This window comes from Cryptosporangium phraense, from assembly GCF_006912135.1.
In the GTDB taxonomy this organism is placed as follows: domain Bacteria; phylum Actinomycetota; class Actinomycetes; order Mycobacteriales; family Cryptosporangiaceae; genus Cryptosporangium; species Cryptosporangium phraense.
On record NZ_VIRS01000007.1, the window covers coordinates 57,050 to 168,980 of the forward strand.

Genomic DNA, 111,931 nt, shown 5'->3' on the forward strand with positions numbered 1-111,931 from the left:
GGTCGACGCCGACCACGCGGTCGTGCGCGAAGCAGACCCGGTAGACGTCGCGGACCGGCGGGAACAGCTCGGCGCTGGTGCCGTAGTAGCGGCACTCGGCGCCGGGCGGGCGGGGCGGCTCGGCGACGGCCGGGCGTTCGGTCGCCTGCAGCCACGGGAGGAGCGCCTCGGCGTCGGCCCGGGACTGGCCGGGGTGCAGGCGGGCGGCGTCGGCCGGGCGCAGGACCGAGCCGGTGACCTCGATCGCGTACCCGCCGACGACCACGCCGACCAGGACGGCCCCGGCCAGCACCGGGACGACGACCGTGAGTACGAGGTCGCGCCGGGTCCGGCGCCGGGCCGCGGCCCGCCGGCCGGCCGAGTCCGACCGCGGCCGCTCGGGCCCGGCCGCGACCGCGCCCCCGGCCGCCCGCGGCACGGTCGCGGTCACCGTGAACGTTCCGCCGCCGACGCCGGCCGTCAGCGTCCCCCCGACCAGCCGGACCCGCTCGGCGAGCCCCACCAGCCCCGACCCCTCCCCACCCGGACCACCCGTCCGGCCGGGCGCCGGATCCGGCCGCTCCGCGCCCGACCGGCCCGCCGGCGGCGCCTCCGGGGTCAGCGGGTTCGTGACGGTCACGGTCACCGCGTCCGGCGTCGCGGTCAGCCGGACCGTCACCGGCGCACCCGGCGCGTGCCGGGCCGCATTCGTCAGGGCCTCCTGCACCACCCGGTACAGCGCCCGGTCGGCCAGCGGCGGCAGGCCCGGCTCGCCGGCGGCGCCCCCGTCCGAGAACGCGATCGTCAGGCCGGCCCCCCGTACCCGGTCGATCAGCGTCGCGAGCGTCTCGTCGACCGGGGCCAGCGGCGCCGGGTCCGACGCCCGGAGCACGCCGATCACCGCCCGCAACCGCTCGGTCGCGGCGGCCGCGCCGAGGCGCAGCCCGGCCGCGGCCTCGCGCTGCGCGGGCCCGAGCGAGGGGTCGAGCTCGAGCGCGCCCGCGCGCAGCGCGAGCAGGCTGAGCTCGTGGCCGAGCGCGTCGTGCATGTCCTCGGCGATCCGGGCCCGCTCCCGCAGCCGGGCCCGGTCGGCGACGAGCGCGTGCCCACGCTCGAGCTCCTCGGCCAGCGCCCACCCGCCCTCGACGAGTTCCCGCCGCTGGCGCAGGTACCGCCCGGCCAGCCAGGGCACCACCCCGCACAGCACGATCTCGGTCAGCACGTAGTACGCGGTCCAGCGGTCGGTGCCGCGCAGCACGGCCAGCCCGAACGCGAGCCCGGCGCCCCCGCCGGCCAGCCCGGCGTACGTCCAGAGGGCCGGGCGGGGACGCAGCGCCGAGCGTCCGGCCAGGAACGACAGGACCGCGAACGGCGCGGCCAGCCAGGGATCGACGGCCACCAGGCCGGCCGCCAGGACCAGCGACGCGAGCGGAGCCACCCGGCGCACGCCGGTCGCGACCGCGAGCACCAGCGCCGCGACCAGCAGACCGCGGACGTACGGGCCCTCGTCGATCCGCGCGCCGTTCAGCGGCAGCAGCGCCGAGAGCAGCAGCCAGAGCAGCACGTCGCCGCCCCACCGCCGCACGCTCGCCACCCGCGCGACGGTACCGGCGCCCGGCGGCCCGGCGGTACTGCCGAAAGTCAGGTCCCCCCGCCACCGCGAGCGGGACGCCTGATCCAATACCGGACATGCGGTATGCGGCGATCGGCGACAGTTTCACCGAGGGAGTCGGCGACGTCCGGCCCGACGGCACGCTCCGGGGCTGGGCCGACCGGGTCGCCGAGGGCCTGGCCGCGGCCGCGCCCCCGGTCGAGTACGCGAACCTGGCGATCCGCGGGCGCCTGCTGCGCCCGATCGTGACCGGGCAGCTCGACGCGGCCCTGGCGCTCGACCCGCTCCCCGACCTGATGACGCTCAACGGCGGCGGCAACGACATGCTCCGCCCGGGCATCCACCTCGACGACCTGATGACACTGACCGAGGGCGCGGTGCGCCGCTGCCGGGACGCCGGGGTCCGGCTGGTGCTGCTGTCCGGCGCCGACCCGACCGCGCGGCTGCCGCTGGGCCGGCTCGTGCGCCGCCGGGGCGCGGTCCTGACCGCGCGCACCCGGGCGCTGGCCGCGAAATACGACCTGACGTTCGTGAGCGCGTTCGAGGACGAGGAGATCCGGCACGAGCGGTACTGGTCGCCGGACCGGCTGCACCTGGCCCCGGCCGGGCACGCCCGGGTGGCCGGCCTGGTGCTGCACGCGCTCGGCTACGGCGACGTCCCGGAGCCCGCGCCCCCGGCGCCGCCGGCCGCGCGCCACACCGTGCGGTACTACCGGGAGCACGTCCTGCCCTGGGTGAACCGGCGCCTGCACGGCCGCTCGTCCGGCGACGACCGGGACCCGAAGCACCCGGTCTGGTATCCGGTCACGGGTTGAGGACGCAGTGGCTGCGGTCGGAGTAGATCGTCGGCATGCAGCGGTTGCGGTGGTCGCACCGGCTGCGCACGCCCGGGTCGGCCCGGATCCGGTCGACCAGGTCGGGGTCGGCCAGCAGCGCCCGGCCCATCGCGACGAACGCGAACCCCTCGGACAGCGCGAGGTCCATCGTCGCCCGGTTCGTGACGCCGCCGAGCAGCACCATCGGGAGCCCGATCGCGGCCCGCACCCGGCGGGCGTCGGGGAGCAGGTAGGCGTCGGTGTACGGGTACTCGCGCAGGAACCGCTTTCCGGCCAGGCGCAGCCCGGTGCGCAGCGGCTGGGGCATGGCGGCCGCGAACTCCCGGACCGGGGCGTCGCCGGTGAACAGGTACATCGGGTTGAGCAGCGAGCTCCCGGCGGTCATCTCGAGCGCGTCGACGGTGCCGTCCTCCTCGAGCAGGCGCGCGACGGCGACCGACTCGTCGAGGGCGAACCCGCGCCGGACGCCGTCGTCGAGGTTGAGCTTGGCCAGCACCGCGATCCGGTCGCCGGCGGCCTCGCGGACCGCGCGCATGATCGCCCGCGGGAACCGGGCCCGGTTCTCCAGCGGGCCGCCGTACTCGTCGCGGCGACGGTTGAGCCGCGGGCTGAGGAACGCGCTGGCCAGGTAGTGGTGGCCGAGGTGGATCTCGACCGCGTCGAACCCGGCCCCGATCGCCATCCGGACCGCGTCGGCGTGCTGGCCGACGATCCGCTCGAGGTCGGCGCGCGTCGCCGTGCGGGCCGGCACGGTCACCGGCGTGGCGAACCGGCTGGGGGTGAGCGCGACCGCTCCCGCGCCGCGGGAGAGCCCGACCGGGCCCGCGTGCCCGATCTGCGCCGAGACCGCCGCGCCGTGCGCGTGCACCGCGTCGGTGAGCCGGCGCAGGCCGGGCAGGGCCTCGGCCCGCCAGACGATCTGGTGCCGGTCGGTGCGGCCCTCCGGCGCGACCGCGCAGTAGGCGACGGTCGTCAGTCCGACGCCGCCGGCCGCGAACCGTTCGTGGAACGCGATCAGCTCGTCGGTGACCAGCCCGTTGCGTGACCGGTTCTCGTACGTGGCCGACTTGATCACCCGGTTGCGCAGCCGGACCGGCCCGAGCGCGGCCTCCTCGAAGACGTTCACCGGGCACCGTAGGGCGGTTCGGGGTCCCCGGCCCGGGCCAGCAGGTCGCGCAGTGCCGGGCCGACCGCGGCCGCGTCCCAGCGGTCGTCGCGGTCGGCGGCCGGGCCGTGCCGCCAGCCGTCCTCGACGCAGATCCGGCTGCCCTCGACCTCGATCACCCGCCCGGTCACGTCGGCCGCGCCGGGGGACGCGAGCCAGGCGACGACCGGCGACACGTTCGCCGGGTGCATCCGGTCGAACCCCTGGTCCGGGGCGGTCATCGTGGCCGCGAACACGGCCTCGGTCATCCGGGTCCGGGCCGACGGCGCGAGCGCGTTCACCGTCACCCCGTACGGCTTCAGCTCGGCCGCGGCGACCAGCGTCAGACCGGCGATGCCGGCCTTGGCCGCCGAGTACGTCGCCTGCCCGACGCTGCCCTGCAGCCCGGCGCCGGACGACGTGTTGATCACCCGCGCGGCCCGCGGCCGCCCGGCCTTCGCCTCCGCCCGCCAGTACGCCCCCGCGTGCCTCAGCATCGCGAAGTGCCCCTTCAGGTGGACGCGGATCACCGCGTCCCACTCCTCTTCGGACGTGTTGACGAGCATCCGGTCGCGGACGAAGCCAGCGTTGTTGACGAGCACGTCGAGCCCACCGAACGTGGCGATCGCCTGCTTCACGAGGCCCTCGGCGGCGGCGAAATCGGCCACGTCGGCGTTGTTGGTGACGGCTTCGCCCCCGGCCGCGCGGATCTGCGCGACCACCTCGTCGGCGGGCCCGGCCGAGGAACCCTCCCCGGCGCCGGACGTCCCGAGGTCGTTGACGATCACGGTGGCGCCCTGGCGGGCCAGCTCGAGCGCGTGCTCCCGGCCCAGGCCCCGGCCCGCCCCGGTGACGATCGCGATCCGTCCGTCCAAGAGGCCGCTCATGTGAGCTACGCTACCAAGCAATCGCTAGGTTAGGAACGCCGGATGCCACTGGGGACAGCGCTGGGCGACGACGGGATCGCGGTCGTCACGATGGACTATCCGCCGGTCAACGCGCTACCGGTGGCGGCCTGGTTCGCGCTGGCCGACGCGCTGTCCGGCGTCGGGCCGGACGTCCGGGTGGTCGTGCTGCGCGCCGAGGGGCGCGGGTTCAACGCCGGGGTCGACATCAAGGAGATGCAGCGCACCGAGGGCTTCTCGGCGCTGCTCGGCGCGAACAAGGGCTGCTTCGCCGCGTTCAAGGCCGTGTACGAGTGCCCGGTGCCGGTGGTGGCGGCCGTGCACGGGTTCTGCCTCGGCGGCGGCGTCGGGCTGGTCGGGAACTGCGACGCGGTGGTGGCCGCCGACGACGCGTACTTCGGCGTCCCCGAGGTCGACCGGGGCGCGCTCGGCGCGGCCACCCACCTGGCCCGGCTGGTACCCCAGCACCTGATGCGGACGCTGTACTTCACCGGCCGGACGATCCCGGCGTCGGCGCTGGTCCAGTTCGGATCGGTCGTCGAGACCGTGCCGCGCGACCGGCTCGACGAGGCCGCGCTGGGCCTGGCCCGGGAGATCGCGGCCAAGGACCCGCGGGTGATCCGGGCCGCGAAGGAGGCGCTCAACGGCATCGACCCGGTCGACGTCAACCGCAGCTACCGGTTCGAGCAGGGCTTCACGTTCGAGCTCAACCTGGCCGGGGTCGCCGACGAGCGCCGGGACGCGTTCGTCGGCGACGGGAAGGCTCCCCGATGAACCTGCGCACGCCGCTGACCGAGCTCACCGGCGTCGAGCACCCGATCGTGCAGACCGGGATGGGCTGGGTGGCCGGGCCCCGGCTGGTGGCGGCGACCGCCCGGGCCGGCGCGCTGGGCATCCTGGCCTCGGCCACGATGACGCTCGACCAGCTCGAGAAGGCCATCGTCGAGGTGCGGGAGCGCACCGACCGCCCGTTCGGCGTCAACCTGCGGGCCGACGCCGGCGACGCCGGGGCCCGCGTCGACCTGCTGATCCGGCACGGCGTGAAGGTCGCGTCGTTCGCGCTGGCTCCCCGGCCCGAGCAGATCGCCCGGCTCAAGGAGCACGGCGTCGTCGTCATGCCGTCGATCGGCGCGGCCAGGCATGCCCGCAAGGTGGCCGGCTGGGGCGCGGACCTGGTGATGGTGCAGGGCGGCGAGGGCGGCGGCCACACCGGCCCGGTCCCGACGACGCTGCTGCTCCCGTCGGTCCTCGACGCGGTCGACATCCCGGTCGTCGCGGCCGGCGGCTTCTTCGACGGCCGCGGCCTGGCCGCCGCCCTCGCCTACGGCGCGGCCGGCATCGGCATGGGGACGCGCTTCCTGCTGACCCGCGACAGCGCGGTGCCCGACGCCGTGAAGCAGGTGTACCTGGGGTCCGGCCTGGACGGCACGGTCGTCACGACGAAGGCCGACGGGATGCCCCACCGGCTGTTGCGCACCCGGTACGTCGAGGGTCTGGAGCACGAGAACGCGCTGGTCCGGGCGCTCCGATCCGCGCGGCGGGCGGCCGCCTACCGACGGATGAGCGGCGCCACCTGGCGCGAGGTCCTCCGCGACGGCCGGGCGATGAAACGCGCCGGCGACCGCTCCTGGAGCCAGCTGCTGCTCGCCGCCAACACCCCGATGCTGCTGCGGGCGGGCCTGGTGGAGGGCGACCCGAACGCCGGGATGCTCGCCTCCGGCCAGGTCGTCGGCCTCCTCGACGACCTGCCCACCTGCGAGGAACTCGTCGCCCGGATCGTCGCCGACGCGACCGCCCGGCTCAGAGCCGTTCGAGGATCGTGACGTTGGCCTGGCCGCCGCCCTCGCACATCACCTGCAGGCCGTAGCGGCCACCCCGGCGCTCCAGTTCGTTCAGCAGCGTCGTCATCAGCCGCGTCCCGGTCGCGCCGATCGGGTGGCCCAGGGCGATCGCCCCGCCGTTCACGTTCACCCTGGCCAGGTCCGCGCCGACCTCGGCCGCCCAGGCCAGCACCACCGACGCGAACGCCTCGTTGACCTCGAACAGGTCGATGTCGTCGATCGACAGCCCCGTGCGCGCCAGCGCCCGGCGCGTCGCCGGGATCGGGCCGGTGAGCATCCACACCGGATCGTCGGCCAGCACCGACAGGTGGTGCACCCGGGCCCGCGGGGCCAGCCCGTGGACGCGGACCGCGTCCTCGGACGCGACCAGCAGCGCGCTGGCCGCGTCGCTGATCTGGGACGCCAGGGCCGCGGTCAGCCGCCCGTCCGGACGCAGCGGCTTCAGCCCGGCCATCGACGCCGGCGACGTGCCCCGGCGCGGCCCCTCGTCGACCGCGAAATCCCCGACCGGCTCGATCTCGGCCGCGAACCGCCCGGAGTCGATCGCGTCGAGGGCCTTGACGTGCGAGCCGAGCGCGAACGACTCCATCCGCTCGCGGGAGATCCCCCACTTCTCGGCGATCATCTCGGCCGCCCGGAACTGCGACACCTCCTGGTCGCCGTAGCGGGCCCGCCAGCCGGGCGACTCGGCGAACGGCGTCGTGAACCCGAACTGCGTCCCGACGGTCATCGCCGCCGAGATCGGGATCGCCGACATGTTCTGCACCCCGCCCGCGACGACCAGATCGGCGGTGCCCGACAGCACGGCCTGCGCGGCGAAGTGCACGGCCTGCTGCGACGACCCGCACTGCCGGTCGATCGTGACGCCGGGCACGTGGTCGGGCAGCCCGGCGACCAGCCAGGCCGTCCGGGCCACGTCCCCGGCCTGGCCGCCGATCGTGTCGCAGCAGCCCAGGATCACGTCGTCGACCGCACCGGGGTCGACGCCGGTCCGGCGCATCAGCGCGGCCAGCACGTGGCCGCCCAGGTCGGCCGGGTGGATCCCGGCCAGCGCCCCGCCCCGCTTCCCCACCGGGGTCCGGACCGCGTCCACGAGGTACGCCTCAGGCATCGGAGTCTCCGATCACGGGTGCTGGCTGCTGACCGACACGACCTCGCCGGTCAGGTAGGACGAGTACTCGCCGGCCAGGAACACGATCACGTTCGCGACCTCCTCCGGCTCGGCCGCCCGGCCGAACGCCTCGGCCGCGGTCAGCGAGGCCAGGACCTCCTCGCTGGTGACCTTGGCCAGGAACGGGTGCATGGCCAGGCTCGGCGCGACCGCGTTCACCCGGATGCCGTGCGGGGCCAGGTCGAGCGCGCTGCACCGGGTCAGCGCCATCACGCCGGCCTTCGCCGCCGCGTAGTGCGCCTGCCCGGCCTGCGCCCGCCAGCCGACGACCGACGCGTTGTTGACGATGACCCCGGGCGCGCCGCGGGCCACGAACCGGCGCGCGGCCGCCCGGGTGCAGCGCATGGTCCCGGTCAGCGTGATGTCGAGGACCTTCGACCAGGCGTCGTCGGTCATCTCCAGGATCGACGCGGTGCCGCCCAGCCCGGCGTTGTTCACCAGCACGTCGACGCCGCCGAACGCGTCGGCCGCGGCCAGCAGCGCCTCGACGTCGTCCTCGACCGTCACGTCACAGAGCACGGCGTCGACGCGGGAGGCCCCGAACTCGGCCCGCAACTCGTCCAGCGCCGAATCCAGGCGTCGCTCGTGAATGTCGCCGAGGACCACCGCGCGGGCGTCCTCCTCCAGGCAGCGGCGCACGACCGCCGCACCGATGCCCGCTCCGGCCGCCGCGGTCACCACCACGACCCGGCCCTCCAGCAGCGAGTGGCCCCTCATCCGCGCGGCTCCTTGGGTAGGCCGAGGACCCGCTCGGCGAGAATGTTCCGCTGCACCTCGTCGGACCCGCCGTAGATCGTGTCGGCCCGCGAGAACAGGTACAGGGTCTGGAACTCCTCCAGGCCGTACCCCGGCCCGACGGTCAGGCCGTCCGGGCCGCGGACGTCCATCGCCAGCTCCCCGAGCTCCCGGTGCCAGCGGGCCCAGAGCAGCTTCTGCACCGAGTCCGCGCCCGGCGACGGCTCGCCGCTCAGCGTCCGCAGTGCGTGGGTGCGGAGGACCTCGAGGCCGAGCCTCGCCGTCGCCAGGCGGTCCGCGATCAGCGGATCGTCGAACGTTCCGTTCGACCGGGCCGCGGCCACGACGGCGGCGAGCTCCCGCGCGAACCCGACCTGCTGCCCGATCGTCGAGACCCCGCGTTCGAAGCCGAGGGTCGCCATCGCGACCCGCCACCCGTCCCCGGGCGCTCCGACCACCAGGTCCGCGCGCGTGCGCGCGCCGTCGAAGAACACCTCGTTGAACTCCGACGTCCCGGTCAGCTGGCGGATCGGCCGGATCTCGACGCCGTCCCGGCGCAACGGCACCAGCAGGTACGAGAGCCCGGCGTGCCGTCGCGAGCCCGGCTCGGTGCGGACCAGCGCGAACATCCAGTCGGCGGCGTGCGCGAGCGAGGTCCAGATCTTCTGCCCGTCGATCACCCAGTCGTCGCCGTCGCGGCGGGCCTGGGTGCGGACGCCGGCCAGGTCGGAGCCGGCCCCCGGCTCGGAGTAGCCCTGGCACCAGAGCTCGTCGACGGCCTTGATCCGGGGCAGGAACCGGGCCTGCTGTTCCCGCGTGCCGAGCGCGATCAGCGTCGGGCCGAGCAGCTGCTCGCCCAGGTGGTTGACGCCGGCCGGGGCGTTCGCGCGGGCGTACTCCTCGTGGAAGATCACCTGCTGGACCAGCGACAACCCGCGGCCGCCGTACTCGGGCGGCCAGCCGAGGCAGGTCCAGCCGTGCGCGGCCAGGTGCCGGTTCCAGGCGATCCGCTCGTCGTAGGCCTCGTGCTCGCGGCCGGAGCCGCCGAGGCCGCGCAGCGCGCCGAACTCGCCGGCCAGATGGTCGGCGAGCCAGGTCCGGACCTCCTTGCGGAAGGAGGTCCCGTCCGCGAACGGCTCGGTCACACCCGGACCCTATCCGACCAAGCACTTGGTTGGTAGGTTGGTGCCCATGACGACGTTCGAGCCCGCGGTCGAGGACGGACAACCGGTCGTTACGTACGAGGTTCGCGGACCGGTGGCGCTCGTGACCGTCAATCGTCCGAAATACACGAACGCGCAGAACTCGAAGGTGACCTACGCGCTGGACGCGTTCTTCACCCGCGCCGTGGACGACGACGACGTCGCGGTGATCGTGCTGGCCGGGGCGGGGAAGCACTTCAGCGGCGGCCACGACATCGGGACCCCGGGCCGGGACGTCGACGAGTCGTTCGACCGGCGCGCGGTGATCTGGTGGGACCACGCCGACAAGCAGGGCGTGGATTCCCGGTACGCCCGCGAGTCCGAGGTGTACCTCGGGATGTGCCGGCGCTGGCGCGAGATCCCGAAACCGATGATCGCGATGGTGCAGGGGGCGTGCATCGCGGGCGGGCTGATGCTGGCCTGGTCGTGCGACTTCGTCGTCGCGTCCGAGGACGCGTTCTTCTCCGACCCGGTCGTCCGGATGGGGATCCCGGGCGTGGAGTACTTCGCGCACCCGTGGCAGATGAGCCCGCGGGCGGCCAAGGAGTTCCTGTTCACCGGCGACCGGTGGACCGCGCAGCGGGCCCGGGCGGCCGGGATGGTGAACCACGTCGTCCCCCGGGACGAGCTCGAATCGACGGTCTTCGCCCTGGCCGGGCGGATCGCGGCGATGCCCCGGCTGGGGCTGGCGCTGGCCAAGAAGGCGGTGAACCAGGCCGAGGACGCGCAGGGGCTGCGCGTCGGGATGGACTCGGTGTTCGGGCTGCACCACGCCGCCCACGCGCACAACGCCGAGGTCGGTACGGATTCCCTGGCCGGCCTGGACGCGCGGTCGATGGCCCGCGGGAACCGGGCGTGAGCGTGGAGCCGCCGTTCTTCCTCGGTGACCCGGGCGCGGTCGGGACCCCGGGCTACTTCGGGCCGGACGACGACGGACCGCCCGCCGACCGGGGCCTGGGGTTCACCCCGGCCGAGGACGCGTTCCGGGCCGAGGCCCGGGCCTGGCTGCGGGCGCACTCGCCCGGCCGGCTGCCCTCGATGGACACCGCCGAGGGCGCCCGCGCGCACCGGGCCTGGGAGGCCGAGCTCGCGGCCGCCCGCTGGTCGGTGGTGGCCTGGCCGGAGGCGTTCGGCGGCCGGGACGCGTCGCTGGTCGAGTGGGTGATCTTCGAGGAGGAGTACTTCCGGGCCGGCGCGCCGACCCGGATCGCGGCCAACGGCATCACGCTGCTGGCCCCGATCGTGTTCGCGCACGGCACCCCCGAGCAGCGGGAACGGATCCTGCCGCCGATGGCCGACGGGACGGTCGTCTGGGCCCAGGCCTGGTCGGAGCCCGAGGCCGGCAGCGACCTGGCCGGCATCCGCAGCCGGGCGGCCCGGGCCGAGGGCGGCTGGGTGCTCGACGGGCAGAAGATCTGGAGTTCCCGGGCCCCGTTCGCCGACTACGCCTTCGGCCTGTTCCGCAGCGACCCGGACGCCGAGCGGCACCGCGGGCTGACCTACTTCCTGTTCCCGCTGGACGCCCCGGGCGTCACCGTGCGGCCGATCCCCCAGCTCGACGGCGATCCCGGCTTCGCCGAGATCTTCCTCGACGACGTGTTCGTGCCCGACGCGGACGTGCTCGGCGCGGTCGGGGACGGCTGGCGGACCGCGATGAGCACGGCCGGTAACGAGCGCGGGCTGTCGCTGCGGGCCCCGGGCCGGTTCCTGGCCGCCGCCGACCGGCTGCTCGACCTCTGGCGGGCGTGCGGATCGGAACCGCTGGACGGGGTCGCCGACGCCTGGATCGGCGCTCAGGCCTACCGCTACTACACCTGGGACACCGTCGACCGGCTCCGTTCCGGTGGCGAGGCCGGCGCGCACGGCAGCGTCAACAAGCTGTTCTGGTCGCAGCTCGACGTCGACCTGCACGAGACCGCGCTGACCCTGCTCGGCCCGGAGCAGGAGGTCCGCGGGGCCTGGACCGACGACTACCTGTTCGCGCTGGGCGGCCCGATCTACGCCGGGACGAACGAGATCCAGCGGACGATCGTCGCCGAGCGGATCCTCGGACTGCCCCGGGGCGACGACCGGAGGCGCGGATGAGGTTCGCGCTCTCGGCCGAGCAGCACGCGTTCGCGGCGGCGATCGACGCGTCGCTGGCCGCCGCCGACGTGCCGGACGCGGCCCGCCGCTGGGCGGCCGGCGACCCGTCGGCCGGGTTCCGGATCTGGGCCGGGCTGGCCGACCTGGGCGTGACCGGCCTGCGCGTGCCGGAGTCGCTCGGCGGCGCCGGCGGGTCGGCCCTGGACCTGGCCGTGGCGGCCGAGCGCCTGGGCTACGCGGGCGTGCCCGGCCCCTACCTCGACACGGTCGCGCTCGCGCCCGTGCTCCTCCGCGACCTGGATCCGGCGTTGCTCACCGAGATCGCCAAGGGCACCGCCCGGGTCGGCGTGGCCGCTCCCCCGGGGACGCCGTTCGCGCTGGACGCGGACACCGCGACCCACCTGTTCGTCCTGTCCGGACAGACCGTGCACCGGGCCCGCCCCGGCCGGGGAGTCGAGTCGGTCGACCCGGTGCGACGGCTCGCCGCGCTGACCCCGCTCGACGCCGTGGGCCGGGCCCCCGGCGACGCGCTGGACGACGTCACGCTGGCGACCGCGGCCTGGCTCACCGGCGCCGGGCAGCGGCTGCTCGACGAGACCGTCGCCTACGTGCGGGCCCGCCGCCAGTTCGGCCGGGTGATCGGCGAGTACCAGGCGGTGAAGCACGCGCTGGCCGACGTGAAGGTCGGCCTCGACTTCACCCGCCCGCTGGTGCACGGCGCGGCCCGGGAGCACGACGCCGGCGGCGGGGGCCGGGAGATCTCCGCGGCCAAGGTGCTGGCCGGGACCAGCGCGCTCCGGGCCGCGCGCACCGCGCTGCAGCTCCACGGCGCGATCGGCTACACCCGCGAGCTCGACCTGAGCCGCTGGATCCTCGCGGTGCGGGCGCTGGTCGCCGCCTGGGGCACCCCGGCCCACCACCGCCGTCGCGTCCTCGGGGCCGTGTGATGCGGTTCGGGCCCAGCGACGACCAGCAGGCGCTCGCCGACGCGGTGAGCAGCCTCGTCGCCCGGCGCGCCGCGGTGACCGGCCTGCGGGACGCGATCGACGCCGGGTACGACCGCGAGCTCTGGCGGACGCTCGGCGCGCAGATCGGCGCGGCCGGGCTGGCGATCCCGGAGGAGTACGGCGGGGCCGGGTTCACCGCGCTCGAGACGCACGTCGTGCTCGAGCGGCTCGGGGCCGGGCTCACGCCGTCGCCGCTGTTCGGCTCGGCGGTGCTCGGGGCCGGGGCGCTGCTGGAGTGCGCGGGCCCGGACGAGCGGGCCCGGCTGCTGCCCCCGATCGCCGCCGGCACCACGATCGCGGCGCTGGCCTGGGCCGACGCCCGCGGCCGGCACCGGACCGACGGGCCCGACGTGCACGCGACCCCGACGACGTCCGGCTGGTCGCTCTCCGGCACCGCGACGCTCGTCCTCGACGCGACCGACGCCGGGTTGCTGCTGGTGGTGGCGTCGGTGCCCGCCGGGCTCGGGCTGTTCGAGGTGGACCCGGCCGCCGTGACCGTCACCCCCACGCCCGCGCTCGATCCGACGCTGCGGTTCGCGTCGGTCACCCTCGACCGCGCGCCCGCCACCCTGCTCGGCGCGGACGCCGGGGCCGGGCTGGCGCGCCTGCACGACCGGGCCGCGACCGCGATCACCGCGCTGCAGGTCGGCGCGTGCCGGGCGGCCCTGGACCGCACGGTCGCGCACCTGCGCACCCGCACCCAGTTCGACCGTCCGCTCGGCTCGTTCCAGGCCCTCAAGCACCGCGCGGCCGAGATGCTGGTCCGGGTCGAGACCGCCCGCTCGATGTCCTGGGCCGCGGCCTGGGCGGCCGCGTACGACCCGGCCGACCTGCCGTTCCGCGCGGCCCTGGCCAAGGCCTGGTGCTCGGACGCGTTCACGTACGTCACCGCCGAGATGGTCCAGCTGCACGGCGGCACCGCGATCACCTGGGAACACGACGCCCACCTGTACTTCAAGCGCGCCCACGCCACCGCGCAGCTGTTCGGCACGGCGCGCGACCACCGCCGCCGGATACTCACGGAGACCGCATGACTCGGAAGACCCTCGAGCTCGGCGACCTGACGACCGTCGTCGAGTCCGGCATGACGATCGGTATCGGCGGCTGGGGGTCGCGCCGCAAGCCGATGGCGCTGGTCCGCCAGCTCCTGCGCAGCGACGTCACCGACCTCACGGTCGTCAGCTTCGGCGGCCCCGACGTCGGCCTGCTGTGCGCGGCCGGGAAGGTGCGCCGGGTCGTGTACGGGTTCGTGTCGCTCGACAGCATCGCGCTCGACCCGCACTTCCGGGCCGCCCGCGAGCAGCGCGGGCTGCCGGTCACCGAGTACGACGAGGGCATGTTCGTCGCCGCGCTGCGCGCCGGTGCGCAGCGGCTGTCGTTCCTGCCGACCCGGGCCGGCCTGGAGAGCGACGTCCTCCGGATGAACCCGGAGCTGCGTACCGTCGCCTCGCCCTACGACGACGAGGTGTACGTCGCCGTGCCGGGGATCCGGCCCGACGTCGCGCTGATCCACCTGCACCGCGGGGACGTGCACGGCAACGGTCAGTACCTCGGGCCGGACCCGTACTTCGACGACGTGTTCTCGCTGGCCGCCGACCGGACGGTCCTGTCCGTCGAGCGTCTCGTCGAGACGGCCGAGCTGGCTGCCGCCGCGCCGCAGTCGCTGCTGGTCAACCGCCTGTTCGTCGACGCGGTGGTGGAGGCGCCGGGCGGCGCGCACTTCACGACGTGCGTCCCGGACTACGGCCGGGACGAGCTGTTCCAACAGACCTATGCGGACGCGGCGGGCAGCCCCGAGCGGTGGGAGGCGTTCGCGGCCGAGTACCTGAACGGCGACGAGGCGAGCTACCACGCGGCGGTGCGGGCCCTGCACGCTCGCCGCGTCCCGGAGGGGGCGACCGCGTGACCGACGTGACCAGGGCGGAGATGTGCGCGGTGGCGTGCGCGGACGCGTTCGCCGGGTCGGGCCGGGTGCTGGCCCACGCGGTCGGGACCGTGCCGTCGATCGGGGCGCGGCTGGCCCGGCTGACCAGCAACCCGGAGCTGGCGCTCTCGGACGGCGAGGCGTTCCTGATGGCCGAGCCGCCGCCGCTCGGCGGGACGGCCGCCGACGGCGGGGTCGTGGAGGGCTGGCTGCCGTTCCGGAGCGTGTTCGACGTGCTGGCGGCCGGGCGGCGGCACAGCATGATGGGCGCGAGCCAGGTCGACCGGTTCGGGAACCAGAACATCTCCCGGATCGGCCCGGACTGGAACCGCCCGAAGCGCCAGCTGATCGGGGCCCGGGGCGCTCCCGGCAACACCGTGAACCACCGGACCGACTACTGGGTGGCCCGGCACTCGCCGCGGGTGTTCGTCGAGGCCGTGGACGTCGTCTGCGGGGTCGGGCACGACCGGGCCCGGGCGCACCCGTCCACCGCGTTGCGGTTCCACGACCTCGGCGTGGTGATCACCGACCTCGCCGTGCTCGACTACGACGGGGAGGGGCGGCTACGGATCCGGACCGTCCATCCGGGAGTGACGCCGGACGAGGTCCGGGCCCGGACCGGCTTCCCGCTGGACGGGCCGGTCGCCGGACGGACGCGGTCGCCGACCGCGGAGGAGCTGCGGCTGATCCGCGAGGTCATCGACCCGCGCGGGCTGCGGGACCGGGAGGTGCCGGGATGAGCGGCGGGAGCGGCGGGAGCGGCCGCAGGCCGCGGCCCGGGCGGCTCGAACAGCTCAGGCGGCCAGGAGGCCGCCGTAGAGCATCGCGAGGTACTGGCCGGCGAGCTTCTCGTGGGTGAGCTTGCCCTGCGGCTTGAACCAGCCGACCGACCCCCACACGCTGTCCCGGATGAACCGGTACGCGACCCCGGGCTCCAGGTCGGACCGGAAGTCGCCGGACTCGACGCCCGCGGTCAGCACCCCGAGCCACAGCGCGGTGATGTCGCCGCTGGTGCGGGCCACGAACGAGAAGTCGGGCAGGTAGGTGAGCAGCGCCGACTCGTTCTGGTACAGCGCGACCGCGTGCGGGCGCTGGGCGATCGTCGCGAACGAGTGCCGGATCAGCCCGTCGAGCGCCTGCCGGGGCGGGTCGCCGGCCGCGACGATCTCGGCGAACGCCTCGTGCAGGCTCCCCAGGAAGTCCCGCAGGATCTCGTCGAGCATCGCCTCTTTGGAGTCGAAGTGGTGGTAGAGGCTGCCGGACAGGATGCCCGCGGCGTCGCCGATGTCCCGCACGGTCGTGGTCGTGTAGCCCCTGGTGGCGAACAGCTCGGCGGCGATGCGCAGCAGTTCGGTGCGGCGCCCCTGCGCCTTCGTCGAGCTGGCGCGGCGCTTCGAGCGCGGCACGGACTCCGTGGTGGCCATGCCCCGATCCTACCGAACAAGCATTTGCTCAGGAGGTAGCCGTGTCCGAGACGATTCCGGAGCTGCTGCGGTACGCGGGCGAGGCGTTCGCCGACCGGATCGCGATCGCCGACGGGCCGGTCCGGACGACCTACGCCGAACTGCACGAGCAGGCCCGGGCCGCGAGCCGAGCCTATCGGGCGGCCGGCGCCCGCCCCGGCGACCGCGTCGCGCTGTGGGCGCCGAACCGGCCCGAGTTCGTCGTCGCGCTGCTCGGCGCGCTGTCGGCCGGGCTCGCCGTGGTGCCGCTGAACACCCGGTTCCGCGGCCCGGAGGCGCACCGGATCCTGACCCGCTCCCGGGCCACCGTGCTGGTCGTCGACGACGGGTTCCTGGGCACCGACTACCTGGGGATGTTGCCCGCCGACCGTCCGCACCTGCGGGCGATCGTCGAGCTGGGAGACCCGCACGAGGGCACGGTGCCCTGGGCCGACTTCCTGGCCGCCGGGGCGGCCGGCCTCCCCGACGTCGTCGTCGAGCCGGACACCGTGGCCGACGTGCTGTTCACCTCGGGCACCACCGGGGAGCCCAAGGGCGTGATGTCGAGCCACCGGCAGACGCTCTCGGTCGCCACGGTCTGGGCCCGGGGCGCGTCGCTCGGCCCGGACGACCGGTACGCGATCGTCAACCCGTTCTTCCACAGCTTCGGCTACAAGGCCGGGATCGTCGCCGCGCTGACCGCGGGCACCGCGATCCACCCGGTCGCCACGTTCGACCCGGAGGCGCTGCTGGCGCTGATCGAGCGGGAGCGGATCACGGTCCTGCCCGGCGCCCCGACGATCTTCACCACGCTGATCAACCACCCGAAGCGCACCGCCTACGACCTGGGCTCGCTCCGGTTCTCGATCGCCGGCGCGGCCTCGGTGCCGCCGAACCTGTTCCTCCAGATGCGCGACGTGCTGGGCTTCGACGAGGTCGCCCAGGCCTACGGCCTGACCGAGTGCGTCGTCGCGACGAAGTCCCGGCCCGGCGAGGACCCGCTGCACATCGCCGAGAACGTCGGCCCGGCCGTCCCCGGCCTCGAGATCCGGATCGCCGACGCCGACGACGAGGTGCTGATCCGCGGCGCCAACGTGATGCTCGGCTACTTCGAGGATCCGGACGCCACCCGGCTGGCCATCGATGCGGACGGCTGGCTGCACACCGGCGACCAGGGCCGGCTGGACGAGCACGGCTGCCTGCGCATCACCGGCCGGATCAAGGACATGTTCACGGTCGGCGGGTTCAACGTGTACCCGGCCGAGGTCGAGAACGTCCTGGCCGACCACCCGGCGGTGGCCGAGGCCGCGGTCGTCGGCGTCCCCGACGACCGCCTGGGCTCGGTCGGCCGCGCCTACGTCACGGCCCGCCCCGGCGCGGCCGTGGAGGCCGGCGACGTGCTGCGGTTCGCGCGCGAGCGGTTGGCCAACTTCAAGGTGCCGCGCGAGGTCGTCGTGCTCGACGCGCTCCCCCGCAACGCCGCCGGCAAGATCCTCAAGCGGTCGCTGTCTTAACTGTTGTCCTCGACGTAGTCGTCTGGGTCCTTGTCGACGACCTCGACGCCGTCGACGTGGCTCGCCTCGTAGGCGGCGAACGTGACTGCGATGCGGTGCCGGGTGTCGAGGTCGACGTGCCGGCGGAAGTCGGCCAGGCCCTCGTGCTCCTCCTCGCCCATGTGCTCGTCGTTGGCCTCGCGGGCCGCCCGGACGCCCTTCCACCAGCCGTCCGAGCCGACGTCGTGCTTCGCCGCCTCGAGGATCCCGTCGCGGATGTCGTTGTGGTCGCCGATGGCGTCCTTCGTCTCCTCGGCCGGCTCCTCGCTGCGCAGCCGGTGGCCGAGCGCGAGCAGCTCGGGGTAGAAGAACTTCTCCTCGGCCTCGGCGTGCACCTCGAGCATCGCGGCGGTCCGCGTCCAGAGGGCGCCCAGCGTGGCGGTGTCGCCCGGATCGACGTCGTCGAGCATCGCGAACATCCGCCGCTGCTCGTGGTGGTCGCTGAGGATCAGTTCGGTGATGTCCACGGCCCCTGCTTTCCCCGCCCGCTGGTCCGTAATCGCCGCCGGAGGGTCTTCCCGCACCGGCCCCGCACCGCACCACCACCGAACGCGAAACCGCGGTGATCGCCGCCCGCCAGCAGCTGCGCACCGGCCCGGCCGGCATCACCTCGGCCACCGGCGTCCCCGCCCGCACCCTCGCGCGCATCCTGACCCGCCACCGGATGCCGCCGCTGTCCGCGCTGGACCCGGTGACCGGCCAGATCATCCGCGCCACCCGCCTCGGCGCGCAACGCTACGAACACCCAGACCCGGGCAGCCTCATCCACGTGGACGTCAAAAACCCGGCCGCATCCCCGACGGCGGCGGCGGGAAAGCCCACAGCCGCGACCACGTCACCCGCGGCCACCAACACGAACGCGCCGCGGTCGGCTACGACTACCTCCACCCTGCCGCCGACTCCGCGGTGTTCCGCGACGCCGCCACCGCGATCGCTGGGTCTTTGCCGGCAAAAGCCCGCTATCCGGCCTGCTTGAACGTTGACAAGCCCGCAATCCGAAGGACGGGGTCAGGCGAGCTCCACGAGCAGGGCGGCGATGCAGTCGCGCTCACGGACGAGGGCACGGAAGACGCGCTCGGGCGCAACCAGTTCGTGCCCCCGCCGGGACGCCTCGACGTGGGACAACGCGCACAACTCGATCGCGCCGGGCGGATGACGGCGGCGGACATGGAGGCCGCCTCCAGACGCTGGGCCGTGGGCGGTGGAGAGCGGGCCGAAGCTGTGGACGACGTGGTCAGCGGCGGCGGGAGCGGGATTCGACGACGGTGGCGGCACTGGCGCAAACCAGGGCGGCGATGATCCAGGTCGTGTGGACGCCGAGGATCCCGGCGAGCAGGGCGAAGTAGGCGGTCGCCAGCAGCAGGGCGGCGAGGAGCGGCGGGCGACGGCGGGTGGACGGCCGGGTCGTCATGGGAACCTCCGGTCGTGGGAGCCCTCCGCACGGACGAGGACGGTCCGCCCGCGGCGCGGAGGGGAGGTGGCTCCGCGAGCGGACCGGGCTGGGTGAGGCGCTCAGCGCACCCCCACGACCGCCGCGCCCGCGGCCGGCGCGTCCCCGTCCAGGGACGACGCCGCCGGGCGGACCGGGAGGATCCGGTCCAGGCGGAGGTGGGTGAGCACGCGCCGGACGCGCTCGGTCGGGTGGTGCACCTCGAGGCGCCGTTCGTCCCGGCGCAGACGCCGGTGCAGGTCCACGACGTACGCGACCCCGGCCGCGTCGATCGCCGGGCACTCGTCGAGCTCGAGCACGACGACCCGCGGCGACACCGCCAGCACCTCCTCCACCGCCGCCCGGATCAGCGGCAGCTGCGCCGCGGTGAACGCTTCGACCACCCGCACCGACACGATCGGAATCATGGTCCCAGCCTGTCCGCGGCCCATGGAGGTCTTCCCGCGGCCGTATGACGGTTCCGTGACAAAACCGCCGTTGCCTCGCCGACCAGGGAGAATGGGTCCATGCCGTCGGTACTGGTGATCGAGGACGACGATCGGATCCGTCTGTCGCTGCTGCTCGCCCTGGAGGAGGAGGGCTTCGACGCGGACGGCGCCGGCACGGCCGAGGAGGGCCTGCGCCGCCAGCAGCGCTCCCCCGCCGACGTGCTGATCGTCGACCTGATGCTGCCCGGCCTCGACGGGTTCGACGCCATCCGGGAACTGCGCCGCACCGACGACGTCCCCGTGCTCGTCGTCAGCGCCCGGGACGCGACGGCCGACATCGTCGCCGCGCTGGAGGCAGGTGCGGACGACTACGTCGTCAAACCGATCCCGATCGCCGAGCTCGCGGCCCGCCTGCGGGCCCTGCGACGGCGGGCCACCACCACGGTCCGGGACGACGACGGATGGACGTTCGGCGAGCTGGCGGTCCGGCCGGAGGCCGGCGAGGTCGCGCTGGCCGACCGGCCGGTGCCGGTGACCCGCACCGAGTTCCGCCTGCTGGTGGAGCTGGCCGGGCACGCCGGGAAGGTGCTGTCCCGGCAGCAGCTGCTGCAGCGGGTCTGGGAGTACGAGATCGGCGACGAACGCCTGGTCGACGTGCACGTCGGGCGGCTGCGCCAGAAGATCGAGCCCGATCCGCGCCGCCCGCGGCACCTGGTCACGGTGCGGGGCATGGGCTACAAGCTGCAGCCGTGAGCCTGCGCACCCGGGTCACGGCGGTCTTCGCGGTCGGCGCGTTCGTGCTGTCGGCGGCGATCGCGCTGGTGTCCTACCAGCTGATCCGGACGTCGCTGACCGACGAGCGGGAACGGACCGCGGTGCGGGCCGCGTCGTTCAACGCGACCGTGGTCCGGGCCGGGCTGACCGCCGACGACCCCGACCTGGCCGAGATCCTCGGCACGCTGGAGACCACCGAGACCCGGCACGTGCTGGTCCGCCGGGACGGCACATGGTACGGCACGTCGGCCGACGAGGGCCTGACCGCGGCCATCCCGCCGGCGTTGCGCGACCGGGTCGCGGGCGGCCGGGCGAGCGTCCAGCGGGTCCGGTCCGGCGGGACGCCGGTCGTCGTGGTCGGGGTCCCGCTGGCCGGGGGCAGCGAGTTCTACGAGGTCGACTCGCTGGACGAGCTGGCCCGCACGTTCCGGACCCTGGCGCTGGTCCTGTCCGGGGTCGCGCTGGCCACCGCGGTGGCCGGGGCCGTGCTGGGCCGCTACGCGACCCGGTCGGTGCTGCGCCCGCTCACCGCGGTCACCCGGGCCGCCGAGCGGATCGCCGCCGGGTCCGTCCGGACCCGTCTGGACGCGAGCGGCGAACCCGACCTCGCCCGGCTCACCCGGTCGTTCAACCACATGGTGGACGAGTTGGCCGCGCGCACCGAGCGCGACCGCCGGTTCGCCGCGGACGTGAGCCACGAGCTGCGGTCGCCGTTGCAGACGCTGGCCGCGGCGGCGAGCGTGCTGACCCGGCGCGCGGACCGGCTGGACGAGCGGTCGGCCGCGGCGGCCACGCTGGTCAGCGAGGAGGTCGACCGGTTCGGGCGGCTGGTGAACGACCTGATCGAGCTGGCCCGCAGCGATGCGGCATTGGAGCTGGGCCGGGTGTTCCCGGCCGAGCTGGCCACCGCGGCCGTCCGCGCCGCCGGGCTGTCCCCGTCGCTGGTCACCGGTGACCCGGCGCCGTGGCGGGCCGACCGGCGGCGGGTCGAGCAGATCCTGGCCAACCTGATCGACAACGCGGTGAAGTACGGCGGCGGCCCGGTCGCGATCCGGGTCGGCGACCACGAGCTGGTCGTCGAGGACGAGGGCCCGGGCGTGCGGCCGGAGGACCGCGCGGTCATCTTCGACCGGTTCGTCCGCGGCCCGGCCGCCCACGCCCGGGCCACCGGCAGCGACGGCACCGGCCTCGGGCTCGCGCTGGTCGCGGCCCACGCGGCGGCGCACGGCGGCCGCGTCACCGTCGACGACCGTCCGGACGGCGGCGCGCGGTTCACCGTCCGGCTCAGACCGGACGACCGATGAGGGCGCGCGCCGCGGCCGCGGCGCTGCTGAGCGCGCTGGGCCTGCTGACCGCCTGCGGGATCCCGCTGGACGACGCGCCCCGGCCGGCCGGGGCGACGGCCGACGCCGGGCCGGCCGCGGACGTGCCGGCCGGGACCGCGTCCGAACGGATCTGCCTGGTCCGGGACGGGAAGCTGACGCCGGTGTCCCGGCCGGTGCGGCCGCCGCTGGCCGTGGCCGGGCACCTCGATCTGCTGCTGGACGGCCCGACCCGGGACGAGCAGAACCGCGGCTACCGCAGCGCGCTGGCCGGAACCACGCTGGTCACGGGCGCGGCCCAGGCCGGCGGCCTGGTGACGGTCGAGACCGGCGCGGTCGACGCCCAGCCCGGCCGCACCGACGACGTGCTGGCGTTCGGGCAGGTCGTGTGCACGCTGGGGTCCCGGCTGCCGGTCGGCACCGTGGTGTTCGTCCACGACGGCAACCGGGTCCGGGTGCCGCGCGGGGACGGGTCGCTGTCGTCCGGCCCGCTGACGATCGCCGACTACGCGGAGCTGCTGGCCGAGGAGTGATCGCGTCCGGGACTGAGGAACGCGTCGGCCAGGGCGTCGGTGAACGACGGCGGGACCGGGTCGCCGGTCACCAGGACGCGGTAGTAGATCGGGCCGGTCAGACGGTCGAGCGCGGCGTCGGTGCCGGGGCCGGGCGGGAGGCCGGCCCGGGCGAGCAGCGCCCGCTCCCGCTCGCGCTGGGGCCGCAGGTGCTCGGCCCGGAGGCGCTCGGCCAGCGCCGGGTCGTGCTGGGCCTGGCCGGTCAGCGCGCGCAGGACGGCGCCCGGGTCGGAGTGGGTCAGGAACAGCGCGAGCGTCCGCAGGTAGTCGCGGAGGTCGTCGGCGAAGACGCCGGTGTCCGGCGGGGTGAGGTCCTCGGCCAGGTCGTCGCCGAGCGCCTCGAACAGCACGTCCACCTTCGACGGCCACCAGCGGTAGATCGTCTGCTTGGAGACGCCGGCGCGCTCGGCGATGCCCTCGATCGTGACGCCGGCGAACCCGCGTTCGGCCAGGAGGTCGTCGGCCGCGTGCAGCACGGCCGCCCGGGCGGCCTCGCTCCGCCCGTGCCGGTTCCCGCGGTGTACGTCCACGGCGTCCACCCTAGACGGCCTAGACTGGACGCAACGTTGCGTCTACGCTAGCCGCCATGAACACCCTTCATGCCCCTCGGACCCGGGCCCTTCTCGACCGCCTCTTCGCGGCCGCCGAACACGACGACGTCGCCGAGGTCAGCCCGATCGACTTCGCCGCCGCGAGCGCGCAGGAACGGGCCGACGCGGTGGCGTCGGTCTACATGCCGGTCTCGGCCACCGGCGGCGACCTGCTCTACGCGCTGGTCCGCGGCGCCCGGCCAGAGACCGTCGTCGAGTTCGGCACGAGCTTCGGCATCTCGACGCTCTACCTGGCCGCCGCGGTCGCCGACAACGGCACCGGTCACGCCTACGGCAGCGAGCTCAGCGCGACCAAGCTGGCCGCGGCCCGGGCGAACCTCGACGAGGCCGGCCTCGGCGCGCACGCCACGCTGCTCCCCGGCGACGCCCGCGAGTCGCTGGCCGGTGTGCCCGGCCCGATCGGGCTGGTGCTGCTGGACGGCTGGAAGGACCTCTGCCTGCCGGTGCTCCGGCTCCTCGAACCGAAGCTGGCCCCGGGCGCGCTGGTGGTCGCCGACGACACGACGTTCGAGTCGATGGGCGACTACCTGGCCTACGTCCGCGACCCGGCCAACGGGTACGTCACGGTGGCGTTCCCGGTCGAGGACGGAATGGAGATCAGCTGCTGGACTTGACCGTTCTTTCCCGGATATATGGGTAATTGGTTTCCCGATGCAACGCGCTGCGGAGGATCCATGGACCCCATGCCGTATCCGGTCACCGCGCCGGCCGGGCTCGAGGCCGATCCGGCCCTGGCCCGGCTGCGCGACGAGCAGCCGGTCTGCCCGGTGCAGCTCCCCTACGGCGAGCCGGCCTGGCTCGCGACCCGCTACCAGGACGTCCGCACGGTGCTCGGCGATCCCCGGTTCAGCCGGGCGCTCGCCACCGGCCGCGACGAGCCGCGGATGCGCGCCTACCGGTCCAGCGGCTCGACGATCCTGAGCCTCGATCCGCCCGACCACAGCCGCCTGCGCCGCCTGGCGATGACCGCGTTCACCGCCCGCCGGGTCGAGGACCTGCGGCCGGGCGTCCAGCGCATCGCCGACGGCCTGGCCGACCGGATGCGCGAGGAGGGGCCGCCCCGGGACCTGGTCGCGGACTTCGCGCTGCCGCTGCCGATCACCGTCATCTGCGAGCTGCTGGGCGTCCCCTACGACGACCGCGCGGACTTCCGCGTCTGGTCGGACGCGTTCCTCTCGACGACGCGGTTCTCGATGGAGGAGGTCCTGGAGAACGTCGGGCGGATGCGCGCGTACATGGCCGGGCTGATCGCGCAGCGCCGCGCGGACCCCCGGGACGACCTGATCAGCGCGCTGGTCGCGGCCCGCGACGAGGACGAGGACCGGCTCTCCGAGGACGAGCTGCTCTCGCTGGCCGAGGGGCTGCTCGTGGCCGGCCACGAGACGACCGCGTCGCAGATCCCCAACTTCGTGTACACGCTGCTCACCCACCCGGCGCAGCTCGCCGCGCTGCGGGCCGATCTCACCGGCGTCCCGGCCGCCGTCGACGAGCTGATGCGGTACGTGCCGCTCGGCGCCGGGGCCGGCATCGCCCGGTACGCCCGGGAGGACGTCGAGCTGTCCGGCGTCACCGTGCGGGCCGGCGAGCCGGTCGTCGCGTCGCTGCCGTCGGCCAACCGCGACGCGGACGTCTACACCGATCCGGACACCCTCGACCTCCGGCGCCGCGAGGCGCCGCACCTCGGGTTCGGCTTCGGGCCGCACCACTGCCTGGGTGCGGCCCTCGCCCGGATGGAGCTGCAGGTGACGCTGGGGACGCTGCTGAGCCGCCTGCCGGGGTTGCGGTTCGCGGAGACCGGCGACGACGTGCGCTGGAAGGAGGGCCTGGCCACCCGGGGCCCGGAGAAGCTGCTGCTGACCTGGGACTGATCAGGACGGGACGTCGGCCGGGCGGACCGCGAGCGTGCCGCCGGCGTCGACCGCGAGCTGCTGCCCGGTGACGTACCGGGCCGCGTCCGACGCGAAGTACAGCACGGCCTCGCTGATGTCGACCGGGTCGAGCGTGTTCACCGGCAGCTTGTGCATCGACCCGAACGCGGGCAGCGCGTCCTCGTAGGTCGGGTGCTCGAGGTCGGGCCGGAAGACCTTGTACATCATGTCCGAGAGCAGCATCGGCGTCGCGATGTTGCCCGGGTGCACGGCGTTGACCCGGATGCTGTGCGGCGCGAGCGTGCCCGCCAGGTCGTGCACGAGCCGGGCCACGGCCTTCTTGGCGTGCGAGTACCCCGCCCCGCCGACGCCGGCGGCGTCGACCGAACCGGGCAGGAACGCGGCCATCGACCCGGTGACGACGATCGACGCGCCCGCGCCCAGGTGCGGGAACGCCGCTTCGAGGGTGTTGATCACGCCGCCGAGGTTCGTCGAGACCGTGTCGAACCAGGCGACGACCGGGACGTCGGGCGTCGTCGGGGCGATCCCGGCGTTGGCGACGACGACGTCGAGGTGGCCGAGCTCGGCGACCCCGGCGTCGACGGCGGCGCGCAGCGCGGCCCGGTCGCGGACGTCGGCGACGGCCGTCACCACGCGCCGGTCGAGCGCCTCGACCAGCCGGGCGGTCTCGGCCAGATCGGCCTCGGAGGCCATCGGGTAGGGCACCGAGTCGATCTGGGCGCAGAGGTCGATCGCGATGATGTCCGCGCCCTCCTCGGCGAGCCGGACCGCGTGGCTGCGTCCCTGTCCGCGCGCCGCTCCGGTCACGAAGGCGACCTTGCCTTCCATCCTCATGTGCCACTCCTTCAAAGTTCCGACCAATCTGGTCGGGGAACCTACCGCAATGGTCGGGTCTTTGTACGATGCCGGGGTGGCTCGCGTTTTCCGGTCCCAGGCCGACCAGGGCATCCTCGACCTCGCCGCGTCGCTGTTCGCCCGGTACGGCTACTCGCAGACGTCGGTGCAGGCCGTCGCCGACGCCGTCGGCATGTCCAAGGCCGGCCTGCTGCACTACTTCCCGTCCAAGGACGCGCTCCGGGACGCGGTGGTGGCGCGCAGCACCGCGCTGGCCGAGGAGGTCCTGGCCGAGGTCGCCGACCTGCCGGTCGGCCCGGAGCGCGACCGGCGCGCCCTCGAGGTGCTCGTCGATCAGGCGCTCGGGACGCCCGGCCTGACCGCCTACCTGCTCAGCACGACGGCCGCCCACGGCGACGACCACGCGGCCGGCATCAACGACGTCGTGATGGCCGCGTTCGGGGTCGGCCCGGACGCCGGGCCGGAGCGGCGGATCCGGGTCCTCGGGGCGATCGGCGCGCTCTCGGTCGTCGCGATCGCCGCGCACCGGGCCGGGAAGGCCGCGGCCTGGCGGTCGTATCTGATTGCAACGAGCGTGGATGCGCTGGGATTCTCAGACCGGCCTAAGTGATCCTTAAAGCCGTCGAATCGGCACTTTGGATCCGGATCCCGGGCCCGGTAACCGGTCATAACGTCAGCGGATGCCCTACGTCTCCGCGCGCGAACTGCCTCCCGACGGGTTCCGCGGTGGCCACCGCCGCCCGGCCGGCCGCCGGGTCCGCCGGGCGCGCCGGATCGGGCTGGCCGGGCTGGTGGCGACCGCGGTCGCGGTCACGGTGGCGACGTTCACCGCGGGCTCGGCCCAGGCCGCCGGGATGTCGGTGGCCTACGCCCAGACCGCCCGCTGGGACAGCGGCTACACCGGCACGTACACGGTGACGAACACCAGCGGCGACGACGTCGAGCACTGGTCGCTGACGTTCGCGCTGGCCCCGGGCGCCCGCCTCGACAAGGTGTGGAACGGGAAGGCGACGGTCCGCGGCGCGGACGTGACCGTCGCCAACGAGTCCTGGAACGGGCACCTCGCGCCGGACGCGTCGGTGGTCGTCGGGTTCGTCGCCGACGCCAGCGGCGCCGAGCAGGCGCCGCCCGCGCAGTGCACGATCAACGGCGTGAGCTGCGGCAAACCCGGCCCGCGACCGTCGTCGCCGAGCCCGACCGCGACCCCGACCCGGGCGGTCGGGTCCGGCGCGCTGCCCCCGGAGACCTCGGCGACGTCGTCGCCGCCGGAGTCGGTCCCGCCGGCCGAGCCGTCCGCGGCCGCGCCCTCGGCGGCTCCGCCGGCCGGTTCGTCGTCAGACGGCCCGATTTTTTCGCCGTATGTCGACGTCCTGCTGAACCCGCCGTTCGACCTGGCCGACGCGGCCGCCCGGACCGGCGTGCGCCGCTACACGCTGGGGTTCCTGGTCGCGGCCGACGGGTGCGCGCCCAGCTGGGGCGGCGTCCTGCCGGTCGGCGACCCCGGCCTGGCCGAGCGGATCGCCGCCCTCCGGTCGGCCGGGGGCGACGTCCGGATCGCGTTCGGCGGAGCCAACGGCCCCGAACTGGCGACGGTCTGCGACACCCCCGACGACCTGGCCGACGCCTACCAGCGGGCGATCGACGCCTACGACGCGACGATGGTCGACTTCGACGTCGAGGGCGGCGCCCTGGCCGACAGCAGCGCGAACGCGAAGCGGGCGGCGGCGATCGGGATCCTGCGGGCCCGCAACCGGGGCCTGGACGTCTCGGTGACGCTGCCCGCGCTCCCCCAAGGCCTCACCCAGGCCGGCGTCGACCTGCTGGCCGGCGCGGCCGACGCCGGGATCGACTTCGACGCGGTGAACCTGATGGCGATGGACTACGGCGACGCGGCCGCGCCGGACCCGGACGGCCGGATGGGCCGGTTCGCGATCGACGCGGTGACCGCGGCCCAGGCCCAGGTCCGCGGCGTGTTCGGCCTGAGCGACGACGAGGCCTGGCGGCGGCTCGCGGTGACGCCGATGATCGGCGTCAACGACGTCGCGACCGAGGTCTTCTCGCTCACCGACGCCGCGGCCGTGGCGCGGTTCGTCCGGGAGAAGAACCTGGCCTGGTACGCGATGTGGTCGGCGAACCGGGACGTCCCGTGCCCGGGCGGGCCCCGGCCGGCGGCCCAGCCGACGTGCTCGGGCGTCGCTCAGGAGCAGTCGGCGTTCACCGGGGCGTTCCTAGGGCAGTGAGGACGCCAGCTCGGCCGCCTGCGGGTGGCCGAACAGGCCGGGCAGGCCGCCGGAGTGCAGCAGGACCACGCGCCGCCCGGCGCGGAGCGTCCCGTCGGCGACCGCGGCGACCAGGCCGGCCGCCGCCCGCCCGGTGTACACCGGGTCGAGCACGACGCCCTCGGTGCGGGCGACCAGCCCGATCGCGTCCCGGACGGCGTCGGTGAGCACCGCGTATCCGGCGCCGACCTGGTCGCCGCGGATCGTGAGCGCGCACGGATCGGTGCCCGGCGCGAGCGCGGCGACGCGGGCGGCCGGGTCGGGCACCGCCCCGCAGTCGACGCCGAGGACGCGGTCCGGACCGAGCGCGGTGACCAGCCCGGCCATCGTCCCGCCCGAGCCGACCGCGGTCACGACCGTCGCGACGCCCGGGACCTGGGCCTCGATCTCGGCCCCGGCGTCCGCGTAGGCCCGGGCACCGACGACGCTCGAGCCGCCGAACGGGACGACCTCGACGGTCTCGCCGGCCGCGCGCAGCCGGTCGGCTTCGGCGTCGGCCCGGGCCGCGAGCCCGGCGTCGTCGGCCGGACCGGCGAACACCAGACGGGCCCCGAACAGCGCGTCGAGCAGCACGTTCCCTACCGGAGAGGCGGGCGGGTCACCGCCGAGGACCAGCACGGCGCGCAGGCCGAGCGCGGCCGCGGCGGCCGCGGTCGCGCGGGCGTGGTTGCTCTGCGCGGCCCCGGTCGTGACGACGGCCGTCGCGCCGTTGGCGACGGCCGCGCCCAGCGTGTACTCGAGCTTGCGGACCTTGTTGCCGCCGGCGCCGAGGCCGACCAGGTCGTCGCGTTTGAGCCAGAGGTCGTCGGCGCCGAGCCCGATCGCGGTGGCCAGCCGGGGCACGGCCTGGACCGGGGTCGGCCAGGACCCCAGCGTGACGCGGTTCATGTCAGGTTCCTATCGGTGGGCCGTGGCCGTCTCGTCGAGGAGGCGCAGTGAGCGTTCCGAGTCCGTACCCGGTTCGGCGTGGTAGATCACCAGCAGCTGGCCGCTCGAGTCGCCGATCGCGAGCTTCTCCCGGTGCAGCTCGAGCGGCCCGAGCCGTGGGTGCCGGAACCGGGCCGCGCCGCCGGCCAGCGCGACGACGTCGTGCCGGGCCCAGATGTCCCGGAACCGCTCGCTCGCCGCCGACAGGTCGCCGACCAGCGCCCGGACGTCCGGATCGTCGACGTCGGTGCCGACCGAGGAGCGGAACGCGGCGACCATGCCGACGGCCGCCTCGTCCCAGTCCGGGAACAGCGCGCGCTCGTCGTCGTCGAGAAAGACGTCGCGCAGGCGGTTGCGGCCGGACCGGATCCGCGGGGACAGGGCCGTCGCCGGGGCGTTGGCGGCCAGCACGTCGAACGCGCGATTCTCGACGAAGGCCGGCAGGCCGAGGGTACCGAGCAGGGCCCGGATGCCGGGCGGGACGGCCTCGGTCGACGGGGGCCGCGGGGCGCGCGGCGGACCGGCGGCGAGGCTCAGCAGGTAGCGGGTGGCGGCCGGGTCGAGCCGGTAGACCCGGGCCAGGGACTCGAGGACGGGCGGGGACGGGTTGCGGTCGCGGCCCTGCTCGAGGCGCAGGTAGTAGTCGGCGCTGATGCCGGCGAGGGTGGCGACCTCCTCGCGGCGCAGACCCGGCGTGCGCCGGGCGCCGGTGACGCGCAGGCCGACGTCGGCCGGGTCGACCCGCTCGCGCCGGGCCCGGAGGTACTCCCCGAGGGTGTTCGCGTCGGGACCGGCCACGCCGACCAGCTTAGATCGGCAGGTATTCCTCGACGTGCGGGCGTCCGGCGTCGAAGACGGCGTCCTCGGGATCGTCGGGGCGGTACTCGGGAACGTCCTCGGCGTGGGGGTGGCCGCCGAACGTCGGCGTGGCGCCGTCGGCGGTGTCCTCCGGGTCGGGCGTCCAGCCGGGGAGCTGGTCCCAGTGACCGCGGGTGTCGGCCATCGTGCTCCTCCGCTCGGCGGGTTCGTGCTACCTCCCGACGGTACTGCGGAACTGCCACCGAATTGCACCGATGCAAGACCTCCGGATCGTGCCGGAGCCGCCGATGGGCCGATGAGAGACCGGTCCAGATGCGCGCCGATCCGAGGAACCGCGATGACCTACCGCCTGGTGACCCGCAGCGACTTCGACGGGCTGGTCTGTGCCGTCCTCCTGCGCTCGCTGGACCTCGTCGACGAGATCGTGTTCGTACACCCGAAGCCGGTGCAGGACGGTCTGCTCGAGATCACCGACCGGGACATCCTCACGAACCCGCCGTACTCGCCGCGGGCGCACCTGGTGTTCGACCACCACCACTCGGAGGCGCTGCGGGTCGGGACGTCGGCGAGCAACTACGTGCTGCGCCCGGACGCGCCCTCGGCGGCGCGGGTGGTCTACGACTACTTCGGTGGCGCGGCCCGGTTCCCGAAGATCTCGGACGAGATGATGCGGGCGGTCGACGCCGGCGACTCGGGCGCGTACGACATCACCGAGATCCTGTATCCGCAGGGCTGGACGCTGCTGAACTTCCTCATGGACAGCCGGACCGGCCTGGGCCGGTTCCGGCACTTCCGGATCTCCAACTACCAGCTGATGATGCGTCTGATCAGCCTGTGCGCGGAGAGCCCGTCGGCGGCCGACATCCTGGCCCAGCCGGACGTGGCCGAGCGGGTCGAGGTCTACCGCAAGCAGGCCAACGCGTTCACCGACCAGCTGCGCCGGGTCGGGCGGATGGTCGACGACGTCGTCGTCGTGGATTTCCGGGGTGAGCAGGTCATCCACGCCGGCAACCGGTTCATGGTGTACGCGCTGTTCCCGCACGCCCGGATCTCGATCCACGTGCTGCCGGGGCGGGGTGGGCTCAATACCGTGCTCGCGGTCGGGAAGTCGATTCTGGACCGCTCGTCGCCGACCGACATCGGTGCGGTGATGCTCCGGCACGGAGGTGGGGGGCACCGGAACGCCGGGAGCTGCCAGACCGACAACGAGCACGCGGACGACGTGCTGGCCCGGGTGGTGCGCGAGGTCGCCGACCCGGCGCGGGTGACTACGTGAGGTAGGGAGTCGGCGTGTCCTCGGGGCGGGTCAGCGGCGGGACGCCGCCGGGGAGCGGCCCGTGGTGCGTTTGAAGGCGGCGCTGAACGCGCTCTCCGAGGCATAGCCCCAGCGGCGGGCGGTCGCCGCGACGGTCCGGCCGGCGGCGAGGTCGGCGCCTGCGCCGCGCATGCGGTGGCGCAGCAGGTATTCCATCGGCGGGAGCCCGGTGGCGGCGGCGAACCGGGCCGCGAACACGGTCCGGGACGTGCCGGCCACGGTCGCCAGCGTCGCGACCGTCCAGCGGTGCCCGGGCCGGGCGTGCATCGCGTCCAGAGCCGCCTCGATCGCGGGGTCGGCCGGCGAAGGCGGGTCCGCGAGCTCCAGGAGCGTCCCCATGGCCTGGAGGGACAGGACCCGGGTGAGGTGCCGCCGCACGGCCGCACCGACCGGGCCGGGCGTGGCGGCCTCGGCCGCGAGCAACGTGAGCGTGCCGAGGACCTCGGCCCCGAGGAGCGCGGTGCCCGGCAGGGCGCGGAGCAGCATCCGGGCGGCGGCGGGGTCGCCGAAGCCGAGCGCGCCGCCGACGAGGCGGGTCTCGCCGGGGCCGCCCCGGCCGACGGAATAGCGAGCGACGCCGTCGCCGGTGCCGGTGAACGTCGCCGGGCCGGACTCCGGCGTCAGTCGTGGGTCGCTGGCCACGACGTACGCGGACCCACCGGTCAGCAGATACGACTCGCCGGCCCGGAGGCGGACCGGCGCGACCTCGGTCGTGCTGATCCAGCACGACCCGGCGGCGACCCCGACGACCTTCGCGTGCGGATATCCCGAAAATTTCAACGCCCAGGGGCCGTCGGCGCGGAGGACGGACGGCGCCGCGTCGCGCACCTCGGCGAGCGCGTCGTCGAGGAACGGACGATTCAGCACAGAGTTCGAACGATCGCGCATGGCTGGTCGGCAGCCCCCTTCCTAGCGTCGAAACTACCGAGACAGGGAGCGAATACCCATGACGCACGATCTGACCGGCACAGTCATCGCGATCACCGGCGCGAGCAGCGGCATCGGGGCGGCGACCGCCACGCTGCTGGCCGAGCGCGGCGCGCACCTCGTCCTGGGCGCACGCCGGGAGGACCGCCTGAAGGCGCTCGCGGCCGCCCTGCCGGGCGGGGAGGCGGCTTTCGCCGCCACCGACGTCCGGCGGCGGGAGGACGTCGCGAACCTGGTCGCGCTGGCCGGGGAGCGCTTCGGCCGGCTGGACGTGCTGGTCAGCAACGCCGGGATCGGGCCGGTCTCCCGGCTCGACGATCTGCGGGTCGACGAGTGGGACGCGATGGTCGACGTCAACCTGAAGGGCGTGCTGCACGGCATCGCGGCCGCGCTGCCGGTGTTCCGGGCCCAGGGGCGCGGGCACTTCGTCACGGTGGCGTCGACCGCGGGGTACCGGGTCGTCCCGACGATGGCGGTCTACGCCGCGACGAAGACCGCGGTGCGCGTCCTCACCGAGGGGCTGCGTCAGGAGGCCGGCGAGCACCTGCGGGTCACGACGGTCTCCCCCGGGTTCGTCGCGACCGACTTCGCCGCCGGGTCCAGCGATCCGGACGTCCGGGCCGAGCTCGTCGCGGCCCGCGACCGGATGGCGATCCCGCCGGAGGCGGTGGCCGAGGCGATCGCGTACGCGATCGGGCAGCCGCCCGAGGTCGACGTCAACGAGATCGTGGTGCGCCCGACGGCGCAGGCCTGAGGTCCGGTCTAGCGGACGGGTTTCCGGCCGACGCCGCAGTACTGGTCGATGGCGTCGGGGCGCGGGCCGGCCGCGTTCTCGGGGTGCCAGTGGGTCACCGAGACGACGCACGGCTCGATCAGGTCCAGATCGTCGAACAGCGCGGCGAGGCGAGCCGGGCTGCGCAGGTGGTACTTCGGGTTGGCCGAGAGGTTCCAGATCCGCACGGCCTCGTTGTTCGCGGCGCTGGTGTCGCTGCCGTCGTACAGCGCGAGGTAGCTGCCCGGCGCCAGCCCGTCGAGAAGGGCGTCGACGATGGCCTTCGCCTCGGCGTCCGACTCGACGTGGCCGAGGACGCCCATCAGCAGGAGCCCGACGGGCTCGGTGAGGTCGAGCGTGCGGGAGGCGTCGCGGAGGATCGTGGCGGCGTCGCGCATGTCGGCGTTGAGGTAGTCGATGGCGTTGCCGCCCTCGGCGCCTTCGGCGCCCGCGGCGCGCTCCGCACTGTGCTCGCTTCCGTCGCGGCGGAGGAGGACGCGGGCGTGGGCCGCGACCAGCGGGTCGTAGTCGACGTAGACGACGCGCGCGTCGCGCGCGACCCCTCGGGCGACCTCGTGCGTGGCGCTCGCGGCCGGCAGGCCGGACCCGACGTCGAGGAACTGTCGGACGCCGGCGTCGCCGGCGAGGTAGCGCACGGCGCGGTTGAGGAAGGCCCGGGACAGCCGGGCGTTCTCGGCCAGGTGCGGGAGGCCGGCGATGATCTCGTCGCCCACGGCGCGGTCGACCGCGTAGTTGTCGACGCCGCCGAGCAGGTAGTTCCAGATGCGCGCGGTCTGCGGTGTGCTGGCGTCGACGCCGGTCCGGTCCGTCATGGTGTTGTCCCCGCTCGACGGTCCACTGTGGTCCGGGCCACAGCCTAGGGCCTAGGGAGGCCGCTCCCCGGCGATCGCGAGGAACAAGTCGACGCAATGATCGACCAGGGCGTCGGCCGGGACGTCGAGCTGGCCGTCGAGCAAGGACGTCAGGATCTGCGCGACCCCGCCGACGAGCAGTTCGGCCGCGACGTCGACCCGCGGCGTGCGTTCGATCCGGTAGAAGGACCGGACCTCGGCGGTCAGCAGCTCGACGAACCAGCGCGTCGACTCGGCCCGGCGGGCCGCGACGACCGGACTGGCGCCGAGCGAGCGGGCGAACAGCAACCGCCCGCGCCGCGGGTCCTCGGTGATGCGGCGAACCAGCGTCGCGAGCCCGGCCCGGGCCCGGCCCGGGGCCGTCCGGGGCGCGGCCTCGACCGCCGCGAGCAGGTCAGCGCCGAGGCCGGCCACGACGCCGTCGTACACGGCGACGGTGAGCGCGTCGCGATCGGCGAAGCTCTCGTAGAAGTACCGGGCGGTGAGGCCGGTGCGGCGGCAGACGCCGCGGACGGTCAGCTCGCCCGGGCCGTCGGGTGCGCCGAGCAGGTCCAGGCCCGCGTCCAGCAGTTTCGCGCGCCGCTCGGCCGCCCTCGCGTCGCCGGCGACACCGCCGTACGTCCGGAGCGTTCCGTCGGTCATGGCGCCCATCTTGACATCCGGGGCCGCGGTATCTGATAACAGATGTATTCAAAAATCCGGAGTTGGCGATGGCGACGCACGGAACCGAGATCGATTTACGCGCGATCGTGAACGGCGCGGGACTCCTGGCCGCCGGCGCGAACGTGATCATGCAGCTGGCGCGCCCCGGCGTGGGGTACGGCGTCGCCGAGAGCCGCGTCGAGAGCGGCCGGCTCTTCGACCATCCGATCAAGCGCACCCGCACGACCCTCTCCTATCTGGCCGTGGCGATGCTCGGCTCGCCGGAGGACAAGGCCGCGTACCGGGCCGCGGTCACCGTCGCCCACCGCCAGGTGTTCTCGACCCCGGACAGCCCGGTCCGCTACTCGGCGATGGACCCCAAGCTCCAGCTCTGGGTCGCCGCCTGCCTCTACCGCGGCTTCGAGGACGTCCAAACCGCGCTCGGAGGCGCGATGACCGAGGCCGAGGCGGCCGAGATCTACCGCCGCTCGCACACGCTCGGTACCACGCTGCAGGTCCGGGAATCGATGTGGCCGCGCGACCGGGAGGCCTTCCAGCGCTACTGGGACGCCGAGATGACCCACGTCCACATCGACGACACGGTCCGCGAGCACCTGCGGCACCTGGTAGAGCTCAGCTATCTCCCGCGCGCGGTCGGCGCCCCGCTCGCCGCGTTCAACACGTTCGTCACGACCGGGTTCCTCCCGCCGGAGTTCCGCGACCAGATGCACCTGCGCTGGGACGCGCGCGGCCAGCGGCGCTTCGACCGCCTGATGCGGACGATCGGAACGGTGTCCCGACGGCAACCGGCCGCGTTGCGGACCTTCCCGTTCAACTACCTGTTGTGGGACGTCCGGCAGCGCATCAGGAAGGGACGACCGCTGATCTGACCGGTCGGAACCCCGGGCGCGGTCCGGGCGAGTAACTTCGAGGCGTCCCGTACGACCACGCGCGACGCCCGGAGGACCCCACGGACGCAGTGCGGCAGACGCCTGTGAAGCGTCCGAAGAACCGGAAAGCTCAGATCGCCCTGGCGGCGGCCGAGCTGTTCTGCGCGCGGGGGTACCACGGCGTCGGGGTGGACGAGATCGCCGGCGTCGTCGGCATCACCGGCCCCGCGATCTACCGGCACTTCCCGAACAAGTACGCGATGCTCGTCCACGCGACGCGCGAGCTCGGCACGTCCGTCCGGACCGCCGTCGACACCGCGCTGAGCGCGTCGGACGACCCGGAGCGGCAGGTCGACGGCGTGCTGGACGCACTCGCGGTCCTCAGCCTGGAGCAACGGCGGGTCACCGGCCTCTACCAGTGGGAGAACCGCTACCTGTCGGCCGAGCACCGGGCCGAGTTCCGGCACGGCCTCGCGGCACTGATCGACCGGGTGAGCGACCGCGTCCGGGCGGTCCGGCCGGAGCTCGACCGGGCCCAGGCCCGGCTGCTGACCCGGGCCGCGTTCAGCGCGATCGCGAGCCTGTCGACGCACCGCGCGCCCGCCGCGCGGGCGAGGGCCACCGATCTGCTGCGCCGGGCCGGGTGGGCCCTGCTACGCGCCGACGTCCCCGATCTCACGCGATCGGAGTCGGCTCCCGTCAGCGCACTCGGGCCCGGACGCAGCCGCCGTGCGGCAGAAGACGCCGAGTCCCGACGGGAGACCGTGCTGGCGACCGCGATCCGGCTGTTCCACCAGAACGGCTACCACGCGGTCGGGATGGAGGACATCGGCCGCGCCGCCGGGCTCCGCGCCTCCAGCCTGTACCGGTACTTCCCGGGCAAGAGCGATCTGCTCGCCGCGGCCTACCACCGGGCCGCGGACCAGGTCGCGACCAGCACCGCCAGCTCGCTGAGCGACGCCGCCGGCGACGGCGAGGACGCGCTGCGCCGCTTGGTGAACGGATTCGTCGCGCTGACGTTCGAGCACCGGGACCTGGTCGCCGTGTACCTCGCCGAGAACAACAACCTGCCCGACCGGGACCGGCACGAGCTGCGCCGGATCCAGCGCGAGCAGGTGGAGCAGTGGGTGCGGCTGCTCGAGGGTGTGCGGCCCGGTCTGTCCACGCCGGACGCGCGCCTGCTGGTGCATGCTGCCCACAACGTCGTCACCGACCTCGGCGGCGCGACCGATCCGGCGGCGCCGGAGGAGTTCCGGCCGGTGGTGACCACGCTGGCCCTGTCGGTCCTGCACCGACCCTGAGGAGCCCAGCCGAAGGCTCCGGGTCGTCCGGCCTTCGCCATCCCTATGACCGCGTCCGGCCCGCCAGCGGGCATGCCGGTACCCGGGCCCACGGCGTTCCGTGTGGGCCCGGTGACCGTGCCACGGTCAACCCGCGCTCAGAAAGGCGGCGGCTCGTCCGGGTCCGAGGCCGCCGCGGCCCCTGCCGCCGGCCCTGCCGCGGCCCCTGCCGCCGCCTCCGCCCCGGCACCATCCGCCCCGTCCGACATCGTCATCAACGGCGCTTCCCGATCCGCCACGTCCACCGGAAGGTCGTCGTCCTCATCCAACGAATGCGTGGGCGCCTCGACCGTGTACACATGCCCCGCCGGGCTGGTCCACGTACACACCTTCCGGTCCGCATCATGATCGACGCGCCACCCGCCCTCGTCCTTGGCCCGGTGGTGCCGCCGACACAGCGGCACCAAATTGTCCGGATCGGTCGTCCCCCCATCGACCCGCCGCACGTTGTGGTCGAGGTCGCACCGATACGACGGCTGAGAACACCCCGGGAACATGCACGTCGGATAGATGGCCCGGATCAACGCCGCAAGTGGCGCCGGTGGCCGGTACACCGCCCGCCCGACATCAGTGACGACACCCCGCCGGTCGGCCAGCCACCGCTCCCACTGCCCGTCACCGGCCAACTCCCGAGCGACGGCCGGCGGCACCGGCCCGTACCCGGTCAGGTTCCCGGGCTCGTGGGTAGCGCCGAGCACGGTACTCAGCGGCGCGACCAGCGCCACCCGCGGCGCCGCGGCCCGCTTCCCCATCACGATGCCGGCCACGGCCGTGGCCCACTGCTGAGCCAGCGGATCCGGTCCGCCCTCCTCCGACGGCGTCTCCGGGCGGTCCTCGCCGCGCCACATCGGATGATCCACGGCGAGCCTTCCGAGCTCGGCCAACGCCACGAAGGCGTCCGCCCGCCGCTGGTCGATCGTCCGCTTGTCGCCCTTGACCCGCGACCGACCGGCGAGCCGATCGAGCGTCGCCCGCACCCGCGAGGCGCCCTCGGCCGGAACGAACGCACGAATCTCGGTCATCGCATCGGGCAGCGGAAAGAAGTCGACCCGCCGACCGGTCCGGGCGCGCCGCCGTCGGCGCTCCGCGCCGTCGGGATCGGCCTTGATCACCTCCCGCCGGGCGCGGGTGCCGGTCTGTGCCGGCGTCTTCTTCCGCGCCGAGTCCAGCAGCCGACGTTCGGCCTCCTCCGCCGCTTCGTCGTCCTCGAGCGGTTCGAGGCCCTTGACGATCTCGACGGCGTGCCGGTAGGTGATCTGGCCCTCCTCGAGTGCCCGGCCGGTCTGGAACCGCCGGGTCGCGAGGACGCGGGCCACGTCGATGCGCTCCGCGGCTCCCTGGGCGGACATCCGCAGCGCGGCGGACACCTCCTCCCGGCCCCAGTCGTCCTCGTCGTTCGAGCCGTGCAGGCCGTTACCGACCGGTTCGCGCCCGGCGATGTCGAGGATCGCCGCGTTCATCTGCGAGTCGACCCACGCCGCCAGCCGTTGCCAGCACTTGGCGATCACGACCTGACCGGCGATGTCCGGCAGCACTTCGGGTAACTCGGTCGCGGCCACGCCCCGGCTCCGCTTCCGGGGGTGCACCGCGACCAGCGCAAAGGCCAGCTCGGGGCCGGGCGGCAGGTCAGCGATCTCGGCGAGATCCGGGTAGTCGGGCATGCCCGCGACGCTAAGCCCGCGAACCGCCGGCGAACGCGTCGTCCACAGCCGATGCCGTCGCCCGATGAACCGTGTGGACAACTCGCGCGCCGAGGCGTTCGCCCAACAGCACTCCAAGAAAGTTAACCGTGGTTTACAGTGCTGCCAGCTCGCCCCACTGAAGCCAGCGCCGGCCATCGTGGGCGGCCCGAGTCGTCGAAAGCGTCCCGGAGCCGTCAGCCGGCACCGGGAGGTCACCGATGTCCCTTGCCGACGAATGCGCGGCGGCCACCGCCGAGCTGACGATCCCGATCCTGCTCCGCTCGAACGCCCGCGAGTTCCCCGACCGCCCCGCGCTCGCCATGCTCGACGGCTCGGGCGCGACCATCACCTGGGGCGCTCTCCGCGATCGGGTCGCCGCCCTCAGCCTCGGACTCGCCGAGCTCGGCTTACGCCGCGGCGACCGGATGCTGATCTCCGCCTCCAGCCGTATCGAGCACTGGGTGGCCGACCTGGCCGCGGTCCACCTCGGCGCGGTCCCCTGCACGACCTACGCGACGCTCAGCACCCCCCAGCTGCAGTACCTCGGGCAGCACAGCCAGGCCACGGTCCTGATCGTCGAGAACGCCGATCACCTCGCCCGCTGGTCCCCGGTCCGGCACGACCTGCCCGGCCTCCGCGCCATCGTGATGATCGACGCCGAACAACCCGACGATCGCGTAGAAACGCTCACCGCGGTCGAGGCCGCGGGCGCGGCCCGCTACGCGACCGACCCGGGCGCCTTCGACGCCGCCTGGGCCGCCGTCACCCCGGACGACCCGGTCACCCTGCTCTACACGTCCGGCACCACCGGCGACCCCAAAGGTGTCGTGCTCAGCCACCGCAACGTGCTGCACCAGGCGGTCGCGCTCGAGCTCCTGGTCGACGCGCCCCCGCACGCCCCGACCATCGCCTACCTCCCGCTGGCCCACATCGCCGAGCGGGTCCTCGGGATCTACATCCCGATCTACCGCGCCGGCACCGTCAACATCGTCCCCGATCCGAGCGGCGCCGCCGCGGCACTGCAGACCGTCCGCCCGCACTCGTTCTTCGGCGTCCCCCGCGTCTGGGAGAAGATGGTCGCCGCCCTGCAGGGCTACCTCGCGACCGCCGACCTCACGGTCCGCGACGCGGTCACGAACGCGTCCGCGCTGGCGCTGGAGAGCTCCCGCCTCCGCGAGAACGGCGAGTCCGTCCCGCCCGACCTGGCCGCCCGCCTAGCCGCCGCGGACGAAAACGTTCTGAGGCCGATCCGCGCCCTCCTCGGACTCGACAACGTGTCCTGGGCCGGCAGCGGCGCCGCCCCGATCCCGGTCGACGTGCTCCGCTTCCTGGCCGGCCTCGGCGTCGACGTGTTCGAGGTCTGGGGCATGACCGAGACCACCGGCACCGCGACGATCAACACGCCCGACCGCTTCCGGATCGGCACCGTCGGCGTCCCCAACGTCGGAATGGAGGTCCGGCTCGCCGACGACGGCGAGATCCTCGTCCGTGGGCCGCTCGTGTGCCTCGGCTATCTGCAGGCCGACGGTTCCGTCGCGCCGGTCACGGACGCCGACGGATGGCTGGCCACCGGCGACATCGGGACACTCGACGACGACGGGTTCCTCACGATCACCGACCGCAAGAAGGAACTTCTCATCACCGCCAGCGGGAAGAACGTCGCGCCCGCCCAGATCGAGAACCTGCTGCGCACGCATCCCCTGATCGGCTACGCGATCGCGATCGGCGACCGCCGCCCGTACGTCACCGCCCTAATCAGCCTGGACGAGGAAGCCGCCCCGGCCTGGGCGGCCGCCAACGGCATCGAGGCCGCCGACCCGAAGGCCCTCGCCGAACACCCGACGGTCCTCGCCGAGCTCCAGACCGCGGTCGACGCCGCCAACGCCCGCCTCGCCCGGCCCGAGCAGGTGAAGACGTTCCGCGTCCTCCCGGGCCCGCTCAGCCCGGAGTCCGGCGAGCTCACCCCCACCCTGAAGCTCAAGCGCAAGACGATCCACGACCGCCACGCCGACCTGATCGAAGACCTGTACCGCTGACCCCCGCTCCGTTCGGCGCTCGGCCGCGCCTCCCGGCCTCCTCCGCCTTTTTGATTACGCCGAGCCCGCAACGTGGAACAGCAGGGTCCCGTGCCCCGGACCACCGAAAGCGCAAACTGCGCACGAGCCGCCCGCCCAAAGCCCCCGAACGCGGTCCCGAGACCACCGACCCGCACCCGCTCAGCACTGCAATGACCGACGGGACTGCGCCCGAGGCGCCCGACCCCGGCCAGTGCCACCGCCAGAACCCCAGAATGAAGCCTCCGCAGGCCGAGCCACTATCGTGGCCTCGCGACCGATAGCCGCCCAGATCCCGCCCGACCCCCGAGCGCGCTACCGCGGCGACAACGTCCGCACAAACACCGGCCGCATCCCCGCCACCCAAACAGGCGTGGCCAGCGCCCGAACGCGGCCAGCATCCGCTCGTCGAGCGGCTCACAGCAGGACGTCCCCACGCTCCCCACTCCTATATTTGATATCTTGCCGCCAGATGCTCCCCCAAAAAGGAGTCCGTATGACGACGCCGGCCGCCGGCACCCGCGCCCGCCGCCCGGCACGGCTGGCCCGCCCCCAGCTGTCCGAAGAGGTCGTCGTCTACCTCCGCGACCTGATCATGTCCGGCGAACTCCGCCCAGGTGAATTCATCCGCCTCGAAGAAGTCGCCGCCACGCTCGGCGTCAGCATCACCCCGGTCCGCGAGGCGCTGCTGACCCTGCGCGGCGAGGACATGGTCGAACTCGAGCACCGCCGCGGCTACCGGGTCGCGCCGCTGTCGCACCAGGACGTCGCGGACATCTTCGACCTGCAGGCCCACCTAGCCGGCCGGCTGGCCGCCCGCGCCGCAGCGGCCATCTCCGACCCCGAACTCGCCGACCTCCGCACTCAGGCCGACGGCCTCCGCGACGCCACCGACCCGGCCGACATCGAGCAGCGCGAATACGACTTCCACCGCACACTCAACCGGATCGCCGACGCCCGCAAGCTCTCCTGGTTCCTGCACACCGCGACCCGTTACACGCCGGTCCGCCTCTACTCGTCCGACCCGGACTGGCGAGCGTCGATGCTGGCCACCCACGACGCCCTGCTCGAGGCGCTCGCTGCCCGCGACGGCGCCCGCGCGACCGAGGTGATGACCCGTCACTTCACCGACGGTGCCGAGCGCCTCCAGGCACACCTGGACAGCATCGCCTTCTGGGACGAGCGCTAACCGGCCACCTCGCCCCACCAGCCGAAACCTGCAACAGCCGCCGCCCCGGTCGTCAATACATCCAGGCGGCGCGGCATCCGCTCGGAACCAAGGCAGCCAAGCCTCGAATCGTCGCGGCCACCTCGTCCAACAACCGACCGAGAGCCCGTCCCGAAACAGCAACCGTCCCTAACGGCCGAAAGCCGACCCACCACGCCGACCGCCGCAACCCAGGCCAGCCACCGCGGCCGAAAAACGAACCCATATCCCGGCGAACCAAATATATTTGGTATTTAACATTCAAGCCAACGACACCCCCTCGGAGGCCCCGATGACACCCGACCTCACCGACGAGCAGCGCGCGTTCGCCGCCGCGGTCGCCGACTTCTGCCATCGCGAGGCCGGCACCCGCGAACAACGCGACGCCCTGGCCCCCGACGGCGGCCGCCACAGCCAACCCCTCTACCGAAAAATGGCCGACCTGGGCTACCTCGGCGCCGGCCTCCCCGAGGCCTACGGCGGCTCCGGCGGCGGTGCCGTCGAGCTGTGCCTGTTCCTCGAAGAAACCGGCAAGGCGCTCGCCCCGATCGGCGGCTTCGCGACGTCGATCATCGTGGCCGGCGCCTACGAGCGGTTCGGCACCGAGGAGCAGAAGAAGCAGATCCTGGGCGGCATCGCGGCCGGCGCGGTCGAGTCGATCTCGATGTCGGAGCCGGGCGCCGGGTCCGATGTGGCCGCGCTCAGCTGCCGGGCCGAGGAACGCGACGGCGAGTGGCTCATCAACGGGCAGAAGACCTGGTGCTCGAACGCCCACATCGCCGACCACATCCTGCTCGTCGCCCGCACGTCCGGTTCCGGCCACCAGGGCTTGACGATGTTCAACGTCCCCACCGACGCCCCCGGCCTGACCATCCGCGGCATCGACACAATGGGCGGCAAGGAGGTCAACGACCTGTACTTCACCGACTGCGTGCTGCCGACGTCGGCCGTCGTCGGGGAGGTCGGCAACGGCTGGAAGCAGCTGATGGCCGGGCTCAACTTCGAGCGGCTGGTGTTGGCCGCGCTGATGCTCGGCACGGCCGAGCGGGCCTTCGACGACACGCTCGCGTACGTCAAGGAGCGGACGCAGTTCGGCCGTCCGATCGGGACGTTCCAGGCCCTGCGCCACCGCCTCGCCGACCTGGCGACGGAGCTGACCTGCGTCAAGCTGCTCGTCTACCAGACCGCCGAGCTGGTCGACGCCAACCCCGGCACGCTGTTCCCGCGGGAGGCGTCGATGGCGAAGCTGAAGGCGACCGAGTTCGCGAAGGCCATGGCGCTGGAAGGCATGCAGATGATGGGCGGCTACGGCTACGCGACCGAGTACGGCATGGAGCAGATCCTCCGCGCGTCGGTGATCAGCACGGTGTACGGCGGCACCAGCGAGATCCAGCGCGACATCATCGGAAAAACGTACGGGCTATGACGCCACCGCCGGCTTCCAGCCGATCGCCGGGGCCACGTGCTCGGCGATCGTCGCCAGGATCCGGGCGTTGTACTCCACGCCGAGCTGGTTCGGCACGGTGAACAGCACGTAGTCGGCGTCCTGCACGGCCTGGTCCTCGGCCAGCTCGGCGGCGATCACGTCCGGCTCGCCGGTGTACGTGCGGCCGAACCGGGCCCGGACGCCCTCGAGCAGGCCGACCTGGTCGCCCTCCCCCGAGTCGCCGAAGTACATCCGGTCGAGGTCGGTCGTGATCGGCAGCACGCTGCGCGACACGGACACCAGCGGCGACCGGTCCCAGCCGTGCGTCGCCCAGGCCTCGCGGTACTGCCGGATCTGCTCGGCCTGGAGCTGGTCGAACGGCACGCCGGTGTCCTCGGAGAGCAGCGTCGAGGACTGCAGGTTCATCCCCAGCGACGCGGCCCAGACCGCGGTCGCGCGGGTGCCCGCGCCCCACCAGATGCGTTCGGCGAGGCCCTCGGACTGCGGCTGGATCTTCAGGCCGGCCCGGACGCCCGCGCGGGCCGGGTCGGTGGTCGCGACCGCGGCACCCTGGATCGCGGCCAGGAACAGCTCGGTCTTCGACCGGGCCAGGTCGGCGACGGTCGAGCCCTCGGGCGCGCGGTAGCCGAACGACTCGGCGCCGTTCAGCGCCGTCTCCGGTGAGCCCCGGCTGACGCCGAGCTGCAGGCGTCCGCGGGCGATCAGGTCGGTCGCGGCGGCTTCCTCGGCCATGTACAGCGGGTTCTCGTAGCGCATGTCGATGACGCCGGTGCCCATCTCGATCCGGGACGTCCGGGCCGCGATCGCCGCGAGCAGCGGGAACGGCGACGCGAGCTGACGCTCGAAGTGGTGGACGCGCACGAACGCCCCGTCGACGCCGATCTCCTCGGCGGCCTGGGCGAGATCGATGGACTGGTGCAACGCGTCCGCCGCCGACCGAGTCTGCGAGCCGGTGACGTCACGCCAGTGCCCGAAGCTGAGAAAGCCGATTTTTTTCGCCATGACGACGCCAACAATAGTTGATCAGTCAACAATTCCGGAGTAGCTCCAGCCGCTCCAGCGCGTGACCTCGATCTCGATCATCGGGCCGCCCGGGCGCCGCTCCCGGTACTGCGGGTACTTGGCGACCAGCGGATCGGGCGCCGGGACGTCGAGCACCCGGGCCGTGCCGTCGGCGCGGGCCCACCACAGCTGTTCCCAGTCGTCGTCGTAATGGTCGGCCAGCAGGGAGACCCGCGGGTTCTCGGCGATGTTCGCCAGCCGCTTCAGCCGCGTGTGCCGCTTCGGTTTGGCGTCCACCGCGATCAGGACGGTCTCGCCGACGACGGCGAACGTCGCCGGGACCAGGTGCGGCACGCCGGCCGCGTCCGCCGTCGCCAGCCGGACGACGCGCGCGCCGGTCAGACGACGCCGGGCCTCGGCCGCGGAGAGTTGCATGCCGCCATCGTCGGTCCGGGTCGTACCGCCTGTCGAGATCCGGCCCGGGCGCCAGCGTCGCCGGCACTTCAGTCCGGGTCGCGGTCGCGGAGCACCACCCGGCCCCCGCGCCAGCGGTACGACCCCCACGACGTTCCCGACCCGGACGGCGCCGGGCCGGCCAGCGAGGCCCCCGACAGCGCCGCGCGGTACGGGCCGTCGTCCGGCAGCAGGTCCAGGGCCCGCCGGCCGGCCGGGGTCCGCGGGTCGTGGACCGGGCCCCGGGTCGTCGGTACCACCTCGGACAGCCACTGGGTCAGCAGCACCAGCGCGGCGATCCCGCCGACGAGTAACGCCAGGCAGGCGATGCCCGCGGCCACCGCGCCCGACGGTGAGTCCACCTTCAGCGCGTCGAACACCGCAACGACCAGCGCGGCCAGCAGCACGTAGCCGAGCGCACCGAGGCCCAGCACCACCGCCGTCGAGACCGGTCCGCGCGCCGACCCCTGGTAGCGCAGGCGCCGGGTCAGCAGCCCGGCCCGGCGCAACCGGCCCCAGGCCGGCCGCAGCCCGCTGCCCCCGGCGATGCCGGCTCGGACGTCGTCGACCGTGCAGCCCGGCCGTCGGCGTACGACGTCCACCACCGCGGCCCGCAGCGACGCGTCCGCCGGAACGTCGGCCGAGACCAGTTCGATCCCGCCGTCGGAACCGATCCGCAGGTGGCCGGAGGCCACCAGGTCGGCGAGGACGACGTCGGCGACGCGGCCGGGGCCGCCCGCGAGGAGCGCGACGTCGACGGGCGCGGGGGCGCGGTCGAGCCAGGCGCGGGCGCGATCGTCCGCCGACGTGAACCACATCGGCGGGTCCTCGGTCATCACGGCCGAATTTCAGCACGTCAGTACCGTGATCCGGGGCGGCCGACCTGTTGTTCACCGAGCCGTCGCCCGGCGGCACCGTGCGTTTCAGGTACGGGCCGCGCGCCGGTCACGAAGCGCGAGGAGCCGGTCGGCGAGCGTAGTGAGCGCGAGGCCGGGGTTGGCCGCGTGCAGGCGGCCGAGGATCCGCGGCGGCACCGCGCCGAGCCCGGTGTGCGCCCCGACGACGGCGCCGGCCATCGCTGCGATCGTGTCGGTGTCGCCGCCCAGCGCGGCCGCGTGCCGGGTGGCGTCCCAGACGGAGTCCGGGAACAGCGCGGCGACGGCCAGCGCGGCCGGGACCGACTCCTGCGTCGCCAGCCCGGTCCCGACCAGCCCGGCCACCGCGTCGAGCGGTTCCCCGGCTGAATCGACCAGGTCCCTGGCCCAGGTGATGCGCGCGGCGACGTCCGCGCCCGCTACGTAATGCCCCCGCTCCGCCCCCAGCCGCGCCGCCGCCACCGCCGCATCCAGCGACTCGGCCATCCCCCACCCGGCGACGCCCGCGCTCACCGCGGCCGCGACCGCCGCGGCCCCGGCGATCGCGATCCCCGTGTGGTGGGTCGCCCGGCTCGCGTCCTCGACCGCGTCCACCAGCCGGTCGAGCGGCTCGACCGGCACCCCGACGCCGATCGGCGCGATCCGCATCGCCGCGCCGTTCGTGTCGCCGGTCCGCCCGGCCTCCTCGGCCGGCACCCCGGCGGAGATCGCCGCCAGCGCCCGGCGCGTCGACGGCCCGAGCAGGTCGAGCGACCCGGCCGACCGCATCCGGTCTTCCCAGTCCAGCAACGCCGAGGCCAGGGCCGGCGGATCCACCGATCCGTCCCCGGCCGCGAACAACGACCCGACGATCACCGCCTGATCCGTGTCGTCGGTGACCCGCCCGGCCGGCAACCCCCGGCTGATCTCGTTCTCGTCCGGCCCGGGGTGCAGGTCGTCGAGCGCCTTCCCGTACCGGGCGAGGATCCAGGCCCGCGGCCGGTTCTGCGTCGGCATCCCGAGCGCGTCGCCGAGCGCCAGGCCGGTGAGCGCACCGACGGCGGCGGCCCGGCCGCGGCCGTCGGTGCGCGCCACGGCTACAGGTACGGGTCGAGCAGCACCCGGTCGGGTGCGCCGAGCCGGTCGGACGCGGCCGCCCGCTGGTGCCAGTACGGGTAGAGCAGCGGCGGCCGGCTGACCTGCTCGAGCGCGGCCACCTCGTCGTCGCTGAGCGTCAGTTCGGCGGCGGCCAGGTTGTCGGCCAGCTGCTCCTCGGTGCGCGCGCCGACGATCAGCGACGTCACCGCGGGCCGGGTCAGCAGCCAGGCCAGCGACACCTGCGCGCCGGACACGCCGTGCCCGTCGGCGATCTTGCGGATCACGTCGATCGTGGCGAACAGGCGGTCCGGGTAGTCGATCGGCGGCTCGCTCCAGTCCGAGAGCTGACGTCCACCGGCCGGGCCCTGCAGCTGGCCGTCGTCACCGCGGGTGTACTTGCCGGACAGCAACCCACCGGCGAGCGGGCTCCAGACCAGCACGCCGAGGCCCTGGTCGACGGCCGCGGGGAGCAGCTCGTTCTCGGCCTCCCGGCCGTGCAGCGAGTAGTAGATCTGCTCGGACGAGAACCGCGGCAGCCGGTCGCGCTCGGCCACGCCGAGCGCCTTCAGCAGCTGCCACCCGGTGTAGTTGCTGACCCCGACGTACCGGACCTTGCCCTGCTGGACGAGGGTCTCGAGCGCGCCGAGGGTCTCCTCCAGGCGGGTGTGCCCGTCCCATTCGTGCAGCTGGTAGAGGTCGATGTAGTCGGTCCGCAGGCGGCGCAGGCTGGCCTCGGCCTGGTTGAGGATGTGGTGCCGGGACAGCCCGGCGTCGTTCGGCCCGTCGCCCATCGGGAAGCGCACCTTGGTGGCGATCAGCCAGTCGGCGCGGCTGTTCTCCAGCGCCTCCCCGACGATCTCCTCGGACACGCCCGCCGAGTACATGTTCGCGGTGTCGACGATGTTCACGCCGTGGTCGCGGCAGAGGTCGAACTGGCGCCGGGCGGCGTCCACGCCGGTGTTGCCGATCGCGGCGAAGTTGCCGGACCCGCCGAACGTCATCGTGCCCATGGTCAGGGTCGAGATCCGCAGGCCTGAGTTACCTAGCTGGCGATATTCCATGCCCTAACCTTGCCCACCTGAGCCGAGACTATGAATGCTTGCACGTCCCCGGAACTTGCGCGAGAGTTCCGGGGTGACCGCCGATCCCCTGTCCGACGCGCTCGCTCTGGTGCGCGCCCGCTGCGTCATCACCGGCGGGTTCACCGCGTCCGGCGACTGGTCGGTCCGGTTCCGGCCGAGCGCGGCGCTGAAGCTCAAGGGTCTGGTCCGCGGCCGCTGCTGGCTGGTCGCCGACGGCCGGCCGCCGCAGCGGCTCGCCCAGGGCAACGTCGCGGTCTTCAACCGGCTGGACTCGTTCGTCCTCTGCAGCGACCCGGCTCTCCCTCCGGTCGAGGAACCCGAGGCGGTCCGCCCGGGTCCCGGCCCGCTCGACCGTTTCGGTGATCAGGGGGACGCCGACGACGGCGCCGTCGTCATCGGCGGGCACATCGACCTGGACCGCAGCGGCGACGAGCTGCTGCTGGCGGTCCTGCCCCGGCTGACCGTCCTGTCCGAGGCCGACGGGATCCTGCGCCTGCTCGAGCAGCTCCTGGACGAGCGGGCGGCGACCCGGCCGGGCGCGAACTTCGCCGCCGACCAGTACGCGCAACTGCTGCTCGTCCAGGTGCTGCGGGCCGTCCTGGAGCGGGGCACGGCGTCGCGGCCGGGCTGGCTGACCGTGCTGGCCGACCCCGACCTGCGGCCCGCGCTGTCGCTGATGCACACCGACCCGGGCCGGGCCTGGGGGCTCGACGAGCTGGCCCGGGCCTCGGCGATGTCACGCAGCCGGTTCGCGACCCGGTTCCGGGAGGTGTCGGGCCAGCCGCCGGTCGCGTACCTGACGCGGTGGCGGATCCGGCTGGCCGAGCGGGCGCTGCGCGAGACCGACACGACGGTCGCAGCGCTGGCGGCCGAGCTCGGGTACGCGTCGGAGAGCTCGTTCAGCCACGCGTTCGCCCGGACCGTGGGCGTCTCGCCGGGCCGGTTCCGCCGGGCGGTACGCGGCCAGGCTCAGGCGCCGACCGGGGCCTGATACCGGGTCCAGCCGCCGGTGCGGAGGCTCTTGCGGTGGTACATGGCCTGGTCACCGGCCCGGACCAGCTCCCGGACCCCGACCGGCCCGCCGGGCTCGGCCACCGCGACCCCGACGCTCACGCCGACGCTGACCCGCGCGCTCTCGACGTCGATCGGCTCCCGGATGGCCGCGACGACCCGGTCCGCGGTCGCCTCGACCAGGCCCTGGTCGTCGACGCCGGTGAGCAGGATCGCGAACTCGTCGCCGCCGAGCCGGGCGACCGTGTCGGTGTCCCGGACGCAGGCGCGCAGCCGCTCGGCGATCCGGCGCAGCAGCTCGTCGCCGGCCGGGTGCCCGTGGACGTCGTTGACCTGCTTGAACCCGTCCAGATCGAGGAGCAGCAACGCGACCGAGCCGGGCCGTGCCGGGGCGCGCCCGGCGCCCGGGGACGTGTCGATCCGGGTGAGGGCGTCCTCCAGCCGCGACTCGAGCAGGGCCCGGTTCGCGAGCCCGGTCAGCGGGTCGTGGTAGGCGCGGAACGTCAGCTCGGCGGTCAGCTCGAGCCGCTGCAGCGCCTCGGCGACGCGCACGCCCCAGTTCGCCAGGCTGAGCCGGGCGTCCGCGGCCAGGCGGTCGTCGGCGGCGACGCTGAGCACGCCGTAGGCGCGTCCGGCGGCCGCGATCGGCGCGACGAGCAGGCCGCCGGCGGCCGGCGGCACGCCGGTCGACTCCTGCAGGCGCGCGTAGTCCTCCCGGCTGAGGTAGTCGGGGTGCGGCCCGGTCATCCGGGCGGCCAGGTCGGCGGGCACCGCGTCGACGCGGACGTTCCGCCCGAGGACGCCCGCCGGCAGGCCGTGCCCGGCGACGAACCGCAACGGCCGAGACCCCGCGACGGCGCCCGGCCCGGCCACCGCGCCCGGCCCGGGCGGCGCGGGCGGCCCGGGCGGCTCCTGGCCTCGAGGGGCCGGGTCGTACAGCGCGAGCAGCACCCGCACGGATCCGGGCGCCGCCGCGACCTCGGCCGCGATCGCCACCGCGACCTCGGCCAGCGCCGTCCGGTCGGTCGCCGCGGCCAGCTGTTCCGCCCCGGCCAGGTGCGCGCGCTCGCGCGTCCGCATGCGGTCGTTCTGTTCGGCGATCCCGCGCAGGAACCGGACCATCGGCGGGACGAGCAACCCGAACAGCACGACCGCGACGTACTCCGGGGCCTGCAGCGGACGTCCCTCGACGACCCCGGCGACCAGCCGGGTCGCCGGGACGAGCTGGACCAGGATCAGCCGCAGCCCGAACTGCCGGGACGTGCCCCAGTAGCTGCGGAACAACAGCGCCCCGAAGTAGACCCCGTTGTCCGACACCCCCTCGACGACCAGGCACGGCGCCGCGACCAGCACCCACTCGAGCGGCTCGAGCCAGGGATTGAACCGGTCCCGGACCCGGCCGAGCACCCAATAGCCGAGCAGCCCGGCGACGGCCACGGCGATCAGCGTCCGGTCGGCGGCCGACCCGGCCGGGGCGGTCAGCGTCGCCAGGATCCCGACGCAGCCGGTGAACAGCGCGTAGAGCAGGAAGATCGTCTTCAGGCGCGAGAGCACCCGTCTGTCCACGCGCACCTCCGCCCGGTCCCGCTCCCCCTCCTGTCGGCCCCGGCGCGCCCGGACTGAGCCAATTCCGTCAGGGCACGAGCACGACGCGGCCCTCGGCGGCGCCCGAGGCCTGCCGCGACCAGGCCTCGGCCGCGTCGGCGAGCGGGTAGGTCTCGTGGGCGATCGTGAGCCGGCCGGCCCGGACCGCGTCGGCGACCGTGCGGATCGCGTCGGCCCGCTGGTCGGGGCTGAGCGCGACGTTGGTGTAGCCCAGAACGTCGAGTTGCTTGCTGCGGAGCGTCGCCGAGTCGAACGGGGCGGTCTCGGCGGCGGAGCTGCCGAGGTTCACCAGCCGGCCGCCGGGCTTCAGAACCTGGGCGGCGGCCGCGGCCGGCGGGCCGAACAGCGTGTCGAGGACGAGGTCGGCGCCCTCCGGGCAGGCCGCCCGGAAGCGGTCGGCGAGCACCTCGGCCTCGGCCACCGGGCCGTCGGCCACGACGGCGTCGATCGTGTCCGGCCGCGGCGGGTCCGGCGCCCAGGCGACGCCGCCGTCCGGCGCGCCGCCGGCCACCGCGTCGATCGTGCCGGGCCCGGGGAGCCCCGCGCCCCAGGCGACCGGTCCCCCGCCAAAATCTAACGGTATGACGACGTCCGCGCCGGCGTCGCGGGCCCGGTCCCGGGCCGCGGCCGAGCGGGCCGCGGCCAGGACCCGGGCGGCCCCGGCGGCCTTGGCGAACTGGATCGCGGCCTGGCCGACGACGCCTCCGCCGCCGAGCACCAGGACGGTCTCGCCGGCCCGGAGGCGGCCGCGCCAGGTCAGCGCGGCGAACGCGGCGACGGCCGACAGGCCGGCCGCGGCGACCGCGACCGGGTCGGCGTCCGGCGGCAGCGCGACCAGGTCGGCCTCCCGCACCGCGACGACCGACGCCATGCTCCCGTCGCCCGGCGCCATTCCGGCCGGGGTCGGGAACCACACGACCCGCCCCGCGTGCCGGCCGACGCCCTGCACGCCCGGCACGTACGGCGTGGCGGGCGTCCCGAAGTACGACGTTCCGGACGCGCACAGCAGGTCCAGCGGCGTGATCGGCGCGGCCAGCACCTCGACCAGCACGACGCCGGGCCCGGTCGCGGGGGGATCGACGTCGCCGACGACCGGCGCCGTTCCACAGGCGTGAATCCGCGCAGCGCGCGCTCGCTCGGCCATGGCGGCAGCTCCCTCGTCCGGACGGCGGTCCGGAGTCTGTCACGCGGCCCGGCCGTCCGGCGCGCCAACGGCTCAGATCACGGTCGTCAGCCCGCGAAGCGGTCGGTGGCCCGGATCAGCGCGTCGAGGATGCCGGGCTCGTCGAACGAGTGCCCGGCGTCGTCGACCAGGACGAACTCGGCCGACGGTAACGCGCGGTGCAGCTCCAGCGCGGTCACCGGTGGCGTGCACAGGTCGTAGCGGCCCTGCACGATGACCGTCGGGATGCTGCTCAGCCGCGGAGCGTCGGACAGGAGCTGACGGTCGGTGAACCACCCGGCGTGCCGGAAGTAGTGGTTCTCGATCCGCGCGAACGCGGTCGCGTACGCGGCCTCGCCGTAGCGGTCGACCAGCTCCGGACGCGGCAGCAGGCTGATGTTGGCGGCCTCCCAGCGGGCCCAGGCGGCCGCGGCCGGGCCGTGGACGGCCGGGTCGGGGTCGGCGAGCAACCGTCCGTAGGCCTCGACGTAGCCGCCGGGGCGGGCGTCCGGGACCGCGGCGGCGAAGGCCTCCCAGAGCTCCGGGCGGAGGTCGGCCAGGGTGCCCTCGTAGAACCAGTCGATCTCGCTCCGGCGGAGCGTGAAGATCCCGCGGAGGACGAGCTCGGTGACCCGGCCGGGATGGGTCTCGGCGTAGGCGAGGGCGAGCGTGGAGCCCCAGGAGCCGCCGAACACCTGCCACCGGTCGATGCCGAGGTGCTCGCGGAGTTTCTCCAGGTCCTCGACGAGGTGCCAGGTCGTGTTGGCGCTCAGGTCGGCGTGCGGCTCGGACGCGTGCGGGCGGCTGCGGCCGCAGCCGCGCTGGTCGAGCAGGACGATCCGGTAGCGGTCGGGGTCGAACAGGCGCCGGTGGTCGGGGGTGCTGCCGCCGCCGGGGCCGCCGTGCAGGAACACGACCGGCTTGCCGCCGGGTGCGCCGCACTCCTCCCAGTAGATCGAGTGGCCGTCGCCGACGTCGAGGAGTCCGGTGCGGCGGGGGTCGAGGGACGGGTACAGGGTGCGCATCGTTCCGAGCCTAAGTGCTACCTCGTAACTCGGTTCGGTCGGCGGTGTCCAGGCCTGGTCTGAGGTAAGACGGTCGCGGCGAGGTTGTGCATGTACGCGATTCCGCGGACGGCGTGTGCCACGCCGCCGCCGCGGCGGCGGCAGTCGCGGAGGATCGTCGAGTTCTTCATGCGCGCCAGGGCGCGTTCGATGCGGGCGCGGACGTGACGGTGCGACCGGTTGTGGTGTTCTCTCCAGTCCGGCAGCGGGGTCTTGTCGCGGTTGCGGCGGTGCGGGACGACCGCCCCGCGGCAGCGGGGTCCGCGGTAGGCGCCGTCGGCGATCACGGTCGCGCCGCGGGTGGCCCAGGCCGCACCGGAGTCTTCATGGGCGGTGCAGTCGTTGCGGTTGCCCGCCACCGGGTCACCGACCGCGACCACGAGTTGAGTGTCGGCGTCGATGATGACCTGCACGTTCACCGAGCAACGGTAGTTCTTCGACCGTGCGGTGAGGTCCTGGTCGCGGACCGGGCCAGGGTTGCGTCGTCGATGAGGACCCGCTCGGGTGAGTGCCGGCGCACGACCGACGAGAGTGTGAGCAGCGGCGCGAGACGGTCGATGATGCGCATCAGCACCCGGTCGGCCAGCGGCAGACACCACGGCCGGCCCGGCCGGCCGTCTGCGACCTGGGCGCCGCCCCGGCGAGCCACCATCGTGACCAGACGCCGGAACTGCCGCTCGGACAGGCCGGTGAAGACTGGGATCAGTTCGGTCCGCGACGCTGACAACACCACGACGAAGCACCCAACGACAACGACCCACCGCGGTTACGGGTCAGCCCTTAGGTCGACGTCGTCCCGATCCGCGCGGCCCCCCCCCCCCCCCACCTCCCCCCCCGCCCACCCCCCCCCCCCCCCCCCCCCGTGAGTCACCGGAGGAACGAGTCGACGATCCAACCGGTGGCGGTGCCGTAGCGGACGTGGCGCCAATCGACGGTTTCGCCGCTGGTGGCCGGGCCGGCCTGCAGCTCCGGGGCCCCCTCGGCCGCGTCGTAGATGCCGCAGGTTCCCTGGAGGATGCGGGCGATCTGGTCGGAGCTCGACGCCGGGTCGGTACGCATCCGCGCCGCCGGCGAGCCGATCACGCAGTACTCGGCCGGGCTCGGCGCGGCTTCCGCGGCCGGTTGGTCGGCGGAGGTCACGCCGGATGAGCTCACCGAGTCGCCGCCGTTGCCGTTGCCGTCGGATGGGGCGGCGCTGATCAGGAACCCGCCGAGGGCGGCCGCGGCGAGGATGATCACGGCGAGGCCGGCCCGGACGCCGTCGCTGAAGATCCACACGATCCCGACGATCAGGCCGGTGATGTGGCCCTCGGCGAAGAACAGCATGTAGAACACGAACGCCAGTCCGGCGATCGCCCCCGGTACGAGTAAGGCCGTGCCCACAGTCTCCATGCGGCGAAGCCCCCGGTTCGCGGCCGACGGGTCCAGAGTAGAAAGTGCGCGGCCGGCCTCGCGACCGGTGAACGGGGGGCAGGAACCGGATAGTGTTCGGCGGTGCGCGGGGCGGCGGAGCGGGTGGTTCCGGCGCGCCTCGGGGTGTCGTTCCGGTGGTTGCTGGCGTCGTCGTGGGTGACGAGTCTCGGGGACGGGGTGGCGGCCGCGGCCGGTCCGCTGCTGGTCGCTTCGCTGACCGCGAACCCGGTGCTGATCTCGCTGGCCGCGCTGCTGCGGTGGGCGCCGCCGCTGGTGTTCGGGTTGTACGCGGGCGTCCTCTCCGACCGGCACGACCGGCGGCGGATCGTGGTGCTGGCCGACGGGAGCCGGGCCGTGGTGCTCGCCGGGCTGGTCGGGCTGCTCGCGGCCGGGCGGCTCGGGGCGGTCGGCGCGCTGGTGGCGCTGGGGCTGCTGGCGACCGCGGAGGTGTTCGCCGACAACACCGCGGCGACGCTCACCCCGATGCTCGTTCCCCGGGACGACCTGGCGCTGGCCAACGCGCGCCTGCAAGTCGGGTTCGTGACGCTCAACCAGCTGGCCGGGCCGCCGATCGGCGCGGCGCTGTTCGCGGCCGGCGCGGTCTGGCCGTTCGTCGCCCAGGCGGTGCTGGTGGCCGCCGGGGTGCTGCTGGTGTCCCGGATCGTCACCGCGCCGGTGCCGAGGCCCCAGGAGAGAACCGGGCTCCGGGAGGGGTTCGCCTGGACCGTCCGGCACCCGGCCGTCCGGACGCTCGCGCTCACGATCCTGATCTTCAACGTGTCGTTCGGGGCGGCCTGGTCGGTGCTCGTGCTCTACGCCGGCGACCGGCTCGGGCTCGGCCCGGTCGGGTTCGGGCTGCTCACGACGGCCTCGGCGGCAGTTGGGCTGCTCGGCACCGGGCTGTACGGCGCGATCACGGCCCGGGTGAGCCTCGGCACCGTGATGCGCATCGGGCTGATCATCGAGACGCTCACCCACCTGGCGCTGGCCGTGACCACGTCGGCCGCGGTCGCGCTGGCGGTCCTGTTCGTGTTCGGCGCGCACGCGTTCATCTGGGGCACGACGTCGACGACCGTGCGGCAGCGCGCGGTCCCCGCGCACCTGCAGGGCCGGGTCGGCAGCGTCTACACGATCTGCGTGTACGGCGGGCTGGTCGCCGGCTCCGCGCTGGGCGGTGCGCTGGCCGCGCGGGTCGGCGTGACCGCGCCGTTCTGGTTCGCGTTCGTCGCGTCCGCCGCGTTCCTCGCCGGGCTCTGGCCCCAGTTGACGCGCATCGCCCGCGACTAGCGTCGCTCGGGACTAGGGCAGCGGGAGGACGCAGGTCGGGGAGCCGACCTCGTCGACGCGGCCGGTCGGCACCGGGACGCCGTCCACCAGGTCGAAGTACGCCAGACCGTGCGAGCGTTCGTTCGCGGCCACCAGCCCCCCGCCGACCAGCGCCAGGTCGCGCGGCCAGGCGCCCCCGCACGGCACCTCGGCCAGCGGCGCCGGCACCCCGCGAGAATCGAGGCGGAACGCGGCGATCGTGTCCGCACCCCGGTTGGCCAGGTACAGGTGGTCCCCGGTCAGGACGATCGCGCTGGGCTGGTTGGGGCCGTCCTTCGCCGTCGCCGGGGTCGACGCGACCACCGACCCGCCCTCCAGCGTCAGCACGGCCGAGCCGAGCTCGGCCGCCACGTAGCGGCGGCCGGAGGGATGCGTCACGACGTGGCGCGGGCCGGAGCCGGGCGGCAGCACGGTCTCGGCGAGCCGCTCCAGGCGGCCGGACGCCAGCCGGTACTCCACCAGCCGGTCGATACCCAGGTCGACGACCGTGACCCGGCCGTCGGGACCGGGCACGACCTGGTGCGCGTGCGGGCCCTCCTGCCGGTCGGCGTCCGGCCCGGACCCCGAGTGCCGCACCAGGTCGGTGGCCGGTCCGACGATCCCGTCCGCGACCGGGTGCACCGACACGCTGCCCGACCCGTAGTTCGCGGCCAGCAGGTACCCGTCGGCCAGCGCCAGGTGGCACGGCCAGGTGCCGCCGGTCGAGGCGGTCGACCGCAGCTCCGGCGCGCCGCCCGGGCCCAGCGCGTAGGACGAGACCGTGCCCGCGCCCTCGTTCACCGCGTACAGCACCCCGGCGGACGCGATCACGTACGACGGCGAGGGGGTGTCGAGCGCCCCGCCCGGCCGCACCAGCAGGCCGGCGCCCGAGCCGTTCATGTCCGCGGTGTACGTGCCGACGACCAACCGGGTCATGCGCGCTCCTCCGAGAGAACCACCATCGTGGCGTCGTGTGACGCCGTCCACCGCACCGGCAGCCCGGCCGCCATCAGGTGGGCGCCGGAGTACTCGGTGTCCCCGGCACGATAGGTGGCGGTGGCCGAGAGCCCGCGCAGCGGGAGGCGCACGTCCCGGCCGGGCACCGCGCCGAGCCCGTCGAGCCGGCCGGTGTTCCAGGCCAGCACCACGGTCCGGTCCCCCAGCGTGTACTGCACCGCGCAGCGGTCGGCGTCCGGGGACCCGATCCGATGCACGGTCCCCTCGGTGATGACGTCGCGGACCCGCTTGTACCGGGCCACCCACTCCCGAGCGGTCGCCCGGGAAGAGTCCGGCCAGGCCGAGACGTCGGCGCCGATGCCCAGCACGCCCGCGCAGGCCAGGACGAACCGGAAGTCCAGCGACCGCGGGCGGGCGTCGAACAGCCCGGGCGCGTCGGTGACCCACGAGCTCATCAGGTGCGGCGCGTGCGCGGCCAGGAACCCGTGCTGGACCCGTAGCCGGTCGAGCGGCGCGGTGTTGTCCGACGGCCACAGCACGTCGGTGCGGGCCGCCATCGCCAGGTCGACGCGCGCCCCGCCGGCCGCGCACCCCTCGACGGTCACCTGCGGGAACGCGGCCCGCAGGTGGTCGAGGATCCGGTACAGCGCGGCGACGTGCGCGCCGTCGGCGTCCGGGGCCACCGACTCGGTGCGGGGCCGGTTGAAGTCCCACTTGAGGTAGTCGATCGGGTAGGCCGACAGCAGGCCGTCGAGCGTCGCGGTGACGAACTTCTCGACGTCGGGCCGGCCGAGGTCGAGCAGGTACTGGTTCCGGATCGCGGTCTGCGGGCGCCCGTCGGCCCGGTACACCCAGTCCGGGTGCTCCGCGTAGAGCGCGGAGGCCGGGTTGACCATCTCCGGCTCGACCCAGAGCCCGAACTTCAGGCCCTTGGCCCGGACGGCGTGCACGAACGCGTCGAAACCGGCCGGGAACCTGGCCGGGTCCGGCGTCCAGTCGCCGAGGCCGCCGGTGTCGTCGGCGCGGCCGGTGAACCAGCCGTCGTCGACGACGAACGTCTCCACGCCCAGGTCCGCCGCCACGTCCGCGAGCGCCAGCTGACCCTCGGCCGTGACGTCGAACGTCGTCGCCTCCCAGGAGTTGTAGACGACGGTCCGCGGGCCCGGCCGGGCCCGGGCCCGCTCGTAGGTGTGCCAGGCCCGGGCCAGGCCGTCGACGCCGTCGCCGCTGTAGGCGCCGGCCGCGACCGGCGTGGTGAGGGTCTCGCCGGGCGCGAGCCGGAGCGGCCCGTCGAGCCGACGGCCGGCCCGCACCCGGGTCAGCCCGGCCGCGTCGGCCTCGGCCGTGAGGGCCCAGGATCCCGTCCAGGCCAGTTGGACGCCCCAGGTGGGGCCGTGGTCGCCCGCGTTCTGGACGGCCAGGTACGGCGAAAAAGCGTGGCCGGTGACGCCCTGGGCGCTGCCGATCGCGAACCGGCCCCGGGGCAGCACGAGCGACGCGGTCGTGAACTCCTGCGCCCACTGGCCGCACAGATAGTGCAGCCGGGCCCCGGACGGCGTCGGCACCGAGAAGCCCGCCGAGCCGAGCGCCGAGATCGACACCGGCGCGGTCCCGTCATGGCGCAGCCGCACCCAGCGCTCGATCACGTCGGTGCCCCCGGCGAACCGGTAGCACTGCTCCCCCACCAGCCCGGTCAGCGCGTCGGCGAACGTCACGGTCAGCGTGTCGTCGGTCTGGGAAGCGTCCGCGTAGGCCCACCGGAAAGCCCCTCCGACCCGCAGGTCGGCACCGTGGAACGGGCGCAGCCCGTCGGTCGCGTACTCGACCGGAGCGACGTCACCGGGCGTGAGGTACTGGACCTTGCCGGAGAAGGCCAGCGGGGACGGGCCGCGGGACACCCCGGCCGGGCCCCAGGAGTGCAGCTCGAGCCACTCCGGGGCCGCGGTGACCGTGTACTCGGTGGTGGCGCCGGCGAGGGTCCACCTCATGCCAGGAACGCCGCATTGAGACGACGCTGCAGCGCGACGTCGTTCCACATCGGGTGGTGCGGGGCGGCGTTGGAGCAGACGATCGTGCCCCAGGCGCCGAGCTCGCGGCTGCGCCGGACCGCGTGCTCGCAGATCTCGGCGCCGACCGGGCCCTCCTCGAACGTGCCGTGCAGCGGCGTGTACCCGACCCAGCCCTCGCCGAAGACCAGCGGGATTCCCCGGGCCGCGGCCAGGTCGGCGGCGGCGTCGAGCCAGGTGTCGAGCAGGACCCGCATCGCGATCCGGTGCTCGCCGTAGCGGGAGTACAGCCAGCGGTCCCACTTGCCGGGGTCGCACCAGTCGTGGGTGTAGATCTCGCGGGCCCCGACGACGGTGGCGTCGAGGACCCAGCGCCGTTCCGGTGCGGGCAGCCACTCCTCCAGCGGGGGTGCACCATCGCGCAGGAGCTCGGCGTAGGCGCGTTCCTGCGGGTACGGGCGCGACGGGTCGCGGAGCGCGAACTCCTCGACCAGCGAACCGAGCACCCCGTACACGTACGGGTGGAAGATCGCGACCCCGATGTTGCGCGGGACGCCCCGGAGCTGCTCGATCGGCACGTGCGCGATGTTCACCGTGCACGGCACCGAGGGGTGGCGGTCGGTGAACCGGTCGATGCCCTTCTCCAGGCCGTCGCGGATCCCGAGCAGCGACCCGAATTCGCCGCCCTCGGTGAGGGCGCTGTACTGCACCTCGTTGTGGAGCTCGACGAACGCGATCGTGTCCGCGAGGCCTTCGGCGGTCACGAAGTCGACCAGGTCGGCCTGGGCGTCGGCCAGCGCGAGGGGCCGGGCCTCCACGGGGACCTGGCGGAGGGCCGCGTGCCAGGAGGAGTCGGCGAGGAACGACGGGGACTGCTGGTACTCCCAGCTCGACACGATCACGCGCACGTCGTGCCGGGCGGCGGCCCGGAAGAACGCCAGCAGGTGCGCGCGGCCGTCGAGGGTGGTGGGGGCTTTCACGTCGTACCAGCGGGTGCGCTGCCCGTACTCGCCGCCGAGTGAGCGGAATCGGAGCGCGGACGTGTCGAGGCCGGAGCGGAACAGCAGCCAGGGCATCGCGCAGATCCGCACGGTGTTGTAACCCCGGTCGACGGCCTCGGCGAAGGCCACGTCCAGGTCTTCGAAGGGTTCCCCTGGGCCGGTGCGCGTGTACCAGGTGAAATCCCACAGAGAGATGGTCAGGTTCACTTGTTCGCCCCCACCAGCAGCCCCGACACGAAATGCCGCTGGAACGCGAAGAACACGATCGCGGTCGGCACCGCGGCCAGCACCGACGCCGCCGCCACCACGTTCCACTGCGACACGTACCCGCCCTGCAGGTTCAGCAGGGCCGCGGTGACCGGCAGTTTCGCCTCGGTGCGCAGCACGGTGATCGCCCAGATCAGGTCGTTGAAGATCCACGTCGTGGCCAGCGCAGCGAGCGCGGCGAGGGAAGGGCGGCACAGCGGCAGCACGATCCGGGCGTAGATCTGCACCGGCCCGGCCCCGTCGATGCGGGCCGCCTCGGTGAGTTCCCCGGGCAACGACCGCATGAACCCGTACAGCACGAACGTGTAGAACCCGAGCCCGAACCCGACGTGGATCAGCACCAGCCCGGTCAGCGTGTCGTACAGGCCGATCGACTCGGTGATCCGGGACACCGGGATCAGCAGGATCTGCGGGGGCAGCAGGTTCCCGGCCAGCATGATCAGCAGGATCGCCCGCCGCCCGGGGATCGCGTACCGGCTCAGCGCGTACGCGGCCATCGACGCCAGCCACAGCGTGATGACGACCGCGGGCACGGTGATCTTGATCGACGTCCACAGGGACCGGGCCATTCCGCCAGTGCCCAGCGCGGTGTCGAACGCGCCGAGGCCGAAGCTGTGCGGCCAGGACGCGGTGCCGTTCGCGGCCACGTCGTCGAACGACCGCACGGCCAGGAGCAGCACGAACGCCATCGGCGCGACCCAGAGCAGGGTGATCGGGGCCATCACGGCGTGGAAGACCCAGGCCCTCCGCCGCCGCCGGGGCGGCGGGGCCGCGACCGGCTCGTCCACCGACGGGGACGCCACCAGGGTGGCACTCATGCCGCGGCCTCCTCACGGGTCGCCCGGACCAGGTACGTGATGATGAAGACCAGCGCCAGCGCGAAGATCACCACCGCGATCGCGGACGCGTAGCCCAGGTTCAGGAACTTGAAGCCCTGCTGGAACATGTACGTGCTGAGCAGCTCGGACGAGTGGTACGGGCCGCCCGCGGTCATCGCCCAGACGATGTCGAACGTCCGCAGCGAGTCGATCACGGTCACCGCGAACACCACGGTGTTGACGCCGCGCAACTGTGGCCAGGTGACGTACCGGAACCGCTGCCAGGCGGTGGCCCCGTCCACCGCCGACGCGTCGTCGAGCGTCGGGTCGGTGCCCTTGAGGCCGGCCAGGTACAGCACCATCACGTACCCGACCTGCCGCCAGACGGCGGCGACCAGCACGGCATAAAGAGCCGTGTCCGGGTTCGCCAGCCACTGCTTTTCCCACGAGCCCAGCCCGATCGCGCCGAGCAGCGTGTTGATCGACCCGTCGGGCTGGTACTGGACCCGCCAGAACAGGCCGGTCACCGCGAGCGAGAACACCATCGGCAGGTAGATCGCGCTGCGGTAGAGGCCGACCCCGCGCCGGGGCCGGTTCAGCGCGAGCGCCAGCGCCAGCCCGCCCAGCACCGACAGCCCACCGAACCCGACCGCCCAGATGACGTTGTTCTTCAGCGCCCCGGTGAAGACGTCGTCGGAGAACAGCTGCGAGTAGTTGTCGAGCCCGACCGGCTGGGCCGCGCCCAGCCCGTTCCAGGTCGTGAACGACAGGTAGAAGCTGTTGAGCGCCGGCCAGAACACCATGCCGACCTCGACCAGCGCCGGCACCGTCAGGAACACCCAGACGATGGCCGGGACCCGGCGCCAGGCCTTCCGCCGTGCGGGAGCGGCGAGAACGGTCACGACCCGAGGACCTTCTTCGCCGACGCCTGCCACTCCTTGAGGATCGCGTTCACGTCACCGGGCTTGTCGAGGAACTTCGTCAGCGCCGTGTCGGCCGTGGTCTGCAGCTCGTCGCTGGAGTCCCGGTTGAAGAACTGGGTGATCTCCTGGGTCTCGTTCAGGTGCGTGATGCCCTTCTGCACCAGCGGCGAGAACTTCGACGTGTCGACCTCGGACGACGTCGGCAGGTTCGACGACTTCGCGCGTTCGATGAACTTCTGCTGCTGTTGCGGGCCGGCCAGGTACGAGAGCAGGTCGAGCGCGCCCTGCTTGTTGCGGGTCTTGGCGGCCGCGAAGTACCCGTCGGTGGGGGCCTCCTCGGCGACCGGCACCGACGTGTCGATCGTCGGGACGCGGAAGAAGTCGATGTCCTCGACCCCGCCCTGCGGCACCGAGCTGGTGGCGAACGCGCCGATCAGGTACATCGCCGCCTTCTTGTTGACCAGCGGGGTGACCGCGTCCTGGTAGGAGTACGAGCGGCCCTTCGGGTCGAGGTACTCGATCAGCTGCCGGTAGTGGTCCATGACCTGCTTGACCTCGGCCGAGTCGAACGAGTGCTGCCCGGCCAGCAGCTCCCGGTGGAACTTCGCGCCGTTGATCCGCAGGTTGAGGTAGTCGAACCAGCCGGACGCCATCCACGGCGTCGAGCCGGTGCCCATCGTCAGCGGGTAGACGCCCTTGCTCTTGATCGTCTTGCAGACCGCGATGAACTCGTCCCAGGTCTTCGGTGGCTGCACGCCCCACTCGGCGAACGCCGACTTCTTGTAGAAGACGCCCCACCAGTAGTAGTTCGTGGGGATGAAGATCTGCTTGCCGTCGGCGGCGGTCGACAGTTCCTTGAGCGCGGGCGAGAACTTCGCGCAGGCCCCGTCGCCGGTCCACAGTGACGACACGTCGAGCAGGAAGCCCTTGCTGGCGTAGTCGCGGGCCACCGAGCCCGCGTACCAGGTGAGCACGTCCGGCGGGTTGGCCGAGTTGAGGTAGGTCGGCAGCTGGGCGCGGAACGTCTCGATCGCGATCGTGTTGAGCGTGACCTTCTGCTTCGTGTAGCCGTCGACCACCGCGGTCAGCGCGGCCTTCGGGTCCGCGTCGGACTGCGAGTTCTGCAGCGTCAGCGTGTTCGAGCCGCTGCCGCCGCCGGAGTCGCTCCCGGTCGCGCAGCTGGACAGGAGGGCGGCGGCCCCGAGGCCGCCGAGACCGGCCAGGAATCCTCTGCGGCTGACTGCGGTGGTAGCCATGTGAACCCTCCGGGGGGCGAGAGTCATTCGCGGCGTCCCCTGCGACGCCGCGTTGCCGAAAGGTTGCCCGCCGATGGCAGGGCTGTCAATATATCTTCGTAATTAATGGTTAGTTCGAAACCGGAGGCGCGCGGATGGGCGATCGTTTCGCCGGGAAGACCGCTCTCGTCACGGGCGCGGCCGGTGGCATCGGGGCCGCCTGTGCGGCCCGGCTCGCCGCCGAGGGCGCCTCGGTCGTGCTGACCGACGTGCGTCCGGCCGAGGAGGCCGCGGAGAAGATCCGCGCCGCGGGCGGCCGCGCCACCGCGGTGGTGGCCGACGCGTCCGATGAGGACGCCTGGCGGCGCACCGCGTCGGCCTGCGGCCCGGTCGACGTCCTGGTCTCCAACGCGGTCCTGGTGGACGTGAAGCCCGCGCACGAAACGAGCCGGGAATCCTGGGACCGGCAGCTCGCCGTGTCGCTGACCGGGTCGTTCCTCGGCGTCCGCGCGCTGCTGCCGTCGCTGCGGGCGGCCGTGCTCATCTCGTCGGTGCACGCGCTGGTGGGGCTGCCCGGGCGGCCGGCCTACGCGGCGGCGAAAGGGGCGCTGGTCTCGCTGGGCCGCCAGCTCGCGGTCGAGTACGGTCCGGCGCTGCGGGTCAACGTCGTCCTGCCCGGCCCGATCCTGACCGACGCCTGGGCCGGCTTCAGCCGGGCCGACCGGGAGCGCAGCGCCGCGGCCACGGTCGCCGGCCGGCTGGGCGACCCGGCCGAGGTCGCGGCCGCGGTCGCGTTCCTGGCCTCCGACGAGGCCGCGTTCATCACCGGCACGACGCTGGTCGTGGACGGCGGCTGGACCGCTTCGAAGTCTTCATCGTGACGAACGGGAGACCCCACCGGATGCAGCAGTACGTGGCGCGCGGAGTACACGGTCAGACGGTCGAGGTGCTCGCCCAGCGCATCCTGACCGGCCAGCTCCCGGAGGGTTCCACACTCGACATCGGCGCGCTGCAGACCGAGTTCGACGTCAGTCTGACCGTGCTCCGGGAGGCGCTGCGCGTGCTGGCCGCGAAGGGCATGGTCGACGCGCGGCCCAAGCGCGGCACGTTCGTCCGCCCGCGCGGCGACTGGAGCCTGCTCGACCCGGACGTCCTGCGGTGGCAGTTCTCCCGGCAGGTGCGGCCGGGTCTCTTCGCGGACCTGCACGAGGTCCGGAGCATCGTCGAGCCGGGCGCGGCCGGGCTGGCCGCGTCGCGGGCCACCGACGACGACCTGGCCGCGCTCGACGACGCGCTCGACGCGATGGCCGCGGCCGGGAACGACGCCGGGGCCGCGGTCGAGGCGGACCTCGCGTTCCACCGGGCGCTGCTCGCCGCCACCCACAACGAGCTGCTGCAGCGCATGGAGGTCCTGATCGAGACCGGCCTGGCCGAACGCGACCGGATGGTCCACCGCCACGGGCCCGGCGACCCGGTCCCCGCGCACCGGGCCGTGGTCGGCGCGATCCGGGCCCGGGACGCGCTGGGGGCCGCCCAGGCCATGGGCCGGTTGCTGGAGCAGGCCGTCGCGGACGTCGCCCGGCTCGAGGAGTCGCCCGAATGAAGATCGTGAGCGTCGAGACGTTCCTGGTGCCACCGCGCTGGCTGTTCTGCCGGATCGGCACCGACGAGGGCCTGGTCGGCTGGGGCGAGCCGGTCGTCGAGGGCCGGGCCGAGGTCGTCCGCGCGGCCGTCGACGTGCTGGCCGAGTACCTGCTGGGCGAGGACCCGTTACGCATCGAGCAGCACTGGCAGGTCCTCACCAAGGGCGGGTTCTACCGGGGCGGCCCGGTGCTCTCGTCCGCGGTGGCCGGCGTCGACCAGGCGCTCTGGGACATCGCCGGGCAGGCCTACGACGCGCCCGTGCACGCGCTGCTCGGGGGCGCGGTCCGCGACCGGGTCCGGGTCTACGCGTGGGTCGGCGGCGACTCGGCCGGCGAGGTGACCGACGCGGTGACCGCGCACGTCGAGGCCGGGATGACCGCGGTGAAGATGAACGCCAGCGGGGTGCTCTCCCCGGTGCCGACCCGGGCCGAGCTGGCCGGGATCGTGGCCCGGGTCGCGGCCGCCCGGGACGCGCTGGGCGACGACCGGGACGTGGCCGTCGACCTGCACGGCCGGGCCACGTTCGCGGCCGCCCGGCAGATCCTGCCCGCGCTCGCGCCGCTGCAGCCGCTGCTGGTCGAGGAACCGCTGCTGCCCGAGCACTCCGCCCGGCTGGCCGAGCTGGTCGCGTGCTCGACGGTGCCGGTCGCGACCGGGGAACGGCTGTACCACCGGTCGGACTTCCTGCCCGCGCTGACCGCCGGGGTGAGCATCGTCCAGCCCGACCTGTCGCACGCCGGCGGGATCTCCGAGGTGCGCCGGATCGCCTCGCTGGCCGAGACGCACGGGGCGCTGCTGGCGCCGCACTGCCCGCTCGGGCCGATCGCGCTGGCCGCGAGCCTGCACGTCGCGCTGGCCACCCCGAACTTCCTGATCCAGGAACAGAGCATGGGCATCCACTACAACGTCGGCGCGGACCTGCTGGACTACCTGGTGGACCCGGCCCCGCTGACGATCACCGACGGGTACATCGGGCGGCTGTCCGGGCCCGGGCTCGGGGTCTCGGTCGACGAGGCCGCGGTGCGGCGGGCCGACCGGTCCGGGCACGCCTGGCGCAACCCGGTGTGGCGGCACGCCGACGGGTCCTTCGCGGAATGGTGAGCGTCTCCGTCGACCCGGCGCACGGCGGGCGGTGGACGTCGCTGGTGTCCGGGGGGCGGGAGTGGCTGTGGTCGCGGCCGTCGCCGGCGCGGTTCGCGGTGGCGCCCGGAGACACGTTCGTGGACGTCGGCGGCGTCGAGGAGTGCCTGCCGACCGTGCGCGGGGTCCCGGACCACGGGGACGTGTGGTCCCGGCCGTGGACGGCGCTGCCCGGGGAGGCCCGGGTGAGCGCGCCGGACTTCGCACTGCGCCGCACGATCCGGACGGACGGCGACGCGGTGCACGTCGGGTACACGCTGCGGGCCGCGCCGGGCTTCCGGTTCGTGTGGGCGGCGCACGCGTTGCTGGACGTGTCGGCGTCGGCCCGGCTGGCGGCCCCGGCCGGGACGCCGACGCTCGTCGACGGGGCCGGCGTCGTCGCGTGGCCGGCCGGTGGGCTCGACCGCCTCGGGCCGGACGACGGCACCGCGGTCGGCGCGGTCCTGCGGGACTGCCCGGCCGTCACCGTCGACGACGGCGAACGCCTGAGCTTCACGCTGCACGCGCCGGACCAGCCGGTCTCGGTCGCGCTCTGGCGGAACCTGGGCGGGTGGCCCGAGGGCGACCCGTACCGGTCGATCGGCGTGGAGCCGATGCTCGGGCGGGTCTTCGACCTGGCCGAGGCCGGTCCGGGGGACGCGGCCGTAGTCTTCGGTTCGGGGGTGGCGCGGTGGATGCTGACGATCTCCTAGACGTCGTGTGCGTCGGGGAGTCGATGGTGCTGGTGACGCCGGATCCGCCCGGGCCGCTGGCCGCCGGGGGCCCGGCGCGGCTCGACGTGGCCGGGGCCGAGTCGACCGTCGCCTGTTACCTGGCGCTGCTCGGGGCGCGGACCGCGTGGGTCGGCGCGGTCGGGGCGGATCCGCTCGGGGACCTGGTGCGGGACCGCATCGCCGGGTACGGCGTGGACGTGTCCGGGGTCTCGGTCCGCGCCGACGCGCCGACCGGGGTGTTCTTCAAGAACCCCGGGGCGGCCGGGACGACCGTGCACTACTACCGGGCCGGGTCGGCGGCCTCCCGGCTCGGGCCGCGGGAGCTGCCGGAGGCGCGGGTCGTGCACCTGTCCGGCATCACGCCGGCGCTGTCGGCGTCGTGTGCCGCCCTGGTCGACTCGGTGCTGGCGGTACCGGGGCCGGTGCGCAGCTTCGACGTGAACTACCGGCCCGGGCTGTGGCCGGTCGCGCGGGCCGCACCGGTGCTGGCCGCGCTGGCCGACCGGGCCGACGTGGTCTTCGTCGGCCTCGACGAGGCCGGCACGCTCTGGGGCTGTGCCTCTCCGGCCGAAGTCCGGGCGCTGCTCCCGTCGCCGGCGACGGTCGTCGTGAAGGACGCCGCGGTCGGCGCCTACGCGGGCGGCGTCTTCGTTCCGGCGCCGGCCGTCGACGTCGTCGAGCCCGTCGGGGCCGGGGACGCGTTCGCGGCGGGCTACCTCGCCGGGCTGCTGGCGGACGCGCCCGAGGCCGAGCGGCTCGCGCTCGGGCACCGGGTCGCCGGATCCGCCCTGCGCATCGCCGGTGACGTCCCCCCGCCCGGCACCCCACTACCGGAAGGCGCGCGATGACGCTCTCCCTCGACCCGTACCTCGGGACCACCCGGATCATGGCGATCCTGCGCGGCCGGCCCGCGGCCGAGACCGTCGCGCTGGCCGGACGGCTCTGGGACGCCGGGGTCACCGCGCTCGAGGTCCCGATCGCGACCCCCGACGCGGTGGACTCGCTGCGGGCCACGGTCGAGGCGGCCGCCGCGCGCGGGCTCGTCGTCGGCGCCGGCACCGTCACCACCCCGGACCTGGCCCGGACCGCGGCCGCGGCCGGCGCCCGCTACACGGTCGCGCCCGGGCTCGACCTGACCGTCCTGGCCGCCAGCCTGCACGCCGGCCTCCCGCACCTGCCGGGCGTCGGCACCGCCACCGAGGTGGCGACCGCGGTCGCGGCCGGCTGCCGCTGGGTCAAGGCCTTCCCGGCCGGTCCGCTCGGTCCCGGTTGGGCGAAGGCGCTGCACGGCCCGTTCCCGGACGTCCGGATCGTGGCGACGGGAGGCCTGACGCCGGGCGACGTGCCCACCTACCTGGAGAACGGCGCCGCCGTGGTGGCGCTCGGGGCGGCCCTGGCCGACCCGGGCGCGGCCGACGCGCTGACGGAGTACCTGGACTGATACAGTACAGACGTACTGTTCGGCCAGGGTGGGCCACCGGGTTACTCCCCGTTACCCGCCTTTAGGCTGGGTTGGACGGACAAACGCGGCGGACCTGGAGCGGAGTGCCTGGTGACTGACTCGACGATCATCTACACCCACACGGACGAGGCGCCGGCCCTGGCCACGTACTCGTTCCTGCCGGTGATCCAGGCGTACGCGTCGAAGGCCGGGGTCGCGGTGGAGCTGCGCGACATCTCGCTGGCCGGCCGCATCCTCGCGGTGTTCCCGGAGTACCTCACCGAAGACCAGCGGATCCCGGACTCCCTGGCCGAGCTCGGCGAGCTGGCCAAGACACCCGAGGCCAACATCATCAAGCTGCCGAACATCTCGGCGTCGATCCCGCAGCTCAAGGCCGCGGTCGCCGAGCTGCAGGCGCTCGGCTACGCGCTGCCGGCCTACCCCGACGAGCCCAAGACCGACGAGGAGCGCGACGTCCGCGCCCGGTACGACAAGGTCAAGGGCTCGGCCGTGAACCCGGTCCTGCGCGAGGGCAACTCCGACCGGCGGGCCCCGGCCTCGGTCAAGAACTACGCCAAGACCCACCCGCACCGCATGGGCGCGTGGTCCACCGAGTCGAAGACCGACGTCGCGACGATGGGCGCCGACGACTTCCGGTCGACCGAGAAGTCGGTCGTGATCGAGTCCGACGACAGCCTGCGGATCGAGCTGGTCGGCGACGACGGCACGACGACCGTGCTGAAGGAGAAGGTGCCGGTCCTGGCCGGTGAGGTCGTCGACGCGTCGGTGATGCGGGTCGGGGCGCTGCGCGAGTTCCTGACCGCGCAGATCGCCCGGGCCAAGGCCGACGACGTGCTGTTCTCGGTGCACCTCAAGGCGACGATGATGAAGGTGTCCGACCCGATCGTGTTCGGCCACGTCGTGCGGGCGTTCTTCCCGGAGACGTTCGCCAAGTACGGCGCGACGCTGGCCGCGGCCGGTCTCTCGCCGAACGACGGGCTGGGCGGGATCTTCACCGGGCTCGAGGCGCTGCCCGAGGGTGAGGAGATCCGGGCGTCGTTCGACGCCGAGCTGGCCGCCGGGCCCGCGCTGGCGATGGTCGACTCGGACAAGGGCATCACGAACCTGCACGTCCCGTCGGACGTCATCGTCGACGCGTCGATGCCGGCGATGATCCGCACCTCCGGCCACATGTGGGGCCCGGACGGCAACGAGCACGACACGCTCGCGGTGCTGCCCGACTCCAGCTACGCCGGGGTCTACCAGGCCGTGATCGACGACTGCCGGGTCAACGGCGCGTTCGACCCGGCGACGATGGGCTCGGTGCCCAACGTCGGGCTGATGGCCCAGAAGGCCGAGGAGTACGGCTCGCACGACAAGACGTTCGAGGTCGCGACCACCGGTGTCGTGCGGCTGGTTTCCGGGGACGGGACCGTCGTGCTGGAGCAGGCCGTGTCGGCCGGGGACATCTTCCGGGCCTGCCAGACCAAGGATGCGCCGATCCGCGACTGGGTGAAGCTCGCGGTCACCCGGGCCCGCGCCACCGGCGACCCGGCCGTCTTCTGGCTCGACGCTTCGCGGGCGCACGACGCCAACCTGATCGCGAAGGTCGAGAAGTACCTGCCCGAGCACGACACGTCCGGGCTGCGCATCGAGATCCTGGCGCCGGTCGACGCGACCAAGCTCTCGGTCGACCGGATCCGGCAGGGCGACAACACGATCTCGGTCACCGGCAACGTGCTGCGCGACTACCTGACCGACCTGTTCCCGATCCTCGAGCTCGGCACCAGCGCGAAGATGCTGTCGGTCGTCCCGCTGATGGCCGGTGGCGGCCTGTTCGAGACCGGGGCCGGCGGCTCCGCGCCGAAGCACGTCCAGCAGCTGGTCCGGGAGAACTACCTGCGCTGGGACTCGCTCGGCGAGTTCTTCGCGCTGGCCGCCAGCTTCGAGCACCTGGCCGTCTCCACCGGCAACGGCCGGGCCCAGATCCTGGCCGACACCCTCGACCGGGCCACCGCGACGTTCCTCGACCGCGACAAGTCGCCGACCCGCCGCGTCGGTGGCATCGACAACCGCGGCTCGCACTTCTACCTGTCGCTGTACTGGGCCCAGGAACTGGCCGGGCAGACCGAGGATGCCGCCCTGGCCGAGGCGTTCACCCCGCTGGCGTCGACGCTCACCGAGGCCGAGCAGACGATCGTGGGCGAGCTGAACGGGGTTCAGGGCAGCCCGGCCGACATCGGGGGGTACTACCAGCCTGACCCGGCGAAGGCCGCGAAGGTCATGCGCCCGTCGGAGACCTGGAACGCCGCCCTGGCCGCCTTCTGACCCACCCGGCCCGGGGCACCCGCCCCGGGCCGGCCCGGCGCACCGGCCAGTGTGCCCGGTCACACCCCGCACGCCCCGATCGACGGTCGTGTATCTGTCGATCCATGGACGTCACCTTCGCCGAGCTGGTCGACCTCAAACCCGCCGACGACGGCACCTTCCTGGCCCTCCCGGCCGACCGCTCCTCCGGCCCCCGCATCTTCGGCGGGCAGCTCGTCGGCCAGGCCCTGGCGGCCGCCGCGCGGACGGTCGCGGCCGAGCGTCCGCCGCATTCTCTGCACGGTCACTTCCTGCACGCGGGAACCCCGGACGAGCCCATCGAGTACCGGGTCACCTCGCTGCGCGACGGCCGCGCGCAGAGCGTGCGGCAGGTGCTGGCCGTGCAGGACGATCCGCTGTTCCTGCTGACCGCGTCGTTCGCGGTGCGGCCCAGCGGAGGGGTCCTCGAGCACCAGGTGCCGCAGGCACCGCCGATCGACCCGGACGCGGTTCCGACGCTCGAGGAGACGTTCGCCGCGTCCGAGCCCGGGTTCCGCGAGTGGTTCACCGGCCACATCCTCCCGAAGCCGATCGACTTCCGGTTCGTCGAGCGTCCGGCGCGCGACTACGTGCTGACCGGCGACGCCGGTCCGCTGGGCCAGGAGCTGCTGGTGCGCGTCCGCGACGACCTCGCCGACGACCCGGCGACGCACGCGAGCGGGCTGGCGTACTTCTCCGACATGTTCCTGCTGTCCAGCGCCCTGCACCCGCACCGGGCGATGATCGGCAAACCGGGCCTGCGGGTCGCCAGCCTCGACCACGCGGTCTGGTTCCACGGCGAGGCCCGCACCGACGAGTGGCTGCGCTACCGGATGACGTCGGACTGGGCCGGTGAGGGCCGCGGCCTGTGCCGGGGCGAGATCTTCGACGCCCGCGGCCGGTTGATCGCGACCGTCGTCCAGGAGGGGCTGATAAAACCGAGCGCGTGAAACGCGTGCTGCTCCCCCTCGGCGCGGCGGTCGTCGCGTTCGCCCTGACGCTCGTCGTGCTGAAGCTGTTCGTGTTCGACGAGCCGGGCGTCCCGGGCATCGAGAGCGTGCGGGAGGTCGGCGCGCTCACCCAGCACCCGCTGGTCAACGGGCGCGACAACGGGCAGAGCACCCGCTACGGCGACCGGTCGATCTGGGTGTTCGGCGACACGGTCGTGCGCGACCCGTGGCGGTTCCTGTCCAGCACCGGGGCCGCGACCACCGACCTGAAGGCCTCCGACGGCATCGCGATCACCACGACCGACGTCTTCGGCGACGACGGGAGCGCCCCGACCGACCTGATCCCGCTCACCCCGGCCGAGAAGGCGTTCGTCGCGGCCCACGCCACGGGGAACTGCGCGCCCTACTGCGGGGTCCTGTTCGGACTGTGGCCGGGCGCGATCGTCGCCGACCCGGCGCGCCACCGGGTGCTGGTGTTCTACGCCAAGCTCTGCCGCCGCGGGCCGGACGGTTCGCGCTGCTCCGGGCCGCTCGGCCACGGCCTCGGCACCGGGATCGCGGCGATCGACATGAGGACGAAGAAGGTCACCCGGCTGACCGCCACCGGCGTTGCGCCGGTCCAGAGCGTCGAGGGACCCGACCCGACGCTGTTCTTCCCGGCCGCGACCACGTACACCGCGTCGGCGACGCTGGTCGGCGACGACCTGTACGTCTACGGCGACTGCCTGACCCGCTGCCACGTGGCCCGCGTGCCCGCGTCCGCGGTCACCGACCGCTCCCGGTGGCGGTTCTGGTCCGGTCCGGACGACTGGTCCGCCGACGAGTCCGACGCCGCCACGAATCTGGACGCCGGCTCAGCCGGCAACAGCATCATCCACGTGCCCGCGCTGGACGCCTGGCTCAACGTGTACCTGCCCCGGCTGAGCAACACGCTGACCGGGCAGATCGGCGAGTCACCGGTCGGGCCGTGGTCGCGGCCGTTCCGGATCGCCGAGACCGACAGCGCGGGCGGCGGGGTGAACTACGCCGGTTTCGCGCATCCCGAGTACGCCGAGAAGAACGGGCTCGTCCAGTACTTCAGCTACTACCAGGAGCGGACCTACCAGCAGCGGATCATCCGGGTGGAGTTCAGCTGAGCGCCCTCAGGATGCCGTCCTCGTCGGCCGCGTCGGCCAGCTCGCCGAACCCGCGGTTCCCCAGCTCCAGGCTGCTCTGGACGTCGGGCAGCGCGGCCGGGACGACCCGGAAGGCCCGCCCCGGGTCCTCGTCCAGGTCGACGACCAGGACCGGCCGCTCCGGGCTGGCCAGCGTCACCGTGTCGGCCAGGAACGCGAACGTCCGCTCCGGGTCGGCGCCGAGCTGGCCCTCCAGGTCCTCGGGCGTCGTCCCGTCGAACGACGGGTCGCTGACGACCCGCAGCTCGGTGTCGGAGTCCACACCCCCGTCGACCAGGGACAGCAACGCGTCCCAGGCAGCGGGATCGGTGTAGTCGACCCGGATCAGCAGCGTCTTGTCCACAGGGAGTGCAGCCACGCGGCCACCGTACACAGGTCCGCGCGCGGCCTTGCGTTCGAGCGCGCTCGAAGACCTACGGTGGCCGCATGGACACACGGACGCTGTGGAGCGACGGCCCGGCCGTCGGCGCGATCGGGCTCGGCTGCATGGGCATGAGCTGGGCCTACGGCACCGACCCGAACTCCGACGACCCGGCCGCGGTGATCGGCCGCGCGGTCACGCTCGGGATGACGCTGATCGACACCTCCGACGTCTACGGCCCGTTCACGAACGAGGAGCTGGTCGGCAAGGCGCTGGCCGGGCGGCGCGACGAGGTGACGCTGGCCACCAAGGGCGGCCTGCTCGCGAACTTCCACGACGACGGCACCCCCGACCCGACGCGGATCCCGTACCCGGACGGCCGCCCGGAGCACATGCGCGAGGCCATCGACGGGTCGCTGCGCCGGCTGGCGGTCGAGCACATCGACCTCTACTACCTGCACCGTCCCGACCCGAAGATCCCGGTCGAGGAGAGCATCGGCGTGCTGGCCGACGCGGTGCGGGCGGGCAAGATCCGGGCCATCGGGGTGTCGGAGTTCAGCGTCGAGCAGCTCGACCGGGCCCAGGCCGTGCACCCGATCAGCGCGGTCCAGTCGGAGGCGTCGCTCTGGACCCGCGACCACCTGAGCACCACGCTGCCCTGGTGCGAGGCCCACGGCGCCGGGTTCGTGCCGTTCTCCCCGCTCGGTCGCGGGTTCCTGACCGGGGCCTACCGCGCGGCCGCGTTCGCACCCGACGACTTCCGGGCCCGCAACCCGCGGTTCCGGCCCGAGAACGCCACCGCGAACCTGGCCATCGTCGACGCGGTCGAGGCGATCGCCGCGACCTACGACGCCACCGCGGCCCAGGTGGCGCTGGCCTGGGTGCTGGCCCAGGGCGAGCACGTCGTCCCGATCCCCGGCACCCGGCGCGTCGCCCGGCTGGAGGAGAACGCGGGCGCCGCCGGCCTGACGCTCTCCCCCGCCGACCTGGCCGCGCTGGACGCGCTGCCCGCCCCGGCCGGCGCCCGTTACTGACGGTGATCGACCTGGATTAAAAGCATCTGAAGCAGAGACGTAACACCCGTTTCATGCGTCACGGTGGGTGCGCAATCAGGTGCCCACATTGGAGGACTCATGTCACGAAAGGGTGGACGGCGCGTACCGCGCGCCGCGCTCGCCCTCGCCGGGGCGGCCGCCCTGGCGCTCGGCGTCGCGCCCGGAACCGCGCAGGCCAGCCAGGCCAGCCCGGGCGGGCACAGCCACGGCCCCCAGTTCACGCTGCCGGCCGGGGCCCCGTCGCCCGGTGCCGGTTTCCGCATCCAGGCCGCGTACAAGGTCGTACGCGGAACCCAGACCTACACCTGCGCGGCCGACGGCACCTGGGGCACCGCCGGCTCGACCCCGGAGGCCCAGCTCGCGCAGTACGGCGGGTACGGCCGGATCCACCACTACGCGGGCCCGCGCTGGACGTCGCTGCGCGACGGCTCGACGCTGCTCGGCACCGTGGTGGCCGACGCGACCCAGCAGAAGCCCCCGAGCATCCCGTGGCTGCTGCTGACCACCGCGGTCGAGAAGGGCTCGAAGTGGTCCGACCTCGGCCGGGTCACGAACATCAGCCGGGTGAACACCACCGGCGGCGCGCGCCCGACCGGGGCCTGCACCCCGGGCCAGACGCAGGCCGTGCCCTACGGCGCGGACTACGTGTTCTGGGTGCCCACCGCCTGATCGCGTAACATCCCTCCTGGTGTGCCGGGAAGCCTGGTCGGCGACGTCCGACCCGACCCCGCACACCAGGAGGCCCGATGGCCTGTCTACTCGCCCGGGGAACCTGGCCCGAGGCCCGTCGCGTCGCCGACGTCCTGCGCCGCGAAACGATTGGCGGCGCGCTCCTGCTGCTCGCCGCGATCGCGGCTCTCGTCCTCGCGAACACACCGGCGTCGGGCCTCTACGAGAGCGTCCGCGACAGCCACTTCGGCGTCGGGAGTCTCCACCTCGACTTGACGGTCGGCCAGTGGGCGTCCGACGGTCTGCTGGCGATCTTCTTCTTCGTCGCCGGGCTCGAACTCAAGCGCGAGTTCGTCGCCGGCGACCTCCGCGATCCGCGCCGGGCCGCGCTCCCGATCGCCGCCGCCGCCGGCGGTGTCGCCACCCCCGCGCTGCTCTACGTCGCGGTCGGGCTGAGCCGGGGCGGCCCGCTGGCCGGGTGGGCGATCCCCACCGCCACCGACATCGCGTTCGCGCTGGCCGTGCTCGCGGTCATCGGCAGCCACCTGCCCGCCGCGCTGCGCACATTCCTGCTCACGCTGGCCGTCGTCGACGACCTGCTGGCGATCGTCATCATCGCGGTCTTCTACACCGACCGCCTGCACCCGCTCCCGCTCGCCGGAGCCCTGGTGGCGGTCGGGCTGTTCGCGGTGCTGGTGCAGCGGCGGATCCGTTCGTGGTGGCTGCTGCTGCCGCTCGCGGTCACGGCTTGGGCGCTGGTGCACGCCTCCGGCGTCCACGCCACGGTGGCCGGCGTCCTGCTCGGCTTCACCGTGCCGGTCCTCCGGCGGGCGCCGGGCGACGGACCCGGGCTGGCCGAGCACTTCGAGCACCGGTTCCGGCCGCTCTCGGCCGGGGTCGCGGTGCCGGTCTTCGCGTTCTTCGCCGCCGGGGTCCCGATCGGCGGTCTCGACGGGCTGGGCGCCGCGCTCGCCGACCCGGTGGCGATCGGGATCGTCGCCGGGCTGGTCGCCGGCAAGACGCTCGGGATCAGCGTCACGACCTGGGCCGTCGCCCGGTTCACCCGAGCCACGCTGGACGAGGGCCTGGCCTGGATCGACGTGATCGGGCTGGCCGTGCTGGGCGGGCTCGGGTTCACGGTCTCGCTGCTCATCGGCGAGCTCGCGTTCGGCGGCGGCAGCGCCACCGGCGACCACGTCAAGGTCGCGGTACTGACCGGGTCGCTGGTGGCCGCGGCCCTGGCCACCGTGATCCTGCGGCTGCGCGACCGTCGCTACCGGCAGGCGCACGAGGCCGATTCCGCCGACGCGAACGACGACGGCGTCCCCGACGTCTACCAGGGTCTGTAATACTTCGCTAAACGTCGAAGGATCTGGGGCGGCGATGCACATAGATCTCAGCGGACGGCGGGCGCTGATCACCGGCGCCGGGCAAGGCGTCGGGAAGGGCATCGCCCTGGCCTTCGCCGAGGCCGGGGCGGAGGTACTGGTCAACGATCTGCGCGCGGAGCGCGCGCAGGAGGTCGCGGACGAGATCGCCGCGGCCGGGGGCGCCGCGGCCGGCGTGCCGTTCGACGTCACCGACTACGACGCGGTGACCGCGGCGGTCAGCGACGGCGGGCCGGTCGACGTGCTGGTGAACAACGCCGGGAACGCCGGTCGCGAGGGCTTCGGCACCCTGGGCCGGTTCGTCGACAGCGGGCCCGCCGACTGGGAGCCGTTCCTGCGGGTGAACCTGTACGGGGTGCTGCACTGCGCCCGGGCGGTGCTGCCCGGGATGATCGACCGGGGCTGGGGCCGGGTGGTCACGATCAGCTCGGACTCCGGCCGCACCGGCGAGGCGAACCTGGCCGCGTACAGCGCGTCGAAGGCCGGGGCGGCCGGCCTGACCCGGGCCCTCGCGGTCGAGTGCGGACGGTACGGCGTCACGGTCAACACGATCGCGCTCGGCACGATGCGGACACCCGCGACCGAGGCGCTCTGGTCCGACCCGGACGACCCCCGGGCGCGGGCCCTGCTCCGGCGGTACGCGGTGCGGCGCCCGGGCCGGCCCGAGGACGCGGCCGCGCTGGCGGTGTTCCTGGCCGGGCCGCAGGCGTCCTGGATCACCGGTCAGACGTATCCGGTCAACGGCGGGATATCGTTCGCCCAGTGATCATCCCCGCCGTTCCCGGAGACGCCGCCGAGCTGGCCGCCCTCGTCAACGAGGTCTACGCGGAGGCCGAGGAGGGCCTGTGGCCGCCGGGGACGCCCCGCACGTCGGTGGACGAGGTCGCGTCGCTGATCACCGCCGGGCAGCTGCTGGTCGCGCTGGCCGGCGGCGAGATCGCCGGCGTGGTCCGCGTCCAACTGCTCGACGACCGCACCGGTGAGTTCGGGATGCTGGCCGCCTCGCGGAAGCACCGCGGGACGGGCGTGGGCCGGGAGCTCGTCGCGGCCGCCGAGGAGTGGGCCCGCGACGCGGGCCGGACCACCATGCAGCTGGAGATCCTGGTCCCGCACGAGTGGGCCCACCCGTCGAAGGAGTTCCTGCGGGCCTGGTACGGACGGCTGGGCTACCGGCACGAGCGGAACGAGCCGCTCGAACTCACGTACCCGCACCTGGCGCCGCTGCTGGCGACGCCGTGCGACCTGACGGTCTGGTTCAAGCCGCTCTAATCGTCGTCCTTCTCGGCCTTGCGGCTCATCGCGAGCTCGAGGGCGACCACGCCGGCCAGGATGAGCAGGTCGTCCTGGCCGGCCAGGACGTTCACCGCGTACGTGTCGCGGATCCGGAACCAGCGCTTCGAGACCACCGCGATGCCCTGGCCGCCACGCTCGATCACGAACTCGCGGTCGATCAGGTTGCCGGTCATCTCCAGGTCGTCCGGCCCGGGGACGTCGATCGTGAACTTCTCCCGGAACGGCGTGAACAGCTTCTTCTTCACCTCGGCGGCCTTCTCGCCGCCGATCCGGATCTCATAGGTCGGGCGCAGCGACACCAGGTGCCGGTGCACCGACGCGACCTCGTTGCCCTGGAGATCCTCGATGACCGTGCGGTTGCGCAGGCTGAGGACCTTGCCGTCGACGTGCAGGACCTTGTTGCCGTGTTCGTCGGTGATGTCGTAGTCGTCACCGATGTCGAAGAACCGCTCCTTGATCAGGTACATGCCTACAGTGTCCTCGGGCGCGCCAGGACCCCGGCCATCACCAGGTCGAGCATGCGGGTGGCCTGGGCCTCGCCGCCGGTCTCCGGGTCGATCCGCCAGAGGAACGAGATCAGCAGCAGGAAGTCGCCGTCGTCGACGTCCGGGCGCAGCTCGCCGGTGGCCGCGCCGGCGTCGAGCAGCGTCCGGATCGCGCCGGTCACCAGCCGGTAGGCCTCGGCCTCGACGCTGTCGGTGGTGACCGCGTGGATCACCTCGGCGACGCCGTACTTCAGCTGCCCGTAGCGGGCGACGCGGTCGAGCCACCGGCGCAGCGCCTCCAGCGGCGGGTGGTCGTCGAGGAGGGCCGGGGCGAGCGCGGCCAGGGCCTCGATCTCGGCCCGGTAGACCTCGAGGACGAGCGCCTCGCGGGTCGGGAAGTGCCGGTACAGGGTTCCGGGGCCGACTCCGGCGCGCTTCGCGATCTCGTTCAGCGACGTGTCGCCGGCCGACGCGAACGCCTCCCGAGCCACGTCGACGATCCGCTGCCGATTCTCCCGCGCGTCCGCCCGGACCACACGCCCTCCCCCATAACCGGAGATATCTCCGCCTAGACTACCGGAGCCGGGACGCGTTAGCGTGGGGGTGGCGCGTGGGGCGCCTCCGGTCCGCGGGAAGGGCTCAGCCCACCCGAGCAGCACCCTTTCTCTGCCGTAGGCCTCCTTTCGAGCCCGGTGACGCGGACCGCGGGCGCACCCGAGAGGAGGTCGGCGATGCCGACCGTCACGCTTCCGATGAACCCCGGGCTCGACCACCTGCGCAAACTCGCCCGACGCCTGCAGCGCGCGGTCCGCGCCCGCGAGCCCCGGGGCCTCGACCTCGTCGCGACCCACCACCCCGACGGCGCCCCCGCCGACCCGGCCACGTTCAAGCTCTCGGCCGCCCAACTCGTCGTCGCCCGCGCGCACGGGTTCCGGTCCTGGCCCGCGGTCGTGCGCTACTTCGCGGTCGTCGACGCCCACCGCTGGGACCCGGCCGACGTCCCGGCCGACGAGCCCGTCGCCCACCGGTTCCTCCGCCTCGCCTGCCTCACCTACAGCGCCGAGGACGACCCGGCCCGCTGGGCCGCGGCCGCCGCGCTGCGTCCCGAGCTCCCGGACGACGACGTCTGGGCCGCGGCCGCCGCGAACGACCGGGCGACGGTCGCCCGCCGGCTGCGCGGCGACCCCACGCTCGCGACGCGCCCCGGCGGCCCGTACGGCTGGCGCCCGCTGTTCTACCTCGCCTACAGCCGGGTCTCTCCGGCCGACGACGCCCCGGGCATCGCCGAGCTCCTCCTCGGCCACGGCGCCGACCCGAACGAGGGTTACCTCTGGCACGGCCTGCCGACGCCGTTCACCGTGCTCACCGGCGTCTTCGGCGAGGGCGAGCAGGGCGCCGCCCACCAGCCGCGTCATCCGCACAGCTCCGCGCTGGCCCGGCTGCTGCTCGACGCCGGCGCCGACCCGAACGACGCCCAGACGCTCTACAACCGCCAGTTCCGCTCCGACGACGACTTCCTCGAGATCCTGTTCGACGCCGGCCTCGGCACCGGCGACGGCGGCCCCTGGCACCGCCGGCTCACCGACGCCACCGACACCCCGGCCGAGATGCTCCGCAGGCTGCTGCTGTGGGCCGTCGTCCACGGGCAGGCCGCCCGGGTGGACCTGCTGCTGCGTTCCGGCGTCGACCCCGGCTTCCGCGACCGCGACGGACGCACCCCGGCCGAGCTGGCCCTGCGCAACGGCTACCCGGAGCTCGCCGAGCGGCTCGGGGGCGTCCCGGACGCCGACCCGGTCACCCGCTGGGTCGGGGCCGCCCTGGCCGCGGACCCGTCCACTCTGGACGAACTGGAGGCGGCCGACCCGGGCCTGCGCGCACGCGTGCGTGAGCAGCTCCCCGGGCTGGTCGTCTGGGCCACGGCCAGCCGGGGCGCCCCGGCCCTGGAAACGTTGCTGGCCCGGGGTTTCGACGTCGACGCCCGCGGCCGCGCCGACGGCCCCACCCCGATGGAGTGGGAGACCGCCCTGCACGCGGCCGCGGGCGAGAACCGCACCGACCTGATCGCGCTGCTGCTGGCCCGGGGCGCCGACCCGACGATCCGCGACGCCCGCTTCGACGGCACCCCGCTGGACTGGGCCACCCACTTCCATCACGCCGAAGCGATCGAGCTCCTGCGCTGACGCTCAGCCCCAGCCGAGCACCACCACACCCAGCGCGGCCAGCGCGAGCAGCAGCGCCACCGACAACCCGAGCGCGAACCGCCGCAGCTTCTCGATCGTCGCGCTGTTCTCGGTCGCCTGCGACCGCAGATCGTCCAGCGACAGCGTCGCGATGTCGATCCGCTCCCGCAGCTGATCGGTGCCCGACGCCGTCGTCCGCACCAGGTCGCCGACCTGCGACGAGAGCCGCAAGCGATCGGCCCGGTCGTCGCCGAGCAGCTCGTCGAGCGTCCGCAGCCGCACGTCGAGGGCGGCGATCGTCTCGCGCAGCTCGGCGCCGAACGGCGCCAGCGTCGGCTCGACCGCGCGTTTCGTGATGTCGGTGACCGCGTCGCTGAGCAGCGTCACCGTCTCTTGATGAACGTCCCGGGTAGTGGTCAACTGTCCCCTCCGCTACATGTCCGGCCAACGGCGTCCAGGCGCTTGAGCCAGAGCGACGCGCGGTCGCGTCCCTCGCCGGCGATCGCGCCCTCGTGCGGCACGGCCCGGTCGCCGGCCGCGGCGACCTCCGCACCCAGTTCGTCCGCGAGACGGCCCAGCTCGGCGTCGAGCCGTCCCAGGAACTCCTCGACGGTCGCGGCGACGGCCCGGCGTCCCCGTTCCCGCGCGGCCGGCCACTCGGTGCCGACGAGCAGCCAGGCCTCGTCCGGCGCGGACCGCCAGCGCCGCGGATCGACCAGCGCCCGCCACCCGCCCGGGCTCTCGGCCGGAGCGAGGACGGGAACGGCCACCGCGAACGGCGTCCCGTCCGGAACCGGCTCCGGGACCCGCAGCGTCCCGCGCGGGATCCGCACCGACAGCTCCCGGCCGACCGCCGCGCACGCCTCGGCCAGCACCATCCCGGCCCGGTGGTTCAGGTCCTCGAGCCGCGCGGCCAGCCGCTCCCGGGCCGCGGGCGTCCCCCGCCGCTCCCCGAACACCACCTCGTCGACCGGCCGGACCGCGTCGGCCACGACCGCGTCCACCCGGTCGCGCAGCCCGGGCTCACCCCAGGCGGCCGTGCGCAGCGCGGCCCGGACCTCGGCCAGCGTCGAGACGTCGGCCCGCAGCCCGTCGGCGCGCGCGGCCCGGCCCCGCTCCCCCTCGGCGACCCGCTCCACCCGCCGGCCGTGCCGCTCCGCGACCTCGGACACCACCGCGTGCGCCCGGTCGATCCAGGCCGCCAGCGCGGCCTGCTGGGCGCTGAGGACCGCCCGCCGCAGGTCGTCGGCGAAGGCCCGGAACTCGTCGTTGCGGTCCGCGACCACCTCGGTGAAGTAGATCGGCGGGCGCGCCGCGCCCGGCGCGGTCAGCCCGCGCGCGACCGCCTCACGGATCCGGTCCGCGTGCGACCCCACCAGCCCCTTCTTCGTGAGGACGACGTAGACGCGCGCGTCCGTGCGGCTGTTGCGGAGAAACGCGAGGTTCGCCTCGTCCTCCCGCGACGCCGGCTTCGTCCCGTCGATGCAGTACACGACGACGCTCGGCCGCCCGTCGCGGACCGCGCGCTGGACGTCGGCCCGGTGGTGGACCAGCGGCGCGTCGGTGCCGGGCGTGTCGACGATCGTGACGTGCTCCAGCAGCGGGCACGGCTCGCCGAGCTCGAGCGTGCCGATCCGGACCGCGAGCGACGGATCCCGGGCCAGTTCCTCGAGGGCCCGGTCGCGGCCGGCCGGGCCGGGCCAGCGGTCCGGCGTGCTCGCGAACGCGCGCACGGTCACCTCGGCCGGCACCGACGGGTCGATGATGCGGGGCCGGTCCGGGCTCGGCGCCAGGTACGCGTGCCGGTGCGGGGACCCGCTGAAGTCGAGCATCGCCCACAGCCGGGCCAGCGCGGCCGGTCCGTCGATCCCGGCCGGCGTCGGCGTCAGCGGCCGGAACTCCGCGTCGCGGGCCGCGACCGCGCGGTCGCGCAACCACCGTTCGATCGCCCGGACGTTCTCGACGTGGACGCGGACCTGGTGCGGTTCGGCGCCCGGGGAGAGCAGCCGCAGCGTGACGTCGTCGCGCCAGGTGACGCCGACGCTCGGCGTGGACGCGTGGCGCAGGCGGGTCACCGCGGACGTCGAGGCGTGCGCCGCGACCGGCAGCACCGGGGCCCCGATCAGCGCGTTGATCAGCGCGGACTTGCCGGCCGAGGCGGGTCCGAGCACGACCACCTCGGGCCGCTCCACCAGCACCCCGCCGCGGATGCCGGCCAGCGCCTCCCGCTCGGCCCCGGTGGCGCCGAGCCCGGCGTCGGCCAGCGCGTTGTCGAGCAGCGCGACCAGGTCGTCCCGGGTCCGCGAGTAGTGCGAGCCGAACGGCACCCCGCCGGTGTCCACCTCGGGCGGTGGCTCGACGACGTCGGCCTGGGCGTCGTAGGCCTCGGCCAGCGCGGCCGCGTCCTGTTCCACCGCGGCGCGCAGCGCCGGGGCCGAGCCGACCTCGGACGCGAGCCGGGCCACCTGGGCCAGCCGGTCGTCGAGGTCGATCACCGCCGGACCGTCGCGCTCGACGGCCAGCAGGTCGGCCAGCACGTGCAGCGACCCGATCCAATCCGGATGCCGGGCCATCACCGCCATCGTCCGGCGGCGCGCGTACTCCGCGCCGACGGTCTCCCGGCTGCGCGCCGCGGCCGCGCTCAACGTCGACGCCCAGCGCTCCGGCAGCGTGTGCGCGCGCAGCGCGGCGACGCACCGGCGCAGCAGGTCCAGCTCGGGGCCGGGCGCCCCGAGCCGCGAGGTCACCAGCGGGACCACCACGCCCGGCGCGGCGACCTCGCCGATTCCGGCCGGCCCGCCCGCCGCCTCGGACGCCCGCCGGTTCTCGACCAGCACCGACGGTACGTGACGCAGCGCCTCCAGGGCCTGCACGTCCAGTTCGGTCACGCCCCGCCGCGGCAGCACGTACAGGACCCCGACGCCTTCCCGGCGGGCCTCGTCGAGCGACGGATCCGACCCGTCGACGAGCCCCGGCGTGTCGACGATCCCCAGCCCCCAGGAGTCGAGCACCCGGGCCGGCGCGGCCACCCGGACCCGGCGCAGGTCGGCCCGCGACCCGAAGTCGGCGAAGTCGCACGGCACCTGCTCCCAGGCGTCGCCGACCGCGAGCCACAGCGTGGGCACCGGCCCGTACACCCACTCGACCGGAACCCCGATCCCCCGCCCCGGACGCGGGGCCAGCCCCGGGAACGTGGCCGCCACGTCGGCGAGGATGCGCGCGGCCAGTACGGTCTTTCCGGAGTCCACCGGTCCCACCAGCACCAGCGTGAACTCCGGCACGGTGCCCAGCCGGATCCGCTGGCCGGTGCGGTCGGCGGCGTCGTACGCGGCGCGGACCGCGGCGGGCAGCAACGCGATCGCGGCCGGGTCGGGGTCGGGAGCGACGGTGGAGGGGGCGGTCACGACTGGCGAGTGTAGAGCAGGTATGACCGATATACGGGCAATTGGACGGTTTGTGCTCAATCAGCCGCACACCACGCTCTCCTGGAAACGGGAGCTCGCGTTGGTCATCGCATTTCTCGTTCCGTACGACCTGATCCGCCTGGCCGCGGCGAACGACCGGGACGTCGGCGTCCGGCACGCCCGCGACGTCCTCGGGCTCGAGCACCACCTCGGCCTCGACGTCGAGAGAGCGCTGAACCACGCGCTGGCCGCGCACCACGCGCTCGAGGCCGCGGCCGGGTTCTGGTACGCCGGGCTGCACTACCTGGTGACGCCGGCCGTGCTGATCCTGCTGTACCGGCGGGCGCCCGAGCGCTACCAGCGGGCCCGGCTGGCGCTGATGGCCGCGACCGCGGTCGCGCTCGGCGGATATCTGCTGTTCCCGACCGCGCCGCCGCGGTTCCTGCCCGGGTACGTCGACACGATGGTCGCGACCGCCGACGTCGGCTGGTGGACGACCAACGCGTCGGCCGGGCTCAACGAGCTGGCCGCGATGCCGTCGATGCACGTCGGCTGGGCGCTGTGGTGCGCGCTGGTGCTGAGCGGCCTGGCCCGGCGACCGTTACTGAAGGCGCTCGCGTTCGCCTATCCGGCGATCACGACGCTGGTCGTCGTCGCGACCGCGAACCACTGGGTGCTCGACGCCGTCGCCGGCGCCGCGCTGGTGCTCGGGGCGTGGCGCGCGCTCACGCCACACCCCGAGAGGCAGCCGGTCTACGTGGCGATGTCCGGATAGGGCAGCGAGATGTGCGCCATCCGCTCGGCGTAGGCCTTCACGTACCCGAGCGGCTCGTGGTCGTGCTCGAACATCGCGATGAACAGCGTCAGCGTGAGGAACGGGTGCGCGCCCAGCTCGAACAGCGTGACGTGGTCCTGAGCGACGAGCGCGTCGCGCTCCTCGTCCTCGAACGCCAGCCAGGTCGACTTCTCCTGGGTGACGCAGTTGAGGATCTCGTTGGCCTTCTCGGTCTCCCACCAGGCCACCGTGCCGGCCGGGTCGTCCCGGTAGCGCTGCACGAGGTCGGGGTCGCGGTCGACCGTGTAGAGGAACTTGTTCACCAGGTACTTGCTCACAGCGACGACGCCCCCTTCGGATACCAGGTGAAGTAGGCCTCCATCGTGTGGAACAGGTCGACGGTCTCGGTGTAGTCGGCCTTGGCGCCCTCGCCGGCCACGCCCATCATCAGCATGAAGTCCATGAACCCGTGGGTGGCGTTGCCCGGCTTGTGCAGGCTCTCCAGCGTCACCTCGGCCAGGCAGCCCTCGATGTCGCCGGACGCGATCCACTCGACCGCCTTGCGGTCGAACTCCGGGTCCGGCCCGGTGGGGCCGAACTGGCGCGGGCCGCCGAGCTCCAGGCTCAGGTGACCGGTGCCGATCACCGCGACGCGCTGGTTGCCGGGCATCGACTCGACCAGCTCCCGGATCGTCTTCCCGAGCTGGACGAACCGCTTCGGCTGGGGCAGCGGCGGCGCGAAGATGTTCGTGTAGATCGGGACGATCGGCAGGTCGGCCTGCGGGCGCAGCGTGATGATCGGGCAGGTCACGCTGTGGTCGATCCGCAGCTCGTTGCTGAACGCCAGGTCGAAGCCCGCGTCCAGGCCCTCACGCAGGATGTGCTGGCTGAACGCCTCGTCACCGGCCAGGCGCATCCGGGGCAGCCCGAACTCGCGTTCCTCGTTGTACCAGTTCGCGTCGTAGACCGGCGCCTTGCCGACCAGGAACTGGGGCATGTTGTCCAGCCACAGCTGGTGGAAGTGGTCGGACCCGACCATCACCAGCACGTCCGGCCGCGCCCGGGTGAGCGTCTCGCGGAAGTTCTCGATCTTGCTGATCCACTCCGCGGCGAACGGCGGCCGTTCCTCTTCCGGGGCCGTGCTCGTCTTGTAGTAGAAGGGGTGGTGAGTGGACGCGATCACCGCGACCAATTCAGCCATGGGCACCTCCGTACGGGTCTGGGGCGACGGACCGATTATTGAGGTCCACGGACAGGAAGATGTCGTTGGCCACCGGGTGACGGAGCTCCTCGGCCAGCTGTCCGATCAGGCCGGCCGTGCGGGCCAGGAGCGCGAAGCCGCGCAGCAGCTCCAGCGGCAGGCCCAGGTCGGCCAGGGCGGCCCCGCACACCCCGGCGCCGTTCAGCGGCAGCGTCCTCCCGAGGATCTCCGGGTGCACGCGGCCGATGGCCGCGAACAGGGAGAGGTGGGGGCCGTAGAGCCCTTCCTCGGTGGCGATCGCGAACAGGCGGCGGGTCCGCGGGTCGCCGTCCTTGTGCACGTGGTGCCCGAGGCCGGGCACGAACTTCTTCTCCGCGCGTCGCGCGGCCACGACCTCCCGGGCCACCGCGTCCCAGCCCGCGTCGTCGGTCGGTCGAGCTTCCAGGCCTACGACGACGTCGTGGAGGAAGCGTCCGCAGTCCTCGGTGACGCCCAGGAAGCGCGAGCCGCCCCCGAGCAGCCCGGCCGCGAGCGCACCCTGCACCGAGTCCGGGGCGCTCAGGTACGTCAGCCGGGTGACGATCGCGGTCGGCGTGAAGCCGTGGTCGGCCAGGGCGGCCAGCACGGCCTCGAACACGCGGGTCTCGCCCGGCGTCGGGCGGCGCTGGGTGGCCAGCCAGAACGCCAGCTCGCCGAAGCCGACCTTGCCCATCACGTCGTCGGCCAGCGACTGCCCGAGCAGCGTGATCTCGTGCCTGCTCGACGCGCCCAGCGCGGTCGGGTAGACCGGCCGGTCGATCTGCTCGCGGTCGTCCCCGGCGTCAGCCACGGTCCGCCTCCGTCCCGGTCGTCGCGTCGGCTCCGTCGGCTCCGTCGGCTCCGTCGGCTCCGTCGGCTTCGTCGGCTTCGTCGGAGGTGGACGCGGCCGGCAGCGGCGCGTCGCCGGCCAGCCAGCGGCGGACCTCGTCGCCGTGCTGGTCGAGCGCCGGCGGCGCCGAGCGGTAGCTCGGCGGTGTGGCCGAGAACCCGATCGGGTTCCGCACCGTCGGCACGCCCCCGATCTCCACGACCGGCGCGAGCCCCAGACGCTCGGCCAGTTCGACGCCACCCCGCACGGTGTTGATCGGACCGCACGGCAGCCCGGCCTCGGTGAGGATCCCGAACCAGTCCTGGGCGCTCTTCGTCGACAGCGCCTCGAGCAGCAGCGGACGCAGCTCCTCGCGGTTGTCGTTGCGCTTGCCGATCGTGTCGAACCGCTCGTCGTCGGCCCACTCCGGGTGGCCGAGAACCTCGGCCAGCTTCCGGAACTGCCCGTTGTTGCCGGCCACCACGATCAGCTCGCCGTCGCCGGTCTCCAGCGGCTCGTACGGGAACAGGCTCAGGTGCGCGTTGCCCATCCGGTTCGGCACCACTCCCCCGGCGACGTAGGCCGAGGTCTGGTTGACCAACGTGGACAGCGCGGTCGAGAGCAGGTTCGTCTCGACGTGCTGGCCCTCGCCGGTGGCGTCGCGGTGGTGCAGGGCGGCCAGGATGCCGATCACCGAGTGCAGGCCGGTCATCACGTCGAACACCGAGATCCCGGCCCGGAACGGGGGGCCGTCCGGCGAGCCGGTCAGGCTCATCAGCCCGGACATGCCCTGCACGAGCAGGTCGTAGCCGGGCAGCTTCGCCCCGCCCTCGGCGCCGAAGCCGCTGATCGAGCAGTAGATCGTGTCGGCCCGGCGTGCGCGCACCGACGGGTAGTCGAGGCCGAACCGGGCCAGGCCGCCGGGCTTGAAGTTCTGGATGAACACGTCGGCCCGGGCCGACAGCGCGTGCGCCACGGCCAGGTCGTCGGCGTCCTTCAGGTCCAGCGCGATCGACCGCTTGTTGCGGTTGACGGCCAGGTAGTACGTGCCGACGCCGTCGCGCACCGGCGGGACCCAGCCCCGGGTGTCGTCGCCGGCCGGGCCCTCGACCTTGACCACCTCGGCGCCCAGGTCGGCGAGCAGCATCGTCGCGTACGGCCCGGCGAGGACGCGGGAGAAGTCCGCGACCACGATTCCGGACAACGGGCCTTCAGACACGCGAACCACTCCTGACCGCTCTACGGACACCTGTCCGCCACTGTTCCCGCCGGTTCCGGCAGTGTCAAGAAACCTCGGCGTCCCGTTCGATCTCGACGTGCGGCCGCGACTGCCAGAGCGCCCACTCGGCACTCACATCGCCCGCGGTGCGCAACAGCTTCGGAAGATGCTCGTCGAGAAGCGTCTCCAGCGACGTCTCGGCCGCGTGCACGGTCACGTTCATCGCCGCCCGGACCCGCCCGGAGCCGTCCCGGACCGGTGCGGCCACCGACCGGACGCCCGGCGCGAGCTCCTCGTCGGCCAGGGCCCAGCCGCGGGCCCGGACCTCGGTCAGCTCGGCGGTGAGCGTGGCCCGGTCGCGACCGATGTAGGGCGGCAGACCCGACCGGCTCGGCTCGGCCAGCACCCGGTCGACGTCGGCCGGCTCCAGGCCGGCCAGCAGCACCTTGCCCTGCGACGTCTGGGCGGCCGGGAACCGGGTGCCGATGTCGACCCGCAGCGTGATGATCTTCGGCACCGAGACCCGGGCCACGTAGACGATGTCGGACCCGTCGAGCTGGGCCATCGACGACGACTCGCCGGTGGCCGTGACCAGGCGTTCCAGGTGCGGGCGGGCGATGTCCCAGAGCCCCTGCGCGCTGATGTAGGCCAGGCCGAGCGAGAGCACCTTGGGGGTCAGCGCGAACCCCCCGCCGGCCGCGCGGACGTAGCCCATCTCCTCGAGCGTGAGCAGCAGCCGCCGGGCGGTGGGCCGGGCCAGGCCGGTGGCCGACGCGACCTCGCTCAGCGACATCACCGGCCGGCGGGCGTCGAAGGCGGCCAGCACGTCCAGCCCGCGGGCCAGCGCCTCGACGAAGTCCGGACCGGTGCCGCGATTTGCCATGAATTGAACGTACCAGTGTCCGCTCTGCGGACGGAAGTCATCTCTGCAGGGAGCCGACCACCGCGCCCGCGCCGATGCTCAGCGCGGCCAGCACCGCCAGCCCGGCCAGCAGCAGGAGCAACGTCCGCCGGCTCGGTCCCTCGTCCGCATGGGAGGCCCAGACGTCGATCCGGCGTCGGACCTCGGAGGTGGACAGCAACTCCGACGGGCCCGACGGGTACCGCGGGCCGTCCTCGGCCTCGGGGGCCGCGTGGCGGCCGGTCCCCGCGGGCGCGGACCGGCCGGAGCCGGGCGCGGAGCCGCGGTCGGCGCGGCGGGGGCGGCGCTCGGTGCGGCTCGCGACCGTCACGTCGGTGCGCCCGGCCCGGGCGACCGCGGTCGCGGCCTGGCGCACCTCCTCCTCCACCCGCAGCGGGACCTCGGCCCGCATCAGCCAGCCGGGGCCGAGCTCGGCCGTCGCCGCGGACGCGAGCGCGACCGCGAACTCCTGGGCCGACGGGGTCCGCGCGGCCACGTCGCGCCGTAGGGCGCGGCCGACGACCTCGGCGAACCGGGGTGGCATCCCGACCGGGATCGGCGCCGAGTCGTGCAGTTGCCGGTGCAGCATCTCGGCGATCGGGACGCCCTCCGGGAACGGCGGCCGCCCGGAAAGCAGGTGGTAGGCGACGCCGCCGAGCGCGTAGACGTCGGAGGCCGGCCGGACCGGCTGGCCGAGGATCTGCTCGGGAGCCGCGTACCCGGGCGTGCCGACCAGCGAGCCGCTGGTCACGACGCTGCCCTCGTAGATCTTGGCCAGGCCGAAGTCGGTGACCTTGGCCGCGCCGTCCTCGGCGAACAGCACGTTGTCGGGCTTCACGTCACGGTGGATGATCCCGCGGGCGTGCGCCGCGTGCAGCGCGTCGGCGACCGCGAGCGTGATCGCGCACGCGGTCTCCGGCCGGACGGGGGCGTCCAGCCGGTCGCTGAGCGTGCCGCCCGGGCAGTGCTCCAGCACGAGCAGGCAGAGGCCCTCGTGGTCGGCGTAGTCGTGCACCCGGACCACGTGCGGGTGGTCGAACGCGGCCATGACCTGGGCCTCGGCCAGGAAGCGGCGCTCGACCGCGGGCTCGGGCGTGGTCAGGACCTTGATCGCGACCCTGCGGCCCAGCGACCGGTGCCGCCCCTCCAGCACCAGGCCGAAGCCGCCGCTGCCGAACTGCCGCCCCACCTCGTACGACGGTAAAGCGGCAGCGATCTTCTCCCGGTCCACGAGCATTCGCTACCTGTAGCACACGGAAATAATCCTGTCGCACGCCGATGGTTCAATGCTCTGCGTGACCGTCTTGGAGCAAGCCGAGACCTCTTCGCCGCCGCGTCCGCGCCGCGGCTGGCCGTTCGCCGCGATCATCGCGGTCGGCGTCCTCGTGTTCCTGGTCGGTGGGGCCGGTGGCTCCTACCAGGGCAAACTGTCCGAAGTCCAGAAGAACGACAACGCCTCCTACCTGCCGGCGTCGGCCGAGTCCACGAAGGCCGGGAACGAGTCGGCGAAGTTCACGCCGATCGAGAACCTGCCCGGCTTCGTCGTCTTCCACCGCGACGGCGGCCTGCGGGCCGCCGACCGCACCGCGATCGCCTCCGTCGCGACGAAGGCCCGCACCCTGCCCGGGGTGGACGTCTCCGGAGTCACGCCACCGCAGTACTCCGCCGACGGCGCGACGGCCGCGCTCTACGTGCCGCTGGTCGCGTCGAAGAACGGCACGGCGCTCAACGGCGACCAGCTGCTCGACCACGAGAAGCGGGTGCTGTCCACCGCGCGCGACGCCGCCCCCCACGGTCTGGCCGTCCACTCGGCCGGCCCGGGTGGCCTGCTGATCGCGTTCATCGACGCGTTCTCCGGCCTCGACAGCACGCTGCTGCTCACCGCGGTCGTCGTGATCTTCCTGATCCTGCTGCTGGTCTACCGGTCGATCGTGCTGCCGTTCCTGCCGCTGATCTCGGCCGGGCTCGCGCTCGGGCTCTCGTCGCTGGTGATCTACTACCTGGCCGACGCCGGGACGCTGACGCTCACCGGGCAGAGCCAGGGCATCCTCTCGGTGCTGGTGCTCGGGGCGGGCACCGACTACGCGCTGCTGCTGATCGCCCGGTACCGCGAGGAGCTGCACGAGTACCCGCCGGTCGACGCGATGGTCGCGGCCTGGAAGGCGTCGCTGCCGGCGATCGCCGCGTCGGCCGCGACGGTCACGATCGGCCTGCTCTGCCTGAGCTTCTCCGAGCTCAACTCGAACAAGAGCCTCGGTCCGGTGTCGGCGATCGGCATCGTCTGCACGCTGATCGTGATGACGACGTTCCTGCCGCTGGCGCTCGTCCTGGTGCCGAAGCTGTGGTTCTGGCCGATCCCGCAGCTGCTGGCCTACGTGGTGCCGCGGCTGCGCCGGGCCCGGCCCGCGGGCGCCCGGGGCATCTTCTGGACGCTCGGCGGGTCCTGGGTGTTCTGGCCGCGCATCCCGCAGCGCGACCACCAGAGCGACATCGCGTCGCACGGGCTCTGGGGCCGGGTCTCCCGGTTCGTCGGGGCCCACCACCGGGCGGCCTGGGCCGGCGCGGTCGTCGTCCTGCTGATCTGCCTGCTCGGGCTCACCGCGCTGAAGACCGACGGGCTCACGACGTCCGAGGGCTTCACGTCGAAGCCGGACGCCGTGGTCGGCCAGGAGCTGTACGACGCGAACTTCGACAAGGGGGCCGGTGCGCCCGCGGTGATCGTCGCGAACGCCGGGTCGGCCGACGCGGTGATCGCGGCCGCCAGCAAGGTCGACGGCGTGTCCCGCGAGCCGGGGGCGGTCTGCGTCCAGCCCGACTACGCGAAGCTGGCCGAGGCGGCCAAGTCAGCCCCGGCGGCCCCGGCCCAGCCCTCCGACGGCGCGGCCGCCGGGTGCGTCCCGCCGCAGCTGCAGGTGGCCCCGATCGACGGCCGCACGGTGATCGACGCGACGCTGTCCGACTCCTACGACTCCCCGGCCGCCTACGAGACCGTCAAGCGGCTGCGCACCGCCGTGCACGCGGTCCCGGGTGCGAACGCCCAGGTGGGCGGCGCGTCGGCGGCGAACCTCGACGTGTCGACCGCGTCCGTGCACGACCGCAACCTGATCATCCCGATCGTGCTGCTGGTCATCTTCGTCATCCTGGCCGGGCTGTTCCGGGCCCTGATCGCGCCGCTGCTGCTGATCGCCACCGTCGTGCTCTCGTTCACGGCGACGCTCGGCGTCTGCGGGTTCGCGTTCGAGCACGTCTTCGGGTTCGCCGGGGCCGACCAGTCGTTCCCGCTGTTCGCGTTCGTGTTCCTGGTCGCGCTCGGCATCGACTACAACATCTTCCTGATGACCCGGGTCCGCGAGGAGGCGCTGCAGTTCGGCACCCGCGAGGGCGTGCTGCGCGGGCTCGCGGTCACCGGCGGCGTCATCACGTCCGCCGGTGTCGTGCTGGCCGCGACGTTCGTCGTGCTCGGGGTGCTGCCGCTGGTGTTCCTGGCCGAGGTCGGGTTCGCGGTGGCGTTCGGCGTCCTGCTCGACACGATCCTGGTGCGCAGCGTCCTGGTGCCGGCGTTGGCCCACGACATCGGCCGGTTCATCTGGTGGCCGTCGAAGCTGTCGCGGGCCGAGCCGTGAGCCGGGGGGCTACCGGCCGGGGGGCTGGTCCTCCCAGCCGGCGCTGACGCCGAGGTCGTACGTCGTGTAGGCCCGGTCGTCGGTGCGGTGCACCTCGACGCCCAGCGGGGCGCCGGTCTTCGCGTCGATCAGGTACCAGGACTCGGTGCCCTTCCCGAACGGGAGCACGATCGTCTCGGCCGGCCGCCCCTTCGCGTCGCGGACCTCACCGGCCGACGACGCGCCGGGCAACCCGGCCAGGATCTCGAGCAGCGCCGACCGCACGGCCGGGCTCACCGGCAGCGAGGCCGCGCGGAAGATCATCGCGAACATCGACGACGGATCGTTCGGGATCGCCTCCTTGGCCAGCAGCGCCTTCAGCGCGGCCGGTTCGGTCGGCAGCGAGTCCAGCCGGTCGTACCGGATGCCCGCGTGCGGCAGCGCGAGGGGCGTCGAAGGCTGCTCGACGACGCTCACCCGGCCCGGCTTCGTGTCGTACTCGAACGGCACGGTCGGGCTGTTCGGGTCGTTGGGATCCGTCGGCACCCGCTGCCCGGTGCCGTAGCGTGACGGCGACCCGAGGCTCCTGATGATCGCCGCGTCGGCCGGGCTCGCCGGCACCGCGCCGAGCTCCTGGTAGACGTAGAAGCCGGGCACGTCGGTGCGCCGGGAGTTCCAGAACTCCTCGCGGAAGCGCACCAGCACGTCGAACTGCTTGCCTTTCATCGACGCGCGCTCGACGTGCGCGCCCTCCCGGCGGTCGGCCCAGTAGCGTCCGCCGGTGGCCGGGGGTGCGGACTGACGGGCGCTGACCTCGGCCGCGGCCAGCAGGATCGTCCGCGGGCTCGGCACCGCGCCGCCGGACGGCGGGCTCGCGGCCAGCGTGACCGGCCCGGCGACCGGAGTCGCGTGGTCGGGCGCGGTGCGCGGCACGCTCACGACGAGCACCGTCACCGCCGCCGCGGTGGCCACCGCCGTCGCGACCCACGGCGTCAGCCCACGGTTTGCCGACTTTCCGGGGTCTCCGGAGCCCCCGGAGACCCCGACAAGTCGCCGGTCCACCCCCGGCGGCCGGTCGCCCGGGTATCCCCCGCCCACCCCGAGCCCGGCACCCGCAACCCCGTCCGCGGCCGTGGGGCCGGCCGGAGCGGTGTCCGACTCCACAGCGGTGGGCGAGGCGGCGGCCAGCGGGCCGGCGGCCGGCGCGGTCGCGCGGGCCAGGATGGCGGCGACCTCGGCGTCGGTGTCGGTCGGCGGGCGGTCGAGGCGCGCGGGGCGGGCGTCGGTGAGCAGCCGCAGGGTGTCCCGGGTCATGAGCGGGTCTCCGTTCGAGAAGGCGTCGACGGACGAGAAGGCGGTTCCGCCGGAGACGGCCGCGAGGGGGACGGCCGGGAGGGAGACGGCCCTGCGGCAGCCGGCCCGGTGCGGGACCGCCCGGTGGGAGAGGACCCCACCGGAGACGGTTCCGCGGGAGGCAGCCCCGCACGAGGCGGTTCCGTAAGAGACGACCGCGGCGCGGCGGGCGGTTCGTCCGCCTGACGCACCGCCTGTTCCAGGCGCCGCCGGGCCCGATGCAACCGGACGAAGAACGTACTGGTCGAGCACCCCACGACCCGCGCCGCATCCGCCGCCGACAACCCGTGCCACGCCACCAGCGTCAGCAGCTCCCGGTCGTCCTCGGACAGCGCCGCGAGCGCCGCGAGCAGCCCGGCCCGCTCCGCGACCTCGTCCTCCGCCGACCCGGTCACCCAGGCCCGCAGCTCCTCGGCGACCGACCGCTGCCGTACCTCGTCCCGGAACCGCTCGCGCAGCACGTTGCGCGCCGTCGCCAGCAGCCACGGCACCGGGCCGGGCCCGGGCCCCGGACCGGCCGCGGGCACGACGTCCAGCCGCCGCCAGGCGACCAGAAACGTCTCCGCGACGACCTCCTCGGCCAGCCCGCGCCCACCGCGGGAGACCGCGTACGCGTAGACGCGCGCGGAGTGCTCGCGGTAGAGCGCGGTGAACCGCTCGGCCTCAGCCATGGGGGTATCCGTCCACACCGGGTAGTGCGCGTCCCGGCCCGATTCTTACCGCCTGTGCACCACCTGAGAAATCGATACGCGTGACGTCGAACCACGTGACGAAGAACCGCGTCTGGGTGAGCGAAGCCGTGTTCGAAACGGCGCATGACATCCGGCGGAGGCAGCAAGTGCGCAGAAAGTGGACCATCGGGCTGGTCGTCGGGGCGGCGGCCGTGGCGATCACCGGCACCACGCTGGTCGGCGTGTCCGCCGCCAGCGACAAGACGGCCCAATCCCCCGGCACCATCGTGTGCCCGGACGTCCGCGCCGCGCTCCCGGCCGTGCCGGACCGCGCCGCCGACGAGGTGAACCGCAACCTCACGCTGCTCCAGACGCAGATCGACGAGGCCACCAAGCGCCTCGCGAGCTCGGCGGGGCAGGGCGGCAAGGACTTCGTCCAGAACGCGATCCTCGGTCCGCTGGCCGACAAGCGGAAGGCCACGATCGACCGGATCGCGATCGCGATCGGCCGCGTGACGCCACCCACGCCCGACCTCGACGCGAAGAACCTCGCCACCTGCCAGGTCCAGCAAGCCGCCGCCACCAGCACGGCCGCCGCCCAGTCGACCGCCTCGGCCGGAGCCTCCCCCAGCGGCCACCAGCACACCCAGACCGGCCCGGTCCCGGCCGACTTCATCTCGATCCGCAAGGTCCCGGTCACCCGCAACACCGTGGCCCGGACGACCCGCCGCGGCTCGGCCGGGGTGTTCACCGCCCGCTGCGGCAACAACGAGAACGGGCACTTCAACTCCGACAACGTCGTCGTCGCGCCCGGCGTCGGCAACGGGGCGCATCACCTGCACGACTACGTCGGCAACAAGACGACGTCGTTCCGATCGACGGACGCGAGCCTGGCCCGCGGCGGAACCACCTGCCGGGACCGCGGGGACCGGTCCAGCTACTACTGGCCGGTCGTCCGGGACATCACCAAGAAGAAGAACCAGAAGCGCGTCCCGGGCGAGCTGAAGGAGGACCTCAACGTCGGCAAGGTGCTCCGCCCGACGGTGAAGATCACCTACACCGGCAACCCGTTCTCGAAGGTCGTGCCGATGCCCCGGTTCCTGCGGGTGCTCACCGGGGACGCCAAGGCCTTCACGAACGGCGGCGCCAACGCGCACGCGAAATTCACCTGCACCGGCTTCACGAACCGCATCTCCACCGACAAGTACACGCTGTGCCCGAACGGCCGCGGGTTCACCCGGGTCGCCGAGTTCCCGAGCTGCTGGGACGGCAAGAACACCGACAGCGCGAACCACCGCACCCACGTCGTGTTCCCGGACGCCCGGGGCAAGTGCCCCACCGGCACGAAAGCGATCCCGAAGCTGACGATCACGCTCACCTACGACGTGCCGACCGGCCCGTCGTTCGCGATCGACGGCTTCCCCGAGCAGCTGCACAAGCCGATCGACGAGCACAACGACTTCATCAACGTGATGTCGAACTCGTCGATGCGGTTCGTGGCCGACTGCATCAACCGCGGCCGCCGCTGCTCGTGATTTGCCGGGAAATCGGCCTCTCCCGAGCCCGGGAGAGGCCGATTTACCGTCAATCCGCGAAGTCCCGCCCGCGTCAGACCCGTTCCCGCGGACGGTTCCACCACAGGGACAGCGCCACGCCGGAGAACACCAGCACCGCGCCGACCAGCACGAACCACACCGTGATCTCGACCTTCTTCTTCTGCAGGCCGATCTGGCTGGGCAGATCCCCGAGCACGTCGGCCAGCTGATCCGCGTCCTCGGCCTTGAAGTAGCGGCCGCCGGTCAGGTCCGCGACCGACTTCAGCGCCGCCTCGTCGATCTGCTGCACCCGGCGGCCGCCCCCGCGCGGCCCGCCGCCCCAGGTCCCGCCCCAGTTCCCTCCGGTCGCGTCCCCGCTGATCTGGTCGGCGGTGCACACCATCGGCGCGGGCTCGGTCGTCCCGAACCCGATCGTGTAGACCCGCACCCGGCGGGCCGCGGCCTGCTCGGCCGCGGTCACCGGGTCGACGCCCTGCGTGTTCGAGCCGTCGGTCAGGACGACGATCGTGTCCGGCTCGTAGTCCCCCGGCGGCGCCTGGCCGTCCTGCGGGGTCGGCGCCGCGCCGGACAGGTCGATCCCGCTCGCCATCACGTCCGGGTTGATCTCGGCGATCGCGTCGATCGCGGTGAGGATCGCCTGCCCGATCGCGGTGCCCCGGGCGGTCTTCAGCCCGTCGATCGCGCCGAGCAGCGCGTCCTGGTCGGTGGTCGGCGCGACCAGCAGGCCGGCGATGCCGGAGAACGCGACCAGCCCGATCTTCGTCCCGTTGTCCTGCGAGCGGATGAACTTCCGGGCCGCCTCGCTGGCCACCGCCAGCCGGTTCGGGTCGATGTCGGTGCTGCACATCGAGCCCGACACGTCGATCGCCAGCAGGATCGACGAGTCGTTCGTCGGCACCTGCACCGACGCCTCCGGGCGGGTCAGCCCGGCGGCCAGCGGTAACAGTCCGATCAGGAACAGCAGCACCGGGATCCGCCGCCGCCACGCCGACCGCCCGGGCAGCGCGGCCCGGATCAGCGCCACCGACGACACCTGGAGCGCCGTGCGCCGCCGGCGCCGGTTGAACCACCACCGGGCGACCAGGAGCAGCGGCACGGCCAGCAGCGCGAGCAACGCCCACGGCCAGTGCAGCGACATCAGACGATCCTTCCGTGCCAGCGGCTCATCAGCAGCGCACCCACCACGAGCAGCACCAGCGCGGCCCCGGCGAACGGGGCGGTGAGCTCCAGCGGTTCCCGCTTGCTGGTCAGCCGCAGATCGATGGACCGGGTCGAGTCGGCCAGCCCGTCGGCGTCGTCGGCCTTCAGGTACTTCCCGCCGGTGGCCTGCGCGATCGTCGTCAGCTGCTGCGAGTTCAGGGCGGTGGCCAACTGGTACCCGTCGACCTCGACCGTCGTCCCGCCCGCGGTCCCCACTCCGACGGTCTGGATCCGGACACCGGCGGCGGCGGCCAGCGCGGTGGCGGACGAGACGTCCGTGCCCCCGTTCTCCTCACCGTCCGAGAACAGCACGATCGACGCCGACGGCCAATACCCCAGGTCGTCGCCGACCGGAGCGGACGGGTCCGCGGGCAGGCTGACCGGCTTCCCGGTGATCGACGACAGCGACGCCAGGATCGCCTGGCCCAGCGAGGTGCCGCCGGTGCCGCCGACCCGGTTGATCGCGGCCAGCGCCAGGTCGTGGTCGTCGGTCGGTCTCTGGGTCTGCAGCGCCTGATCGCCGAAGACGACGACGCCGATGTCCACGCTCGACGGCTGGTTCTCGACGAACGCGGTCGCGGCCTTCCGGGCCGCGGCCAGCCGGCTCGGCTTGAGGTCGGTGGCCTGCATGCTGTTCGACGCGTCGAAGACCAGGATCACCGTGCCGGCAACCCGCGGAACCGTCACCTCGGCCGACGGGCGGGCCAGCCCGACCAGCAGCAGCGGCAACGCGGCCAGCAGCAGCACGTAGGGCAGGTGACGGCGCAGCCGCCCGCCCCCCGGGGAGAGCCCGGCCGCCGCCAGCGCGGCGGTCCGCTGCCGGGCGAGCACCACGTACCCCACGACCGCCGCGACGGTCACGACAAGAGCGATCCCCAGCACGACCGGATAGTCCACGTTCACCGGCGCCTCCGCGATTCCCGCACCAGCCGCACCAGCGACTCCAGGACGTCCACGTCGGTGCTGATCCGGTGCTCGGTCACCGCGGCCTTCCGCATCCCGGCCGAGATTCCGTCCTCCCGGTCGGAGAACTGCGCCTGAAGGCGCTTGCGCAGCAGCGGATCACTGGTGTCGACCAGGACCTGCTCGCCGGTCTCCGCGTCCTCCACCAGGATCACTCCGACGTCCGGCAGCGCGAACTCCACCGGGTCGACGATCCGCAGCACGACGACCTCGTGCCGGTGCGAGAGCGCGGTGAGCGGGCGGTCCCAGCCCGGATCCCCGATGAAGTCCGAGACGACGAACACCAGGCTGCGCCGCTGCGAGGTCGTGGACGCGGCCAGCCGGAGCATCCCGGCCAGGTCCGTGACCGCCCCCCGGGACCCGGCGCGCTCGGCGGAGAGCTCCCGGGCCAGCCGCAGCACCTGGTTCCGCCCGGTCCGCGGCGGCACCACCGACGACGACGCGTTGTCGTACAGGATCGCGCCGACCCGGTTGCCGCCCTGGGCCAGCAGCCGGGCCAGCGCCACGGTCAGCGCCGTCCCGACCGGGTACTTCCCGCTCCCGAACCGCATCGACGCCGACCGGTCGACGACCATCCACGCGGTCAGCTCGCGGTCCTCGGTGTACTGGCGGACGTAGGGCTCGTCCAGGCGCGCGGTGACGTTCCAGTCGATGTGCCGGACGTCGTCGTCCGGGGTGTACTGACGCAGGTCGGTGAAGTCGATGCCCGCGCCGCGCCACACCGTGCGGTACGCGCCCTGCAGCCGCCCGTCGACCCGGCGGCGCAGCTGCCACTCGAGCCGCCGGAGCAACCGGTCGGGGGCGCTGGTCATTGCTTCGCCGGCTCCGGCACCCGCAGCGAGGAGAGGATCTTGCCCAGGACGTCGTCGGCCGTCACGTCGTCGGACAGGGCCTCGTAGGAGAGCACCAGCCGGTGCCGCAACACGTCGAGAGCGAGGTCGGTGAGGTCCTCCGGGACCGCGTAGTCGCGGCCGCGCAGGTAGGCCAGCGCCCGCGCGCCGAGCACCAGGCTGATCGACGCCCGCGGGCTGGCCCCGAACGTGACGTACTTCGCCAGGTCGGAGAGGCCGACCGAGGCGGGGTTGCGGGACGCGGCCGCGACCTGCACCGCGTACTCGATCAACCCCGGGTCGACGTAGACCCGGTCGGCCTCGCGCTGCATCGCGACCAGCCGCTCGGGGTCGATGATCTCCTGGATCGCCGGGGTGCCGGCCAGGGCCCGCTCGACGACGACGAACTCCTCGGCCGCGCTCGGGTAGCCGACCAGGACCTTCATCATGAACCGGTCGACCTGGGCCTCGGGCAGCGGATACGTGCCCTCGGACTCGATCGGGTTCTGCGTCGCCATGACCAGGAACGGCTCCGGGACCCGGTGGGTCTCCCGGCCGATCGTCACCTGGTGTTCCTGCATGACCTCGAGCAGCGCGCTCTGCACCTTGGCCGGTGCGCGGTTGATCTCGTCGGCCAGCAGCAGGTTCGTGAACACCGGGCCGAGCGAGACCTGGAACTCGCCGGTCGGCTGGTGGTAGACGCGGGTGCCGAGGATGTCGGCCGGCACCAGGTCGGGGGTGAACTGCACCCGGTGGAACTGGCCGCCGATCGCTTCCGCGAGCGACTTCACCGCGAGCGTCTTGGCCAGCCCGGGGACGCCTTCGACGAGGACGTGCCCGCGGGCCAGCAGCGCGACGAGCAACCGCTCGAGCAGGACGTCCTGGCCGACGATCGTCTTCTTGACCTCGTAGACGACCTGCTCGGCCGGTCCGGCCCCGCTCGGCGCGGCCGAGCCGTTCCACTGCGTACTCATCGAGCCCCTCTCATAACGGCGGCACCCGGCCGTCGCCCTCACCGGCGCCGACCGCCGCGCCGATCGGCACGGCGAAGCCCACGCCGATGAACGTGCCGGCGTTGGTCGGGTTCACGAGCGCGACGACGATGCCGATGACCTGGCCGCCGTCGTTGATCAGCGGCCCGCCGGAGCTCCCCGGGTTGACGGCCGCGTCGAACTGGATCAGCCCGCGCAGCGGCGCGGCGCCGGCCCGGGGGACGTTCCGATTCAGGCCCGACACGACCCCGCTGGTCGTCGTATCGGCCAGGCCGAGCGGGTTGCCGATCGCGACGACCTGGTCGCCGACCGCCGGACCGCCGCCGAGCGTCGCCGGCACGGTCGGGTCGGGCAGCGTCTCGGGGACGAGCGTCGCGATGTCCATCGCCTTCGACCCGGCCCCGACCGTGGCCGCCGACCGCGTCCCGTCGGCGAACGTCAGCGTGATCTTGCTGGCGCCCTCGACGACGTGGAACGCGGTCAGCACGGTGCCGTCACCGTTCGCGATGACGCCGGTGCCCAGCGCGGTGCCGGACCGGGCGCGTCCGCTGTGGTCGACGTCCGACGAACCCCCGGTGGCCTGGATCAATACGACCGAGGGGACGACGGCCTGGTACACCTGCGCGACGGTCAGCGGACCCGACGGGGACGGCGACGGGGAGGGCGCGGCGGCCGGGGCGGGATCGTCCGGCCCGCCGCGGACCACGACGACCGCGGTGAGCACCAGGGCCCATAAGACGGCGGCCCCGAGGAGCACCCGTCGTCCCCACGGACGCCGGCGCGGCACCTCGGTCTGCTCCGTCACCTGCCGATCGTAGGCAGAGTTCGGTGAACTCTCATCTTTTCCGGCCCTAGGAGATGGCTGTGCGGACGGCCAGATTTCACTCAGGGTGCCGTCCGCACCACCGGTACGCCTCAGACTCCGGCAGCGTGCCGGGCCGCCAGATACCCGAACGTCATCGTGTTCGAGATGCTCGCTCCGGCCCCCAGGTAGTAGCGGCCCATCACGGTCGCGGCCATGTTCCCGGTGACGTAGAGCCCGGGGATCGGCGCGTCGGCCTCGTCCAGCGCCCGCCCGTGCTCGTCGGTGATCACGCCGCCGATCGTCCCGACGTCACCGGGGTAGATCTGGGTCGCGTAGTACGGCGGGGTGTCGACCGGCCCGACCGACGGGTTCGGCTTGCTGCCCGGGTCGCCCAGCGCCTTGTTGTACTGCGAGCGCCCGCGCCCGAAGTCCGGGTCCTCGCCCTGCACCGCGTGGACGTTGAATCGGCCCACGGTGGCGACCAGCGCGTCGGCGTCCACGCCGAGCTGCGCGGCCAGGTCCGGCAGCGTCGCCGACCGCTTGATCCACCCGCTGGTGACCAGCTCCTCGGGCATCCGGCCGGGTAACACCGACGCGAACCGGCGCAGCGTCGGCAGGCCCCGGGCCCACGCGTACCGCTTGCGGAACGTGTCGTCGAAGATCAGCCAGCACGGCACGCCGTCATGGGCGTACATCGCCTTGCCGACCTCGAGGTAGGAGTTCGACTCGTTGACGAACCGCTTTCCCTCGGCGTTGACGAAGATCGCGTGCGGGTACTGCCGGCCGAGCGCGACCGCGGTCCCGGCCAGCTCCATCCGCGGGTTGGGCAGCCAGACCGCGTCGTCCATGTAGTCGGTCTTGGCGCCGACCGCGATCGCGGCCGCGAGCACCTCGCCGGTGTTGCCGGCGTTGGCCATCGTCCACTGGCCGTCGTTGGGCTGGGTGTCGGCGCTGTACTTCCGGCGCATCTCCGGGTTGCGCTCGAACCCGCCCGCGGCGAGCAGCACGCCGTGGGTGCCCCGCACCACCACCGGTTCGCCGCCGCGGTCCGCCTCCACGCCGACGATCCGGCCGCCCTCGACCACCAGGCCGGACACCCCGGCGTTCAGCCAGATCGGCACGCCGGCCTCGACCAGGATCTTCGTCAGCTGGCCGACCAACGACATCCCGTTCGTGAACAGGTCTTGCCCGCGCCACCTGGACACGTACGTGCGCGCGCCGACCCGCACGGTCGTGCGCAGCGAGCGGAACGAGCGGGTCCAGGTGGGCAGGCTGCGGACCTCGTTGGTCTTGACCGCCAGCCCCATCCCCTTGGCCATGCCGGGGATGATCTTCGCGTGCCACTCGCCGAGCCGGCGCCCGTCCCACGGGACGCCCTCGATCGAGCGGCCGCGGTCGCTGCCGCCCTTCCGGTCGCTGTAGTAGTCCGAGTAGCCCTCGCAGCGGACGAACTCGACGCCCCGACGCTCGAGGAACGCGACCATCTCCGGGCCCTGGCGCAGGAACGCCTCCCGCCGGGCCAGCGACGATCCCTGGTCGGGCTCGCCGACCACCGCGTCGAAGTAGGCCAGCCCGTCCTCGTACGAGTCCGGCACCCGGTCGCGGCGCATCAGCGGGTTGTCCGGCATCCAGACGACGCCGCCGGACATCCCGGTCGACCCGCCGACGTACGGCTGCTTCTCCAGGATCACCGGCTTCAGCCCGGCCTCGTGGGCGGCCAGCGCGGCGACCAGGCCGCCTCCGCCGCTGCCGACGATCACGAAGTCGAACGATTCGTCCCGCTGCTCTGCCACGGCCCTCATCCCCTTCGATGGGCGGATCGTACGAAGTTTAGAGAAGGATCTATGTGAGGGTGCGCGGAACAAACATTTGGTCTCGCCAGGAGCTCTTTCGCGGCACTAGGTTCGGATGTCAGTATGTCCATACAAGGTCGCGCTCGATGAGGAGACCCGATGACCACTCCGTCGTCCCCCCGCATCGCCGGCGCCCCGATCTCCTGGGGCGTGAGCGAGGTCCCGGGCTGGGGCTTCCAGTTCTCTCCGGAGCACGTCCTGGACGACATGCGGACGGTCGGCCTCACCGCGACCGAGTTCGGCCCGGTCGGCTTCCTGCCGGACGACGGCGCGGAGCGCCGCGCCTGCCTGGCCCGGTACGGCCTCTCGGCCGTCGGCGGATTCCTCCCGGTGCTCCTGCACGACGCCGGTTCCGACCCGCTTCCCGAGGCGGACGCCTATCTCGACGGCGCCCTGGCGGCCGGCGGACGCGTCCTCGTGCTGGCCGCGAGCACCGGCGTCGACGGGTACAACGCGCGCCCGGTCCTGGACGACGCGCAGTGGGCCACGCTGCTGGGCAACCTCGACCGGCTGGCCGCCCGGGCGGCCGAGCGGGGTGCCCTGGCCGTGCTCCACCCGCACATGGGGACGATGGTCGAGAACGCCGACGACGTGAGCCGAGTTCTCGACGGCTCGGTCGTCCAGCTCTGCATCGACACCGGCCACCTGGTCGCGGCCGGCGCCGACCCGGTCGCGATCACCGCCGGGGCCCCCGGCCGGGTCGGGCACGTCCACCTCAAGGACGTCGACGCCGGGCTGGCGGCTCGCGTCCGCTCCGGGGAGCTGGCGTTCTCGGCCGCGGTGGCGGCCGGGCTGTTCCGCGTCCTGGGCACCGGCTCGGTCGACGTCGGGGCGATGATCGCGACGCTCGAAGGGGCCGGATACCGGGGCTGGTACGTCCTCGAGCAGGACCTGAAGCTGGAGCACGGCGCCCCGGACGCGCCCGGCCCGCTCACCGACGTCCAGGCCGCGTACGAGTTCGTGCGCAAGGCGCTCGGGTGAGCCCGTCCGCCGGCCCGCGGGTCACGGCCGACGACGTCCGCCGGATCGTCCGGCTGCGGCTGACCGAACCGGACCGGATCGCCGCGCTGTTCGCGGCCCGCGAGCGTCCGCGAGGGCCGCTCGGGGACGGCGGACGGCTGTTGATGATCGCGGCCGACCACCCGGCCCGCGGTGCGCTCGCGGCCGGCGGGAACGCGGCCGCGATGGGCGACCGGGCCGTCCTGCTCGACCGGATCGTCCGGGCGCTGGCCCGGCCCGGCGTCAACGGGTTCCTCGGCACCGCCGACGTCATCGAGGACCTGCTGGTGCTCGGCGCGCTCGAGGGCAAGGTCGTGCTCGGGTCGATGAACCGCGGCGGGCTGGCCGGCAGCGTGTTCGAGGTCGACGACCGGTTCACCGGCTACGACGCGGCCGGGATCGCCGCCGCCGGGCTCGAGGGCGGCAAGATGCTGCTGCGCATCGACCCGGACGACCCGGCGACCGTGCGCACGCTCGAGAGCAGCGCGACCGCGGTCCGCGAGCTCGCCTACCGGCGGCTGGTCGCGATGGTGGAGCCGTTCCTGGCCCGCCGCACGGACGGGCGGCTCGTCAACGACCTGTCCACCGAGGCCGTGGTGCGGTCGGCGGTGATCGCCGCCGGGCTCGGCTCCACGTCGGCCTACACCTGGCTGAAGCTGCCGGTCACCGACGACATGGAGCCGGTGCTGGCCGCGACCACGCTGCCGGTGCTGCTGCTCGGCGGCGAGGTCGGCGCCGATCAGCAGGCCCAGTTCGCGACCTGGGCGAAGGCGCTGGCCGACCCGGCGGTCGTCGGGATGGCCGTGGGCCGGTCGCTGCTGTTCCCGCCGGACGGAGACGTCGAGGCGGCCGTCGACGCGACCGCGGACATGCTGGAGGTACGGCAGTGACGTTACGAGTAGGCCTGATCGGCGCCGGAGCCATGGGCGCCGGGCACGCGACCACGCTCGCGACCGGCGTCCCGGCCGCCCGGGTCGTCGCCGTGCACGACCCCGACGCCGGCCGCGCCGAGGCGGTGGCCGGCCCGCTGGGCGCCCGCCCGGCCGCGACCCCGGGCGAGCTGATCGCCGACGCCGACGCGGTGATCGTCGCGTCGCCGGACTTCACCCACGCCGACCTGGTGCTCGCCTGCCTGGCCGCCGGGAGGCCGGTGCTGTGCGAGAAGCCGCTGGCCGAGACCGCGGCCGACGCGCGCAAGATCGTCGAGGCCGAGCAGGCCGGCGGGCGGCGGCTGGTGCAGGTCGGGTTCATGCGCCGGTACGACCCGGGGTACCTCGCGCTGAAGGCCGTGCTGGCGGCCGGGGTGGCCGGTGAGCCGCTGATCGTGCACAACGTCCACCGGAACCCGGTCAACCACACCAGCGTCAGCGACGCCGGCATCGTCACCGGGTCGATGATCCACGAGCTCGACGTCGTGCCCTGGCTGCTCGACACCGAGGTGACGTCGATCCGGATCGAGTCGCCCCGGCTCACCGGGGTCAAGGACCCGCAGCTGGCCTGGCTGCGCCTGGCGAGCGGGGCGATGGCCACGATCGAGGTGTTCGTCAACGCCGGCTACGGCTACGACGTCCGCTGCGAGGTCGTCGGGTCCCGGGGCACGGCCCAGCTGCCGGCCCGGCCGGGCGTGGTCACGTCGGTGGACGGCGCGACCGGCACGCCGGTGGGCCGCGACTTCGTCGCCCACTTCACCGACGCCTACCGGGCCGAGCTGACCCGCTGGGCGGCGGCCGCGGCCGACGGCACCGCCGAGGGCCCGTCGGCCTGGGACGGTTACGTCGCCAACGCGGTGGCCGAGGCCGGCATCGCGTCCCTGGCGTCGGGCACGACCCAGCCCGTCGCCCCCGGCGACCGCCCGGCGTTCTACCGCTAGCCCACCAGCGACCGCAGGTTGGCCACGGTCCAGCGGCGGTCGAACAGCGTCGGGTCGCCGGCGTCCTCGGCGCGCAGGGCCTCGATCAGGCGGACGTAGGCGTCCAGGTCGAGCCCGCGCACGAAGCCGAGGACCTCGGCGGCCTCGCCGGTCGCCGGCGCGACCGCGGCGACGTAGGAGTCGTAGAGGTCGACGACCTGCTGCACCATCGCGAGGTGCCGGGCCCCCGGGTCGACGCTCGGGAAGTTCGTCGCCGCGAAGTCCTCGGTGAACACGATCGGCTCGACCGCGAGCGCGCCGGCCCCGTACCGCTGGGCCAGGTGGATCAGCAGCTCGACGTCGAACGTCTCGTTGAACGACGACATCTCGCCGAGCACCGGGGCGAGCGCCTCGGCGTCGAACGCCTTGAACCCGGCCTGGGTGTCGAGCACCCGGGCCAGGTCGGGAATCAGCGTCGCCCGGACGAAGTGCCGGAACAGCACGATCAGCTTGTCGGGCTTGTCGCCGGTGCTGTGCGGCTCGACCGACGGCCCGTCCGGCTTGACCAGCACCGCGCCGTCCATTCCGTACCGCTGCCCGAGCGCGCCGGCCGCCCCGTCGAGAATGGGTGCGGCCAGAGACCCCACCTGGGCCAGGTTCGAGGACAGGTCCGCGTCCGTGTAGAGAACGACGTGGCGGACGCCCTCCGGCGCGCCGTCACGGACCGCGGTGGCCAGCGCGGCCAGGATCGAGCCGCCCTTGCGCGACTGGTTCGTCGACGTGAGCGCGTCGAAGGCCGGGCTGATCGGGAACTTCCCACCGATCAGGTCGGCCAGCCGGATCACCGCGACGTCGTCGTAGCCCTCGGCGGCGATGATCCCGGCCATCACGTCGGCGCTCGACGGCTCGTCCGGGCAGCCGTCGTCGCAGGCCAGGATGTTCCAGGTCACGCCGGGCAGACCGGCGGTGAGCCAGTCGAGCTGGCGCACCTTGGCCCGGACGAAGTCCTCGCCGTGCGGGTGCTCGGACCGCGGGACCATCCGTCCGGTCTCGCCGTACATCGCGAACACGACGGTCAGGTGCACCGGGGTCGCCGCCGCGGCCAGCCGGGCCCGCGAGCGGGCCGCGGCGGCGGCCTCGGCCGCGACGGCCGGGCCGTTCCCGTCCGTGGCGGTGCCGTCGGTGAGCAGGCGGGACGCGAGCGTGAGCACGGCCTCGTTCTGCTCCGAATCGGTCAGATCGCGAACCGCGGCGGAAGTCTGCTCCATAGGGCCAGGATCGTAGGGCCTGGGGTCGCTCCGAGTGTTCCCGGTGTGGCGCGTGAGGCGTTACACGGTGTTTCCCTAGGGTGTGGAGCATGCCCGGCATGCTCAGTCCGACCAAGACCCGCACCGCGCTCCGCACGTCGGCGCGCGCGAGCCTGGACCTGCTGCTCGTCCTCCTGCTGGCCGCGGTCACGCTCTGGCTGCTGGGCAAGGCCTGGTCGATCGTCTGGCCGCTCGTCATCGCGCTGCTGCTGACGACGCTCACCTGGCCACCGACCCGGTTCCTGCGCAATCACGGCTGGAAGCCCGCGCTGGCGGCCTCGCTGGTCACGGTGGTGTTCCTGCTGCTCGGGATCGGCGTGATCGTGCTGATCGCGGTGCCGGTCGCCTCCGAGTCGCCGAAGCTGGCCACCGGGGTCGCGGACGGCATCCAGCGGCTGCGCGAGTGGGTGGCCGGTCCCCCGCTGAACATCGACGACAGCCAGGTCACGAACGCGCTGAACAGCGTCACGACCCGGATCAAGGACAGCGCGGGCACGATCGCGACCACCGCGGTCACCGGCGTGAGCACGGTGGTCAACGGGGTCGTCACGCTCGTGCTGGCGCTGTTCCTGATGTTCTTCTTCCTCAAGGACGGGCCGCGGTTCCTGCCCTGGCTGACCCGCCAGCTGCCCGGGCGGTTCGCGACCGACGTGCCGGTGGTGGCCGCGCGCAGCTGGGCGACGCTCGGCGCGTTCGTCCGCTCGCAGGCGTTCGTCGGACTGCTGGACGCGGTGTTCATCGGCATCGGGCTGTGGATCGTCGGGGTGCCGCTGGTGCTGCCGCTGGCCGTGCTGACGTTCGTCGCCGCGTTCGTGCCGATCGTCGGGGCGCTGTTCGCCGGGTTCGTCGCGGTGCTGATCGCGCTCGTCTCGAACGGCTTCACCGACGCGCTGATCGTGCTGGCGATCATCGTCGTCGTGCAGCAGCTGGAGGGGAACGTCTTCCAGCCGATGGTGCAGAGCCGGGGCCTGGGCCTGCACGCGGCGGTCGTGCTGCTCGCGGTGACGCTGGGCGGCAGCCTGGCCGGCATCGTCGGCAGCCTGCTCGCGGTCCCGGTCGCCGCGGTGATCGGCGTCGTCTGGACCTACGTCCGCGACCAGCTCACCGACCCGGACCCTGAACCGATTCCCGACGTCGTTGAGCAGGCCGAACAACAAAGCTGACGCGATCTTGCTCATTTCCGGACAATTGACATCATCCTATAAACGACTATAACGGGACAGCACCCCCCGCGGTAACGATGCCCGGGGCCTCCCCTGAAGGAGCCGTGCATGTCCCACCCCCTCCGGCGGATCACCGCCGCTGCCGTGCTCGTGCTGGCCGCGGGCTCGACGTTCGTGCTGGCCCCGCCCGCCTACGCCGACACCGTCACCGTGAACTACTCCTGCGAGGTCCCGCTCACCGGCACCCTCACCGGGGACGTCGACGTCACGATCACCGCGCCGGCGACCGCGGCCGTCGGCGACACGGTCGAGGTCACCGTCCAGACCGGACCGGCGCCGTTCACCGCGCCGATCGACCTGGAGGCGGGCTCGGTGACGCCGAGCATCGAGGTGACGGTCGGCGGGGCGCAGACCGGCAGCTTCACCGCCCAGGGCACGCCGAACACCGAGCCGATCCCGGCGAACACGCCGATCACGCCGGCACCGATGACCGGGTCGCTGACGCTGACCGGCGCCGGTCAGGTCGACCTCTCGCCGGGCACGATCACCGCGACCGCGGTCACGGTCTTCGGCACGTTCGCGATCCCGTGCACGCCGACGTCGACGCCGCCGGTGGCCGCGTCGATCGCGGTCAGCTGATCCGGTAGAGCCGCACGGAGCCGTCGGAGGCGGCGATCACCACCCGGGTGCCGTCCGGGGTGAGGGCCGCCGCCACCGCCGGCGCGCTCAGGTGCAGGGTCAGCTCCTCCCCCACCTGCGCGCCGGTCGTGACGTCCCACCTCCGCACCGAGTTGCCGGCCACCGTGACCAGCCGGCGCGAGTCGCGGGTGAAGCCGAGCGCGAGGCTGTCGGTGAGGCCGGGCTCGATCGCCGCCCCGACCGGGTTCCCGGTCTTCGGGTCCCAGAGCCGCACGACGTTGTTCAGCCCGCCGGCCGCGAGCCGGTGGCCGTCCGGGCTGAACATCAGGCTGGTCGTGACCGCGCCCTTCGCGTTCGGCCGGTACGCGACCTGCTGGTGGCTGCCCCGGCTCCAGATCCGCACGCCGTCGTCGGCCGCGGTCGCGACCCGGTCGCGGGTCGGGGCGAACGCGATCGCGGCGATCGGGGACGTGTGGCCGCGCAGCGGCGGGTCCTCGGTCTCGGCGGTGATCGCGTTCCAGATCCGGACCGTACCGTCGGAGCCGCCGGCCGCCATCGTGCTGCCGTCGCCGTCGAACGCGACGGCCATCGTCTGCTCCGGGCCACCGGCCGCGGTGAACGCGCCGGCCTGCTGGCCGTTGGCCGGGTCCCACTGGCGGATCCAGCCGTCCTGGCCCCCGGTGAGGAGGAGGCCGCCGTCGCCGGCCAGGCCCGGGTCGGCCGAGGCCGCGAACGCGACGGCCCAGAACGCGTCGCCGGTGCCGCCGACCGTGACCTGGTGGGCGTCCCGGGGCTGCCAGATCTTGACCCCGCCGTCGGTGGCGACCCAGGCGACGCGGGACGCGTCCTCGTTGGTGGCCAGGACGCCGGCGATCGTCGAGTCGGCGTAGAACTGGCCGAGCAGGGTCGCGGTGGGGGGCGCGACGGTGCGCACCGGCGAGGCCGTGGGGGCGGCGGTCACGGTCGCGGACCCGTCCGGCCGGGCGACGACGAACACCACCCCGGCGACGAGCACGGCGAGCACCACCCCGAGCGCGACCAGCGCCGAGCGCTCCCGCCGCGCCACCGCCCGCCCGAACCGCGCAACACCCCCGGCGCCCCGCGCGGCGAACGCGCGCGCGCCCTCCCCGGACGGCGGCGCGTCCGGCTCAATCGGGGGCAACGGCGGCTGCTCGGCCAGGTAAATCGTTTTCGCGAACGGCGGGACCGGCGTGCGATCGCGGTACAGCAACGCCCCGTCGATCCGCAGCGGCACCCCCGACCGGGCGATCCAGTCGTGCCCCAGGTCCTCGTCCGCGGCCTCCACCAGCGCCCGCGCGAAGTCCCGCGCGGTCTCCGGCCGATCGGCCGGATCCTTGGCCAGCAATCGCAGCACCAGCGCGGCCAGCGCCGGCGACACCCCGTCCGGCGGCCGGGGCGGCACCGACAGGTGGTGGTGCAGCAACCCCGGCATGTTCAGGTCGGCCGGGAACGGCGGGCGCCCGGTCAGCAGCTCGTAGAACGTCACCCCGAGCGCGTAGAGGTCGGTGCCGGGCCCGGTCCGGCCCCCGGAGATCTGCTCCGGCGCGATGTACCGGGGCGTCCCGACGATGTCGGCGCTGGCCGACGCGTCCGACCCCGCGAACAGCTTCGCGATCCCGAAGTCCCCGACCTTCAGCAGCCCGTCCGCCGTGAACAGCAGGTTCGCCGGCTTGATGTCCCGGTGCACGACCCCCTGCCGGTGCGCGACGGCCAGCGCCTCGGCCACCGCCAGCATCCAGGCCGAGGCCGCCTCCGGCGTCACCCGGTCGCGAGCCCGGTCGATCAGCGTCCCGCCGCCGAGGTGCTCCATGACCAGCAGCAGCGTCCCGCCGTGCTCGGCGTACTCGTTCACCCGGACGATGTGCGGATGGTCGAGCGACGTCATCACGCGGGCCTCGGTGAGGAACCGCCGCGAGGCGGACGCGAGATCGGCCTCGGCGACCGCGAGCGCCTTCACCGCGTGCGTCGTACCCAACCGGCGGTGCCGTGCGGCCACCACGAGCCCGTGCGCCCCACGCCCGATCACGTCGCCGATCTCGTACTGCGGTAGGGCCGCCACCAGCTGCTGCCGATCGATGATCACCCGTTGTCCGCCCTACGCCGACCCTGCCCACCGAGCCGGCGGCTCGCGGCGACCCCGATTCTGCCGAACGGGGGCCAACCTCAGCAGCCAGCCCCGGCAACCGGTGTCTCTTCTCGACTCACAAGCGACTCAGTAACTCCCCCGTAACACGTCGGCGGCCCGTTCGGCGAGCATCATCACCGTGCACATCGGATTCACCGAGGGCACGGTCGGGAACACCGAGGCGTCGGCGATCCGCAGCCCGGCGAGCCCGCGGACCCGCAGCGACGGATCCACGACGGCCAGCGGGTCGTCGGCCGCGCCCATCCGCGCGGTCCCGCACACGTGGTAGACGGTCTGGTGCGTCCGGCGCGCGATCGCCGACAGGTCCTCGTCGCTCCGCACGTCCGGGCCCGGGAACACCTCGCGCACGACCCGCGACGCCATCGGCTCGGTCGCGGCGATCCGCCGGGCCATCCGCAGCCCGGCGACCAGCACCGCCTCGTCGTGGCCGCCGGGGTCGGTGAACGACCGGTAGTCCAGGCTCGGGGCCGCGTCCGGGTCCGCGCTGGTGATCCAGATCCGTCCGCGGCTCGCCGGTTTCGCCACGTTCGGCGAGAGCGACGTCGTGTGCGCGGGCAGGTCGTAGCCTTCCGCGGTCAGGTGCTCGGCCCAGGTCTCCACACCCATCAACATGACGACGTCCGGCCGCTCGCCGTTCTCGTCGATCCGGGCCAGGACCCCGGCGTCCCAGCCGCTGGCCATCTCCGGCGGCACCGGGTCCACGGTCTCCCAGACGACGAGCGCGTCCGCGTGGTCCTGCAGGTTCTCGCCGACGCCGGGCAGGTCGTGGACCAGCGGCACCCCGGCGTCGGCCAGCACGCCGGCCGGCCCGATCCCGGACAGCAGGAGCAGCCGGGGCGTATCGATCGCCCCGGCGCAGAGGATCACCTCCCGGTGCGCACGGAGCGTCACCGGTTCGCCGTGCTCGTCCAGGCCGCGCACACCGGTGGCTCGTCCCTCGTCCACCAGAACTTTCGTGACCCGGGTGCGCAGCACCAGACGGAGGTTCGGCCGGTCGGGCCGGACCGGGTGCAGGTAGACGCGGGACGACGACGAGCGCGCGCCGGTCGCCGGGTCGTAGCCGACCTCGAAGAAGCCGGCTCCATCCACATAGGGCTCGGAGTTCCAGGACGACCGCTCGGGGACGTCGAGGGCCTTCGCCGCCGCGGTCACGATGTCGGCGAGCAGCGGGTTGCGGTCGGCCGGGGCGACCGGCGTGATCGGCGTCCGCAGGCGGTCGAAGTACGGGCCGAAGTCCTCCGGGCCCCAGCCGGACGCGCCGAGCGTCACCCATTCCCGCAGGTCAGCGTCTGGCGGACGCCAGGCGATCATCGTGTTGACGGTCGAGCACCCGCCGAGCAGACGCATCCGGGTCTGCCGGATGTCCGAGTTCCCGCGGGCCTGCGGGACGCTGCGGTAGTCGAGGTCGTACTCACTGCCGAACAGCTCCGGCCAGCGGCGCAGCGCGGTCGCCCGGGGCTCGTCCTCGTCGCTGGGCCCCCACTCGACGAGCGTGACCGTCACCGCCGGGTCCTCGGTCAGCCGCGCGGCGAGGATCGCCCCGGCGGTCCCCCCGCCGACGATGACGTAGTCCGACGAGGTCACGAGCGGCCGACGTTCTTGCGGACGTCCCAGCCGTAGGCCATCTTCTCGATCGACAGGATCAGGAACGACTCGGTGCGCACGACCCCGGGCACGCACTGAATACCCTCGGTGAGCAGGCTCGAGAAGTGCTTGGTGTCCCGGCACACGACCTCGACCAGCAGGTCGAACCGCCCGGCGACCGAGGCGACGTAACTGGCCTCGGGTAACAGCGCCAGCGTCGCCGACACCTCGGCGAGCCGCCCGGACTCCACCCCCACGCCCACCATCGCCATCAGGTCGAACCCGACCTTCAGCGGGTCGGCGATCCCGACGATCTGCAGGATCCCCGACTTCTCCAGGCGCTGCACCCGGTACCGGACGACGCTCTCGCCGACGCCGAGGTCGGTGGCCAGGCTCGAGTACGAGCGCCGGCCGTCGTGCTGGAGCGCGGCCACGATCTCCCGGTCGATATCGTCCAGCACTTCGCCGGCACCGTTCGGGGCGACTTGCTTAATTCGTGGCATCACGCCTCCGGGTTAGGGGTTTTCGCAAGACTAAACGTTGACAGTCGCTGAGTTCGCAAAATAACGTCCGCCCATCAGCGGATGCGGCGCGGAAGAAGGCGGTCAGCACGTGGGCACCATCGACGTCAGCGCAGTCACACGGTTCCTCGCCGAGAGCGAGGCGACGCGGAACGCGGTCGACCCCGACATCCCGTTCTCCCGGGAGGAGTACGCGGCCCGGCTGACCAAGCTGCGCGCGGCGATGGCCGAGGACGGCATCCGGACGCTGCTGCTGTTCTCGCCGGAAGCGATGTGCTGGCTGCACGGCCTCTCGCTGCGCTGGTACAAATCGGGCGCGCCCCGCCAGTGGCGGCCGCTGACCTGCTCGGCGGTGCACGTCGACTCGGACACGGTCATCCAGTTCGAGGGATACGAGCACCAGGAGATGATCCGGCGCACGTCGGTGGCGCAGGACGTCAGGTTACTGCCCCGCTACGAGCGCGCCGGAATGCTCGACTTCATCGTCCGCAACCTGAAGGACGAGGGCTGGACGACCGGGACGGTCGGCGTCGAGAAGTACAGCTACGTCCCGAATCCCGCGGTGGCCGCCCAGGTCGACGCCGCACTCACGGCCGCCGGAGCCACGGTCGTCGACGCGAGCGACGCGATCCGGCGGGTGCGCAGGCTGAAGTCCCCGGCCGAGATCGCCTACATCGAGAAGGCGGCGGAGATCTGCGACGCGGGCCTGCTGCACCTGCGCGAGGTTCTGGCGCCGGGGATGACCGAGCTCGAGGCCTGGGCCGAGATGGTGATCGGAATGGCCCGGGCCGGCGGCGAGCCGGCCGCGCTGCACGAGCTCGCGGTCGTGACCACACCGGCCGGCGGGCTCGGGCACGCGATCGCCGGGCGGCGCGTGCTGCGGGCCGGCGACTGGCTCGAGGTCGACCCCTGCGGCGTGTACAA

Annotated in this window: 108 protein-coding genes and 1 pseudogene (2 of these 109 cut by a window edge); 51 read left to right on the forward strand and 58 right to left on the reverse strand. The window is 73.7% G+C overall.

Going from position 1 to position 111,931, the window contains the following annotated elements:
* Positions 1-1,573, reverse strand: partial view of a sensor histidine kinase gene (locus tag FL583_RS11980; RefSeq protein ID WP_142704670.1) — the 5' portion only. The gene continues 38 nt to the left of window position 1, outside the view; the window shows 1,573 of its 1,611 coding nt (coding positions 1-1,573); it begins with the start codon at positions 1,571-1,573; the stop codon falls past the left edge of the window.
* Between the two features lie 95 nt (positions 1,574-1,668).
* Between FL583_RS11980 and FL583_RS11985 the strand changes: the two genes are divergently transcribed.
* Positions 1,669-2,406: an SGNH/GDSL hydrolase family protein gene (locus FL583_RS11985; protein ID WP_142704671.1), complete on the forward strand. Its 738-nt coding sequence runs from the start codon at positions 1,669-1,671 to the stop codon at positions 2,404-2,406.
* On the opposite strand, the gene FL583_RS11990 is transcribed toward FL583_RS11985, so the two are convergent.
* Together FL583_RS11990 and FL583_RS11995 are read right to left on the reverse strand one after the other, a co-directional pair.
* Positions 2,396-3,553, reverse strand: a complete 1,158-nt coding sequence (locus tag FL583_RS11990) for an NADH:flavin oxidoreductase (RefSeq protein WP_142704672.1) — start codon at positions 3,551-3,553, stop codon at positions 2,396-2,398. The genes FL583_RS11985 and FL583_RS11990 overlap by 11 nt on opposite strands.
* Complete coding sequence (locus FL583_RS11995) at positions 3,550-4,458, reverse strand: SDR family oxidoreductase (RefSeq protein WP_142704673.1); 909 nt, start codon at positions 4,456-4,458, stop codon at positions 3,550-3,552. Before FL583_RS11995 ends, FL583_RS11990 begins: the two co-directional genes overlap by 4 nt.
* Positions 4,459-4,500: 42 nt before the next feature.
* Here FL583_RS11995 and FL583_RS12000 point away from each other — a divergent pair, with 42 nt between their 5' ends.
* On the forward strand, positions 4,501-5,250 hold the full coding sequence (locus FL583_RS12000) for an enoyl-CoA hydratase family protein (RefSeq protein ID WP_142704674.1): 750 nt from the start codon (positions 4,501-4,503) through the stop codon (positions 5,248-5,250).
* On the forward strand, positions 5,247-6,299 hold the full coding sequence (locus FL583_RS12005) for an NAD(P)H-dependent flavin oxidoreductase (RefSeq protein WP_142704675.1): 1,053 nt from the start codon (positions 5,247-5,249) through the stop codon (positions 6,297-6,299). The genes FL583_RS12000 and FL583_RS12005 overlap by 4 nt, the downstream gene beginning before the upstream one ends.
* On the opposite strand, the gene FL583_RS12010 is transcribed toward FL583_RS12005, so the two are convergent.
* The 3 genes from FL583_RS12010 to FL583_RS12020 are packed head-to-tail and all read right to left on the reverse strand — an operon-like array spanning position 6,277 to position 9,368.
* On the reverse strand, positions 6,277-7,428 hold the full coding sequence (locus FL583_RS12010) for an acetyl-CoA C-acetyltransferase (RefSeq protein ID WP_142704676.1): 1,152 nt from the start codon (positions 7,426-7,428) through the stop codon (positions 6,277-6,279). The two genes, FL583_RS12005 and FL583_RS12010, sit on opposite strands and share 23 nt — an antisense overlap.
* Positions 7,429-7,440: 12 nt before the next feature.
* The gene (locus FL583_RS12015) at positions 7,441-8,205 is read right to left on the reverse strand and encodes an SDR family oxidoreductase (RefSeq protein ID WP_142704677.1); all 765 of its coding nucleotides are present in this window, start codon (positions 8,203-8,205) and stop codon (positions 7,441-7,443) included.
* Positions 8,202-9,368 carry an acyl-CoA dehydrogenase family protein gene (locus FL583_RS12020; protein ID WP_142704678.1) on the reverse strand — a complete coding sequence of 389 codons (1,167 nt, stop codon included), beginning with the start codon at positions 9,366-9,368 and terminating at the stop codon, positions 8,202-8,204. The genes FL583_RS12015 and FL583_RS12020 overlap by 4 nt, the downstream gene beginning before the upstream one ends.
* A gap of 46 nt (positions 9,369-9,414) precedes the next feature.
* On the opposite strand from FL583_RS12020, the gene FL583_RS12025 reads away from it, so the two are divergent.
* The 6 genes from FL583_RS12025 to FL583_RS12050 all read left to right on the forward strand — a co-directional run bounded on the left by FL583_RS12025 (position 9,415) and on the right by FL583_RS12050 (position 15,181).
* Complete coding sequence (locus FL583_RS12025; RefSeq protein ID WP_142704679.1) at positions 9,415-10,284, forward strand: enoyl-CoA hydratase; 870 nt, start codon at positions 9,415-9,417, stop codon at positions 10,282-10,284.
* Between the two features lie 95 nt (positions 10,285-10,379).
* Complete coding sequence (locus FL583_RS12030) at positions 10,380-11,510, forward strand: acyl-CoA dehydrogenase family protein (RefSeq protein ID WP_420843134.1); 1,131 nt, start codon at positions 10,380-10,382, stop codon at positions 11,508-11,510.
* Positions 11,507-12,457, forward strand: a complete 951-nt coding sequence (locus tag FL583_RS12035; protein WP_142704680.1) for an acyl-CoA dehydrogenase family protein — start codon at positions 11,507-11,509, stop codon at positions 12,455-12,457. The genes FL583_RS12030 and FL583_RS12035 overlap by 4 nt, the downstream gene beginning before the upstream one ends.
* Positions 12,457-13,551 carry an acyl-CoA dehydrogenase family protein gene (locus FL583_RS12040; RefSeq protein WP_142704681.1) on the forward strand — a complete coding sequence of 365 codons (1,095 nt, stop codon included), beginning with the start codon at positions 12,457-12,459 and terminating at the stop codon, positions 13,549-13,551. The genes FL583_RS12035 and FL583_RS12040 overlap by 1 nt, the downstream gene beginning before the upstream one ends.
* Positions 13,548-14,423 carry a CoA transferase subunit A gene (locus FL583_RS12045; RefSeq protein ID WP_142704682.1) on the forward strand — a complete coding sequence of 292 codons (876 nt, stop codon included), beginning with the start codon at positions 13,548-13,550 and terminating at the stop codon, positions 14,421-14,423. The genes FL583_RS12040 and FL583_RS12045 overlap by 4 nt, the downstream gene beginning before the upstream one ends.
* Positions 14,424-14,443: 20 nt before the next feature.
* Entirely contained in the window at positions 14,444-15,181 is a 738-nt protein-coding gene (locus FL583_RS12050) for a CoA-transferase subunit beta (protein WP_142704852.1), read from the forward strand.
* 54 nt (positions 15,182-15,235) lie between these two features.
* Here the strand turns inward: FL583_RS12050 and FL583_RS12055 are convergent, their stop codons facing one another.
* On the reverse strand, positions 15,236-15,865 hold the full coding sequence (locus tag FL583_RS12055) for a TetR/AcrR family transcriptional regulator (RefSeq protein WP_142704683.1): 630 nt from the start codon (positions 15,863-15,865) through the stop codon (positions 15,236-15,238).
* A gap of 41 nt (positions 15,866-15,906) precedes the next feature.
* On the opposite strand from FL583_RS12055, the gene FL583_RS12060 reads away from it, so the two are divergent.
* The gene (locus FL583_RS12060; RefSeq protein WP_142704684.1) at positions 15,907-17,397 is read left to right on the forward strand and encodes an AMP-binding protein; all 1,491 of its coding nucleotides are present in this window, start codon (positions 15,907-15,909) and stop codon (positions 17,395-17,397) included.
* On the opposite strand, the gene FL583_RS12065 is transcribed toward FL583_RS12060, so the two are convergent.
* Entirely contained in the window at positions 17,394-17,903 is a 510-nt protein-coding gene (locus FL583_RS12065; RefSeq protein ID WP_142704685.1) for a hemerythrin domain-containing protein, read from the reverse strand. The two genes, FL583_RS12060 and FL583_RS12065, sit on opposite strands and share 4 nt — an antisense overlap.
* Positions 17,904-17,998: 95 nt before the next feature.
* Here FL583_RS12065 and FL583_RS42895 point away from each other — a divergent pair, with 95 nt between their 5' ends.
* Positions 17,999-18,412, forward strand: a complete 414-nt coding sequence (locus FL583_RS42895; protein ID WP_142704686.1) for a hypothetical protein — start codon at positions 17,999-18,001, stop codon at positions 18,410-18,412.
* Positions 18,413-18,670: 258 nt separating this feature from the next.
* Here the strand turns inward: FL583_RS42895 and FL583_RS40065 are convergent, their stop codons facing one another.
* Both FL583_RS40065 and FL583_RS12075 read right to left on the reverse strand, forming a co-directional pair.
* Positions 18,671-18,847 carry a hypothetical protein gene (locus FL583_RS40065; protein ID WP_170323611.1) on the reverse strand — a complete coding sequence of 59 codons (177 nt, stop codon included), beginning with the start codon at positions 18,845-18,847 and terminating at the stop codon, positions 18,671-18,673.
* 101 nt (positions 18,848-18,948) lie between these two features.
* Positions 18,949-19,293 (reverse strand): STAS domain-containing protein, encoded by a 345-nt coding sequence (locus tag FL583_RS12075; RefSeq protein ID WP_170323612.1) that lies wholly within the window; start codon positions 19,291-19,293, stop codon positions 18,949-18,951.
* Between the two features lie 99 nt (positions 19,294-19,392).
* Between FL583_RS12075 and FL583_RS12080 the strand changes: the two genes are divergently transcribed.
* The 3 genes from FL583_RS12080 to FL583_RS12090 are packed head-to-tail and all read left to right on the forward strand — an operon-like array spanning position 19,393 to position 21,943.
* Positions 19,393-20,067 carry a response regulator transcription factor gene (locus FL583_RS12080; protein WP_142704688.1) on the forward strand — a complete coding sequence of 225 codons (675 nt, stop codon included), beginning with the start codon at positions 19,393-19,395 and terminating at the stop codon, positions 20,065-20,067.
* Positions 20,064-21,392 carry a sensor histidine kinase gene (locus FL583_RS12085; protein WP_142704689.1) on the forward strand — a complete coding sequence of 443 codons (1,329 nt, stop codon included), beginning with the start codon at positions 20,064-20,066 and terminating at the stop codon, positions 21,390-21,392. The genes FL583_RS12080 and FL583_RS12085 overlap by 4 nt, the downstream gene beginning before the upstream one ends.
* Positions 21,389-21,943 carry a GerMN domain-containing protein gene (locus tag FL583_RS12090; protein WP_142704690.1) on the forward strand — a complete coding sequence of 185 codons (555 nt, stop codon included), beginning with the start codon at positions 21,389-21,391 and terminating at the stop codon, positions 21,941-21,943. Before FL583_RS12085 ends, FL583_RS12090 begins: the two co-directional genes overlap by 4 nt.
* Here the strand turns inward: FL583_RS12090 and FL583_RS12095 are convergent.
* On the reverse strand, positions 21,916-22,512 hold the full coding sequence (locus FL583_RS12095) for a TetR/AcrR family transcriptional regulator (RefSeq protein WP_205752055.1): 597 nt from the start codon (positions 22,510-22,512) through the stop codon (positions 21,916-21,918). The genes FL583_RS12090 and FL583_RS12095 overlap by 28 nt on opposite strands.
* Before the next feature lie 56 nt (positions 22,513-22,568).
* Between FL583_RS12095 and FL583_RS12100 the strand changes: the two genes are divergently transcribed.
* Positions 22,569-23,207 (forward strand): O-methyltransferase, encoded by a 639-nt coding sequence (locus tag FL583_RS12100; RefSeq protein WP_142704692.1) that lies wholly within the window; start codon positions 22,569-22,571, stop codon positions 23,205-23,207.
* Between the two features lie 60 nt (positions 23,208-23,267).
* Positions 23,268-24,461, forward strand: coding sequence for a cytochrome P450 (locus FL583_RS12105; protein ID WP_142704693.1), 1,194 nt, complete (start codon positions 23,268-23,270; stop codon positions 24,459-24,461).
* Here FL583_RS12105 and FL583_RS12110 read toward each other — a convergent pair whose 3' ends face one another.
* Positions 24,462-25,316 (reverse strand): mycofactocin-coupled SDR family oxidoreductase, encoded by an 855-nt coding sequence (locus FL583_RS12110; RefSeq protein WP_205752056.1) that lies wholly within the window; start codon positions 25,314-25,316, stop codon positions 24,462-24,464.
* Positions 25,317-25,392: 76 nt separating this feature from the next.
* On the opposite strand from FL583_RS12110, the gene FL583_RS12115 reads away from it, so the two are divergent.
* The gene (locus tag FL583_RS12115) at positions 25,393-25,947 is read left to right on the forward strand and encodes a TetR/AcrR family transcriptional regulator (RefSeq protein WP_142704694.1); all 555 of its coding nucleotides are present in this window, start codon (positions 25,393-25,395) and stop codon (positions 25,945-25,947) included.
* Positions 25,948-26,017: 70 nt separating this feature from the next.
* On the forward strand, positions 26,018-27,577 hold the full coding sequence (locus tag FL583_RS12120; protein WP_142704695.1) for a glycoside hydrolase family 18 protein: 1,560 nt from the start codon (positions 26,018-26,020) through the stop codon (positions 27,575-27,577).
* On the opposite strand, the gene FL583_RS12125 is transcribed toward FL583_RS12120, so the two are convergent.
* From FL583_RS12125 to FL583_RS12135, 3 genes are read right to left on the reverse strand one after another with little or no spacing between them, the layout of a single operon-like run.
* The gene (locus FL583_RS12125; RefSeq protein WP_142704696.1) at positions 27,566-28,504 is read right to left on the reverse strand and encodes a pyridoxal-phosphate dependent enzyme; all 939 of its coding nucleotides are present in this window, start codon (positions 28,502-28,504) and stop codon (positions 27,566-27,568) included. The two genes, FL583_RS12120 and FL583_RS12125, sit on opposite strands and share 12 nt — an antisense overlap.
* A 9-nt stretch (positions 28,505-28,513) precedes the next feature.
* Positions 28,514-29,341 (reverse strand): helix-turn-helix domain-containing protein, encoded by an 828-nt coding sequence (locus tag FL583_RS12130; RefSeq protein ID WP_142704697.1) that lies wholly within the window; start codon positions 29,339-29,341, stop codon positions 28,514-28,516.
* A gap of 10 nt (positions 29,342-29,351) precedes the next feature.
* Positions 29,352-29,546: a hypothetical protein gene (locus FL583_RS12135; RefSeq protein WP_142704698.1), complete on the reverse strand. Its 195-nt coding sequence runs from the start codon at positions 29,544-29,546 to the stop codon at positions 29,352-29,354.
* A 153-nt stretch (positions 29,547-29,699) separates the two neighbouring features.
* On the opposite strand from FL583_RS12135, the gene FL583_RS12140 reads away from it, so the two are divergent.
* Positions 29,700-30,638, forward strand: a complete 939-nt coding sequence (locus tag FL583_RS12140) for an exopolyphosphatase (RefSeq protein ID WP_142704699.1) — start codon at positions 29,700-29,702, stop codon at positions 30,636-30,638.
* Positions 30,639-30,668: 30 nt separating this feature from the next.
* Here FL583_RS12140 and FL583_RS12145 read toward each other — a convergent pair whose 3' ends face one another.
* Positions 30,669-31,565 (reverse strand): AraC family transcriptional regulator, encoded by an 897-nt coding sequence (locus FL583_RS12145; protein WP_142704700.1) that lies wholly within the window; start codon positions 31,563-31,565, stop codon positions 30,669-30,671.
* Between the two features lie 58 nt (positions 31,566-31,623).
* Here FL583_RS12145 and FL583_RS12150 point away from each other — a divergent pair, with 58 nt between their 5' ends.
* On the forward strand, positions 31,624-32,358 hold the full coding sequence (locus tag FL583_RS12150; protein WP_142704701.1) for an SDR family oxidoreductase: 735 nt from the start codon (positions 31,624-31,626) through the stop codon (positions 32,356-32,358).
* 8 nt (positions 32,359-32,366) lie between these two features.
* Here the strand turns inward: FL583_RS12150 and FL583_RS12155 are convergent, their stop codons facing one another.
* Positions 32,367-33,209 (reverse strand): SAM-dependent methyltransferase, encoded by an 843-nt coding sequence (locus FL583_RS12155; protein WP_142704702.1) that lies wholly within the window; start codon positions 33,207-33,209, stop codon positions 32,367-32,369.
* Between the two features lie 51 nt (positions 33,210-33,260).
* The gene (locus tag FL583_RS12160; protein WP_142704703.1) at positions 33,261-33,890 is read right to left on the reverse strand and encodes a TetR/AcrR family transcriptional regulator; all 630 of its coding nucleotides are present in this window, start codon (positions 33,888-33,890) and stop codon (positions 33,261-33,263) included.
* Positions 33,891-33,958: 68 nt separating this feature from the next.
* Between FL583_RS12160 and FL583_RS12165 the strand changes: the two genes are divergently transcribed.
* Together FL583_RS12165 and FL583_RS12170 are read left to right on the forward strand one after the other, a co-directional pair.
* Positions 33,959-34,780, forward strand: coding sequence for an oxygenase MpaB family protein (locus FL583_RS12165; RefSeq protein WP_142704704.1), 822 nt, complete (start codon positions 33,959-33,961; stop codon positions 34,778-34,780).
* A 104-nt stretch (positions 34,781-34,884) separates the two neighbouring features.
* Complete coding sequence (locus FL583_RS12170) at positions 34,885-36,081, forward strand: TetR/AcrR family transcriptional regulator (RefSeq protein ID WP_170323613.1); 1,197 nt, start codon at positions 34,885-34,887, stop codon at positions 36,079-36,081.
* 137 nt (positions 36,082-36,218) lie between these two features.
* Here the strand turns inward: FL583_RS12170 and FL583_RS12175 are convergent, their stop codons facing one another.
* Positions 36,219-37,781 (reverse strand): HNH endonuclease signature motif containing protein, encoded by a 1,563-nt coding sequence (locus tag FL583_RS12175; RefSeq protein WP_170323614.1) that lies wholly within the window; start codon positions 37,779-37,781, stop codon positions 36,219-36,221.
* A 239-nt stretch (positions 37,782-38,020) separates the two neighbouring features.
* Between FL583_RS12175 and FL583_RS12180 the strand changes: the two genes are divergently transcribed.
* The 3 genes from FL583_RS12180 to FL583_RS12190 all read left to right on the forward strand — a co-directional run bounded on the left by FL583_RS12180 (position 38,021) and on the right by FL583_RS12190 (position 42,489).
* A complete protein-coding gene (locus tag FL583_RS12180; RefSeq protein WP_142704707.1) occupies positions 38,021-39,838 on the forward strand; it encodes an AMP-dependent synthetase/ligase in 1,818 nt (605 codons plus the stop codon).
* Positions 39,839-40,352: 514 nt separating this feature from the next.
* A complete protein-coding gene (locus FL583_RS12185; RefSeq protein ID WP_142704708.1) occupies positions 40,353-41,045 on the forward strand; it encodes a GntR family transcriptional regulator in 693 nt (230 codons plus the stop codon).
* Between the two features lie 310 nt (positions 41,046-41,355).
* Positions 41,356-42,489, forward strand: coding sequence for an acyl-CoA dehydrogenase family protein (locus FL583_RS12190; protein ID WP_142704709.1), 1,134 nt, complete (start codon positions 41,356-41,358; stop codon positions 42,487-42,489).
* On the opposite strand, the gene FL583_RS12195 is transcribed toward FL583_RS12190, so the two are convergent.
* From FL583_RS12195 to FL583_RS12215, 5 genes are all read right to left on the reverse strand, one after another.
* Positions 42,484-43,512 (reverse strand): LLM class flavin-dependent oxidoreductase, encoded by a 1,029-nt coding sequence (locus tag FL583_RS12195; RefSeq protein ID WP_142704710.1) that lies wholly within the window; start codon positions 43,510-43,512, stop codon positions 42,484-42,486. The two genes, FL583_RS12190 and FL583_RS12195, sit on opposite strands and share 6 nt — an antisense overlap.
* A 21-nt stretch (positions 43,513-43,533) precedes the next feature.
* Entirely contained in the window at positions 43,534-43,947 is a 414-nt protein-coding gene (locus tag FL583_RS12200; protein WP_142704711.1) for a TIGR03668 family PPOX class F420-dependent oxidoreductase, read from the reverse strand.
* A gap of 68 nt (positions 43,948-44,015) precedes the next feature.
* On the reverse strand, positions 44,016-44,801 hold the full coding sequence (locus FL583_RS12205; protein ID WP_240746669.1) for a TIGR04222 domain-containing membrane protein: 786 nt from the start codon (positions 44,799-44,801) through the stop codon (positions 44,016-44,018).
* 87 nt (positions 44,802-44,888) lie between these two features.
* Positions 44,889-45,914 carry an ADP-ribosylglycohydrolase family protein gene (locus FL583_RS12210; RefSeq protein ID WP_205752057.1) on the reverse strand — a complete coding sequence of 342 codons (1,026 nt, stop codon included), beginning with the start codon at positions 45,912-45,914 and terminating at the stop codon, positions 44,889-44,891.
* A 2-nt stretch (positions 45,915-45,916) separates the two neighbouring features.
* Complete coding sequence (locus FL583_RS12215) at positions 45,917-46,978, reverse strand: aldo/keto reductase (protein WP_142704713.1); 1,062 nt, start codon at positions 46,976-46,978, stop codon at positions 45,917-45,919.
* Positions 46,979-47,051: 73 nt separating this feature from the next.
* On the opposite strand from FL583_RS12215, the gene FL583_RS12220 reads away from it, so the two are divergent.
* Entirely contained in the window at positions 47,052-47,990 is a 939-nt protein-coding gene (locus tag FL583_RS12220) for an AraC family transcriptional regulator (protein WP_170323615.1), read from the forward strand.
* Here FL583_RS12220 and FL583_RS40870 read toward each other — a convergent pair.
* From FL583_RS40870 to FL583_RS12250, 5 genes and pseudogenes are all read right to left on the reverse strand, one after another.
* Positions 47,969-49,576, reverse strand: coding sequence for a GGDEF domain-containing protein (locus FL583_RS40870; protein ID WP_205752058.1), 1,608 nt, complete (start codon positions 49,574-49,576; stop codon positions 47,969-47,971). The two genes, FL583_RS12220 and FL583_RS40870, sit on opposite strands and share 22 nt — an antisense overlap.
* A gap of 67 nt (positions 49,577-49,643) precedes the next feature.
* Positions 49,644-50,759: a zinc-binding dehydrogenase gene (locus tag FL583_RS12230; RefSeq protein WP_205752060.1), complete on the reverse strand. Its 1,116-nt coding sequence runs from the start codon at positions 50,757-50,759 to the stop codon at positions 49,644-49,646.
* 86 nt (positions 50,760-50,845) lie between these two features.
* Positions 50,846-51,802: a prolyl aminopeptidase gene (gene pip / locus FL583_RS12235; RefSeq protein WP_142704715.1), complete on the reverse strand. Its 957-nt coding sequence runs from the start codon at positions 51,800-51,802 to the stop codon at positions 50,846-50,848.
* Positions 51,803-51,819: 17 nt separating this feature from the next.
* Positions 51,820-52,574 (reverse strand): annotated as a pseudogene (locus FL583_RS12240) (transposase).
* A gap of 134 nt (positions 52,575-52,708) precedes the next feature.
* On the reverse strand, positions 52,709-53,233 hold the full coding sequence (locus FL583_RS12250) for a hypothetical protein (protein WP_142704716.1): 525 nt from the start codon (positions 53,231-53,233) through the stop codon (positions 52,709-52,711).
* Positions 53,234-53,335: 102 nt separating this feature from the next.
* Here FL583_RS12250 and FL583_RS12255 point away from each other — a divergent pair, with 102 nt between their 5' ends.
* Positions 53,336-54,541 (forward strand): MFS transporter, encoded by a 1,206-nt coding sequence (locus tag FL583_RS12255; RefSeq protein ID WP_142704717.1) that lies wholly within the window; start codon positions 53,336-53,338, stop codon positions 54,539-54,541.
* Positions 54,542-54,553: 12 nt separating this feature from the next.
* Here FL583_RS12255 and FL583_RS12260 read toward each other — a convergent pair whose 3' ends face one another.
* Genes FL583_RS12260 through FL583_RS12285 form a run of 6 tightly spaced genes read right to left on the reverse strand, consistent with a single transcriptional unit; the run spans position 54,554 to position 61,787 of the window.
* Positions 54,554-55,495 carry a lactonase family protein gene (locus FL583_RS12260; protein ID WP_142704718.1) on the reverse strand — a complete coding sequence of 314 codons (942 nt, stop codon included), beginning with the start codon at positions 55,493-55,495 and terminating at the stop codon, positions 54,554-54,556.
* Positions 55,492-57,504: an alpha-galactosidase gene (locus tag FL583_RS12265; protein WP_142704719.1), complete on the reverse strand. Its 2,013-nt coding sequence runs from the start codon at positions 57,502-57,504 to the stop codon at positions 55,492-55,494. Before FL583_RS12265 ends, FL583_RS12260 begins: the two co-directional genes overlap by 4 nt.
* Positions 57,501-58,730 carry a cellulase-like family protein gene (locus FL583_RS12270; protein ID WP_205752061.1) on the reverse strand — a complete coding sequence of 410 codons (1,230 nt, stop codon included), beginning with the start codon at positions 58,728-58,730 and terminating at the stop codon, positions 57,501-57,503. Before FL583_RS12270 ends, FL583_RS12265 begins: the two co-directional genes overlap by 4 nt.
* Positions 58,727-59,608, reverse strand: coding sequence for a carbohydrate ABC transporter permease (locus FL583_RS12275; protein ID WP_142704720.1), 882 nt, complete (start codon positions 59,606-59,608; stop codon positions 58,727-58,729). Before FL583_RS12275 ends, FL583_RS12270 begins: the two co-directional genes overlap by 4 nt.
* Positions 59,605-60,510 carry a carbohydrate ABC transporter permease gene (locus tag FL583_RS12280; RefSeq protein WP_142704721.1) on the reverse strand — a complete coding sequence of 302 codons (906 nt, stop codon included), beginning with the start codon at positions 60,508-60,510 and terminating at the stop codon, positions 59,605-59,607. Before FL583_RS12280 ends, FL583_RS12275 begins: the two co-directional genes overlap by 4 nt.
* Complete coding sequence (locus FL583_RS12285; RefSeq protein ID WP_142704722.1) at positions 60,507-61,787, reverse strand: ABC transporter substrate-binding protein; 1,281 nt, start codon at positions 61,785-61,787, stop codon at positions 60,507-60,509. The genes FL583_RS12280 and FL583_RS12285 overlap by 4 nt, the downstream gene beginning before the upstream one ends.
* A 134-nt stretch (positions 61,788-61,921) precedes the next feature.
* Here FL583_RS12285 and FL583_RS12290 point away from each other — a divergent pair, with 134 nt between their 5' ends.
* From FL583_RS12290 to FL583_RS12330, 9 genes are all read left to right on the forward strand, one after another.
* The gene (locus FL583_RS12290; RefSeq protein ID WP_142704723.1) at positions 61,922-62,647 is read left to right on the forward strand and encodes an SDR family NAD(P)-dependent oxidoreductase; all 726 of its coding nucleotides are present in this window, start codon (positions 61,922-61,924) and stop codon (positions 62,645-62,647) included.
* Positions 62,648-62,667: 20 nt separating this feature from the next.
* Entirely contained in the window at positions 62,668-63,369 is a 702-nt protein-coding gene (locus tag FL583_RS12295; RefSeq protein WP_142704858.1) for a FadR/GntR family transcriptional regulator, read from the forward strand.
* Positions 63,366-64,511: a galactonate dehydratase gene (gene dgoD, locus FL583_RS12300; protein ID WP_142704724.1), complete on the forward strand. Its 1,146-nt coding sequence runs from the start codon at positions 63,366-63,368 to the stop codon at positions 64,509-64,511. Before FL583_RS12295 ends, dgoD begins: the two co-directional genes overlap by 4 nt.
* Complete coding sequence (locus FL583_RS12305) at positions 64,505-65,242, forward strand: aldose epimerase family protein (RefSeq protein ID WP_142704725.1); 738 nt, start codon at positions 64,505-64,507, stop codon at positions 65,240-65,242. The genes dgoD and FL583_RS12305 overlap by 7 nt, the downstream gene beginning before the upstream one ends.
* Positions 65,221-66,111: a sugar kinase gene (locus FL583_RS12310; protein WP_205752062.1), complete on the forward strand. Its 891-nt coding sequence runs from the start codon at positions 65,221-65,223 to the stop codon at positions 66,109-66,111. The genes FL583_RS12305 and FL583_RS12310 overlap by 22 nt, the downstream gene beginning before the upstream one ends.
* Positions 66,108-66,704 (forward strand): bifunctional 4-hydroxy-2-oxoglutarate aldolase/2-dehydro-3-deoxy-phosphogluconate aldolase, encoded by a 597-nt coding sequence (locus FL583_RS12315; RefSeq protein WP_142704726.1) that lies wholly within the window; start codon positions 66,108-66,110, stop codon positions 66,702-66,704. Before FL583_RS12310 ends, FL583_RS12315 begins: the two co-directional genes overlap by 4 nt.
* 111 nt (positions 66,705-66,815) lie before the next feature.
* Positions 66,816-69,032: an NADP-dependent isocitrate dehydrogenase gene (locus FL583_RS12320; RefSeq protein WP_142704727.1), complete on the forward strand. Its 2,217-nt coding sequence runs from the start codon at positions 66,816-66,818 to the stop codon at positions 69,030-69,032.
* Positions 69,033-69,136: 104 nt separating this feature from the next.
* Positions 69,137-70,000 (forward strand): acyl-CoA thioesterase, encoded by an 864-nt coding sequence (locus FL583_RS12325; RefSeq protein ID WP_142704728.1) that lies wholly within the window; start codon positions 69,137-69,139, stop codon positions 69,998-70,000.
* Positions 69,997-71,136 (forward strand): DUF4185 domain-containing protein, encoded by a 1,140-nt coding sequence (locus FL583_RS12330; protein WP_142704729.1) that lies wholly within the window; start codon positions 69,997-69,999, stop codon positions 71,134-71,136. The genes FL583_RS12325 and FL583_RS12330 overlap by 4 nt, the downstream gene beginning before the upstream one ends.
* Here the strand turns inward: FL583_RS12330 and FL583_RS12335 are convergent.
* The gene (locus tag FL583_RS12335) at positions 71,129-71,533 is read right to left on the reverse strand and encodes a DUF6924 domain-containing protein (protein ID WP_142704730.1); all 405 of its coding nucleotides are present in this window, start codon (positions 71,531-71,533) and stop codon (positions 71,129-71,131) included. The two genes, FL583_RS12330 and FL583_RS12335, sit on opposite strands and share 8 nt — an antisense overlap.
* A 68-nt stretch (positions 71,534-71,601) precedes the next feature.
* Here FL583_RS12335 and FL583_RS12340 point away from each other — a divergent pair, with 68 nt between their 5' ends.
* The 5 genes from FL583_RS12340 to FL583_RS12360 all read left to right on the forward strand — a co-directional run bounded on the left by FL583_RS12340 (position 71,602) and on the right by FL583_RS12360 (position 75,917).
* Entirely contained in the window at positions 71,602-72,570 is a 969-nt protein-coding gene (locus FL583_RS12340) for an aldo/keto reductase (protein ID WP_142704731.1), read from the forward strand.
* Positions 72,571-72,669: 99 nt separating this feature from the next.
* Positions 72,670-73,260: a DUF3455 domain-containing protein gene (locus FL583_RS12345; RefSeq protein ID WP_142704732.1), complete on the forward strand. Its 591-nt coding sequence runs from the start codon at positions 72,670-72,672 to the stop codon at positions 73,258-73,260.
* Positions 73,261-73,337: 77 nt separating this feature from the next.
* Positions 73,338-74,609 carry a Na+/H+ antiporter NhaA gene (gene nhaA / locus FL583_RS12350; RefSeq protein ID WP_142704733.1) on the forward strand — a complete coding sequence of 424 codons (1,272 nt, stop codon included), beginning with the start codon at positions 73,338-73,340 and terminating at the stop codon, positions 74,607-74,609.
* Between the two features lie 34 nt (positions 74,610-74,643).
* Positions 74,644-75,414, forward strand: coding sequence for an SDR family NAD(P)-dependent oxidoreductase (locus FL583_RS12355; RefSeq protein ID WP_142704734.1), 771 nt, complete (start codon positions 74,644-74,646; stop codon positions 75,412-75,414).
* A complete protein-coding gene (locus tag FL583_RS12360) occupies positions 75,411-75,917 on the forward strand; it encodes a GNAT family N-acetyltransferase (protein ID WP_142704735.1) in 507 nt (168 codons plus the stop codon). Before FL583_RS12355 ends, FL583_RS12360 begins: the two co-directional genes overlap by 4 nt.
* On the opposite strand, the gene FL583_RS12365 is transcribed toward FL583_RS12360, so the two are convergent.
* Both FL583_RS12365 and FL583_RS12370 read right to left on the reverse strand, forming a co-directional pair.
* A complete protein-coding gene (locus FL583_RS12365) occupies positions 75,914-76,408 on the reverse strand; it encodes an LURP-one-related/scramblase family protein (protein WP_142704736.1) in 495 nt (164 codons plus the stop codon). The genes FL583_RS12360 and FL583_RS12365 overlap by 4 nt on opposite strands.
* 2 nt (positions 76,409-76,410) lie before the next feature.
* Positions 76,411-76,962, reverse strand: a complete 552-nt coding sequence (locus FL583_RS12370) for a TetR/AcrR family transcriptional regulator (protein ID WP_142704737.1) — start codon at positions 76,960-76,962, stop codon at positions 76,411-76,413.
* 195 nt (positions 76,963-77,157) lie between these two features.
* Here FL583_RS12370 and FL583_RS12375 point away from each other — a divergent pair, with 195 nt between their 5' ends.
* Positions 77,158-78,606: an ankyrin repeat domain-containing protein gene (locus FL583_RS12375; RefSeq protein ID WP_142704738.1), complete on the forward strand. Its 1,449-nt coding sequence runs from the start codon at positions 77,158-77,160 to the stop codon at positions 78,604-78,606.
* A 3-nt stretch (positions 78,607-78,609) separates the two neighbouring features.
* On the opposite strand, the gene FL583_RS12380 is transcribed toward FL583_RS12375, so the two are convergent.
* Positions 78,610-78,993, reverse strand: coding sequence for a hypothetical protein (locus FL583_RS12380; protein WP_142704739.1), 384 nt, complete (start codon positions 78,991-78,993; stop codon positions 78,610-78,612).
* Positions 78,994-79,022: 29 nt separating this feature from the next.
* Positions 79,023-82,010 carry a dynamin family protein gene (locus FL583_RS40875; protein ID WP_205752063.1) on the reverse strand — a complete coding sequence of 996 codons (2,988 nt, stop codon included), beginning with the start codon at positions 82,008-82,010 and terminating at the stop codon, positions 79,023-79,025.
* Positions 82,011-82,032: 22 nt separating this feature from the next.
* On the opposite strand from FL583_RS40875, the gene FL583_RS12390 reads away from it, so the two are divergent.
* A complete protein-coding gene (locus FL583_RS12390) occupies positions 82,033-82,785 on the forward strand; it encodes a phosphatase PAP2 family protein (protein WP_170323616.1) in 753 nt (250 codons plus the stop codon).
* Here the strand turns inward: FL583_RS12390 and FL583_RS12395 are convergent.
* The 6 genes from FL583_RS12395 to FL583_RS12420 are packed head-to-tail and all read right to left on the reverse strand — an operon-like array spanning position 82,764 to position 88,190.
* The gene (locus tag FL583_RS12395) at positions 82,764-83,123 is read right to left on the reverse strand and encodes a hypothetical protein (protein WP_142704741.1); all 360 of its coding nucleotides are present in this window, start codon (positions 83,121-83,123) and stop codon (positions 82,764-82,766) included. The two genes, FL583_RS12390 and FL583_RS12395, sit on opposite strands and share 22 nt — an antisense overlap.
* Complete coding sequence (locus FL583_RS12400; protein ID WP_142704742.1) at positions 83,120-83,986, reverse strand: DODA-type extradiol aromatic ring-opening family dioxygenase; 867 nt, start codon at positions 83,984-83,986, stop codon at positions 83,120-83,122. The genes FL583_RS12395 and FL583_RS12400 overlap by 4 nt, the downstream gene beginning before the upstream one ends.
* Positions 83,979-84,785: a citryl-CoA lyase gene (locus FL583_RS12405; RefSeq protein ID WP_142704860.1), complete on the reverse strand. Its 807-nt coding sequence runs from the start codon at positions 84,783-84,785 to the stop codon at positions 83,979-83,981. The genes FL583_RS12400 and FL583_RS12405 overlap by 8 nt, the downstream gene beginning before the upstream one ends.
* A 22-nt stretch (positions 84,786-84,807) precedes the next feature.
* The gene (locus FL583_RS12410) at positions 84,808-86,061 is read right to left on the reverse strand and encodes a CaiB/BaiF CoA transferase family protein (protein ID WP_142704743.1); all 1,254 of its coding nucleotides are present in this window, start codon (positions 86,059-86,061) and stop codon (positions 84,808-84,810) included.
* Positions 86,062-86,116: 55 nt separating this feature from the next.
* A complete protein-coding gene (locus FL583_RS12415; RefSeq protein WP_142704744.1) occupies positions 86,117-86,935 on the reverse strand; it encodes an IclR family transcriptional regulator domain-containing protein in 819 nt (272 codons plus the stop codon).
* Between the two features lie 37 nt (positions 86,936-86,972).
* The gene (locus tag FL583_RS12420; protein WP_142704745.1) at positions 86,973-88,190 is read right to left on the reverse strand and encodes a serine/threonine-protein kinase; all 1,218 of its coding nucleotides are present in this window, start codon (positions 88,188-88,190) and stop codon (positions 86,973-86,975) included.
* Positions 88,191-88,248: 58 nt separating this feature from the next.
* On the opposite strand from FL583_RS12420, the gene FL583_RS12425 reads away from it, so the two are divergent.
* Entirely contained in the window at positions 88,249-90,576 is a 2,328-nt protein-coding gene (locus tag FL583_RS12425) for an MMPL family transporter (protein ID WP_205752066.1), read from the forward strand.
* 9 nt (positions 90,577-90,585) lie between these two features.
* On the opposite strand, the gene FL583_RS12430 is transcribed toward FL583_RS12425, so the two are convergent.
* A complete protein-coding gene (locus FL583_RS12430) occupies positions 90,586-91,869 on the reverse strand; it encodes a CU044_5270 family protein (RefSeq protein ID WP_142704747.1) in 1,284 nt (427 codons plus the stop codon).
* Entirely contained in the window at positions 91,866-92,579 is a 714-nt protein-coding gene (locus tag FL583_RS12435) for an RNA polymerase sigma factor (RefSeq protein WP_142704748.1), read from the reverse strand. Before FL583_RS12435 ends, FL583_RS12430 begins: the two co-directional genes overlap by 4 nt.
* A gap of 167 nt (positions 92,580-92,746) precedes the next feature.
* Here FL583_RS12435 and FL583_RS12440 point away from each other — a divergent pair, with 167 nt between their 5' ends.
* Positions 92,747-94,114: a DUF1996 domain-containing protein gene (locus FL583_RS12440; RefSeq protein ID WP_205752067.1), complete on the forward strand. Its 1,368-nt coding sequence runs from the start codon at positions 92,747-92,749 to the stop codon at positions 94,112-94,114.
* Between the two features lie 73 nt (positions 94,115-94,187).
* Here FL583_RS12440 and FL583_RS12445 read toward each other — a convergent pair whose 3' ends face one another.
* The 6 genes from FL583_RS12445 to FL583_RS12470 all read right to left on the reverse strand — a co-directional run bounded on the left by FL583_RS12445 (position 94,188) and on the right by FL583_RS12470 (position 100,718).
* Positions 94,188-95,273, reverse strand: a complete 1,086-nt coding sequence (locus tag FL583_RS12445; protein WP_142704749.1) for a VWA domain-containing protein — start codon at positions 95,271-95,273, stop codon at positions 94,188-94,190.
* Positions 95,273-96,238 carry a vWA domain-containing protein gene (locus tag FL583_RS12450; protein WP_142704750.1) on the reverse strand — a complete coding sequence of 322 codons (966 nt, stop codon included), beginning with the start codon at positions 96,236-96,238 and terminating at the stop codon, positions 95,273-95,275. The genes FL583_RS12445 and FL583_RS12450 overlap by 1 nt, the downstream gene beginning before the upstream one ends.
* On the reverse strand, positions 96,235-97,110 hold the full coding sequence (locus FL583_RS12455; protein ID WP_142704751.1) for a DUF58 domain-containing protein: 876 nt from the start codon (positions 97,108-97,110) through the stop codon (positions 96,235-96,237). Before FL583_RS12455 ends, FL583_RS12450 begins: the two co-directional genes overlap by 4 nt.
* Entirely contained in the window at positions 97,107-98,102 is a 996-nt protein-coding gene (locus FL583_RS12460; protein ID WP_142704752.1) for an AAA family ATPase, read from the reverse strand. The genes FL583_RS12455 and FL583_RS12460 overlap by 4 nt, the downstream gene beginning before the upstream one ends.
* A gap of 10 nt (positions 98,103-98,112) precedes the next feature.
* The gene (locus FL583_RS12465) at positions 98,113-98,925 is read right to left on the reverse strand and encodes a S1C family serine protease (RefSeq protein WP_142704753.1); all 813 of its coding nucleotides are present in this window, start codon (positions 98,923-98,925) and stop codon (positions 98,113-98,115) included.
* Between the two features lie 110 nt (positions 98,926-99,035).
* A complete protein-coding gene (locus FL583_RS12470) occupies positions 99,036-100,718 on the reverse strand; it encodes an FAD-dependent oxidoreductase (RefSeq protein ID WP_142704754.1) in 1,683 nt (560 codons plus the stop codon).
* A 159-nt stretch (positions 100,719-100,877) separates the two neighbouring features.
* On the opposite strand from FL583_RS12470, the gene FL583_RS12475 reads away from it, so the two are divergent.
* The 3 genes from FL583_RS12475 to FL583_RS12485 are packed head-to-tail and all read left to right on the forward strand — an operon-like array spanning position 100,878 to position 103,647.
* A complete protein-coding gene (locus FL583_RS12475) occupies positions 100,878-101,759 on the forward strand; it encodes a TIM barrel protein (protein WP_142704755.1) in 882 nt (293 codons plus the stop codon).
* A complete protein-coding gene (locus FL583_RS12480; RefSeq protein ID WP_142704756.1) occupies positions 101,756-102,667 on the forward strand; it encodes a Cgl0159 family (beta/alpha)8-fold protein in 912 nt (303 codons plus the stop codon). Before FL583_RS12475 ends, FL583_RS12480 begins: the two co-directional genes overlap by 4 nt.
* Positions 102,664-103,647, forward strand: coding sequence for a Gfo/Idh/MocA family oxidoreductase (locus tag FL583_RS12485; RefSeq protein ID WP_142704757.1), 984 nt, complete (start codon positions 102,664-102,666; stop codon positions 103,645-103,647). Before FL583_RS12480 ends, FL583_RS12485 begins: the two co-directional genes overlap by 4 nt.
* Here the strand turns inward: FL583_RS12485 and FL583_RS12490 are convergent.
* Complete coding sequence (locus FL583_RS12490) at positions 103,644-104,894, reverse strand: glycosyltransferase family protein (RefSeq protein WP_142704758.1); 1,251 nt, start codon at positions 104,892-104,894, stop codon at positions 103,644-103,646. The genes FL583_RS12485 and FL583_RS12490 overlap by 4 nt on opposite strands.
* Before the next feature lie 89 nt (positions 104,895-104,983).
* Between FL583_RS12490 and FL583_RS12495 the strand changes: the two genes are divergently transcribed.
* Both FL583_RS12495 and FL583_RS12500 read left to right on the forward strand, forming a co-directional pair.
* Positions 104,984-106,096, forward strand: a complete 1,113-nt coding sequence (locus tag FL583_RS12495; RefSeq protein WP_142704759.1) for an AI-2E family transporter — start codon at positions 104,984-104,986, stop codon at positions 106,094-106,096.
* 108 nt (positions 106,097-106,204) lie between these two features.
* The gene (locus FL583_RS12500; RefSeq protein WP_142704760.1) at positions 106,205-106,735 is read left to right on the forward strand and encodes a hypothetical protein; all 531 of its coding nucleotides are present in this window, start codon (positions 106,205-106,207) and stop codon (positions 106,733-106,735) included.
* Here the strand turns inward: FL583_RS12500 and FL583_RS12505 are convergent.
* The 3 genes from FL583_RS12505 to FL583_RS12515 form a co-directional block, all read right to left on the reverse strand.
* Positions 106,728-108,839, reverse strand: coding sequence for a WD40 repeat domain-containing serine/threonine protein kinase (locus FL583_RS12505; protein ID WP_142704761.1), 2,112 nt, complete (start codon positions 108,837-108,839; stop codon positions 106,728-106,730). The two genes, FL583_RS12500 and FL583_RS12505, sit on opposite strands and share 8 nt — an antisense overlap.
* 129 nt (positions 108,840-108,968) lie before the next feature.
* Positions 108,969-110,486 carry a GMC family oxidoreductase gene (locus FL583_RS12510; RefSeq protein ID WP_142704762.1) on the reverse strand — a complete coding sequence of 506 codons (1,518 nt, stop codon included), beginning with the start codon at positions 110,484-110,486 and terminating at the stop codon, positions 108,969-108,971.
* On the reverse strand, positions 110,483-110,947 hold the full coding sequence (locus FL583_RS12515; protein ID WP_205752069.1) for an Lrp/AsnC family transcriptional regulator: 465 nt from the start codon (positions 110,945-110,947) through the stop codon (positions 110,483-110,485). The genes FL583_RS12510 and FL583_RS12515 overlap by 4 nt, the downstream gene beginning before the upstream one ends.
* A 151-nt stretch (positions 110,948-111,098) precedes the next feature.
* Here FL583_RS12515 and FL583_RS12520 point away from each other — a divergent pair, with 151 nt between their 5' ends.
* Positions 111,099-111,931: the 5' portion of a M24 family metallopeptidase gene (locus FL583_RS12520; RefSeq protein WP_205752070.1), read on the forward strand. Its footprint extends 424 nt past the window's final position; only the first 833 of its 1,257 coding nucleotides appear in the window; the start codon lies at positions 111,099-111,101; the stop codon falls past the right edge of the window.

What these genes read in the sequence shown, in the direction of transcription:
- FL583_RS11985 (WP_142704671.1), top strand. Translation starts at nt 1,669, where the DNA reads ATGCGGTATGCGGCGATCGGCGACAGTTTCACCGAGGGAGTCGGCGAC.
- FL583_RS11995 (WP_142704673.1), bottom strand. Translation starts at nt 4,458, where the DNA reads ATGAGCGGCCTCTTGGACGGACGGATCGCGATCGTCACCGGGGCGGGC.
- FL583_RS12000 (WP_142704674.1), top strand. Translation starts at nt 4,501, where the DNA reads ATGCCACTGGGGACAGCGCTGGGCGACGACGGGATCGCGGTCGTCACG.
- FL583_RS12005 (WP_142704675.1), top strand. Translation starts at nt 5,247, where the DNA reads ATGAACCTGCGCACGCCGCTGACCGAGCTCACCGGCGTCGAGCACCCG.
- FL583_RS12010 (WP_142704676.1), bottom strand. Translation starts at nt 7,428, where the DNA reads ATGCCTGAGGCGTACCTCGTGGACGCGGTCCGGACCCCGGTGGGGAAG.
- FL583_RS12015 (WP_142704677.1), bottom strand. Translation starts at nt 8,205, where the DNA reads ATGAGGGGCCACTCGCTGCTGGAGGGCCGGGTCGTGGTGGTGACCGCG.
- FL583_RS12025 (WP_142704679.1), top strand. Translation starts at nt 9,415, where the DNA reads ATGACGACGTTCGAGCCCGCGGTCGAGGACGGACAACCGGTCGTTACG.
- FL583_RS12035 (WP_142704680.1), top strand. Translation starts at nt 11,507, where the DNA reads ATGAGGTTCGCGCTCTCGGCCGAGCAGCACGCGTTCGCGGCGGCGATC.
- FL583_RS12040 (WP_142704681.1), top strand. Translation starts at nt 12,457, where the DNA reads ATGCGGTTCGGGCCCAGCGACGACCAGCAGGCGCTCGCCGACGCGGTG.
- FL583_RS12045 (WP_142704682.1), top strand. Translation starts at nt 13,548, where the DNA reads ATGACTCGGAAGACCCTCGAGCTCGGCGACCTGACGACCGTCGTCGAG.
- FL583_RS12050 (WP_142704852.1), top strand. Translation starts at nt 14,444, where the DNA reads ATGTGCGCGGTGGCGTGCGCGGACGCGTTCGCCGGGTCGGGCCGGGTG.
- FL583_RS12055 (WP_142704683.1), bottom strand. Translation starts at nt 15,865, where the DNA reads ATGGCCACCACGGAGTCCGTGCCGCGCTCGAAGCGCCGCGCCAGCTCG.
- FL583_RS40065 (WP_170323611.1), bottom strand. Translation starts at nt 18,847, where the DNA reads ATGACGACCCGGCCGTCCACCCGCCGTCGCCCGCCGCTCCTCGCCGCC.
- FL583_RS12075 (WP_170323612.1), bottom strand. Translation starts at nt 19,293, where the DNA reads ATGATTCCGATCGTGTCGGTGCGGGTGGTCGAAGCGTTCACCGCGGCG.
- FL583_RS12080 (WP_142704688.1), top strand. Translation starts at nt 19,393, where the DNA reads ATGCCGTCGGTACTGGTGATCGAGGACGACGATCGGATCCGTCTGTCG.
- FL583_RS12090 (WP_142704690.1), top strand. Translation starts at nt 21,389, where the DNA reads ATGAGGGCGCGCGCCGCGGCCGCGGCGCTGCTGAGCGCGCTGGGCCTG.
- FL583_RS12100 (WP_142704692.1), top strand. Translation starts at nt 22,569, where the DNA reads ATGAACACCCTTCATGCCCCTCGGACCCGGGCCCTTCTCGACCGCCTC.
- FL583_RS12105 (WP_142704693.1), top strand. Translation starts at nt 23,268, where the DNA reads ATGGACCCCATGCCGTATCCGGTCACCGCGCCGGCCGGGCTCGAGGCC.
- FL583_RS12110 (WP_205752056.1), bottom strand. Translation starts at nt 25,316, where the DNA reads ATGAGGATGGAAGGCAAGGTCGCCTTCGTGACCGGAGCGGCGCGCGGA.
- FL583_RS12120 (WP_142704695.1), top strand. Translation starts at nt 26,018, where the DNA reads ATGCCCTACGTCTCCGCGCGCGAACTGCCTCCCGACGGGTTCCGCGGT.
- FL583_RS12125 (WP_142704696.1), bottom strand. Translation starts at nt 28,504, where the DNA reads ATGAACCGCGTCACGCTGGGGTCCTGGCCGACCCCGGTCCAGGCCGTG.
- FL583_RS12135 (WP_142704698.1), bottom strand. Translation starts at nt 29,546, where the DNA reads ATGGCCGACACCCGCGGTCACTGGGACCAGCTCCCCGGCTGGACGCCC.
- FL583_RS12140 (WP_142704699.1), top strand. Translation starts at nt 29,700, where the DNA reads ATGACCTACCGCCTGGTGACCCGCAGCGACTTCGACGGGCTGGTCTGT.
- FL583_RS12145 (WP_142704700.1), bottom strand. Translation starts at nt 31,565, where the DNA reads ATGCGCGATCGTTCGAACTCTGTGCTGAATCGTCCGTTCCTCGACGAC.
- FL583_RS12150 (WP_142704701.1), top strand. Translation starts at nt 31,624, where the DNA reads ATGACGCACGATCTGACCGGCACAGTCATCGCGATCACCGGCGCGAGC.
- FL583_RS12155 (WP_142704702.1), bottom strand. Translation starts at nt 33,209, where the DNA reads ATGACGGACCGGACCGGCGTCGACGCCAGCACACCGCAGACCGCGCGC.
- FL583_RS12160 (WP_142704703.1), bottom strand. Translation starts at nt 33,890, where the DNA reads ATGACCGACGGAACGCTCCGGACGTACGGCGGTGTCGCCGGCGACGCG.
- FL583_RS12165 (WP_142704704.1), top strand. Translation starts at nt 33,959, where the DNA reads ATGGCGACGCACGGAACCGAGATCGATTTACGCGCGATCGTGAACGGC.
- FL583_RS12175 (WP_170323614.1), bottom strand. Translation starts at nt 37,781, where the DNA reads ATGCCCGACTACCCGGATCTCGCCGAGATCGCTGACCTGCCGCCCGGC.
- FL583_RS12180 (WP_142704707.1), top strand. Translation starts at nt 38,021, where the DNA reads ATGTCCCTTGCCGACGAATGCGCGGCGGCCACCGCCGAGCTGACGATC.
- FL583_RS12185 (WP_142704708.1), top strand. Translation starts at nt 40,353, where the DNA reads ATGACGACGCCGGCCGCCGGCACCCGCGCCCGCCGCCCGGCACGGCTG.
- FL583_RS12190 (WP_142704709.1), top strand. Translation starts at nt 41,356, where the DNA reads ATGACACCCGACCTCACCGACGAGCAGCGCGCGTTCGCCGCCGCGGTC.
- FL583_RS12195 (WP_142704710.1), bottom strand. Translation starts at nt 43,512, where the DNA reads ATGGCGAAAAAAATCGGCTTTCTCAGCTTCGGGCACTGGCGTGACGTC.
- FL583_RS12200 (WP_142704711.1), bottom strand. Translation starts at nt 43,947, where the DNA reads ATGCAACTCTCCGCGGCCGAGGCCCGGCGTCGTCTGACCGGCGCGCGC.
- FL583_RS12205 (WP_240746669.1), bottom strand. Translation starts at nt 44,801, where the DNA reads ATGACCGAGGACCCGCCGATGTGGTTCACGTCGGCGGACGATCGCGCC.
- FL583_RS12215 (WP_142704713.1), bottom strand. Translation starts at nt 46,978, where the DNA reads ATGGAATATCGCCAGCTAGGTAACTCAGGCCTGCGGATCTCGACCCTG.
- FL583_RS12230 (WP_205752060.1), bottom strand. Translation starts at nt 50,759, where the DNA reads ATGGCCGAGCGAGCGCGCGCTGCGCGGATTCACGCCTGTGGAACGGCG.
- pip (WP_142704715.1), bottom strand. Translation starts at nt 51,802, where the DNA reads ATGCGCACCCTGTACCCGTCCCTCGACCCCCGCCGCACCGGACTCCTC.
- FL583_RS12250 (WP_142704716.1), bottom strand. Translation starts at nt 53,233, where the DNA reads ATGGAGACTGTGGGCACGGCCTTACTCGTACCGGGGGCGATCGCCGGA.
- FL583_RS12260 (WP_142704718.1), bottom strand. Translation starts at nt 55,495, where the DNA reads ATGACCCGGTTGGTCGTCGGCACGTACACCGCGGACATGAACGGCTCG.
- FL583_RS12265 (WP_142704719.1), bottom strand. Translation starts at nt 57,504, where the DNA reads ATGAGGTGGACCCTCGCCGGCGCCACCACCGAGTACACGGTCACCGCG.
- FL583_RS12275 (WP_142704720.1), bottom strand. Translation starts at nt 59,608, where the DNA reads ATGAGTGCCACCCTGGTGGCGTCCCCGTCGGTGGACGAGCCGGTCGCG.
- FL583_RS12285 (WP_142704722.1), bottom strand. Translation starts at nt 61,787, where the DNA reads ATGGCTACCACCGCAGTCAGCCGCAGAGGATTCCTGGCCGGTCTCGGC.
- FL583_RS12290 (WP_142704723.1), top strand. Translation starts at nt 61,922, where the DNA reads ATGGGCGATCGTTTCGCCGGGAAGACCGCTCTCGTCACGGGCGCGGCC.
- FL583_RS12295 (WP_142704858.1), top strand. Translation starts at nt 62,668, where the DNA reads ATGCAGCAGTACGTGGCGCGCGGAGTACACGGTCAGACGGTCGAGGTG.
- dgoD (WP_142704724.1), top strand. Translation starts at nt 63,366, where the DNA reads ATGAAGATCGTGAGCGTCGAGACGTTCCTGGTGCCACCGCGCTGGCTG.
- FL583_RS12305 (WP_142704725.1), top strand. Translation starts at nt 64,505, where the DNA reads ATGGTGAGCGTCTCCGTCGACCCGGCGCACGGCGGGCGGTGGACGTCG.
- FL583_RS12315 (WP_142704726.1), top strand. Translation starts at nt 66,108, where the DNA reads ATGACGCTCTCCCTCGACCCGTACCTCGGGACCACCCGGATCATGGCG.
- FL583_RS12325 (WP_142704728.1), top strand. Translation starts at nt 69,137, where the DNA reads ATGGACGTCACCTTCGCCGAGCTGGTCGACCTCAAACCCGCCGACGAC.
- FL583_RS12340 (WP_142704731.1), top strand. Translation starts at nt 71,602, where the DNA reads ATGGACACACGGACGCTGTGGAGCGACGGCCCGGCCGTCGGCGCGATC.
- FL583_RS12345 (WP_142704732.1), top strand. Translation starts at nt 72,670, where the DNA reads ATGTCACGAAAGGGTGGACGGCGCGTACCGCGCGCCGCGCTCGCCCTC.
- nhaA (WP_142704733.1), top strand. Translation starts at nt 73,338, where the DNA reads ATGGCCTGTCTACTCGCCCGGGGAACCTGGCCCGAGGCCCGTCGCGTC.
- FL583_RS12355 (WP_142704734.1), top strand. Translation starts at nt 74,644, where the DNA reads ATGCACATAGATCTCAGCGGACGGCGGGCGCTGATCACCGGCGCCGGG.
- FL583_RS12365 (WP_142704736.1), bottom strand. Translation starts at nt 76,408, where the DNA reads ATGTACCTGATCAAGGAGCGGTTCTTCGACATCGGTGACGACTACGAC.
- FL583_RS12375 (WP_142704738.1), top strand. Translation starts at nt 77,158, where the DNA reads ATGCCGACCGTCACGCTTCCGATGAACCCCGGGCTCGACCACCTGCGC.
- FL583_RS12390 (WP_170323616.1), top strand. Translation starts at nt 82,033, where the DNA reads ATGACCGATATACGGGCAATTGGACGGTTTGTGCTCAATCAGCCGCAC.
- FL583_RS12400 (WP_142704742.1), bottom strand. Translation starts at nt 83,986, where the DNA reads ATGGCTGAATTGGTCGCGGTGATCGCGTCCACTCACCACCCCTTCTAC.
- FL583_RS12415 (WP_142704744.1), bottom strand. Translation starts at nt 86,935, where the DNA reads ATGGCAAATCGCGGCACCGGTCCGGACTTCGTCGAGGCGCTGGCCCGC.
- FL583_RS12420 (WP_142704745.1), bottom strand. Translation starts at nt 88,190, where the DNA reads ATGCTCGTGGACCGGGAGAAGATCGCTGCCGCTTTACCGTCGTACGAG.
- FL583_RS12430 (WP_142704747.1), bottom strand. Translation starts at nt 91,869, where the DNA reads ATGACCCGGGACACCCTGCGGCTGCTCACCGACGCCCGCCCCGCGCGC.
- FL583_RS12435 (WP_142704748.1), bottom strand. Translation starts at nt 92,579, where the DNA reads ATGGCTGAGGCCGAGCGGTTCACCGCGCTCTACCGCGAGCACTCCGCG.
- FL583_RS12445 (WP_142704749.1), bottom strand. Translation starts at nt 95,273, where the DNA reads ATGTCGCTGCACTGGCCGTGGGCGTTGCTCGCGCTGCTGGCCGTGCCG.
- FL583_RS12455 (WP_142704751.1), bottom strand. Translation starts at nt 97,110, where the DNA reads ATGACCAGCGCCCCCGACCGGTTGCTCCGGCGGCTCGAGTGGCAGCTG.
- FL583_RS12460 (WP_142704752.1), bottom strand. Translation starts at nt 98,102, where the DNA reads ATGAGTACGCAGTGGAACGGCTCGGCCGCGCCGAGCGGGGCCGGACCG.
- FL583_RS12475 (WP_142704755.1), top strand. Translation starts at nt 100,878, where the DNA reads ATGACCACTCCGTCGTCCCCCCGCATCGCCGGCGCCCCGATCTCCTGG.
- FL583_RS12490 (WP_142704758.1), bottom strand. Translation starts at nt 104,894, where the DNA reads ATGGAGCAGACTTCCGCCGCGGTTCGCGATCTGACCGATTCGGAGCAG.
- FL583_RS12495 (WP_142704759.1), top strand. Translation starts at nt 104,984, where the DNA reads ATGCCCGGCATGCTCAGTCCGACCAAGACCCGCACCGCGCTCCGCACG.
- FL583_RS12500 (WP_142704760.1), top strand. Translation starts at nt 106,205, where the DNA reads ATGTCCCACCCCCTCCGGCGGATCACCGCCGCTGCCGTGCTCGTGCTG.